The organism is Paenibacillus stellifer, from assembly GCF_000758685.1.
Lineage (GTDB): Bacteria > Bacillota > Bacilli > Paenibacillales > Paenibacillaceae > Paenibacillus_AQ > Paenibacillus_AQ stellifer.
This window is the reverse complement of sequence record NZ_CP009286.1, coordinates 2,788,252-2,903,594: the sequence shown is the minus strand read 5'-3', so window position 1 is coordinate 2,903,594 and position 115,343 is coordinate 2,788,252. Positions and strand designations below refer to the sequence as shown.

Sequence of the window (115,343 nt, the reverse complement as noted above, 5' to 3'; positions counted from 1 at the left end):
GATTGCCAATCGACCCCAAGAAATAAGAAGCTCCCAGTACCAGCGCAATATAACCGTAAATCACGGAAGAATAGCCAAGAACATTCTGGATGAGAAAAGGCCCCATCGTGTTGAACAGCACCACTGAAGCGTAACCGAATCCGCCGATGATCGTCATACCCATGAATACGGGATCTTTAATAATCTTTCCGATGTTCGAGAGCGTGATTTTCAGGTTCAGCTTAACCAGATTTTGATTGGTTTCAGGCAACCGCGCCAGGGCTAAACCAAAAATAATCAGGCCGTACAATCCAAAGAAATAGAAGTCGGCTTTCCAGCTTAAATATTCTTCAAAATAACCGCCGATAAATGGACCGATGATCGGGCCTAGCGACCAGCTTAATCCGAAGTAATTCGTTGCTTTGGCCAACTCTTTTCCTTTATAACAATCCACGACCATTGCCCGGCCCACAACCGCCATCCCGCCAACGCTTAAGCCCTGGATGAGCCGGCATAGATTGAGCACTTGAACAGTCGGCGAGCTAATACAGATCAAACTGATGATTCCATAGCTCAATGAGCTGCCCAGCAGTATTTTTCTACGCCCATAACGATCCGAGAGAATTCCGAGCATCATCTGCCCCACACCATATCCCAGCATATACAGGCTAATGCTCCGCTGAACGGTTCCGGTATCGCTATGATAATAAGACACGAGCGAGGGCAGAGAAGGCACATATAAATCGACCCCGAGTCCCATTAGAAAAGGAACCAAAAAAACCAATAACGAAATAATCCGCATCTCTGAAGCTGAATGCTTCACTTCATCACCTCATCTGGCAGTTAGTATGCTGTCGTTCTCTCAAATAACTGTCTCCCGTATTCAAAAGCTCTAAGATTCAATTGAAGATATGAGGGAGATATATTGTTCTTCAGCAATTCGATCAAGCTCTGGATGTCCAGCTCCATCTGTTCCGCGAGCACAGCCAAGGCGATCATATTGCGCACACGATTGAACTCCGGATCGGCCCGGTCGACTTCCGCATCGTCAATAAACCGGACCGGGAAACCTAATCGCTGAATGATTTCCCGTTTGCTGCCCTGAATATCAGCCTGAAGCCTCGTATTTACCGTTGGCGGACTCAATTCATACGTGCTGCTAATAATCCGCCCGTCCTTCTTCAGGTAATGGGCATTGCGCAGCGTCTCGATTTGTTCAAAAGAAATGAGCGCCTCTGCCGTACCAAATGGAATAAGCGGAGAGTAAATGCGTTCTGTCGAGTATCTGAAATGACATTCAACGCTCCCTCCCCGTTGTCCAAGTCCCATTACATCCGAGATTTTGATCTCGTATCCATGATGGGTGTAGTACTCGCCAAGTATTTTGCCGAACAGGCCTATCCCCTGGCCACCCAATCCGCAAATGAGGTAACTTCCTTTATCCGGAGCACTCATAGCTTATCGCCTCGCTTTTACAGGTTGCGGCGCATAATTTGCAGCCAACGCACAGATTTTCGTTGATTTGAATCTCCTCGCCTTGATCCGTTGTTTTAATTTCCAATGCGAGACAACCGAGCTGAAGACAGCTTTTGCAATGAACGCATTTGCTCTGCACAACATGCCCGGATACGGACCGATCCGGCTTGATTTTCAACAGACAAGGCTTCTGAACGATGACGACTGAGCTTTCTTGTGAGTTGACGGCGCCAAGCACCGCGTCTTCCAATTCCTCAAGATCATAGGCATCAACTGTACGGATATCACGAATTCCGATCGCCCGGCACATCTCTGCGATGCTCAGACGATTCTCCGGATTGTAATGAGCTCCAAAATCGCCGGATGGAAGACTCTGGCCCCCCGTCATTGCGATGCATTGATTGTCTACGATAATAACCGTGGAATTTACCGAATTGTAGACCATATTAATCATTCCGTTAATTCCGGTTGCCCAGAACCCGCCATCCCCTATGACCGCAACATACTTCCGCTCTCCTTGTCTCTGATTCATCACGTTCACACCGTGAGCCATCCCGATGGAGGAACCCATATGCTTCGCGTTATTGAAAGCGCCGATATGCGGGAAGACGCCGATCCCGCCGCAGGTCACATCGGTTGAAGCCTCGATTCGATGCTTCTTCAGAATGTGATAGACGAATAGATGGGAGCAGCCGGCACAATTCATCGGCAGACGGAAGGAAACATTCTGGATCGGGTGTACGCTGACTTCTGTTGAACCCAGCTTCTGTGATATCAGTTCGGGGCTGAAGCATGTGGATTCCGGAAATTTGGGGAACAGGCTCTCCCCGATGACATCGAAGCCAAGGCTTTTGATCTCCTTCTCGAGGAACACATGACCGTCTTCAATGACATACAGCCGGTTAACATGATCCGCAAGCCTGCGAATCAGACGCTCCGGAAGCGGATAGACCAAGCCGAGCTTCAAGACCGAAGCCTCCGGCAGCATTTCCTTGACATAGCCATATGGCACACCTGCGGTGATGATTCCAATGTCACTGCCGTTTATTTCAAGCACATTCACCGGAAGGTCTGCGGATTCTTCCTTGAGGCTGCGCAGTGCCTGGGCAAAATCATGATCGAACCGGCGAATCTTGGCATTCGAGGAGTCTGCCATGCCGATCATCATCGTGCTTGCCAGCACGCCATAATAGCTGAATTTGTATTTCTTGCGGAATGCCTTCTGATATTGGTAAGTGTCGTCGATGTCCACCGTGCTGCGTGTCTTGCATGTGATGGAAGTCAGACGGATAATGACCGGCAGGCTGAGCCGCTCACTGAGCTCAAAAGCAAGCTTCATATATTCCAGAGCTTCCTGGCTGTCTGACGGTTCGAGCACGGGAACCCCGGCGCTGTCCCCGTAATGACGGCAGTCGTTGCAGTCATCGCTGATCCGTCCGGCATCGTCCGATACCACGAGCACCAGCCCTCCGTTCGTCTGTGCTTGAGCTGCGGACATCAGCGCGTCATGAGCGACATTGAGCCCGACAGTCTTCATGACGGCATAGCTTCGATAGCCGGCAAAAGAGGCTCCCATCGCGACCTCCAGAGCCACCTTTTCGTTCGTTGACCACTCCGAGTAGATTTCAGCGTACTTCCTCATCGTCTCTTCAATCACTACCGTTGAAGGGGTTCCCGGATAACCCGTCGCCATGCCGGCTCCCGCTTCATAAGCGCCCCGGGCGACCGCTTCATTTCCTGTCAGAACAACCTTCATCCCGTTTCACTCTCCTTCCTCGCACTTGCTGCGCTGCCCCAATGAATTACCGAAGCAGCCCATATAAACCCGACGCCTGCCGCTGTCATGACCACCGTGCTTCCATCTTTGATTTTGCCGTCTGCAAGCCCGATCTGCAGAGACAGAATGGGATCATTTTGTCCCAAGTGGCCATACTCATCCAGATAAGTGGATTGATTCTCGGATAAATTGAACTCGGACAGATAGTGATGATGTGAAGATTTAGGAAGATGCAGAATTGCCAAATAGTCAATGTCCCGGTCACTCTTCCCGGACTTGAACAGCGCCTCGCGGATAACCGAGATGAAATTCGGCACGGTCTTTGCTTTCAGCCGCTCCTTGAAATTGCTCGGATCTTTTACCGTGAAGTGCAATCTTTGCAGCTCATTCTCCTTCGGGGGCCAGTGCTTGGCACCGCCATATTCCACGACACAATCGTCTGCGAAGCTCCCGTCGCTCTTAAACGCCGTTGCCAAAATCACGTTGATCGGTGCATTCTTCTGGATAATTAGCGCCGAAGCTCCTGCAGCGACATCGATAAGAAAAGAGGTTTCCTTGCACTTCAAATCAATCAGATCACTGTCCCGATACCCGCTTACAAGCAAAATGTTGTGGTAGCCTTCGTTGCCTGCCAGCAATGAGCGCGCGATTTCGATCGCGCTGATCATAGAGCCGCAAAGGGCTGACATGTCGAATGACCAGGCGTTGAGAGCATTCAGCTCGCTGGCGATTTTGGTGCCGGCAAGCCAGGATATATAATCTTTGTGCTGGCCTCCAGCCCAGATCACAACATCAAGCTCCGCAGCGGACAGCCCGGAATCAGCCAGTGCACTTTGAGCAGCGCGTACCCCCATGTAGAGCGGAGTTTCCTCTGGGACGGCCACCCGTTTTTGCTTAAGACCGTACTTCTCCACAATGACCGATTCCGGAATGCCCGACTGTTTAGCCAGCTCTTTAGCCGTAACGATGGACTCCGGTACATAGATTCCCAGACCGATAATGCCGCAATGACTCATACCTGTTCACCCCTTAGCGGTTAATCAATACATATGCAGTCCTCCATTCACGGAGATAACCGAGCCTGTAATGTACTCTGCACCGCCTGTTGTGAGAAAATAGACAACCTCGGCGATTTCTTCCGGTTTACCAAGCCGTCCTACCGGAATCTGTCCAATAATATCGTCGAGAATATTTTTCGGGATGCTCGCCATCATGTCGGTCTCTATATATCCGGGCGATACGGTGTTAACCGTAATGTTCTTATTCGATACCTCCCTTGCCAATGACTTGGTGAACCCGTGAGTACCAGCTTTTGCAGCCGCATAATTGGTCTGTCCGAACTGTCCCTTCTCGCCGTTGACCGATGAAATATTGATGATGCGGCCGTAATTCCGTTTGAGCATCAGGGGCAGCACATGACTTGTGATGTTGAACAGGCTGTCCAAATTCGTTCTCAGCACGGCGTCCCAGTTTTCCTTCGTCATTTTTTTCAGGCTTGCATCCCTCGTAATCCCCGCGTTATTAACCAGGATGTCGATTTGCCCGTATTTCTGCTCAATATCCGCAACGGTTGACCTGCATTGTTCATAATCACTCACATCGCAGACATAGCAATCCACGTTGGAATATCCTTCGGAAATTCGCATATCCAGCCACCGGGCATTTCGCTCGGCATTTGTAGCACATGTAATGACCCGGAACGAATTCTCAAGAAAGTTTTTGCAGATGGCCTCTCCAATCCCGCGTGTTCCTCCGGTAACCAAGGCAATTTTTTCGCTCATATAGGGCACACCTTTCAAAGGCAGATTCTATCTTTCGAGCAGCATTGCAGCTCCCATCCCGCCGCCGATGCATAAGGTCGCCAGACCTTTTCGGGCATCGCGCCGCAGCATCTCATGCAGCAGGGTGACAACGATTCGTGCCCCGGAAGCGCCAATCGGATGGCCAAGTGCTATCGCGCCGCCGTTGACATTTACTTTATCGGTATCCCATTGCATCTCCCGGTTGACCGCGATGGCTTGAGCCGCAAAAGCTTCATTCGATTCGATCAAATCCAGCTCCTGAACTTCCCACCCTGCCCGGGACAGTGCCTTCTTGCTGGCCATAATCGGACCTGTGCCCATTAATGAAGGGTCCACACCGACATTGGCGTATCCCGCAATTCTTGCCAAAGGCTTGAGACCCAGTTCATGCGCTTTCTTCTCGCTCATTAACAGGACGGCAGCGGCTCCATTGTTAATACCGGAGGAATTACCAGCAGTAACCGTGCCGTTCTCTTTGAATGCCGGCTTCAACCTGGATAGCACCTCCAAGCTTGTGCCCGGCCGTGGAAATTCATCTTTATCAAAAGAATGAACAGTACCTCTTTTTTCAATCTGAATCGGAATAATCTCTCTGGCGAACCGTTCATTTTGAATTGCTTCATTCGCTTTAGCCTGTGAATTGACGGCAAATTCGTCCTGCTCCGTGCGGGAGATCCCGAACTTCTCCGCGATATTCTCCGCAGTGATTCCCATATGATAGTTGCCAAATGCATCGCATAAGCCATCCTGAATCAGACTGTCTACAAGCTCCCAGTTGCCCATCCGTTGGCCCTTCCGGGACTTATTCAGGATGTGCGCGGCCATATCCATATTCTCCTGTCCTCCTGCGATAACAATGTCCGCATCCTGGCAGCATATAGCTTGTACACCCAATTGAATGGCCTTTAACCCCGAACCGCACACTTTGTTGATCGTATAGGCGCATGATTGATACGGAAGACCGGCCTCGTAAGACGATTGCCTGGCCGGATTTTGCCCGCATCCCGCTGTGAGCACATTGCCTAAAATAACTTCATCAATTTCACCAGCCTTAAGGCCGCTTCTCTCCATAAGTCCTCTGATAACTGCACTTCCAAGGGTGGTCGCTGATGCTTCAGAGATTACCCCGCCAAATGCTCCAATCGCTGACCGCGCCGCCGCAACGATAACAACATTCTCCATGCACCTCAGTCTCCTATCCATATAATGATTTATTTCTAAGCTCTATTTTACCTATCATTTCCAGTTGTCGAATCACCCTGCACAAACAAAAAAAGGGTGAAATTTCTCACCCTTTCTCCATGCATTCGATATTTAGTTGTGTAGCCTGTTCAATCATGCTGTCGATTACGAAGAGGCAATGCTCCAGCGAATTCACATCCAGCTTTCGGTATATGCTCTTTAGATGGCTTTTCACGGTGTTCGGCGATACCTTCAGATAGTCCGGAAGCTGGTGAATCGACTCCCCGGATTTCAGATGGTATAAGACCTCAATCTCTCTGGGAGTCAGCCCTATTTGATTATCCAGTATTAACGCTCCAAAGAAGGTAAGCCTATCCGGTTTAAGCTTTCGGTCCATTCGGAGCAGCGCCGCAACATAATCACTCACCAATTGGACTACAATTTTACAATGGTTGATCTTTTCATCTATTTTCAGCGAGATACTGACGACCCCTTTGAACTCTTCCATAAAATATACGGGAGCGGCAATACAGGTCCACGACAGCAAGGCGTCCCAGGAATGCTCCGGACCGTTGACCACTTCCATTTGTTTGGATTTCAGCACTTTACCGACGGCAGTAACGCCGCCATGCCCCACATTGGTCCCGAGCTTCAATCCATTCTCGAATAAGAACTGAACGGTCTCGATATCGGCAATCAGATCGATCATGCAGCCGTTCTTGTCCGTCAAACAGATGAATTTCTCTTTGGCCAGCAATTGTTCGAACACCTTCTTCAGAACTTGTCTGCTGCCTTGAATCAATGAATAATTCTGCTTCAAGAGCTTGGATAACTGAGCTTCCGTTAATGTCAGTCTCGGTTGAGCGGCAACTCTTTTTCTTTCCACAACGTTCACATTAATCACTCCTTTGCCCACGATTAATTCAGATACCCAGTATGAAACATATAGGCTATTTTATGTAAATATTGTACTCCAATAGGAATTTAATTAATATGAAAAATAAGCTTGCCGGATCAATCCAGCGGGAACCCTGGGGAACTGGGAATTCTCCGATCCACCTCTTCTTTACAGATCCCATAATAGACCCGGTCATCATATTCATCCAGATCCTCATAGTAAAAGCTCTGCCGCAGCGTGCCCTCATAAATCATGCCCGATTTCTGCAGAACTCTGGCGGAATGCTGATTTCTGGCCCGGTGGAAAGCCTGAAGCCTGTTGAGACTGGTGTAGGAAAAAGTATAGGCAATGACCGCCCGGAGCGCTTCGCTGGCATAGCCGTTTCCCTGATAGCTTCGTCCGACGCAGTATTCGATATCGGCAAAATGATGCCGTGTATCCACGCTGCAAAAGGCAATCTGGCCAATACATTCCCGGTCTTCTCTCCGGATCATTGCCCACCGGTAAAACTCAGGTTCCGCATAGGATGCCGTCCACTTCCGCAGCAGCTCCATGACTTCTTCCTCACTATCATATACCGGCTCGCCATACTCGTGCTGAACCTCGGGATCGCCGATCCAATTGCGAAGCATGCTTTCAGCGTCTCCGGGTTCAAAAGGCCTCAGCAGCAATCTGCCGGTTTCGATTATCGAAGTTGCGATTTGCATCGTTATTCCTCCTGGCTCACATAAGTAATATATTCTCCGCTCCCCTGTCCGCATCCTTCCATGATATGGTACTTTGTGATGCCAGGTCTGCCTTTGACATACGGATGATAAAGGGGATAAAACACAAAAAAACGACATTTTCATGTCGTTTGGGTGTTTTAGATAGATTTTAAGCAAGGGGTCGTATCCCCGTTCCTTATGATATTAGTATAAACGGCCGGAAAACATAAGTCTAGTCTTTTTTTGGGAATTCCGATATAGTCGTTCATGCTAAACCATGAAACGGAGGTATCCCACTTGAGCACACCCCTTATTGAATTAAATGGCATCCGCAAAACCTTCAAGGTTGCCGAGCGCTCCGCCGGCGCTTTGCAGGCAGCCAAATCGTTGTTCCACCGGAAGCATCGGCTCGTAGAAGCGCTGAATGATATCAGCTTCTCGATACGGGAAGGCGAAATCGTCGGCTACATCGGCCCGAACGGCGCGGGCAAATCGACAACCATCAAGATTATGTGCGGCATTCTAGTACCGGATGGCGGGAGCTGCAAGATCCTGAACCGCACCCCCTGGAGTGAGCGAACCGCTTATGTCGGGCAGATCGGCGTTGTGTTCGGACAGCGCTCCCAATTGTGGTGGGATGTGCCTGTCCTGGATTCCTTTGAGCTGCTGCGGGACATTTACCGCATACCGGAAGCCCGCTACCGCAGCAATCTGTCCATGCTGACGGAGACGCTGTCACTTGGAGAACTGCTCCGGGTGCCGGTCCGCCAGCTCAGTCTCGGGCAGCGGATGCGCTGCGAGATTACCGCGTCGCTGCTGCATGATCCGAAAATTCTGTTTCTGGATGAGCCGACGATCGGCCTTGATGCCGCCAGTAAAATTGCAGTCCGGCAGTTCATCAAGACGATCAACCGCGAGAAAGGCGTGACCGTCATTCTCACCACCCATGATATGAACGACATCGAGGCGCTTGCGGACCGGATTCTCATGATCGGCAAAGGCTCTCTCCTGTATGACGGCTCCCTTCAGGAGCTAAGGCAGAAATACGGCAGCCGCCGGACGGTTACCGTGGATTTTCTGGAATGCAGGCAGCAGCCGCAGATTCCGCTGGCCTCCCTCCATTCCTGGACTCCGGAGCAGGCGGTGTTCAGCTATGACAGCGGGCAGTTCAGCCTTGCAGAGCTGATCGCGACGGTATCGGAAACGGCGGAAGTCCGGGATGTGTCGGTGGAGTCGGCCTCCGTGGACGAAGTGATCCTTCAGCTGTACCGGGAGCATCGGATATGAGAGCTTATTTATCGGTTGGTAAATTGCGATTTGTCATGGGGATGCAGTATCGGGCCGCCGCAATCGCCGGGCTTCTGACCCAGCTCTTCTTCGGTTTCGTCTTTATCATGGTATATGAGGCATTCTACCGCTTCGGGGGCGGGAATCAGCCGATGAGCCTGCAGGACGTGATCACATACGTATGGCTTCAGCAGATGTTCCTGAACCTGATTGCGCTTTATTTTCGCGATACGGATATTTTTCAACTGATTACCGGGGGTAACATTGCTTACGAGCTGTGCAGGCCCTGCGATTTGTACGGCTTCTGGTACGCCAAGCTGCTTGGAACCCGTGTATCTGCCGCCCTGCTCCGGACTCTGCCGATCCTGGTCATCGTTCTCCTGCTGCCCGAGCCTTATGCTCTGCATCTTCCGCCTTCAGGCTCGGCATGGCTGCTGTTCGGAGCGTCGCTCATACTCAGTGTCCTGCTCGTATGCTCCATTTCCATGCTGATCTACATCTCGATCTTCTGGACGATGTCGCCGACCGGTTCGCTTCTGATGATCGCTACGGCAGGTGAATTTTTCGCCGGCATGATCATTCCGATACCGCTGATGCCGGACTGGATGTCGGCGGTCGCGAGCGCCCTGCCTTTCAGGTGGACAGTCGACTTTCCGTTTCGGGTCTATACGGAGAATATCCGGGCAGACCAAGCTATGATCGGGATTGGCATTCAATTGATTTGGCTAGCGGCTCTGATCGGTCTCGGCTTGTTCCTTCTCAAGCGGGCTCTGCGGCAGGTCGTTGTGCAAGGAGGGTAAACGATGAGGTTGTACTTCAAATATATGTCCATACTGCTGCGCTCCCAGCTGGAGTACCGGGCTTCCTTCTGGATGCTGTCGCTGGGGCAGTTCTTTATTCCGTTCTCGATATTCGCCGGCCTCTATTTCATGTTCTCGCGCTTTGGCGGGATTCCCGGCTGGAGCTTTTATGAAACCGCCCTGATCTTCGGCGTCATTCATATGTCCTTCTCGCTGGCCGAATGCCTGGTTCGCGGATTTGACGGTTTCTCCACCTTGGTGGTTAGCGGGGATTTCGATCGGCTGCTGGTCAGGCCAAGAGGTACGGTTATTCAGGTGCTCGGCAGCAAATTCGAGTTTACCCGGATCGGCAGAATGGCCCAAAGCACCGTTGTGCTGGTCTGGGCCATACTGAATCTGCCGATTGCCTGGACACCGCTTAAAATCCTGACTCTCGTGATGATGATCGCGGGAGGCGCATTGATTTTTGCGGGTATTTTTATTCTGAACGCAACGTTATGCTTCTGGACGGTTCAGGCTCTGGAAGTCGCGAACATCTTCACGGACGGCGGCAGGGAAATGGCACAGTACCCACTGAACATTTACAGGAAACCGGTTAAGATCTTCTTCACCTTCATAATTCCGTTTGCCTGTGTCAGCTATCTGCCAATGCTCTCGCTTCTCGGCCGGGCAAAGGGACACTCTCTCCTCTATTCCTTGCTGCCGCTGGCTTCCCTGCTGTTTCTGCTGCCTTGTCTGGCAGCCTGGCGCTTCGGCGTCCGGCATTACCGGGGAACGGGGTCTTGAGTTTCAATGATGAAAATACGGCAGAAGCAGCAGCGTAAGTCCGATCAGTGAAAGAAAGCCGGTTCCTATGGCAGACAGGATGAAATAGGCGCGGGACGGTTCCCGCGTCGCTTTCCAGCCTTGGGTAATCTCCCAAAAAAGGCGGGGCTTAATGGTAGCAAAAATGGCGGTGAACGTCCATACGGTAAGGAACACCGTGATGGCAACCGACAACCAGCTTATCTGCGATGGCATCAAATCCCCCCTTTTTCTAATACGGATATACCAATTCCTTCTGACTAGTGAACCCGGTTCGCTATTAAAACAGATGTGGCGTCGGAGGATCTATGAATGGATTTTCAATAATAAGGCTCAAGGTAATTTGGGTGAACACGCTAAAAAAAACAACCAATAATATATATTTCTTCACATCTTTAATTTTCCCATCCTGTATCCTTTCAGAGGACATGATCATTGTAATAACATTTACGGCAATCATTAAGATACATATCAACGCTTGACCCAGTCCTGTCATGAAACCCTTTGTGTAAAATTCAGAAAAAATAATAAACAACAGCTTTAAGATAGCTACGGGCAATAAGAATGCTGCCAATAATAATCCAAGATGTATAAATAGTTGCTGTCCCCTTAGCATTGCTTGTTTCCCCCTATTGAGAAAAGGTGATTGTTGAGTCAGGATCAAAGTAATCTATGACAACCGCCTGTGCGCCCGGATCATTAATCAGAAATATGCCTTGCTTCAGCCACACATAACCCGGTAAATTGGAATTCGTGCTCGGCTTGCCTTCCCCGTACAAACGGTTGAATCTTCGGTGAAAATAATCCGTAAGCCGATCCCGGGCATCCGGTTGTTCCAATTCATAAAGATAGCTGGCTAAGCTTAGCCGATTTTGCCGGTTCTGAGGAAAGAAATAATACACTTCGGCATTTGGAGAGTACCGGGAATCCAGCCTGTAAATAAGCTCGCCCGTGGCACCATCCGAATGCTCGTCATTTAGCGTCAGCGATTCCCGCGCTTTTACTTCTGCTTGGCTCATCCCCCACTCCACATCACGGAAGGCAGGTAAGTCCGATTTGAATGTGGTAAGCAGCAGCAAGGAAAGAAGTGCAATCGCCAAGTTAAACACACGCATAAGGAATAACCCTCTTTGAATGAATAATCGAATGATACGGGAGCGATGACATACCTATAGAGTAACTCTTTTAGAGCAACTCCTTATGTTATAAATTCCCATATAGAATAATTCGACACTGCTCGCGGATGTTCCTTTGGCGGACAGGCCACCGCCCTAAATAAAAAACCGCCATCCCATTGTATTCAGGATAACGGTTGTGAGAATGCGGCGGCTGATCAGCCATATGTATGCGTAAGCAATATGTTTAGTTCATCAAGCGATTTGACGGTGTAGTCGGGCTGAACATCATGATCCCATGTTCGCCCTAATCGGTTAAGCCAGCAGGCTGATATCCCTTCCCTCTTGGCTCCGAGCACATCGGAAGGCGAATCTCCGATATGAAGGACCTCGCCGGGGGCGACCTGGAAGGTTTCGAGCACTTTTTTGAACATGGCATTGTCGGCATCATTCTTGTAAGAGCGGTGAAGCTCCGACATAAACACAGGAATCTCATAGCTTGAGCAGAAACCCGGCATCATCGCTTCATCCGCATCGCTCACGACGCACAACCGGTATTTGCGGCCCATATCCTCCAGGAAAGAAGCCGTCTCCGGGTACATCTCGGACAACGTATGTTCTCTGAACAGAATATCCACCGCAGACGAAACATCATAATTGATCCCCAGCTTGCCGAACAAGGAAGCGAAGCTGCGTCCGTACACGTCGCTCATTAGGTTGAAGACGCCCGGGGTTGTCGGTGCATTCCAATGAATGTGCAAGTGCTCCTGCAGCATTTCGGCGTATTGACGCGCGGTTTCCGCCTTGAATCGATCCAGCAGAATCGGTCTCCAGATATGCTCGGTCCGGCTGTTAACATTGACAAGTGTCTGGAACATGTCCAGACTGATAACCTTGAAATCGGCCACGAGGTTCCTCCTCCCTCTTACGATTCCATTTTATGACAAGAGCCCTTCTTCACGCAACCGGTCGAAAATCAACTGGCTGGCAGCCGATACTTGATCACGGTCACTGTAGGTAAGCCATGTCAGTTCTTCAATCTCGGAAGCCGCCTCCAGATTTCCTTCATAATCACCGGTATAGCAGGTCATGGAGACTGTGGTGCCTTCCGTCTTGCCGTGAGCCGCCGCTGTGAACGTTCCATAATGCACGATGCTGTCCGGCACGATGCGTACCGTCAGCTCCTCCCACACCTCGCGGATCAGCGCCTCTTGGTCGCTTTCGCCAGGCTCTCTTTTGCCCCCTGGGAGATAATACATATCCTTACCCTTGGAGCGTGCGCACAGCAGCCGGCCTTGATCCAGGCGAATCCATGCGATTTTATCAATAATGTTCAAGCTCATGCCGTCTGTCTCTCCCTTCCTCCCAATTTGAATACCAGAATTCCGCCGATAATGACAAGCACTCCGATCAGCTGCTGAGAAGTAAACGGCACCTTATCCAGGCCCATCAATCCAAGCGAGTCCCAAAGCAGCGCACAGCCGAGCTGTGCGGTCAGCACGACGGATACTGCGTAGGTTGGTCCCAGCATACGGATGGACAAGGTCAGGCAGATCACAACGCCCACGCCGATTGCTCCGCTTATCCAATACCAGGGCTTCATATGACTTAGCGTGAACAGCCCGCCCCCCTCAAAGATAATGCCGAACAGAAGCGAAGCTGCGAACCCCATGAAGAGGACAAGTGTTGTCGTGGACCAGGAGCCTGTATGTTCATTGACCTTACTGTTAAATATCGTCTGCAGACTGACCAGCGATCCCGCCAGTATGGCGAGAAGCAATCCCTGAATCATCTTGATTTCTCCTATTCGTAAATGTTTTTGTCGGCGATCCGGCTGAGTCCTTCTCTGTCCTTCACGATAAGAAACCCTTTGCTGCGGATGATCAGACCGTCTTGGCACATCTTGCGGATCGTCCGGTTCAAATGGCGGTAACTCGTGCCGATCAGATTGGCCACATCCGTCAAGACGAGCGTACTGAGCTTGCCTTGATACCCCGGGTCCGAGTCATCGTACGTAACCGACAGCAGATAGCTGGCCAGACGGACCTCCACCGGGTACAAAAGATTAAAGCGCAGCGTGTTGTTCTTCTGATGGAACTTGCGGGTAATGACATCCAGCAGAAAGCTAAGCAGCGCCGGGGAATCCTGTCCGTACTTACGCATCAGCCGACAAGGCACACCGATCATTTGAACCGGTGTCACCGCTTCAACCGTGTTCATGATTTTGATGTTCTGAACGTACTCGATATCTCCGATCACCTCGACCGGCGTGGTGAAATTCAGAATAAGCGACCGGCCTTCCGGCGAGGTGGTGAATACCTTGATTTTTCCCTTGACCAGAATATACAGTGATTCCGCGAGATCGCCCTGGGAACAGACCAGCTCTCCCCGTTCAAAATCGTACAAAGTCATGGAAGACTTCAATTGCTCGTTAAAAATATTCTGAAATCCGTATTGGTTCATATAGGCCTGAAGCTGCGCGGAATCTTGGATTTCCTTCATCTGTCGCCCTCAACTCCAATTGTGAGTAGTCTTCCGCCTGAACGGCGTTCTTCCCATCGTATCAGAATTTCAGGATGATAACACCCGCGACCATCATACCGAGGCCGATGAACTGAGGCAGCCTCATCGTGCGCTTCAGGACGCCGAACCATCCTTTCGTGTCGATCAGAAAAGTCAGCAGCAGCTGGGCAATCAGCAGCGCGGAGACCGTCAGCGTTACCCCGACTCCCTTAATTGCAGTTACCTCGCTGAAAATAATGATCGCCGCAAAGCCGCCTCCCGTGATGTACAGCGGATTTACGCGTTTGGCCCAACCTTGCTTACGGTCGCGGGTGAACAGCAGAATCAGCAGTGAAATAAGAAAGCCGGTCAGCTGCGTAATCGTTGCCGCCTGCCAAGTCCCGATATCCCGGCTGATTTGAGCGTTCGCCACCCCCTGCAGCGTAATGCAGGCGCCCCCCAGCAGAGCCAGTAATAATCCCCTCATGGTAGTCTCTCCTTTATTTATGCTCTGCTCTTATTTAAAGCGATCTTAAACCTGACGTGAAGGACATATGTCCTCAAATTGCGAGAAAAACGGCCTTCCGCTTCATACGCCAGTCCGTTAATGGCTGTGTATGATGCAAAAGGCCTGTTGGTTGGCTTATCCGGGATGGATAACGCCGTCGATCTCATTCTCCGAGGAGCTCCGATGCGGGTTATACACTTCCACATATACCCGATTTGGGATGCAAATGATTTGCTGATAAGGCTTAGATTTAAAGCCCATGTCCAGAGCGATCGTCTTCGGAGCGTCCGACTGTACCATCTGAATCCCGTAATTATACACTTTAAGCGTATTATGTCCAAATGACGTTCGAATGTGTATATACTGCGTATCCTTAGTAAGCGAAACGTCCCGGTACAGCTTGCCGTCCACCAATATTTTGGCCGCAAGCTCTCCGGGGCGATACTCGCTATGATCCATAGTTACCCATCGAATTCCATAGATCGAGCCTGCAATCAGCAACCCGATCATAATGATCAGCCAGTCTCCGCGTTTCATGATGTTCCCGCCTCTTTCCAAATAACGGATGAGCAGATACTCGCTCACATGCCGCACTAAATCGTAAAGCTTGTCTTCTTCAACTCCGCTGTGCTGAACAGAAGCTCGTACTTTCCGATGCCTTCCTTCAGGGCAAACTCTTCGGCGACAGACCGCACAATTCTCTCATCCGTACCGTGAATCATGGCGTATAGATTGTACGGCCATTCGGGATACGCCTGCCGCTCGTAGCAGTGGCTCACTTCCGTATGGCCCGCCAGACGGGTTCCCGCCTTCTCCAGCACCTCTTCGGGAACCTCGGCGACGAACAGCCCGTTGGCAGTGTAACCGGCCTGACGGTGCATCAGAACTGCGGCGATCCGCTTAAGTGCCCCGGCGGAATGAAGCCGCTGCAGCCTTTCGAGAACTTCCTCCGGTTCACAGCCGATGCGGGCCGAGATTTCGTCAAAGGGCAGCTCTGAGAGCGGAAGACTGCCTTGAAGCTCACGGATCAGTTCCCAATCTCTATGCTCCCAGTTCACGTCCGTTGCCGGGTGAAGCAAGGGCTTGCTGGCACTGCCGCTCCGTTCGCCGTCCGCGCCTTGCTCCTCCATGTTCAGAAATACCCTCAGCTTGAACACTCTTTTGGTAGGAAAAGCATAGATCCCGGTATGTCCGGCTGCTTCCCCGATCTCGCTCAGAATGGCCGTCCGATCTTCCTCAAATCGGGAGGACAGCGTGAACCACATATTCAGCCGGTTCCGGCGGCGGTAATTATGCGTGACGCCCTTAAACCGGTTCACTACGGCCGCCGTATGAGCAAAGCGGGATTCGTCAACCTCCATTGCGTACAGACACCCCCGGTATCCGAGGGCGGAAGGGTTAAACACGCCGCCGATCCGGCGGATTATACCTTCCTGCTGCAACCGTTCCAATCGCTTCCGAATGTCTTCATATTGAAGCTGAAGCTCGTCCTCGAAGGAGTCCCATGGCCGTTTCACAAGTGGAAGTCCGATCTGAAGACGGTTCAGCAGCTTCTTGTCAGCCAAATCCAGAGGCATGTCCGCCCTCCCTTCTATAGAGCCAGTTCTCTTTTGTAGCACCAGGGTTCTTCGGCCATCAGATTGCCTCCGCTGTAGTAGAAGGAACGGGCACGGCAGCCTCCGCAGATGCCGACATCAGGGCAGGAGCCGCAGGCTCCCGCATATTTTTCGAAGTTTCGTAGTTGGTGAAAAACAGGACTTTCTCTCCAGATCGTATCGAAAGACTGCTCCCGGACATTCCCCGCTTTGACAGGCAAATATGGGCAGACATGAACATCCCCGTCAGGCAGGATGGAGCAATACGCAACACCGGCGAGGCAGCCCCGCGTGTAACGCATCTCTAGCCCCATCGATTTCGCCAGCGGCATGAACTGGGGAGCACAGGTTGGTTTGATTTCAAGCGATGACGATTTCTGCAAGGATAGGACATTCCGGAGAACCGAGTAATACCGGTCCCGCTTCAGGCTCTCCTCTTCAATCTGTATTCCTCTGCCCGTGGGCACAAGGAAGAACGGATGTAACGATGCCACCTTAAGCTCTTCTGCCAGCTTGGCTACCTGCTCGAAATGTTCCGTGTTCTCTTCGGTCAGCGTCATATTAATCTGCACGCGAAGCCCGGCCTCTTGGGCATATTTAATGCCCTGCACCGCTTGCTGCCAGCCCTCGGAAGCATTGCGGAACCGGTTATGATGCTCCGGATCGGCGCTGTCGAGACTGATGGCAATTCCGCCGAGTCCCGCTCTCTTAAGCTCTGCGGCTTTGTCCGCCGTCAGCAGCGTACCGTTGCTCCCAAGCGCCGGACGAAGTCCCACTGAAGATGCGAAGGCAACAAGCTCGGTGAGATCCTCGCGGATCAGAGGCTCTCCGCCGCTTAAGATAAGCAGCCGGAATCCGGCATCGCGAATCTGCGTAATAAGCAGCTTGCCTTCCTCCGTGCTCAGCTGTGAATCAATCGGTGAATCCGGGCCAGAATCGCGATAGCAGTGTTCACAGTACAAATTGCAGCGTTTGGTGACATTCCAGGATATTAGCATCTAAGATCACCTTTCTGACGGAGATTGGTCAACCGATTCCGATTTCCTGATCGCTTAAATAGCAGGAAGGGTCTTCGCCCCACAGATCGCCGGTGGCGGTTGCCCGCGCCCGGAAGTTGCCGTTGCAGACGTCCAGCCAATTGCATTCCCGGCATCTGCCCTGTAGTAGCGGCTTCCGGTCCCGAAGACCCGCCAGGAGAGGGTGAGAGGCTTCTCGCCAGATTTCGCTGAATGCGCTCTCTCTGATGTTTCCTACCGCTTCGTCTCTTGTGAACTGATCGGCATACACGTTGCCGTTCCAATCGACGCAGCCGATTGCGATGCCGGAACGGTTGCCCCCATTGCGGCGGAGCAGGTCCAGCGCCTCGGCTGCGCGGTCCGGGTCATGCTCCATCATTTTCTGATAAATATAGATGCCGTCAGCATGGTTGTCCACCGTGAGCAGCTCGGTCTTGCGCCCTTTGGCGTGAAGCTCTCTCGCCTTCGCCATGATGCGGTTCAGCGCACTGCGCGACTGTTCGTGGGTCACATCCTCCCGCTGGAGGCCGCTGCCTCTGCCGGAGTAGACCAGGTGATAGAAGCAGGCACGCGGAATATTCTCTTGTTCAATCAGCTCCAGGATACCGTCCAAATCGTCATAGGTATGTCTGCTTATGGTGAACCGGACGCCCACCTTCTGTCCGATGTCCAGACAGTTCCGGATGCCGGCGAGCGAACGTTCGAACGCTCCTCTCCGGCCTCTGAATTCATCATGCCGCTCCGACAGTCCGTCCAGGCTGATGCCTACATATCCGGTGCCCGCGGCTTTCAGCCGGCTCGCCATCTCCGGTGTAATCAATGTTCCGTTCGTAGATATTACCGGCCGCAGTCCCTTACTGGAAGCATAGGCGATCAGCTCCAGCACGTCTTTTCGCATAAGCGGCTCACCGCCCGAGAACAGCAGTACAGGCGCGCGGAAAGCCGCCAAATCCTCAATAAACGCTTTCGCTTCCTCAGTCGTCATCTCATTCGGTCCAGATGCGGGACAGGCCTCGGCATAGCAGTGCTTGCAGCTCAGATTACAGGCCTGTGTCGCGTTCCATACAACAACAGGTCCTCTGCCCGCCGAAACGCCGTGCGGTCTGCTGTCCCGCTTAATCGAGTATCGCAGATCGTCTCCTTCACCCTTCATACCGGTAAGCAGCTTCGTTACATTGATCATGGAAGGTCCTCGCTTCGTTGGATTATAAACAATCCTGAACATTATACATGAAATGTAAATTAAATGGGTATGCGGTTTCTATCAAGGGGCCAAAACTTGCACCTCTCTTCTTTCAGAGCTAAACTGGGACTCGAAACCATATATTAGTAGAGGAGGATGAATATGCAGTATTCGAGACTCGGCAGCAGCGGCCTGGAGGTATCCCGGATCGTTCTGGGGTGCATGAGCTACGGAGAACCGGGAAGGGGCAACCATGAATGGTCACTGAATGAGGAACAGAGCCGGCCATTTATCAAAAAAGCGCTGGACCTCGGCATTAATTTTTTCGATACAGCGAATGTGTATTCGGATGGCTCCAGCGAGGAAATCGTCGGCAGAGCTTTGAAGGATATGGTCAGCCGGGACGAGGTTGTCATCGCCACCAAGGTCCATGGGTAAATGCGCAAAGGGCCGAATGGCGGCGGTTTGTCCCGCAAGGCAATTCTCTCGGAAATCGATCACAGCCTCCGGCGTCTCGGTACGGATTATGTGGATCTGTACCAGATTCACCGCTGGGACTACAATACGCCGATCGAGGAGACGATGGAAGCTCTTCATGATGTGGTCAAAGCCGGCAAAGCCCGCTACATAGGAGCCTCCTCCATGTACGCCTGGCAGTTCCAGAAGGCGCTGTTCACTGCGGAACGCCACGGCTGGACCCGGTTCGTCAGTATGCAGAACTATCTGAACCTCCTCTACCGGGAAGAGGAGCGGGAGATGCTGCCGCTATGCGAAGCCGAGAACATCGGCGTCATTCCCTGGAGCCCGCTTGCCCGCGGCAAGCTGACCCGCGACTGGGATGAGACAAGCTTCCGGTCGGAAACCGATAAATTCGGAAAGCTGCTCTATTCGGTAGCGGAAGAAGCGGACCGCAAGGTTGCCGGAGTTGTGAAGGAAATCGCGGAGAGCCGGGGTCTGCCCCGCGCGCAGGTCGCATTGGCCTGGGTGCTCCAGAAGAAGCCCGTTACCGCTCCGATTGTCGGCGCGACCAAGCCTCATCATCTGGAGGATGCCGTGGCGGCGCTTGATGTCCAGCTGACGGACGACGAAATTCGCCGGCTGGAAGAGCCCTATGTGCCGCACCCGGTCATGGGCTTTCAGTAAGCCGATCAACGCTCTTCGGTCACCAGGCTCCAAGCTTCTCCCTAAGGGCATGAACGAAACGGTACCCGGCCGGCTTCAGCTGATCCACGGAGATGCTGCTTAATATGCCGAAGGTCATCTCCACCAGTCCACCGGTGACCTCCCTGATCACGGTTCCTGGCGGAGCGGACTCTACGGTAATTCTCGGAACGAGCGCCATCCCGAGTCCTTCGGCGACGTAGGCTTTGAGTGCCGTCATGCTCCCAATCTCCATTGTACCCGGAGCTATTCCTCCGGCTTCCCGCAAAATCAGCTCCAGCTTGCGGCGGTAAGGACATGTATCGGAAGTAACCAGCAGACGGTGTCCCTCGAAATCCTCGGGCGACACCGTTTGTCGTTCTTCCAGGGGATGCCCTTTCGGCAGCAGCAAGACGAACTCCTCGCGAAACAGCGGTTCGAAATGGAGCGTTCTCCCCGTATCTGGAGCCGAGCAGAGTGCCAGATCGAGTTCGCCGCGCTGCAGCAGCTCGCTGAGCTGGGGCGTATTGCCGAACATCAGCGAGAATTTCACGTCCGGATATCGGCCTGTGAAAGAGCGGATGACGGCTGGCAGACGATAGCTTGCCGTCGGTTCCGTCACCCCAAGCCGGATATGGCCGGAGCTGCCGTGCGTAAGTCCGGCCATTTCTTCTTCGAGCCGCTCCATATTTTGCAGAAGCGGCCTGCTTCGCTCCGACAGCAGCCTTCCCGCTTCGGTCAGCCGGATGGTCTTCCCTCGTTCGAACAGCTGCATGCCAAGCTCCGCCTCCAGCTTCTGCATCTGCATCGTAACCGTCGATTGGGCATAACTCAATTCTTCGGCAGCCCGAATGAAGCTGCCATGCTTCACAATCCTATGAAACGTATGCAACGCGCGAAGATCCATATCGGCTCCTTCTTCGATAGGCAAATGGCCTGTAGTTCATTTTTTTTGAACTAACTCTTTATATAATTCAATTATACATAATGATGTTCAAGAGCTACAATAACTTTTGCAGGAAGCAGGATTCTACTAATCATGGATATTAAAGGAGAGATGAGAAATGGAGTTACGGGGACGGACTGTTCTGGTTACGGGCGGAGGAACGGGCATCGGCAGAGCGGTATCGCTTGAGCTTGCCCGGCGCGGAGCGTCGGTTGCGATTAATTATTCCAGATCGGAAGCTGAAGCGCTGGAGACGGCAGCGATGATTCGGTCTGCCGGAGGAACGGCTGAGACGTTCAAAGGTGATGTGTCGCTGGATGAGGAGGTGCGAGGCATGACGGATGCGGTTGTCCGCAGCTTCGGAACCTTGCATGCGCTGGTGAACAACGCGGGAATTACCCGGCATATTCCGATGGATGATCTGGAGGCGGCGACCGGGGAAATCTGGGACAAGCTGCTGGACGTCAATGTCAAAGGCATGTTCTTCTGCGCTAGAGCTGCTGCGCCTCACCTGAAGGCAAACGGCGGCGCAATCGTCAACGTAGGCAGCATCGCGGGAACGACGGGGCTTGGTTCTTCCTTGCCTTATGCTGTTTCAAAAGCCGCGGTGCACGGGCTGACCAAATCGCTGGCCCGGGCGATGGCTCCGAAAGTACGCGTCAACTGCATCGTGCCCGGCGCCGTGGCGACCAGATGGTGGTCCGGCCGGGAGGAGCAGATGAACAGGCTGGCACCGCAGCAGCTGCTGGAGCGGATCTCGGCTCCCGAGGATATCGCCCAGCTCATCTGCGCCGCACTGGAGCAGGAAGCGATGACGGGCCAGATCATTACAGCGGACAGCGGCCAGACGCTCTAAGAAATCGCCATGCTCCATTTACTCCAGCCGCACTTACTCCAGCCAGCCCATTTTCTCCGCGATGCCGATCGCTTCAATCCGGTTCTTGGCTTCCAGCTTCACATAATTGCGAACGGTTCCGTAGGAGAGAAAGAGATTGGCCGCAATTTCCTTCCCGGCAGCGAGAACAGCGGGCATGAAGCTTTTCGCGACATCCAGTCCGGTCTTCTCCGGGATTTTTCCTGAATTCATGTTTGTCATGACATGGGGATGACAATTGTCAGGTATTCTGGAGTGGAACCCCACTGATCGAGACTTTACGATGACGCAAAAAAGGCCGCCCGCCAACTGGCGGACAGCCTTATGAGAGAACTTCAACTATCAATACTTGAACGAGTATGATTTAGTCAAGTTTTGTCCTTCTGCTTAGAACAACAAATCCCTGGCGTAATCATCGCCTTCCAGCATATCGTATTCGACCAGCCGGTAATCGTTCAGCAGTTCCTGCTGCGATGCACTAAGGCCGGTCAAGACGTCATCCGAGGCGCCGGTCAGCACATTCTTGCTGAGTCCCGGCAACTGCTGGCGGACTTCATTCAGCAGCTTGTAATAGACGGGCATCTCCTGCCCGGTCATGCGGAACACCTCCGGACCGATAAAGGCCGGGCTCATCGTGCCGACCGGGTCCTTGCCGATATCGAAGTTGGCCAGATAGACAAGCTTCGTCTCATGCTTCTCTCTCGGACTCTTGTCCCAGCCAGCCTGAGTGTAAATATCGGAGGACAAGGCTGGCAGATGATCGCCCCAGAATACGACGATGGTGGGACGCTCGATGGTCTTAAGTTGCTCCGCCAGGTAGGCGAGCGCCTGATCGGTCAGCTTCGTATCCTGCACATAAGTCTCCAGCTCATCCTTCCGCTCCGCCGCAACTCCGTCCACGGTGACGGTAGTCGGACCGTTCAGTCCTTTGGTGAACGGAAAATGGTTCTGCATAGTCACAAGATGCAGGAAGGTAGGCTGGTCGCTGTTCTTCAGCTCCTTCACCGCCTCTTTGACGGCGGCCATATCGGAAATGTATCCGTTCGGCGTCATCCGCTCGGCATCGGACAAATCTTTTTCACTGGTGAATTGGTCAAAGCCAAGTACGGGATAAACCTTATTGCGGTTGTAGAAAGTATCATCGAACGGATGAAGCGCAAGCGCCCGGTAACCCCGGTCCTTCAGAATGCTGACGACGGATGGCATCGAGGACATTTTGACAATGCGCTGCTGATAGGGAATCGATCCGTCATTCAGAAAATACATGGACAGCCCGGTCAGCGCCTCGAACTCTACGTTAGCGGTATTGCCGCCGAATTCGGGAGACAGCAGAAAGCCTGTCGGTGTCTTCGTCTCTTCCGCATGGATGAATGCAAGCGGGTCCTCGCTGAACGTAAACGCCTTAAGCCGGGTCGGGTCAAAGAACGCTTCGTCCATCATGAACATGATGTTGGGAGTCTCTGAAACTGCAGCCCCGCCTGCAGCTGAGCTGACATTGCCGTATTTTTTCGCAATAGCCACGATTGCCTCACGGCTGTATCCTTCAGGCTTCTCCATCAGATTCTGTCTCAGATTGCCCGTAAAAGCATACAGAAAGCCGTTCTGTGTATAATTAACTTTCTGGTTCCAGTAAATATTCTGATAGTTCATCGAAGTTGCAAGTGTGGAATGGCCCCCGACCATCGCCATAAATCCCGCGATCACAGCGACAGACGATACGGTCATAACCCCCCTGACGACTAAACCCGCCTTAACCCTTGGCAGCTTGCGCAGAACATAGACGAGGGCGGCCACCACCGCAATTGCTGCGATGATCATCAGCGGAGAAATCATTCCTTTCGTAATCTTGGCCATCTCACCCGCGTTCTTCAGCAGCATCAGATCCCAGGGAAACAGCGGCTCTCCGGTAGTGGCCAGCTTTTTGTAATCGGCGACGCCCAGCACAAATATGAGGATGAAGGCGATCAGCGGCCCCGCATACATATTCGGCAATATCGAAGCAAAGGCAAGAAGGATAAAGAAGAAGAACAGACTCCCCGAAATGTAGAGCAGCGGATAGTTCGTAATCCAGTTCAGAACCCGAACAACATTCAGATCGAAGGAGGCGGTCTGCATGATGAAATTCAGCAGCAGCCCTCCGACGAGACAGATCAGTATCATAATTCCAAGCCGTCTGCCGGGTAAAAAACGACGCATATGAATCCTCTCCCAAGTAATTTGGACTAAAGATTCAGTATACGCCGCTTATCTTAAAAAAATATGAAAAAGGTTATGGCTGATTCTGCCTTCCCTCTCAAAAGTCCGATAGGATAGCCTGAATGCAAGGCCTCGAACATCTCGGAGTTAGCCCGAAGATGCTCTCCGGCTCAGATCGCCGCACAGTTCGTTCACCCGGCGGGCGATTTCACTTTCCCGCACAGTCTGAAGCCTGCCATCCTGGACAATCGTTCGGCCGCCGACCACAACGTCCCGGATCGCCGTCGGCTGCATGGAATAGACAACTTGAGGCAGAACAGCTCCGCCCGGAAGAAGCGACAGATCCCCGAGATCGACCGACAAGAAATCGGCCGCCATCCCCGCTGCAATTTCGCCTACAGGCAGTCTCAGCAGTTCACCGCCGGCTCTTGTTCCCATATGAAATACCTGTTCCGCCCGGATGCAGGTTCCGTCAAGCCGGTTCACTTTTTGCAGCAGCGAGCACATGCGCATTTCCTCGAAGACGCTGATCCGGTTATTGCTGCAGGCTCCATCCGTCCCCAGCGAGACACGGACACCTGCTTTCAGCAGGCCGGGAATATCCGTGACACCGTCCGCGAGAAACATATTGCTTGACGGACAATAGGCAAGTCCCGCCCCTTTGGCCCCGAGCAGCGCAATTTCATCAGGCTCAAGCCAGACCAGGTGGACCGCGATCATCCGGCCAAAGGCGACGCCGAGCCGGTTCAGATAAGGGACGGTTCTCAGGCCGTACTTCGCCAGCGTCTCTTCCACTTCGAAACGCTCCTCAGCCACATGGATATGAAACGGAGTATCCAGCTCCTCCGCAAGCCGGGAACCGGCTTTGATCATCTCCGGCGACGCCGCATGGGGGCTGTGGGGGGCCGGATGAATGGATACCATCTGATTCCCCTGATATTTGGCGGCGAGGAGACGGGTCCGGGAGACCGCTTCTTCCACCGTCTCCCGGTATGCGGCGGGTGCGCCGCTCCAGTCGTATAACGTTCGTGCCAGGACAAGCCGGATTCCGAGATCCTCCGCCGCGCGGATGACGGCTTCATCGCAGGCTGTTCCTCCGTTATGGACATAGAAGAAGTCGCAGACCGTCGTCACGCCGTATTTCAGCATTTCGGCGAACGCGAACAGTGCGCCGGTATAGATTGCTTCTTCGTCGAGAAAAGGCGTATACCTGTAAAGCGCACGGTCTCTCCACTCCAGAAAAGGCTGATCGACGGCGATGCCGCGCAGCAGACTCTGAAAGGAATGGTTGTGGGCATTGACCGTACCCGGAAGCAGGGCTTTTCCGTTCCAATTATAGACCGTCGCATTCGGATATTTGGCTTCAAGCGCAAGCCGCGCTCCGGCTTCAATAATCAAGCCTTCCTCCGTGCAGACAGCAAAGTCCGGCTGGAATTTCCCTCCGCTATAGACAAGATCCGCCTTATACAGCGCCTTCATGGGCCTCATCCCTCCCATCCAGCGACTGGTCCAATGACTGGTCCAGCACAAGCAGCGTATGCAGCAGCACATTTCCGGCACATAAAATATCTGCCATCCGGCTTTCCTCATCGGGGCAGTGGCTCTTGCCGCCTATGCTCGGAACGAACAGCATGCCGCTGCGGGTGACCGACGCCATATGCGCGGCATCATGCCCCGCCATGCTGGCCAAGGTCATTGCCGGGACTTGCAGCCGCTCCGCCTGCCGTTCCGCAATCATCATGATCCCCCGGTCCATAGGTACGGGAGACTGGTTCAAGATCGGCGTTCTCGTAATCTTAACCTCTCGCGTTTCGGCTGCGCGGCGGAGCGCCTCGTCCCACGCCGCCAGCAGATGCTCCATCTGGGCTTCAGTTGCGGCCCGGAACTCGGCTGTCAGCAGCGCTTCACCCGGAATAATGTTGGCTGCTCCGGGCGTAACGCCGATCATGCCTACGGTTCCGACCACTTCGGGAGCGGGGGCAAGACGGCAAATCTCTTCGGCGGCCAGTATAATTTCGGCGGCGGCTGCCAGCGCATCCCGCCGGTCGCTCATCAGCGTTGTCCCGGCATGGTTGGCCTCCCCTGTAAGGCGAATTTGCTCCCGGTAGATGCCTGTGATCGAGCTGACAATACCTAGCGGTATGCGCTGCCTGAGCAGCCGCTTGCCCTGCTCGATGTGCACCTCAAGATAGGCAGCCAGCGCGCCTGGCGGAATAACCGCGCGCTCCAGATTCCCGGGATCGCCACCCGCTTCTTCAAGCGCTTCGCTTAGCAGCCTGCCTTCATTGCTGCGGGCATCCCTGATTTGGCGGGATGACAGCTTGCCGGATGCCGCCCTGCTGCCGAACGTCGAGAAGCCGTAGGCATTGGGCTCCTCCGCGCTGAAGGAGACCAGCACAAGGGGATGCCGGGTCTGATGCCCGGCATCCTTCAGCGTTCGCAGCACTTCCAGCGCCAGAAGCACGCCGAGCGCGCCGTCGAACTTGCCGCCATTTGGTACTGTATCCAGATGGGAGCCGCAGACAAGCGGAGGGAGTTTCGGAATGCTTCCCGGAATGCTGCCCCAAATATTCGCCGCCTCATCGGTCCGAATGCTGATTCCTTCGGCATGAAGAACGGTCTTCAGCCACTCTCTTCCCTTCAGATCGGCTTGGGAGAACGCCGTACGGTACAGCCCCCCGCCTGTTTCTCGTCCGATCTCTCCAAGCTCGCGGATCGAGGACTCAAGCCGTGAACCATTCAGATGCAGCTTGCCGCTATCCAACGAGCATTCCTCCTTTGACGACAACCTCTCCGTTCTTGATCACGGTGTCCACCAGATTCATTCCGTAGTAATACTGGAGCTGCTTGTAGTTGTCCGCCTTGAACAAGACGACATCACCCTTCTTCCCCGCTTCGAGACTCCCGATGGAAGAGGCTCTTCCAACGGCATATGCCGCATTAATCGTGCACGCGGTTAACACCTCCGCAGGTGTCATCCTCATGGTGAGACAGGCGGCGTTCATGACGAACGGCAGCGAGCAGGTCGGGGAAGTTCCCGGGTTGCAGTCGGTTGCCAGCGCGACCGGAACCCCCGCCTCGATCAGCGCCCGGGCTGGAGCGGGCGTCTCCATCAGGAAGAGGGCCGTTCCGGGCAGCAGGACGGCAATCGTTCCGCTGCTAGCCAACGCTTCAATCCCGGTGTGCGACACCTTGAGCAGGTGATCAGCCGATACGGACCGCAGCGCGGCGGCCAGCTCTGCCCCGCCGAAGCCCTCCGCAATCTCATCCGCGTGGAGCTTCAGCTTCAGGCCAAGGGCTGTCGCGGCTTCCTGGATTCGGGCGGTCTGAGAGATATCGAATACTCCCTGTTCGCAAAATACGTCGCAGAATTCGGCCAGTCCCAAACTAGCGACCGTCGGCAGCATTTCCTCGATGACCAGCTTGACGTAATCATCCGGACGTCCAGCATATTCCGGAGGAATGGCATGTGCGCCCATGAAGGTGGAGATCACATCGACATGGTGATTCCGGTCCAGGCTCCGGATGGCCCGAAGCTGCTTAAGCTCGTCTTCCACGGTCAGGCCGTAACCGCTCTTCACCTCGACCGTGGTTACGCCGTGCAGCAGGTAGCGGTCGAGACGCGATTTGGCCTCCGTGACCAGAGCCTCTTCGGCGGCCGCTCTCGTCTGGCGCGCCGTACTCAGAATCCCGCCGCCCTGTTTCAAAATATCGAGATACTTGGCGCCGTGCAGCCTCATTTCGAGCTCGTTCTCCCGGCTTCCCGCATAGACGGCATGAGTGTGGGAATCAATCAGCCCGGGCGCGGCGACCATGCCTCGGGCGTCGATGACCTCTACCTTCTCCAGAGCCTCTTTCGAAATAGAGCCCATGAACAGCTCCGCCAGCGTATCGGAGCCGCAGAAGGCAATTACGCCGTCCTCAATAATGACGCTCCCGTCCGCGATAACGCCAAGCCGCGACATCTCTCTGCCCTTTCTGGGCCCGCGCCCGCCGTCCATACACAGCAGTTGTGAGGCTTGCTTAATATAGGTCAGCTTCGCCAATTTGCTCCCTCCTTCCTCTCCTTATGAAGTGAGTCCCGGAATCTTCAAGCCTTTCTCGGCCGCTGTCCGCACGGCCTCCTCGTATCCGGCGTCGGCATGCCGGACCACGCCCATGCCCGGATCGGTCGTCAGCACACGCATGAGCCGCCTGGCCGCTTCCTCCGTTCCGTCCGCCACAACGACCATTCCCGCATGGATGGAGTAGCCCATGCCGACGCCTCCCCCATGATGCAGCGATACCCAGCTTGCTCCTGCCGCCGTATTGAGCAGCGCGTTCAGGAGCGGCCAATCCGCCACAGCGTCGCTGCCGTCTCGCATATTCTCCGTCTCCCGGTTGGGAGAGGCCACCGATCCGGCGTCCAGATGATCACGGCCAATCACAATTGGAGCTTTAAGCTCACCCGCAGCAACCATCTTGTTGATGATCTGGCCGAACCGGGCCCGCTCGCCATAGCCGAGCCAGCAAATACGTGATGGCAGCCCCTGAAACACCACTTTCTCGCCCGCAAGCCGAATCCACCGGCACAGCCGTTCATTATCACCGAACTCGCGGAGAATCGCCTGATCCGTCCGCAGGATATCCTCCGGATCACCGGAGAGGGCGGTCCAGCGGAACGGCCCTTTGCCTTCGCAGAACTGGGGACGAATGTATTCCGGAACAAAGCCGGGGACAGAAAAAGCATCCTTGACTCCCGTCTCAAGCGCGATCTGCCGCAGGTTGTTGCCGTAGTCAAAGGCTACCGCTCCAAGCTTTTTCATATCGAGAATCGCCTGCATATGCACAGCCATGGTCAATTTGGATAGCCTGACATATTCAACGGGATCACGGCTTCTCAGCGATGCCGCCTCAACCAGCGTCATTCCTGCAGGAACATAGCCGTTCAGAGGGTCATGGGCCGAGGTCTGGTCGGTCACCAGGTCGGGAATGCAGCCGCGCCGGATCATCTCCGGCAGTACGTCGGCAGCGTTGCCCGCAAGGCCGATCGAAAGCGGGCGGCCCTCCTTCTTCGCCTCTGCGGCGAGTTTCAAGGCGTCGTCCAGATCGCTTGCAAACACCTCGCAGTACCGGGTGGCGAGCCGCTTCCGGATTCGCTCCGGGTCGACATCGACGGCGATCACCACGCCACCGTTCATTGTCACAGCGAGCGGCTGGGCGCCACCCATGCCGCCCATTCCGGCGGTAACGACCAGCCGCCCATTCAAAGAGCCGCCGAAATGCCGGCGCCCCGCCTCTGCGAACGTCTCGAAGGTTCCTTGAAGGATTCCCTGCGTTCCGATGTAGATCCAGCTTCCAGCCGTCATCTGGCCGTACATCATCAGACCTTTGCGATCCAGTTCATGAAAGGTCTCCCAGTTCGCCCAGGCCGGTACGAGATTGGAATTAGCCAGCAGCACCCTCGGCGCATCTGTGGTCGTGCGGAATACGGCAACCGGCTTGCCCGACTGGATCAACAGCGTTTCATCATCCTCCAGCTCCTTGAGCGCCGAAATGATCCGATCATACGCTTCCCAGTTCCGCGCGGCGCGACCGGTGCCACCATACACGACAAGCTCCTCCGGACGCTCGGCGACCTCCGGATCGAGATTATTCATCAGCATGCGCAGCGCGGCTTCCTGCACCCATCCCTTCGTACACATCGAGCTTCCCCTCGGAGCTCGGATCACCCGCTTCTGTTCCGGCATCATCTTACACTCCTTTCGTTGGCGGGCTAGGGCTTATGCCTATGCCTATGCCGCTCTCGGCGACCCAGCCGCGCGACTTCATGGCTCTGGCCAGCCGCTCGATATCGCCGCTCATCACCCGGTCCTCCGTGAGCGGCGGAACGACAGCCCGGATCGCCGCCAGCAGGCGGCGGGTCGCAGGAGCAAGCTTATCCGCGCCGCGGATTTCGGCGGCCTGCGCCGCGCAGATGGCTTCGATCGCCAGAACTTTATAGGCGTTCCCGACGATCTTCGCCGCATGGCGGGCGGCTGTCGTCCCCATGCTGACATGGTCCTCCTGGTTGCCGGAGGACGGAATGGAATCCACGCTTGCCGGGTGGGCAAGCGTCTTGTTCTCGGACACGAGCGAAGCCGCCGTGTATTGAAGAATCATCATGCCGGACTGCAGCCCGGGGTCCGGACTCAGGAATGCCGGCAGATCGTTCAGCAGCGGATTGACGAGACGCTCGGTCCGCCGCTCCGAAATGCCGGCCAGCTCCGCCATGCCGATCCCAAGGAAATCCATGGCGAAGGCGATCGGCTGGCCGTGAAAATTGCCGCCCGACACGATGTCTCCCGTCTCGGCGAACACGAGCGGGTTATCGGTGGCAGAATTGATCTCGATCCGCAGCTTCTCTCTCACGTAGCCGAGCACCTGGCGCACAGCGCCATGCACCTGCGGGATGCACCGCAGGGAATAGGCGTCCTGTGTGCGAAGCTCCCCCGGCGCCGTCGTCAGGAAGCTGCCGTGCAGCAGCGCGAGCAGCCTTTCAGCCACCAGGCGCTGCTCCGGATAGGGCCGCGCCAGATGGGAATCCGGCGTGAAGGCCGCCGGGATTCCCCGCAGCGCCTCAAAGGTCAGCGCCGCGATGCCGTCCGCGAGTCCCGCCAGCGACTCGGCTTCCAGAACGGCCAACGAGCCGATGGCCGTCATCGCCTGTGTGCCGTTGATCAGCGCCAGCCCTTCCTTGGCCTCCAGCACAGCCGGCTTGAGCCCCGCCCGCCGCAGTGCTTCGCCGCCCGGCAGCCGCTGATCGCCATACCAGGCCTCGCCCTCTCCGACGAGGACGAGCGCCAGATGGGCCAGCGGCGCAAGATCGCCGCTCGCTCCAAGCGACCCCTGCGAAGGAACAACCGGTACGATGCCGCGGTTCAGCACATCGAGCAGCAGATTGAGTGTCCCGGCCGTGATACCGGAGCAGCCCTTCGCCAAGGCGTTGGCCCGAAGCAGCAGCATCGCCTTAACCGTGGAAGGCGGAAGAGGCCTCCCAACGGCGCAGGCATGGCTGCGGAGCAGATGAAGCTGCAGCTTGCGGGCAGCCTCAGGCGGGATCAGCGTATCGCTGAATTTGCCGAACCCCGTCGTGACGCCGTATACTCTTGTGCCCTTCTTGACCTTATCTTCGATTACCTCCCTCGAACGGGCGACCCTCTCAATCGCATTCGGAGCTGCCGCCGCCTGTTCCCCGGTCCGGACAACCGCCTCCAGCTGCTCCAGGGTCAGGCTCTCGCCATCAAGCTGTATCACCTGCCAAGGCCTCCCCTCCATATCGTTAGGCTTCCGGTCTTCTGTCAGAGAAAAAGGCGGCTCCGGGACAAATCCCCCGAATAACCGCCCTCACCTCGGCATCATTCTCTTGTATATCCCAATCTTATGACAGGGGCTGCTGCAATATGCCCGCTTGAAGTGGTACATCTGCCCAGCAGGCTGCATAAGATGCTCCCAGCGATTCAAAGTCTACAACCGAAAGGCAGGCGTTCCCATGAACTCTTATATGGATTACACATCCCCTGACGTGCGTTTTTCCTACGATCTGCGTCAGAACCCGTTCTTCATCAAGGATGAACGGAATTTTATCAATTCGCTTTCTGTCAATGAGCTGAACACCCTCGGCAATGCGTCAATGCTTGATATTTTCTTAAGCGTGCAAAATGTCGTGGAGCCTCACATCCACCAGAATGCAACCGAGCTCGTCTACTGTGTTTCCGGCAGCGCCGTCGTATCGCTTATCAACCCGTTCACCAAGAAGCTGATCAACTGTACAATTATGCCCTGCCAGGTGGCGTGCGTTCCGCAGGGATGGTGGCATTATGAGGTTGCTATCTGCGATAACACACATCTGATCGCCATCTTTGACGCTCCGATTCCGGAATTAATTACCGGCTCCGATATTCTTCGGTTAACACCAGCCGAAATTCTGTCCCATACTTATTGTCTCAATGAAGAGCAGATTAGAGCCGCTCTTGCCCCAATCAAGGATACCGTTATCATCGGCCCGCCAAAAGGCTGCGTCGAAGCCTGCCAGCCTCCTCATCACGCCCCGAAGCCCGTACATCCCGTTCCTTATCCTTACCCTTATCCTTCTCCTTACGCCGCTCCCGCCGGCGCCGCCATGCCAGCAGCGGTTCAACCCTATGGTTGGCCTGGCGGGTATGCGACGAGCGGATATGCACCGGGTGCTCCTACACAGGCGGGCGGAATGTATCCGGGACTCTAGACTGGCTAGACATACTATAAGCACCCGGAGTAAAAAGAAAGCGGGACAGCCGCATCATCATGACCGGCTGCCCCGCGAGGCATAAGCATATATCACTGACGTTATGGAACCAGTCAGACCAAAATTTCTTCCAACGCTCCGCAGAGCGCCGCCATTTCTTCATCCGTGCCGATGCTGATCCGCAGATAGTTGTCGATGCGGGGCTTGGAGAAGTAGCGGACGATAATGTCGCGCTCACGGAGCGCATGGAAGATGTCAGACGCCGGAACCGTGGTATGGCTGGCGAAGACGAAATTTGCGCGCGAATCCAGAACCTCGAAGCCCAGCTCCTTCAATCGCTTGACGGATGCTTCGCGTGTCCGGATAACCCGGCCGACATTCTCAGCGAAGGCTTCTCCGTCACGCAGCGACGCTTCGCCTCCGGCCTGGGCTACGGCATCCAGGGTGTAGGAGTTGAAGCTGTTCTTGATCCGGTTAAGGCCTTCGATCAAATCAGGCTGGCCCATGGCAAGACCAAGCCGGAGCCCGGCAAGGGATCTGGACTTCGAGAAGGTCTGAATGACAAGCAGATTTGGATAATCCGGGATCAGCTTCACGGAAGACTCGCCGCCGAAATCGACATAGGCTTCATCGATAACAACGACCTTGTCGGGATTGCGTTCAAGAATTTCACGAATCACTTCCAGCGGTGTGAATTTCGACGTAGGCGCGTTGGGATTGGCGATCAGGATTCCGCCGTTCGGTTCGAAATAAGCTTCCGTCTGCAGATCGAAGCTGTCTGTAAGCGGGATTTTGCGATAAGGAATATCGAACAGGCCCGCATATACTTCGTAGAAGCTGTATGTAATATCCGCAAAAAGAATCGGCTCCTCCGGATTGAAGAATGCCTTGAAGCAGAAGGCCAAAATTTCGTCCGAGCCGTTCCCGGCAAAAATGTGGTCAGCCGGCAGGCCGAACACTTCGGAAGCCGCTGCTCTAATCCCTGTGCACTCCGGGTCCGGATACAGCTTCAGGCGGTCCGACACGGCAGCCTTCATGGCGCTCAGCACCTTTTCCGAAGGGGGATAAGGGTTCTCGTTGGTGTTCAGTTTGATGACTTTCTTGGCGCCCGGCTGCTCTCCCGGAACGTAAGGTGTTATGCTTCTCGTGGTATTGCTCCAAAATTTGCTCATGTTATGCTCCTCCTGCGCTGACCAGCTCCAGAATATCCTCCGGGCGGTTGAATTCATAGGTAGCTTCGATTCCGTCTTTGTTGGTGCATCCCCACACTGCCAATCCGAAATCGATACCGGCATCTCTTGCACAGCGGTAATCGTAGACCGTATCCCCGATATAGATCGATTTCTGCGGATCGGCTCCCGTACGCTCGATGAACTTCAGCAGCGGCTCCGGATTCGGCTTATGCTTCTCCGTATCGCTTGCACAGATGAGACAATCCATATATCCCGCCAGCCCGAACGGAATGAAGTCATCCTTCAGCTCCTGTGCGTTCTTCGAGGTGACGACTCCGGCCTTCGCGCCCTTGCCCTTAATCCCCTCCAGCAGCGGAACGATTCCGTCATAGATCTTCGCTAAATCCCAATATTTTTGAATCCATTTATTCCAGCTGATCTGCGCGCGCTGCGGGTCCTCGATGCCAAGCATCGGAAGGGAGACCGACCCCGGAATGCCAAAGACAAAAATCAGCTCGTCCCGCGTCATCTCACGTCCATAATCGGTGACCAGCATCTTCTGCAGGGCCTTCATAATCGCTTTTTCCGTATCAATAAGCGTTCCGTCCACATCGAATATTACAGTATTGTACAAAAAATGTCTCCTCCATCCACGCTTACTTTTCTATGAATTAGTAGTGGTATCCGCATTGGCTTGAAATCGCTCAATGGATTATGCAAAATGCTTGTATAATAAGATCATATTTTATGAGGAACATTAGGTCAATGTCGGGTTAAGATTTCAATTTAGATACCGGAGGCGTACAAATGGACATGCAGATGCTCACAACAGGAGAATGGAAGGAGGATGCATGGAGACGGGCGGAGCCTGTATACAGGGAGGCATTCCCGCACGGCGCCAAACCGGAAGGCATTGTGAAACGAATGCTGGACCGGGGCATCGGAAGCCTGCATCTGCTCGTACAGGGCGAGAATACGCTCGGAATGGCGGTGATGGGTCTCGCCGCAGGCGGACCGGATAAGCTGCTGATCATCGACTATTTGGCGGTTCGAACAGACTTGCGGGGACAAGGCATCGGCAGACGGTTCCTGAACATGATCGAGGAGTGGGCCGTCAGGGAGCACCGGGTATCAGGCATTCTGATTGAGGTTGAAGCCGGAGATACGCCTGAACATGAAGCCCGTTATCATTATTGGGAAAAATGCGGGTTCATCCGGACCTCCTATGTGCATTCCTATATTTGGGTTCCGGAGCCGTATTCGGCCATGCTGCTTCCGCTAGACTCTTCTCTCAATATCGGGGACGACGGACGCCGCCTGTTCCGTTATATCGAGAATTTTCACAAACGCTCCTTTCGCCCGTAGGATAAAAAAAGGAACCGCCGTTCGCCGGCAGTCCCGTTATCAGTTAAGGTGAGAAGTGAATGTTTATGCCAATACCCTCTTGCTAGGGTAATTTTCCTGAAATCCAGCGGCGAAGGATCGATCTCCTGCGAGATCTTCTTCTGCCTTTAAGATAGTACATGGGTGAATCAACTACCTTTCGGAATTACACTATAGCCCTCAATGTTTTTCCAGCCGACAATTGATATGCTCCACTTCCCACCTGCTATTTATTACCCTATAACCGTACTTTCAAAACCTGAATCTACTGCGGAATGACGTTGACCGCCACTGCCTCCTAATGCACCGAACTTCTGACCTTAGCGGCGGAACCGGCTCATGATGATCGTATTATAATACCTTCCGTCCGACAGCCGCTTGTCCTTCTTCAGAACGGCTTCCGTCTCAAATCCGAATTTCATGTACAGGCTGATCGCCTTGATGTTGCTCTCAAGCACATTCAAGTTCATCTTCATAATGCCGATGTTATCGGCCCACTGAAGAGACCGCTCCAGTAATTGGCGCCCGATGCCGTATCCCCAATAGGCCTTCAGAACGCCGACGCCGAACTCCGCTTTATGGGTGAAACGCTTCAGCTCATTGCCTTGTACTCTGGAGAAGCCGGCGATCCCCCGCTCCGTCTCTGCGACCAGGAACAAATTCCGGCTGCTGCCTGCGTCCGTCCGAATCAATTGGGCGAAGCCATCCGCATCGATATAGCTCTCGCCCGGCTCTCTGTCCATGTTCTCCGTCTCGCCATCAATAAGCAGCCGGACCGCTGATAGTTCAGAAGCATCTTCCAGTCTTGCGGAGCGGATTACATAGGTTATTCCGTTTCTGCTGCAAGTCTGTCCGTCAACGATCATGTCAATCTCCTCTCTCTTGCATTGCCTTTTGCTGCTCTATTATAATACTGTCCTATTATATTACTCTCCTAATTATACACCAGGGCTCGGCGTTCTCCTCATCAAATGAAGATTCCCAAGGTCTGCTGTAAAGCCCCATTGCTCATAAAAAGGCAGCATTTCTTCTGTGCAGTACAATTCCAGATGCTTGATTTCTTTCATCTCTGGATCAGACATGACCGCTCCCATCAGGACATTTCCAAGACCCGATCCTCGATGCTCCCGGTCTACGACAACATCCAGCAGCAGCGCCTTATAGACGCCATCGGTCAGAACGCGCGTGAAGCCGATCAGATTGTCCTCAGGGTCCAGCAGGCCAAAAGGGCGGGAATGGCGGAGCATCACTTTAACATCTGCCAGATTCCGGTCCTGTGCCCACCAGCACTGTCTGTACAGTTCCATCAGCTGCGTCAGATGCTTCTCCTTCAGCTCTGTAATAATCTTAACATCCATCAGAGCCTCTCCTTTCATCCAACAATGATCAAATTCCAATGATCAAATTCCAATGATCAAATTCCAATGATCAAATTCCAATGATCAAATTCCAATGATCAAATTCCAATGAACTCAAACAATAGAAAAGAAGGATCTCCCTTGGGAAATCCTTCATAAATATTGGACGCGACGCATCCCCGCCGCACAAGATCTGCCTTGCGGATTAGGCGTGGAAGCTGCGGCCGTCGGTCACTTCCGGCACATACCCCGTGCGAACGACGAAATCGCCGAAGTGCTCGCCTGCATCCCGCTCCTTCGCATAACGGTTGAAGATCGGCTCCAGCGTGCCGAGGATTTCGGCTTCACCGATGTTCTCTTTGTACAGCTTGTTAAGCCGGCTGCCGCTGAAGCTGCCGCCCAGGTACATATTGTACTTGCCCGGCGCCTTGCCGATGAACGACAGCTCGGCCAGCGCTGGCCGGGCGCAGCCGTTCGGGCAGCCCGTCATGCGGATGACGATTTCTTCCTCGCGCAGGCCGGCGGAGTCAAGGATGGCATCCAGCTTATCAATAAGGCTCGGCAGATAACGCTCGGATTCGGCCATAGCCAGTCCGCAGGTCGGAAGCGCCACACAGGCCATGGAGTTCCGGCGCAGCGCCGAATAATGCAGGCCGTCAGTGAGGCCGTACTGCTCGATCAGGGCCTCGATTTTCTTCTTCTTCTGGCTGCTGACGCCGCCGATAACCAGATTCTGATTGGCCGTCAGGCGGAAGTCGCCGGTGTGAATCTTCGCGATCTCACGGAGTCCCGTCATGAGCGGATAGCCTTCGATGTCCTTGATTCGTCCGTTCTGGATAAACAGCGTGAAATGCCATTTGCGGTCGCTGCCTTTAACCCAGCCGTAACGGTCTCCATTACTGTCGAATTGGAACGGACGCGCTTCCTGAAGCTGCCAGCCCAGACGTTCGGTCAGTTCGCCCTTGAACCAATCCAGGCCGCGGTCGTCGATCGTATACTTGAAGCGGGCATGCTTGCGCACGGCGCGGTCTCCGTAGTCGCGCTGAATCGTGACCGTCTTCTCGGCGACCTCAATCATCTGTTCCGGCGTAATGAAGCCGATTACCTTGGATAGCTGAGGATACGTCTTCGGATCGCCGTGGGTCATCCCCATGCCGCCGCCAACGGCGACGTTGAAGCCGGCAAGCTTGCCGTTCTCCACAATGGCGATGAAGCCAAGATCCTGGGAGAACACATCCACGTCGTTGGACGGAGGTACGGCAATGCCAATCTTGAACTTACGGGGCAAATAGACCGCTCCGTAGATCGGCTCCTGTTCCTCGCCGTCACGGCTGTCCACGATCTTCTCCTCGTCCAGCCAAATCTCATGATAGGCGCGGGTACGCGGGTCTAAATGGTCGCTTACCTTGCGCGCCCATTCATACACTTCGGAGTGAATCTCCGACTGGTACGGATTCGGGTTGCACATGACGTTGCGGTTGACGTCGCCGCAGGCGGCGAGCGTGCTCAACAGCGCATCGTTAACTTCCTTGATCGTATTCTTCAAATTCCATTTGATGACGCCGTGCAGTTGGAAAGACTGTCGGGTCGTCAGACGGATTGTGCCGTTGCCGTATTTATGCGATATCCGGTCCATCATCAGCCACTGGTTCGGCGTTACGATGCCGCCCGCAGCGCGTACGCGGAGCATGAACTGGTAAGATGGTTCGAGCTTGGACTTCGCGCGCTCGGCGCGAAGATCGCGGTCATCCTGCATATAGCTGCCGTGATGCTTCATCAGGCGGTTGTCGTCCTCGGGGATGGAAGCCGTAATCGGATTCTTCAGCGTCTCTTCCAGGCTGCCCCGCAAATAATTGCTTCGCCGCTTGATGTCTTCCACATCGCTGTGTGGAGCGTCGGTCGGCGGATATTTATCGTAAAGTCCCATTGCTGCTGTACTCCTCTCGGCGATAATCTTGCGGCTTAATAGACGTCCCGCTGATAACGTTTCTGCTGCTGCATGTTAAGCAGATATTCGGAAGCTTCTTCCGGACTCAGACCGCCTTCCTGCTCCAGAATGGCTGCCAGCGCGTTGTGCACATCATGAGCCATTCTCTTCTCGTCGCCGCATACGTAGACGGCGGCGCCTTCCTGAATCCACTGGTACAGCTCGCGCGCTTTCTCCAGCATGCGGTGCTGGACGTACACCTTCTTGTCGGTGTCGCGGGAGAAGGCGACGTCCATGCGGGTCAGCACGCCTGACTCCAGCCAGCGCTGCCACTCGACCTGGTACAGGAAATCGGTGAAGAAATGCTGGTCGCCGTAGAACAGCCACGTCTTGCCAGCGGCTTCCGTCTCTTCCCGTTCGCCCAGGAAGGCGCGGAACGGAGCGACGCCGGTGCCGGGTCCGATCATAATTACCGGCGTATCCGGATTCTCCGGAAGCTTGAAGTTGGAGTTGCTCTGGATGAACACCGGAAGCTTGTCTCCCTGCTGGGTCCGCTCCGCGAGCTGTACAGAGCAGACGCCATAACGCTGTCTGCCTCCATTCTCGTATCTCACTGTCCGGACAGTGAGATGCACTTCGTCAGGATAAGCCTTCGAGCTGCTCGCGATTGAGTATAGGCGAGCCGGAATCTTGCGGAGAGCCTTGACGAATTCGCCCGCCGGGGCACCCTTCAGGCTGTAGTCCTGCACCAGATCCAGGAGATCCCGTCCCTCCACATAAGACCGGAGCTCCTGCTTATGCTCCGGAGCAAGCAGCTCATTCAACCCGCTGCTCTGCGCAAGCTTGGCAATCTGCTCCAGAAGCGGTTTCGTCAGCACCGTGATCTCGTAGTAGCGCAGAAGCGCTTCGCGAAGCGGCAGCGCTCCGTTCTTGCCGGCTTCCACCTCTTCACCAGGCTTCCAGCCCATATACTGGATCAGCTCATCCACAAGCTGCGGATGATTCTCCGGGAAGACGCCGAGGCTGTCGCCCGGCTCATAGCTCAGGTTCGAGCCTTCCAGCGACAGCTCGATATGGCGCGTCTCACGGTCCGAGCCGCGGCCGTTGAGGTTCAGATTCTCCAGAACCTCGGCCTGGAACGGGTAGCTGCGCGAATATTCCGGTTGACCCGAGGCAGGCTCGGACACGGCGGCAATCGCGGCAGCCTCTGCTGCCGGCGCGGATTCGCCCAGCGCCGCCAGCACTGCCTTCATCCATTCCGCCGCTGGCTCGCCGAAATCGACGTCGCAGTCCTGACGGGGAACGATCCGGTTCGCGCCGAGCTCTTCCAGGCGTTTGTCGAAATCCTTGCCCGTCTGGCAGTAAAATTCATAAGACAGATCGCCGAGCGCCAGCACGGAGTAATTCAATGAAGACAGTTCAGGCGCGCGCTTGCTGTGCAGAAATTCATGGAAAGCGATCGCGTTGTCCGGCGGTTCTCCTTCACCATGCGTGCTGACCAGGATGAGCAGGTTGCTGGTCTTCTTCAGATTGTTGGTCTTATAATCGCTCATGGCAGAGAGCGTTGTGATAAATCCGTCCTCTTCGAGCTGTTTCGCAAATTTCTTCGCCAGTCCCTTGGCATTATCCGTCTGGGAACCGAATAGAACGGTCACCTCTTTGGGAGCCGCCTTCACCGGAACGGCAGCAGCCTGCACGGAAGCCGCCTGTACAGCAGCGGCCGCAGGGGCGGCTGCCGGAGTGGCAGAAACGGCGCTGCCGGCGCCCGCCGCAGCCAGATAGCCGCTAAGCCATACCCGCTGGCCTTCGGTTAATGTCGGAATAAGACGGTTCAGCAGCTCCGCCTGCTCCTGACTAAACGGACTATTTGTTACATGAAATTCCAACCCAATCCACCCGCCTCATCTTCGTCGTAGTAATTCCCAGTAACTTGGTCTACATTTTAGTTATCCTCATTAGAAGCTATCATACACCGTGAGGATGGTCAATTATTATCATTTTATAGCTTTTATCAGTTATAGTTATAAAGGATGTTATGATAAAAAAAGTCAGCGTTGCATAATGAATCGGGGGGATTTCCAATTCGCAGTCTATCTCTAACCAAAGGCATCAAAGCCGTCTACGCCCTTCTGGTAGCGGTTGTCCTTGTGGCTCTGTTCCCATGGGCGTCCTATAATGATCCGGATACGTTCTGGCATGTCGAACTCGGTCGTTACATGCTGGAGCACAAGACCGTGCTTCACCACGCCATACATACCTTCTACGGCGACAAGCTGCCGTATATCCCGCATGAGTTCGGCTTTCAGATCGTTGCGGGCGCTTTGTATAACACATTCGGCTGGCCGGGTATTTATCTGCTGACCGCAGCCTGCCTCTTTCTGCTGATCCTGGGCCTTCTGCAATTGGCCAAAGTTTCGCGCCGCGAGCTCGGCTTCAGGGAAGATCATCCCCTGATTCTGCCATTCGTCATGCTGATAACGGTCTGGATTTATTACAATTACTTCAAGGGCAGACCGCAGATGGTGTCCTCTTGGATGATCGTCTGGTACTTCGTGTATTTGCGCAGATTTCAGCTCATGCCAACCAAGCGCAGCGCCGCCGCCATGATTTTGCTGTCGCTTGGTATCGCGAACTTTCATACAGGAGTATGGCTCGTCATCATCGTCTTCACGGGCATGGCGTTCCTCGAAGCCTGGATCGACGGCAGGCTGAACAGACGCCGGGTGCTCGTGTTCGCGGCGGTTACGCTGATCGGGCTAGCCAATCCTGGCGGCTACAAGAGCCTTTTCTATATTCTGACGGTCAGCCATAATAACTTCAACATGCTGATCAACGAATGGCAGCCGATCTCCTTCGGCAAATGGGACACATCGGCCATTACACTTCTGCTGCTGTTCTTCGCCGTGACGCTGCCTTTCTCGCTGTTCAGAAAGCCGTTTCGCTTCTTCCTCATGCTGGGGATTCTGTATCTCGGAGTGTCCAACTTCAAGCAGAATTTGTTCATGTGGCTCTTTATCCCTTACTTTGCCAGCGCATTCTTCGAAGCCTTTCCCTGGATGCGAAAGGTGGATCTCCGCCTCTCTCCGGGGGTGATCACAGCTGCGCTTGCCGCCGGTCTTCTGGCCAACTGCGTAGTGAACTTCATCAATCCGCCCAAGGTTGATGTCCGGGGCTATCCGGTCGATGAGATGAATTACATTCTTTCCGAGCAGAAAGGAACCGAACGGCCAAGAGTGCTCGCGCCTTACGGATCATCCGGTTATGTCATGTACCGGGGAGGCGACGTTCTCTGCGACGGCAGACAGGACCCTTTCATCACCAAGGCTTCCCTTGGCGCTTACGGCTGGACCGCCTTTGAACGGTCCATGTACGGCTTCTCCGACATTCTGCCGGATATCGCCGCTTACGACAAGCCGGATTACATTATCGTCCGCAGCAACGCGGCCACCCGGCTGTTCGAAGGCTGGAGAAAAGCCTTCGGCGAGCCGGTATACCGGGGACAGTATGGCAGCGTCTTTAAGTATACCGGCAGCACAGGGGCGCATACCGGGTCGTAACCGGCCCTCGGCTGGATGGCTCGTCCTGGCCAAAGTCACAAGAGGCTGTCTCAAAAGCCATGAAATGGCAGTTTGGGATAGCCTCCTGTCTTTTAGGTAGGATTAACGTGAGCACTTGTGTGGACGCTTCTCGAACGGACCGTTGTTCCAATCGCTGTGCTCTCCAGATTTTTTTCATTCCACTTTAACGGTGAAAATCCGGAGACCAAGGCGAACGCTGCCGCTATTCCACAATCGTTCCGTCCTCTCCGCTGCTTTCAGAGTAAAAAGATCTCTTCAATCAATTATAAATAAACAAAGAAATCGACCGTTTTTGTAAAAATAGAGGTACCACCTAAGGGAAGAACGGGAGTGCCAAGGCTGTGACCTGTCAGAACTCGGCGAGACGTCGGTACTTGCCAACAACCTTGCACAACCTTGGAAAACAAGCTGCGGTGGATCAAAAACGCAGGGACAGCCCCTATTAGAGTACCGAAAAGCTACGTCAAGTTCAGCTCCCGCTCAGAGGGAAAAGCAGCGTCGCTCTCGTCCCTCCTCCCGGACGGTTCTGGATTTCCACGGAGCCGCCATGCCCCTTCATCAGCCGCTCCGCGATGGCAAGCCCGAGTCCGGTGCCGCCTTGCTCGCGGCTGCGCGATTTCTCCGCCCGGTAGAACCGCCGGAACACATGAGGCAAATCCTCGCCCGGAATGCCGATTCCCCGGTCCATGACCGAAACGGCGACGTTTCCCCCCGAAATATCCATTTGGACCGAAATCTCCTTGCGTTCCGCAGAGTACTTCACTGCATTGTCCAGCAGGATCAGCAGAACCTGCTCCAGCATCTGAGGCTTGATACTAACGGTGGCAGACTCTGCGTTCCGGGTATCGAGAGCAAAATCGAAATCCGGATGCAGCAGGGTGAAATTTTTGACCGTATAGCGCACCGTTTCGGATACCTGTGTTGCATGTATCTCCTTGCGGTCCCTTACCGCCTCTGCCCTGGTCAGCTCCAGCAGGTCGTTCACAATGCCTTTCAGTCTGGACAGCTCTTGTGCGGAAACCTGCAGCGATTCCTCCAGAATGGCCGGATCATGCTTCCCCCAGCGGTTAAGCAGGGAAATATGGCCTTCGATAATCGAAATCGGCGTCCGAAGCTCATGCGAAGCATCCGCCACGAACTGCTGCTGCGCCTGGAAGGCCTCTTCGAGCTGATCCATAAGCTCGTTAAAGACGGCGGCCAGATGCCCAAGCTCATCCCCGCCGTTCGGAACGTTCACCCTTTCCTGCAGACCTTTCCGCTTCATATTATTCATGGTATCGGTCAGTTCCCGGACCGGTCCCAGCAGCTTGCGGGACAGAATAACGCCCCCGAAGCCGCTCAGCACAAATGCACCCACCAGCCCGGCAAGCATTACTGCCAGTATCATACTGCTCAGCCTGTCCGAATTCTCCAGGTTGTTGACGATTTCCACCGTTCCGGTGAAGGTTGCGGTCCGGATCGGGCTGCGGACGACCAGCAGATGATCGTCACCGTACCAGAGTGTAGAGGCGGAAGTACGGACCGCAGTTTCGGGTGCCACCCAGTCGAGCGGCAGATGATCGGCAACGGTTAGCAGCGGAGTCCCATCGCTGTCCAGAATCCGGATCAGCTGGTCATACGAATTCACGCTCTCCACGTAGGGGCGAATGCTCTCAGCCGTCTGCTCCGAAACCTTTCCAATCTCGAAATAACTCCGTATTTCACCGGCGCTCTTCAGCGCGGCGGATTGGGCCTGACCGAACATCCAGCGATTGATCACTACATATTGAATCCCGTTATAGGTCAAAAACAGGATGCACATGAGAGCGGCTGCCCAGAGTGTCAGCTTCCAGCGGATCGACATCCGGGACAGCGCGCTGCGCAGCCGGCTCATTTCCGCATCACATAGCCGAGGCCGCGCAGCGTATGAATCAGGCTAGGTCTGCCCGGCTCGTCGATTTTGTTGCGGATGTAGCTGATATAGACATCGACCGCCTTGGTCTCCACCTCGGAATCATAGCCCCAGATCGTCTCCATCAGCATTTCACGGGTCATGGCTCGCCCCATGTTCTCCATCAGTGCCTGCAGAATTTCGAACTCGCGCTTCGTCACCTCGATAACCGTTCCTCCCCGGGTTACCGTCCGGCCGTCCACATCAAGCTCCAGATCGGCGCAGCGCAGCACACGGGAGCTCTGCACAGACCCTGATCTTCGGAACAGGGAACGCATCCGGGCCAGCAGCTCTTCGATGTCGAAGGGCTTCGGGATGTAATCGTCCGCGCCGCTGTCGAGTCCTGCGATCTTCTCCGCCAAACCGTCCCTGGCAGTAATCATAATAACCGGCGTGCTGCCCGCTGCCCGGATTTGGGCGCATACCGCAAGCCCGTTCATGCCAGGCAGCATCAGATCCAGCAAGACCATATCCCAGTCCGAGCCCAGCGCCACCTCCAGGCCTTTCTTCCCGTCATACGCAACGGTTACCGCGTAACCGGCATGCTGAAGCTCCAGTTCAATGAAGCGCGCCAAATTTTTCTCATCTTCAATCAGCAGTATTTGCTTCACAGGCTCACCCTCGTTTGTTGTCTTCTATGCGATAATCTTATTCTCACTTCATATTGTACTCCGCCCACCTTAAATATCGGTAAAGAAAAAAACGCTGCGCCAATCACTCTCCCCGTTCCTCAATCTCCAATCCTTCCTTTCCGAAGAATGGGCGGGGTCTCCCAAGCCGCTGTAAAGTAATTGTATAGCATGCCTGGCTCTTCAACCCCGGGAGAACTCATTTATCCTCGCCCCTAACGCATAAATGAGTGTTGTCTTCCATCTGCTAAACTTCCCAACCTACGCTTGGTCGCATAGAAAGTTGAGTTATAAACGCATATATTTGAAAAAAACTTGTCCCCGGGACCGATGTTTCTCCCGAGGACAAGTTTTTTTCTCGTTACCGTATAGCCTGTCGCCTTCGTTACTCCGTGACTTCCTTAAAAGATGCGTTGTACAGCCGGAACATAGTCTTGTATCCGGACTCATCGATCTTGATCCCGACCTCTAGGCGTCCGGTCACCTGCAGCGGACCTGTCTTATGCCTTAAATTGACATCCTCCGGCACAAACACAATCATAATCTTGTTCCAGTACGTTTCGTCCCCGTTATCGAAAGGACATTCGGCTCCAGGCTGAGGGATCAGCAGGAACCAGTGCTTCTCGAAGGAAAGCACCTCGCCCATAAAGCCTTTGATCGACACTTGGCTTTTGCTCTCGCTGAGGTCCCAGAACCGCTCCGACGGCCTGGTCTGGTCATCCCCGTCAAAAAATTCCGACCAACCAATCTTTAACGTGCCTGACGGGTTCTCGTCATCCGGACGTTTGGCCGTCTCTTCTCCAGCATTCCCGGGAGTGGCGGATGCCGGCGCTTCCGTCTTGCTGCCGTTGTCCGCATTGGCGGCCGACGGAGAAGGCGATGCGGAGTCCGGATTTCGGGCAAGAGAAGGAGCGGCGGAAGCCTGCGTTATCCGGTTGGAACCGGACGATTTGGCCTCGGCGCTTTGGGCAGGAAGAACCGCAGGCTTGGAGCTGCCCGTAGCCTTTTGCCCCCCGGAAGAAGGCATTCCTGAGGCCAATGTTACCTCTGACGCTGAATTCGCAGCCTTTGCCTTAGGGTCCGGCGTTGGCTTTAGTTCCGGGGAAGCCCAAGGCGACGACGCAGAGCCGATGGCGGCGGGGGAAGCCGTCAAGGCAGAAGCAGGCGAGCTCTCCGGCGAAGCAGAATTCAAGGCAGCAGCGGAAGCACCGGCAGCCTTGAACTCCGAATCCCCCCCGGCGATTCCTTGTTCATCGATGGATACCGAGGGGCTCCGAACCGACGAAAATGAAGACGCTGACGTCTCTTCCTTGTCTTTGCCGCATGCAGACAGCATCAGGGTTAGGGAGATCATGACGAATATCAGAATCTTGGGGTATATCTTCATAAGCACAGCTTACCTCCTAGGATTTAAACAAGGCGAGCGGTTGAAGCCGATACATCCGGAAGGCGGGAATCAGCGAAGCGAGCAGTCCGAGCATAATGGTTCCCGCAGCAATCCAGCCGTGATCAGCGTTCCAAAGATAAGGATTTATCTGAACCCCCGCTTGGGCGTAGAGCATCTCTCTAAAGAGAAGTGCAGCCAAGTGGCCCGCAAGGAAGCCTGCCGCCAGCCCGGTCAGCGTCAGCATCAGGCCTTCGCTGACCAGTGTCATCCATACATATCGCTGCGGCTTGCCCAGCAGCCGTAACAGGCCGGCGTCTTTGGTGCGCTCCCCGGCGGCGGCGATCAGGGACAGCAGAATCGTGATCGCGGCGAGAAGTACGCACAGACCGGCCAAAATGCCGACAAGCCTGGAGCCTTGATCGACCGCGTTCACGACATCCGATACGGCCTTGCTTGTATAGACGGCCTGGACACTGCCATTGCCATCAAGCGATTGCTTCAGATTATGCGCCCCAAGGAGGGTGGACGGCTTGACCAGTACGGCGGTAATCTCACGCTCCTCTCCCTCAAGCCTATGAACCGCCCAAGCATAATCGACGGTCGTGAACACCGCCCGGTCATCCGGCGTGTTCAGCTTGGGCAAAATACCGGTCACCGTATATAGAAAGCCTTCATGGGAATGTTCTCCCGATTCTCCCTCTCCCTCATCAGCGTGGCTCCCGGACGCCTCCTCTACAAGACCGTGGGCCCCCGCGAACGTATCGCCGACATGCAGACCGAGCGTCTTCGCGACATGCGATCCGACAACTGACTCTCCCGTGACGGCGTACAGCGCACCTTCCTTCAGCTTGCGATCACCGTATCGGGTCAAAAAATACTCCGGATCGATGCCGACGACCGGAAATCCGTTGTAATTATCTCCGGTCGTCATCGCATATGCCTTGTCCACGCCCGAATCGCGCCGCGCCTCATCCAGCACACTTGCCGGAATGTTCCCTGTAGGAGCACCAATATGGTAGAACGTGTTCAGGACAAGCTGGGTTTCGCTCCCCTGTGCGCCAATAACGAGATCGAATGGACCGTAGCCCTTTTCCGCCCCTTGCTCGACGCTGTCCCGAAAAAGCGAAAACAGAACGATAAAAGCGACGGTCGCTCCAATTGCACAGACGGTAAGAAAAGAGAGAAAGAGCCGATGGAGGATATTCCGCAGCGATAATGAAAACAGATTCATCGGTTGCTTACCTCCTGTGCGGCATCCCTTCCAGCTTGATGATCCGCATGCTTCCGAACTCGGTTCAACTCCCTGATATCGATACATTTCGGAAAGCGCTCAGCCATGTTCAGGTCATGCGTGACAACAATTAGAGTCTGTTGCCCGGAAGAACTCAGATCGAACAGAAGCCGCGAAATTTCATCTGCGGTTTCCCAGTCCAGACTGCCGGTAGGCTCATCTGCAAGCACTAGCGGCGGATTGTTCACCAGCGCGCGCACAATCGCCACCCGCTGCTGCTGCCCCCGGGACAGTTGGGCAGGCATATGCTTCGCCCGGTCCGGCAGACCTACTCTCTCCAGCCAATCGGAGATGATCGTCTTTCTCTGCTTCGCCGGGATGCTGGTGTTCATTGCGATTTCGATATTCTGGCTGGCGGTCAGGGATGGAATCAGATGGAAATCCTGCAGCACATAACCGATGCTCAGGGAACGCAGCCGGTCCCGTTGTGCCTCCGTCATGGTGTAGAGCGGCTGCCCGTCCAAGTGAATCTCTCCCTTGTCCGGCGCTTCGATTCCGCTGATTAAATGCAGCAACGTGCTTTTACCGGACCCACTGGGTCCGGTAATCGCCACCTTTTCACCTTTTTCCACCTGCCAAGAGGGAATATCCAGAATCGGCAGACGGCGTCCGTCTATCCGGAAGCTTTTGCTCAGGCCGGAAATTTGCAGCATGCCCGCTCCCCCTTAGCGCAGAACAATCCGTTCGGAGAGCGAATCCCACTTCAGATTTTTCCCGGTCAACTGGCTGAATGCAGACAGCGGAAGATAGATCGTGCCGTTATCGTTATCTACCGTGAAAGAGACAGCCTTGCCGTTCAGCGTTGCGGTCAGTTTGGACATGTCGATGCTCAGTGTGTTTTTGCCAAAAGATGCTTTCGAAACGGTTGATCCGTTGCTATAACTTCCTCCAAGGGATTTGATGAGCGCAGCGACTGGATACAGCACTTCGTTATCGCGGTTGATTTTAAATTTCGGATACATATATTTCGATTGAAGCTCGGCCGATCTCTTGTCCAGATTGACGCCTACAATGGCTGCGGAAGCTCTGGCAATCTGGGTGTTATCCACTTGACCTTTTACTTTCTCGACGATTGGACCGTAAGCCCAAACTCCGACATCAACGGCGGAATGCCCGTGCCCGGACCAGCCGACCAGCAATCTTTTGGAAATCACAGCATTGTAGGCACCCTCTTGCTTATAGGAGGAACCGTCGCCGGCAAGAATCGCCTGAACCTCTTCATCTGTCAAATCATTAAATCCGGTATTCTCTGCCACAATGCTGCGAATTTCCTCCGGGCTTTTGGCCTCGGCCAGCTTGCTCGCGATGGATTCCGAAGAATGCTTCTGCTTGTCCCACAGGTCGATATTCAGTTCGTAGATATTGTCGCGCGACAGAGACAGCCCACCCGTTTCATGGTCTGCGGTCACGACTACGGAGGTATTGCCGTCTTTTTTGGCGAACTCGATCGCGGTCTTAAAGGCGGCGTCGAAATCAAGTGTCTCCTGAACAAGCGTCGGAAAATCGTTGGCATGTCCGGCATGGTCGATCCGGCCGCCTTCGATCATCATGACAAAACCGTTCTTATCCTTGGACAAAATCTTCAAAGCGGACGAAGTCATTGCCGCAAGGCTCGGAATTTCGGCGGTACGGTCAGGAGTGTAAGCAACATGGGAACTGCCAAAGAGGCCAAGCACCTTGGTCGTCGAAGCCGGGAGAGCCTTTAGCGCGCTTGCGCTCTCAACAACGGTATATCCTTTCGCTTTGAACTCGGGCAAAATATTTTTGTCAGTCCGCTTGCCCTTCTCATCCTTCGTCACAAAAAATTGCTTGCCTCCGCCGAACAGCACATCCACGCCGCTTTCTATGTATTGAGAGGCAATGGCCGACTCGTTATCGCGGTTGCGGACATGGGATGCATATACGGCAGGCGTAGCATGGGTGATCCGCGCGGTAGTTACAAGACCGGTTGCTTTGCCACTGCTCTCTGCAGCTTCAATGACAGAGGCAAAAGGCTTGGACACATCTTCATTGGAAACGCTGATGCCCGCGTTGTATGTCTTGTGGCCTGTGGCAAAAGCTGTTCCGGCAGACGCGGAATCCGTTACGACCCCCGACACCACCTTGCCGCCGTCTTCGCCGCGATCCGCGTATGTCGTTGCTTGTCCTACATAGTAAGGGTCGAGGTTAAGGTGCTTGACTCCTTTTTTATACTGTTCATAATAGCGTGTCGCCGAGATTTGAGCGGGTCCCATGCCGTCACCAATCAGAACGATCAGATTTTTCGATGGAGCTTTTGAAGCCGCTTGCGACTTGGACGAGCTTTGCGCCGCGTAAGTAAAACTCCCTGTAGAAAGAATCAGGCAGGCCAACCCGCCGATCGCGGCCTTTTTCATACTTTTTTTCATGTTTTATTTACCCTCCCAGTTAGATGTAATCAGATTTAGTCTAAGAGGGGAGTATTGTCCCTAAGTAAAATGACAAGCCGACTTTGATTAAATTTTAACGAGAAGACGAAAAACCGCCCAATTCGCTATGAAAGTAGATCCATCGTTCCGGAGTAATCCGGTTATTGGTTGAAGGCATAGAACCTTCTCCTTCCTAACCCTCTATTACCCGGTTTGTGCTTGTGCTGTGCCAACGTTAGTAAAACGGGCAGACGTAGAAAAAAAGGAGACGCAGGGTCTCCTGAGTCTCCTTTTCATCATATCGATATGAACAGATCACTTAATCCCGCGCAGCCGTTAGCCTTTCGACACCGGAATCTGGATTTCGGTCAAATACTCAGCCGGGTCGCTCTCGGACCATGGGCCTTTATGATAGATCGCACGGGTATTACCGCTGATCCGGTATCCGCTCTCCGACATCCAGATGCCAAGCGCCCGGTAAGCCTCGCTCATTTCTTCAAAAGGACCTTTATGAAAGGCCACCGCCATCTCCGGCACCGCTTCAAGCTCCCGGATTTTGATCCGATCACTTTCGGTCGCCTCACCCTGAAAATGCATCATCAATTCCACGTCCACATCGCTTTCCTTGTATCCGGGATCATGATAGACGGCGTATGTGGGCGGAACACATTTAATGCGCTGCTCAGCTACAAAACGGTTCAGTTCATCCCACAGCTTCCCCTCCTCATTGTATTGTGCAATCACATCCCTCAAAGACAGCATGCGGTACGCCGGTATCGATTTAATTGAAATTTCCTGACTCAAGGCATAGCCCTCCCTTTCCATTCGTTTGATCAGCGTCTCAATACGCTGCAATTTGTTCTTCTCGTGCTCGATCGATTCCTTAACGCTTCTCTTTCGATTCTCCAACAAGGCCAGCAGCATGCCGGAATCCCCGATATTGTTCATGAGCCCCTTGATTTCGGACAGGCTAAATCCGAGTTCTTTCAGGAGATGAATGCGGTTCATCACCTGAATCTGGTCAGCGGAGTACATCCGGTAACCGGTGGAAGCATTGACCTCCTGAGGCTGAAGCAGGCCGATTTCGTCGTAATGTCGCAGCATACGGACCGACACCCGGGTCAGTTGCGAGAACTCGCCGATCTTGAACATGGAATCTCCTTTCTTCTTTTCATCAATCCGGATTGTAAGCTAAGCTTAATCCCTCACATGATGAGAGAGTCAAATATTGTTTTTTAAACTTTTTGAATGTCCCGCGTCGTTGAGAATGCGGCACTTTTGCTATACACTTGTTTAAGAATATGACAGACATGGGGGATTTCCTTGTTCAAGCTGCTGCTGATCGAAGACGACGCAACACTATTTAACGAGATCCGAAACCGGCTGACCCAGTGGTCGTACGATGTGTACGGCATTTCCGATTTTGCCAAAGTGATGGAACGGTTCTCGGAGGTCAAGCCCGATCTTGTGCTGATTGATATCGGACTACCGATGTTCGACGGATTCCACTGGTGCCGCATGATCCGGTCGCATTCCAATGTGCCCATTATCTTTCTCTCTTCCCGGGATCATCCGACCGATATGGTCATGTCGATCCAACTGGGAGCGGACGATTTTGTGCAGAAGCCCTTTCATTTCGATGTGCTGATCGCCAAAATACAGGCTATTCTCCGGCGGGTCCACGATTACAGCACCACCGAGCCTGTGACACTCCGAACCTGGTGCGGCGCCGCCGTTGATCTGGATAAGAATACGGTAAGCAATGCGGAGGGCAGCGTGCAGCTGACCCGCAATGAAATATATATTTTGAAGCTGCTCATCGACCGAAGGAATCGGATCGTCAGCCGCGAGGAGCTCATCAAGAGCTTATGGGATGACGAACGTTTTGTCAGTGACAACACGCTGACCGTCAATTTGAACCGGCTGCGCAAGAAACTGGAGGACATCGGGCTGGACCGGTTCATCGAAACAAAGGTCGGCCAGGGATACATGGCGGCTGATGAGAGTGATCTCCATGATCGCTAACTTTTTGAAGGAACGGTTGAGCTGGATTCTCATGTTCATCCTTGGGCAGGCCATTATTGTGTTCATCGCTTATTTGGACAATATGATCCCGCTTCAGCCGGTGCTCTACATCGTGTTTCTGTCCATGATCGCTTTTGCCGCCTTTCTGGTCCTTCGCTACCGGAATGAGACCAGGTTCTACCGGAGCCTGAAAGATTGGGAGAGCAGTCTGGATCTAACAGAAATCACCAAGGCCGACAGTCCCTTCGAGCGTCTGGTGGAAGACTCGCTTATCGGACAGACGGAACGTCTGAAGCGCGACGCCTCACTGGAACGGACCCGGTTCGAGCTTGAACAGGATGAGCTTCTCTCCTGGATTCATGAAGTGAAGACGCCGCTCACCACCATGCATCTCATCATCGAACGCATGGACGATTCATCTCTGAAAGTCCAGCTGACGTACGAATGGCTGCGCATCCATCTTCTGCTTGACCAGGAGCTGCACCGGAAGCGCATTTCCTTCATCGAGAATGATCTGTATATGGAAAAAGTCAGCCTGAACGCGCTCGTCGTAGGCGAGATTCGGACACTCAAATCCTGGTGCATCGCCAAGGGCATCGGCTTCGAGCTTCAGCTTGATATGGATGAGGTGCTGAGCGATGCCAAATGGCTGGCTTTTATCCTCAGACAGATTCTCACCAATGCGGTCAAGTACAGTCAGGACGGCGAAATCATCGTCCGCAGCTATGTGCGGGAGGATCAGACGGTGCTGGAAATAACCGATTTCGGCAGAGGCATCGATTCCCGGGATCTTCCCCGAATCTTCGATAAAGGCTTCACCTCCACGATGGAGCATCACGACAATGCCTCAACGGGCATGGGACTGTATCTGGTCCGGCGTGCCGCCGACCCGCTTGGAATCCGAATCAGCGTGCGATCAGCTCCCGGCGAAGGCTCGACCTTTACGCTTGTCTTCTCCAAGCGCAACGAATTTGTGAAGCTGTCAGGCGTGTGACAACATTGTCACATGCTTTTGTTTTTTGTTCGGCCGATCAAACGATGACTTCAGGGGGTTCATCCTACAATAGAGTCAAGAAAGGCAATGAGCCTATATGATAAAGGAGATTTGATCATGAACATCCTCGAAGCGGACAAAATCTATAAGAGCTATGGCAATAAATTCAACCGGCAGGAGGTGCTGAAGGGAATTGACATCGTGATCGGCAAAGGCGAGTTCGTCAGCATTATGGGCGCCTCCGGTTCCGGCAAAACTACGCTCCTCAACGTCCTCTCCTCCATCGATAAGGTCAGCGGCGGAACGATTCATATAAGCGGAACCGAAATGACAGCGATGAAGGAGAAGCAGCTGGCCGAGTTCCGCAAGCAGCATCTCGGGTTTATTTTTCAGGACTATAATCTGCTCGACACGCTAACGGTGAAGGAGAACATTCTGCTGCCCCTGTCCATTTCGAAGACACCAAGAGCAGAGGCTGAGCGCAGATTTCAAGAGGTGGCTGGCGAACTCGGCATCTACGAGGTAAGAGATAAATATCCGAATGAAATTTCAGGGGGGCAGAAGCAGCGTACCTCCGCCGCCAGAGCGTTCATCCATGAGCCGAGCATCATCTTTGCGGACGAGCCGACGGGAGCGCTGGACTCCAAATCGGCCTCCGATCTGCTGAACAAGCTGAGCGAGCTGAACCAGCGCCGGGAGGCGACCATTCTGATGGTAACGCATGATCCGGTGGCTGCCAGCTACTGCAGCCGGGTTATTTTTATCCGGGACGGACAGATTTACACGCAGCTGAACAAGGGCTCGCAGGACCGCCAGACCTTTTTCAAGGATATTATGAAGACCCAGGGTGTGCTCGGAGGTGTGCAGGTTGAACATTAATCAGCTCATCTTCCGCAATCTGAAGAAGAATCTCAGTCATTATTCGCTATATGTCTTCGCGCTGATCTTCAGCGTCGCGCTGTATTTCGCATTTGTCACCCTGCAGTTCGATCCTTCGATGGATGAAGCCAAAGGCTCGATCAAAGGTGCGGCTGCGATGAAATCGGCGTCCATCCTGCTGGTAGCGATCGTCGCCATATTTCTGCTCTATGCCAATAACATTTTTATCAAAAGACGAAGCCGTGAAATCGGGTTATTCCAGCTGATCGGCATGACCCGGGACAAAATCTTCCGCCTGTTAAGCGCCGAAAATTTGCTCCTCTACATCGGTTCGCTGCTGGCGGGTATTGCGCTGGGCTTCTCGGTTTCCAAGCTCATTCTGATGATTCTGTTCAAGGTCATTGGAGTCGATGAGTTGGCTGCCCTGCACTTCTCGGGAAAGGCGCTTGTTCAGACCCTAATTGTGTTCGGGGCGATCTATGTCCTCATCATGCTAATGAATTACTCCTTCATCAAGAGACAGAGTATTCTGAATCTGTTCCGGGCGACCTCCGTTACGGAGACGCGGGTGAAGAAAATTTCGGCGGCGGAGATTGTGATCGGATTGCTTGGAATTCTGTTGATTTCAGTCGGGTATTATGTATCCTCCAAGCTGTTCGGCGGGGATTTCGCTACGATGAATTCACTGTTCGGGGCGATGATCTTAATTCTGGCCTCGGTAATTATCGGTACGTATTTGTTCTATAAAGGATCTGTCCGGTTCATCACCAATCTGATCCGCAAGAGCAAGAACGGCTATCTGAACGTCAATCAGGTGCTCTCCCTCTCATCGATCATGTTCCGGATGAAGTCCAACGCGCTGCTGCTGACCATCATAACAACCGTATCCGCTCTGGCAATCGGCCTGTTGTCGTTAAGCTACATCTCGTATTACTCAGCCGAAAAGAGCGCCGAACAGTCGGTCCCCGACCATTTCGGATTCAGCACTGTTCAGGATGCGGACCGGTTCACCGAGATGCTGAAGTCCAAAGACATTGCTTATTCGGAGAAGAAGCTGGAGGTTATTCAGGCGGCGTTCGATGCCACACAAATTCTGGATACGAGTCTGGATACACTGAAGATTGATCCGAAAGCCATGGTGATGCCCGTAATCAGTGAACAAAGTGCCGGACTTGATGTTCAGAAGGATGAGGTCATCCTCTCCGGATACGATGACTTGATGCAATCCTTTATGGCGCTGAAGAGCTCCGGAAACATAGTCCTTAAAGATCTGAAGAACTCATTTCCGCTGAATTACACAGATATGCATGCCAAACATTATATCGACTATTATTACACGAGCGGCGGACTGCCTGTTGCGATTGTAGACGACTCTGTATTTCAATCCTTGAAACAGAACGCCGATCCCAAAATCCAGAAAAAAACCTCAATCTATATTGGCGTCAATATCAACAAGAAAAGTCAGATCGAAGAAGCGAACAGTCTGTTTCTGTCGAAGACATTCGGTGAATTATCCCACTCCCAGCTTGACATGAGCACTACCCAAAAGCGCAACATGGGGATGATTATGTTCATCGTAGCCTTCCTTGGACTCACCTTCCTGATCACCTCGGGCTGCATTCTGTATTTCAAGCAAATGGGTGAAAGCGAAGAGGAAAAAGGCAGCTACACCATCCTTCGCAAGCTCGGTTTCACGCAGGGCGATCTGCTGAGAGGACTTCAAGCCAAGCAGTTGTTCAGTTTCGGCATTCCGCTCGCCGTCGGTCTGCTGCACAGCTACTTCGCTGTCCGGTCGGGCTGGTTCCTCTTCGGAACGGAGCTGTGGACGCCGATGTTCATCGTCATGATTATGTATACCGTGCTGTACTCGATATTCGGTCTGCTGTCTGTCCTGTACTGCAAGAAGGTCATCCGGCAAGCGCTCTAGACCCGGCCTCTCATAAAAAAAGCTTGCTCTCCGTTATTAGAGAGCAAGCTTTTTGCTGTGCGGAAGAATCAGATGAGGGCGATAGCCAGCAAAGTGAAGAGGCTGAGCGTAAGTATGGAGCTGGCATAGCCGTACGGGTATCCGTACGGGTAGAAAGCCGAGGTCTTCACGTCGCCGCCTTCGGTTTCAAGATAGAGATTATTGTAATCGACATCTTTTACGACACCGGTATATTGCCGGCCGTCCCTGGTCATGACGCGCACTTTTCTTCCTTTGCATCTCAAGCAGTTGTAATAAACTTCCACCGCAATCACTCCTCCCTATAGCAGCATTGTATGGGAGGCGATGTCACGGGGAAACGGCGTTTGTACAGTAAATGCCGGAAGATCTCACACTAGTTCCCACAGCCGCTGAAGCAGCATCACCTGGAAAAATACAAAAGACGCCTCCAGCCTGCTGGCTGTGAGACGCCCTCTTGTACATATGCTTTTTTTCGGATACAGATTATATGCTCTCAGCCGATGATCGTCTGGCCAATCAGGAACAAATTCAGCGTTACCACGATTCCGGCGATGATCCAGCCCAGAATAGTAGTGATTCGGTGGTTGACCAGTCCGCCCATCAGCTTGCGGTCGCTGGTGAAAATAATGAGCGGTATCAGGGCGAACGCAATCCCAAAGGACAGCACCACCTGACTCATGACCAGCGCGCGGGTCGGGTCTACACCTGTTAGAATAATTGCAAGCGGCGGCAGCGTCGTGATTGCCCGACGAAGATACAGATTGATCCGTTTGTTGATGAAGCCCTGCATGACGACGTCTCCCGCCATCGTTCCGACGGAGGCGCTGGAGAGTCCCGCGATGAGCAGGCCCAGTCCGAAGGACACTGCCGTAACCGGCCCTACCAGCTGTCCGAATTGGTGATACGCCACATCGAGGTCCTCTACGGTCAGTCCGTTCTTGAAGAAGGTGGCTGCGGAGACGACTACCATCGCCATATTGACAGCGCCCGCGATGAACATGGCAATCAGGATATCAATGAATTCCAGCTTGAAGATCTTCTTCTTCTCCGCATCGTTCTGTCCAACAATCCGATGCTGTGTCAGCGACGAATGCAGGTAGATCGCATGCGGCATCACGGTAGCTCCGAGAATACCGGCGGCCAGGAGCACGCTGTCCACGCCTTGGAACCGGGGCGTTACGATGCCCTGTACAACGCTGCCGACATCCGGCCGGGCTGTAATTACCTGAAAGGCGAATGCCAGAACGACTATCAAAATCATGGCCGCAATTCCGGCCTCCAAGCTTCGGTAACCCCGCCGCTGAAGCTCCAGGATAGCGAATGATCCGGCAGCTGTAATAATGGCGGCGGCCAGCATAGGTATATCAAATAATAGATAAAGTCCGAGCGCCGCTCCTAGAAATTCGGCCAAATCCGTCGCCATGATCACTAGCTCGCTCTGAATCCATAGTGCGATCGACGCGCCTTTCGAGAACCGGTCTCGCGCGACCTCCGGCAGATTACGGCCGGTCGCAATGCCAAGCTTCGCCGAAAGGGATTGAATGAGTACAGCCATCAGATTGGAGGCTGCGATAACCCACAGCAGCATATATCCGTATTTGGAGCCAGCCGTAATATTTGTCGCAAAATTTCCGGGATCCAGGTAAGCAACCGCCGCGATAAAGGCAGGACCGAGAAAAGGAAGAATACGTCCAAGCCCTGTGGCTTTTCCGCGTATAGCGGTCTGGGCGGCGAGTCGATGCTTATCTTGCTCCACGGATGATCCCAGTGCAAAGGTATCTTCCAACATATTTATTTCCTCCCCGCCTAATTATTTGCCAAGCACATAAATGTTTGCCTCGTGCAACTTTTGATAAACTTATTATATTCCCCTTTACCCAAATTGTAAACCCGGGCATTCGCCTATTTCTGAAAAAAATTGAAAATTTATCATCCTCCTTTCATGGTATACCAACAAGAGGCAAATATTTCAGCAATAGATACGCGTATTACTAACGGTTTGTCACCCGTTTTCCATCCTTAATGTCCCACATATATACGGCGCCCGCCAGAAGCAATCCCAGGAAAGAAAACAGCGCACCGAACCACGGCAAATAAGATAAACCGACATTGGTAATGATAGCTCCCCCAATGAATGCCCCGAAGGCGTTGCCAAGATTTAGCGCAGAATGATTGGATGTAGACGCAAGCGCCGGAACATGCACCGTATAAGCGAACACGGCCAAAATAAGAGCCAGGAAGGCGAAATTCACCAGCAGCGAAGGCATAAGCTTCCAGTCTGCCAGCTTGCCTCCGACAATGTTGCCGGTTGTTACCCCTACGCCGAACAGAACCAGAATCCAGGCTACTGCGCTCTCAGAGAAGCCCGTAATATCTTCAAGCAGCGGCGTGATATAGGTGAATACGGCAAAAAGACTGCTGCAGCCCAGCGCACCTGTCAGCAGCACGAGCAGCAGCTTCGGCTGAAGCAGCGCAGCTCGCTGTGGGAGAACTTGCGGCTGCAGGAACCAATATTTAGGACGCATTCTCAAACGGGAGACCTGCTCCGACAAATCGAAAGCTTATGCGCCCGAGCTGCCGCATACTGATGAACCTTATATGAACCGTGTATTTGAATATATCCATGACACTTTTACTTCTCACATCAGTATTGAGGAGCTGTCTTCCGTCGCTCTCCAGAGCCGATATCACTTTATCCGTTCCTTCAAAGCCATTACAGGTGTCACACCCTATCATTACATCCTCCGGCTGCGCATGAACCGGGCTAAGTACGAGCTTGAATCGACCGAGGCGACCATTTCTGCAATCAGCGCCGGCCTCGGCTTCGCTTCAACCAGCCAATTCTACCGCTATTTCGTCAAGTTCGTCGGAACGACCCCGGAGCAGTACCGGATCAACCGGAAGAGACCGACGCTGCCGGTTTAGACGGATACATTCCATCTCTAACATTCATCGTCTTACATATGCAGCGCAAAAAAGCGGGCCTCCTATCGGGAGACCCGCTCTTCGCGTTGCTTATTGTTGAGGAGTTTACAAATTAGCGGTTAAGACGGTAGCCGCCATGAAAGACGGGTCCGACATAGGCGTTGAACGAGAACCCGGATGAGATGGCTGCAGTAACGAAGTCTTTTGCCTTGACTACCGCATCCTTTGCGCTCATGCCGTTCGCCAGCCCCGCTGTAATCGCAGCGGCGAATGTGCAGCCTGCGCCGTGATTATGTGCCGGTTCAAGCTTGTCCGTCTCCAGTACGGCATAATCCGTACCGTCATAGTACAGATCAATTGCTTTGTCACCGCCCAGCGCCTTGCCGCCTTTGATTACGACAGCTTGGGCGCCGAGCTCCTTGATGAGAGCCGCCGCTTCTTTCATATCGTCCAGGTTCGACAGTCTACCCTTGCCGGACAGCACACCGGCTTCGAACAGGTTCGGCGTAACAACAGTTGCCAACGGGACGAGCAGATCGCGGATCGCATCCGCGCTTTCAGGATTCAGCACTTCGTCCTCGCCCTTGCACACCATAACCGGATCAATGACTACATTTCCCTGCCCGTTCTTCTTGATCGCCTGTTCCGCGACGCGGACGATCTCGGCGCTGCCCAGCATGCCTGTCTTCAATGCGTCCACCGGACCTCCGGCGAATACCGTCTTCAATTGCTCGGCGACCAGCTCCGGGCTGACGGGATATACATGATGATGCCAGCCGTTGTCCGGGTCCATCGTGACAATGGTCGTCAGCGCGCTGAATCCATAGGTTCCGTATTCTTGAAAAGTTTTCAAATCTGCCTGGATGCCTGCACCGCCGCTGGAGTCGCTGCCAGCGATCGTCAAGGTCTTCACTATTCTGTCCACTTCCAATTATCCTTTCCGACTTGCCGTAATCATAGTTTACGGTTTCTATTGTGCAACGAAACGGCCGGAACGGCAACCCCCATATACGCTTGGCTTCCCTGGGTTAATTAACGATGCCGGCCAACACCGCCGCCACCGCTGGCTTTGCCTCCACCGGAGGAGCCTGATGAGCGCCCAGCTCCACCGCCGCTTGAACCTCCGCGCCCTGGTTGCCACCGGAGGACCAGGAACTCCCGCCGGAGGAGCGTCCTCCGGCTCCACTGCCGCCGAACCGGGCAGCACAAGCATTAAGATCATTATGCCCGAGATTAAACATCCGCATATGGATTTCACACTTATGTATTTCAATATCGGCGCTCCTCCTTCTTATGTCGCATCCTCTCTCTTTTTATCGGTGAAAAAGGGGATTGGTTTAACCGAACCACAAAGCGGCCCCCCGGTTGTCACCCGAAGCGCCGCAATTTCTGTACCGCCTCCATCACACCGGCGGCTGCCATTGATGACCCCCTACAAATCCCTCGCAGAATAGATGCGCAGAGATACGAAGTAGGAAGCGAGGATAAACACCAAATAGAGAAACCCAGCCGCCATGCTTTCGATGAGACTGAAGCCAGATACCCGGGAGATAAAATCATCCAGCCACGGCATGCTCTCCATTAAATGGCGAAGATTCATCGAACCGAAGAAGATGATCATGAAGAAGACGGTATTGATAATCTGCTGTCCCTTCGGCCCAAGCCAGTAGTAGATCGGAAGGTAGATTGCGCCTGATGCCGGAACGAGCAAAATCGTGAAGCCGATATCATGCCAATTGATACTCTGAGGGCGCCCGGCCAATTCCAGGATGAAGTAGGAAAGAAACATGCAGCCCAGTCCGAACAGAAGATAGGGAAGGATCGACACATACTTTGCGGTTACGATCTGGCTGCGCCGCACCGGAAGACTGAGCGCGAACTGTTGATTCATGTTCCTCACATCCATCATACAGGAATTAACCAGGAGCAGGATGGAAGGCATAGTCACGAACAGACTCACACTGAACAGATCATTGCTCATCGTCGTGTACGACAGGAACACCAGGTACGCCGCTACGAAGAGCAGATAGTTGACCGACAGCAAGATGTCCTTGCGGATCAGGGAAACGATGTTGCTCACGCGCTTTTTCCTCCCTTGGAAGTGAAATACATAATGTCTTCAAGAGTCGGTGTCTCCAGCAGGGCATCCTCCTGAAACACCTGCTTCGCGGCGCTGCGGTCCTTGCACAGGGCTTCGAACCCGACAGAGCTCTCTCTCACGCCGACAAAAAGCTTGCGCACATCGCGGTCCAGCAGCTCCCGCCCGCCTTTGATCATCACGTACCGGTCCAGCACTCCCTCCTTGCTGTCGCTGAAGACAACCTGGCCGGCGTTCAGAAAAACGATGTAATCCGCAATTTTATCAAGATCGGTCGTAATGTGGGTCGAGAACAGAATCGACTTGCTGTCATCGAGAATCTGCTCGCTCAAGAGGTCCAGCAGCTCTCTTCGAAAGACCGGATCAAGACCGGCCGTTGGCTCGTCCATAATCAGCAGATCAGCATGATGCGATAAGGCGACCGCAAGTGAAAACTTCATTTTCATTCCCTTGGAGAGGTTCTTGATCTTGGCTTTGGGCGACAGCTCGAACATCTCCAGATACTTCCGGAAGGCTTCCTCATCCCAATGTTTATAAAAAGGGGCCAGAATCGTCTTCATCCGACCGATTGTCAGATGCTCGTAATATATATTCTCGTCCGACACATACCCGACTCTATCCTTGATCGAGGGTTCCTCTGACGGATGGCCCCCAAGCAGCTGGATGCTGCCCTTGTCGGGGCGAACCATGTCCATCATCATTTTGATTATCGTGCTCTTTCCTGCCCCATTGGGACCGATCAGCCCTGTAATGAACCCCCTGTTCACACCGAAATTTACATCCTTCAAGCTAAACCTGCCGAAGGATTTGCATACGTCCTGGACCTCCACAACATGACTCATTACTCTGCCTCCTCATCAAGCGTCTTCAAGATTTCGATGGTCTCCGGCAAGCCCATTCCCAGGAGCCTGCTGTCCCGCAGCACTTCTCTCATCTTCTCCTCAAGCAGCCGGTAGCGCTGCTCCCTGATGTACTGCTGATTCATCCCCGAGACAAAAGACCCTTTGCCTACCAGCGAATCAACCAGACCTTCGCGTTCAAGCTCCTCATATGCCCGTTTGGTCGTAATTACGCTGATCTGCAAATCCTTGGCCAATTGCCGGATTGAAGGAAGCGCCGTACCCGGCGCCAGCTCGCCCTGGAGAATCATCTGTCTGACCTGGCTGACAATTTGCGCATATATCGGTTCTCCCGATGAATTGGACAATAGAATGTTCATCCTTCACCTCTTCCGGGCCTTCTCGTTTATATTGTATATATTATATATATACTTTATGTTCATTTTAGTCAATGGGAAAAGCAGACTGCCTGTTTGACGGTGCAGCGGTGTTATGACCAACATGTGCTAGGAGTGCCTGGCCGGACACATCAAAAAGACACCGGAATTCCGGTGTCTCATCGGGTTCGCTCCCTAGCGAATAACCATCAGGTTATTCGTAAGAGCTTTGTTCATTTGCTTTGTAGCCTTTGTCCCGGCGCAGCATTTCTTTCCGCCGGTCGCTTTTCTCCTGCATCATCTGATTGGCTTCATGCGCGGTCGGCGCTTCCTGCTCCAGATCTTTTACCGTGTTGATCAGATTCTTGTCTGGGCTCATGTGATTCAAGCACTCTCCTTCACCAGGTTGTCCCGTATAGTGTGCGGAAGAAGAGACAGAATATACATGAGCCTTGTCCACTCAACCGGAAGGTGTCAGCGAAAGGCTGATGATTTCCGACCGGCTGGCAAGCCGGATCGGCGGTCCCCATGTGCCATATCCGGAGGACACGATCACATGCAGGTTATTTTTGTTTAAATAGCCCCAGTCCAGCTCGAACAGCCGCTTCGTTATCCAATGATTGGGCGCAATCTGTCCCCGGTGGGTATGTCCCGACAGAAGCACATCGACCCCCGCTTCAGCGGCAGCGGCGAAGCCCGTAGGCTGATGATCCATCATGATTACCGGCCGGGTCAAATCCAGATCTTCCAGCAGGTCTGCCACGCTCATGCGTCCGCCGGGCTCCATGCTTTCGGCTGTCTTGTCCTTGCGTCCCACGATGTATACCCCGGCTGCTTCCGCAACTTCATCCTGCAGAACACGGATGCCGATGCTCTGCATAATTTCCGTGTACTGCCCGATATCTCCGCCGTAATATTCATGATTGCCCAGCACCGCGAACACGCCGTGCTTCGCCGATAGCCGTGCAAGCTGCTCGCTCATCCGGTTGCGTACGAACGGTTCGATGCTGTCATCCAGCACATCGCCCGCAAGCAGAATAATGTCTGGCTTCATGGCGTTCATCCGGTCCACCATTTTCTTCAGATGGCGGTTGCCGACAATATTGCCGAGATGCAAATCGGAGGCAACGGCGATAGTCAGCTTCTCCTGCCCGCCAAGCGGTTTAGCCACGGACAGCTCATGCAGCCGGAGCACCGTACTCCAGGCGTTGCGCGAGCCCCAGATCATCAGAACAAGCAGCAATACCGCGACGACAGTCCCCGCTTCGAGCACATACAAGTGCGGACGGTTGCCAGACCAGGTGAGAATTCCGTACAGCAGATCTGCAAGCGGAAGAAGAATCACGGCAAATTCCATTAAGGCCAAATAATAGGAGCCGATGACCTTCAGCAGGCGGGCCGCAGGCTTCAGCGCGTGAGGCCAAGGCAGCCGGCAGATCAAATAGGACAAAGCCGCGACCCAGAACAGCGGCCAATATATTGCGCCCCGAGTCCCCGGGAACCAGGCCTTCAGCAGCAGCCACAGGTGATAACCGATATAGAAGTTCACCAGTCCCAGCACCAGAACCCCGGCGAGCGCAGTCAGAATCACTCTTGCCACTTTCATGCGAATATCTCCTTTTGTTTGGATTGAGCTATCCAAGCCGCTCTTACCAATATTTCGCGATAAATTCATCCCGCCCCGATTGGGCGCGGTCCTCCTTGTAATGCTTCGGGTTCTTCTTGTGGTAATCCTGATGGTATTCCTCGGCCGGATAAAAAACAGGCGCAGGCATAATCTTCGTTACAACCGGACCTTCAAATCTTTCGCTGGCCGCAACCGCCTCTCTGGATGCTTCGGCAGCTTCCCATAAGGGAACACTTCCGGGTCAAAAGTTATTTGGACCACTTCATAATGCCCGGTTGTACCGCTCTTGACCTCTTCGTAAGCCGGATTCTCCTTCCAGCCGCCCGCATAGCCGGAGACAATCCCTTGAATTCCGGGCAGTTCCTCAAACGGGGTCACCATGCACCAGAAACATCCGCCCGCGAACATTGCGTATTCCATACTCGATCTGTCCTCTCTCCTGTAGCTTCATGTTTCTTTCATTAAACACGAGACAACTTCCTGCGGTCAAATCTCTGTCATTCTTCCCCAGAGATTACGCCCCGCCTCTCATAAAATTTGCAAGCACAGCAAAAAGCGGCAGCCCTTGGCCGCCGCTTCTCAAGTAAGGTAATTCCCGTCCCGGTTAGGCTTGCAGCTTGCGCTGAGCCATGTATTCCCCGATCAGTCTGTCGCATTTGTTGATATGGTTCAAAAGCCAGTCAGTCAGCGTACGGTTCAGCTTGATCGTGGTCAGTACAGATACGCCTTTGGCCTTGACCTGCTCTTCCAGCTCCAGAACGGTCTTCACAAACTCCGCATGCTCCTTCTGGTGATCCGCAAGCTCCGGAAAATGAATCCCGTTCATCAAGCCTTCTTCGCTGCCGAAATGCTCAATTGTATAATCTTTAAGAAACTTAAGCGTCTCTTCAATCTTCTCACGCCCTTGCTGATTCGAGCAGGCGTCGAAAAATTCGTTCAGCTTCACAAGAAGCTGGCGGTGCTGACAGTCGATTTCTTCTACACCGATTTCATAGGATTCTCTCCACGCTATCATCCCGTATCGCTTCCCTTTTCCATATATTAACTGCATATGTTCTTTATTATGGCTGAACATCTTGGAGATGACAGTTAACAACATCACACGACAAGTTTCGCCAGGAAGATAAACGTTAGAGAAATCAACTGTTAGCTGCAGCTGCGGTTTTGCGAAAGTTGGACACTCTGATGGCGAGAAGGGATGCAAACAGACACAGCAGACCCGCTATAACGAACGGAACTGAATAGCTGCCGAGCCACTGTCTCATTACGCCTGCTCCATAAGCGGCCGATGATGCACCAAGCTGATGGGCAACGAGAATCCAGCCGAACACCATCCCTGACTTCTCCCGGCCAAAATGATCCGCTGCCAGCTTCACGGTCGGAGGCACGGTTGCAATCAAGTCCAGGCCGTAGAAGACGGCGAAGACCAGCATCATTGTATATCCGCCGCTTAAGGCCTGCGGGAGAAAGACCAGGGACAAACCGCGAAGACCATAATACCAGCACAGCAGCCAGCGGCTGTCGAACCGGTCGGATAACCAGCCGGATAGCGTGGTGCCAATCAAATCGAACATCCCCATCAGGGCCAGTAATCCGGAGGCGGTGACAACCGCAATATTATAGTCGCTACAGGCAGGTATCAGATGCGTCCCGATCAGTCCGTTCGTCGAGAAACCGCAGAAGAAGAAAGTGCCGGCCAGAAGCCAGAAGGTGCCGCTCTTCACTGCATCCTTAAGCGCCAGCAGCGGCGCGGTAACAATACGGCCCGTGAACACCGGCGGCGGTGTCGGGACATTCTCTCCAAGCGCAGGAAGATTGACATCGTATGGGTGATCCTTCATAAAAACTGCAACGAAAGGGATCAAAACCAGCAATACGGCAATCGTCGTGTAGATGGAGTAGCGCCAGCCCCATGAGACCGATATCTCGGCAAGCAGCGGCAGAAAGAGCAGCTGGCCAGTCGCTGCGCTCGCTGTCAATATTCCAACGACCAGTCCCCGGTGTTTCACGAACCAGCGTCCCGCAACCGTAACGCCGAGTACGTTGGCAAGCGCTCCGGTGGCAAGGCCAATAATAACACCCCAGAGTGCGAAGAATTGCCATAGCTCGCTCATCCATGGAGTCAGGGCAAGGCTTCCAGCCAGCAAACTAAGTGTAAGCAGCATGATCCGCCTGATACCGAAGCGGGCCATTAGCGCCGCAGAGAAAGGCCCCATGAGTCCATATAGAAAAATGCGGATGGATAATGCGCCAGATACTGCAGAGCGGCTCCATCCGAACTCACGTTCAAACTGGAGCATCAGCACGCTCGGTACGGAGCTGATCCCCGCAGATACGAGAAGTACCAGAAAAACAATTGCGACTACTGTCCAGCCATAATACCAGCGGGGCGTTCTGTCTGTCGTACGCATCCCTTCACTCCTATCCCAAAATCGGTTTCTCCTTTCTTATAGAAGAACGCTAATCTTTACCATGGCAACTCCTGATCTTTGTAATAAAAGCGTCCGCTTGGACCGTCAGGTCCCAGCAGTGCAAGCTTCACCGCCGTCCCGGCGCCTTCTTCCGCCGAAATCTGTCCGCTATCCCCTGTCATGTCGGTCTTAACCAGACCGGGATGCGCCGAGTTGACCTTGACTGTGGTTCCCTCCAGCTTCTGTGCCCAATAAGATGTCAGCATGTTAAGCGCCGCCTTGGATGCTGCATAGCCCGGATCACCGATTCTGCGGACGGTCGCGTCGCTATGCATCAGCTCCAGAGAGCCGATCGCGCTGCTCTGATTCACAATTCGGCCGGAATCGCTCCGAAGAATCAGCGGAAGCAGAGCTTCTGTCAATTGGTAAGGCGCAACCGTATTCACTTCAAGCGTTTGGCGAAATGCCTCCGCATCTCCTCCAGCCGTATGCTTCAAAATGCCTGCGTTATTCACCAAAATATCGAGCCGGCCATAGCGGGTATCAATCCATTCCGCCAAGGCTGCGACATCCTCCGGATTCGTCACCTCCAGCTTCACGCCGATTGCATCGATCTCCACTTCTTCAGCAGCACGCTTTGCCGCGTTCTCCGCAGCTTCAATGGTCCGCGCCGCCATGAGGACAGTAACTCCGGCTCTGCCCAGCAGTCTTGAAATTTCAAATCCGATCCCCCGATTAGCTCCCGTTACCAATGCGATTTTGCGATTCATTCTAAATCTCCTCCTTTTAATTAAGAACGATCATTCTTAAATTGGTTTAAAAATATGGCCTCCAGCTTCAAAAAACAGCCGTCAAGGCCACCAAATAGACATCTGCCAGCGTCTTCCGGTCGAGCGCCGTCTTGGCCATAATGTGAAGCCCCTGCTTCACACCCACCAGAAAGCGCGCCAGCTCCCTTAAATTCCGTCTCCCCTTTAGCTGTCCCGCTTCCCGTGCCCGCAGCAGAAACGTGTAGAATCTCTCCTCCATATCGTTGAGAGCAGCTTCGACGCGTCCGGCTATTCTGGCATCGGTGACCGCCGATTCAACCGCCGTGTTGGCAATGAAGCAGCCTCTCCGCCCCAGGCTTTGATCCATTGAGCTGTCGATCACTTTCTCGAAGAATAGGATGAGCTTCTCACGCGGCTCTCCTGGCTCCTCCAGCACGCCGAACAGCCTTCCGGATATGTTGTGTCTGAACCGGTCAAGCGCAGACAGAAACAACTCATTCTTGTCTCCGAACGTATCATACAGACTGCCGCGATGAACGCCGGTGTGCTGGCATAAATCCTGTACCGATGTCTTATCATAGCCCTTGGTCCAGAACAGCTCCATCGCCTTATCCAATGCTGCCGCCTCGTCGAACTCTCTGGGTCTGGCCACTGCCTCTCCTCCTCTCTGATCTCACTGTACTCGTTTAAGAATGGTCAGTCAAGTATATTTTGAATATTTCGCGTTTTCAGGTCCGAATCGGTAGCCCCTTTTTTATTAGACATGATAAGATAATCAGAAGTAAACAAGGGGCATCCCCGTGAATGATCGGATAGGAGGCATTGGAATACATAATGAATATGCAGACAGCCGGGATGGACACGCCCGGGGAGCAGGCCGGTCAGGAGAGCTTCCTTAGAGGAGTCAAGGACTGCCTACCTACGCTGCTTGGGTACTTGAGCATCGGGTTTGCGGCAGGCGTCGTCGAGAAGACAGCAGGACTCAGCATTGCGGAGATCGCGCTGTTATCCGCCGTGTTATATGCCGGATCGGCACAGTTCATTGCTGCGGGCATGATGGCTCTGAACAGCTCCGCACTGAGCATCATCGTTACCATTTTTTTCGTGAATTTGCGGCATCTGCTGCTCAGCGCGGCGCTGTCTCCATACTTCCGCCATCTTTCGCCCTTCCGCAATATGCTGATCGGGAGCCTGCTGACGGATGAAACCTTCGGAGTGGCGATTAACGAAGCTGCTTCCCGCAAGCGGATCAGTGAGAAATGGATGCACGGTCTGAATCTTACCGCTTATCTGAACTGGATCGCGGCCAATTTGGCTGGCGCTTTTCTAGGTCAATGGATTTCCGATCCTGAGCGGTTCGGTCTGGATTTCGCGCTGCCCGCTATGTTTGTCGGTCTGCTGGTGCTGACCATATTGAGCAGAAAGAGCCTTCGCCGCGATATTGCAGTAGGATTGGCTGCCGCTGTCATCGCTGTCGGTGTGTCCTTGATCGCTTCGCCGAGCGTAGGCGTCATTGCGGCTACGCTCGCCGCTTCAACCTTCGGAATGGTGGTGGAACGATGGAAGTAAGAAGCTATGTATTGATGGTCATTGTGGGGGCTGCGGCGGTCACATTCATTCCCCGTGTTCTGCCGCTTATGGTATTGAGCCGCTTCAGAATTCCCGACTGGGGCATGCGCTGGCTTCATTATGTGCCGGTTTCGATTATGGCGGCGCTTGTCGCCCAGGAACTGCTCGTCAAAGATGGAAGCCTGATTCCCTTGTCCCGGAACACCGGGCTCTGGGCGGCGCTGCCCGCATTTTGGGTGGCCGCCAAAACCCGAAGCTTGCTTGCTGCGGTAATCACCGGCATCGTCTGCGCAATGGTTCTGCGGATGCTGCTGTAGCTATTTCACATATTTCGTACGTTTCATCTTGTTCATCCAGCGCTCTCTACTGGCGGTTCAGCCGCCTCGCTTATGTGCACAGCAGCGGTTTGAGCTCCTGAATGACCTTTTGAAGCTCGACCGAGCATTGTTCATACAGCTTCTTGGCATCCTCATTCGTCGTGGAGAGACCGAACATTTCCAGATCGGCTTCGCATTTCTTGAGCAGGGCGTACAGTTCGGGCTTCTGCTGAGGCTGCTGAATCTGCGCCTTGTCGGCATATAAATCAACGGTCAGCTCACCGTACGCATCGACCTGTCCCAGGAATACATCGTGCACGTTCAGCTCCAGCTTCTCCAGCTCATTCATCAGCCATTCAGGTGTCTTCTTGATCGAATCGAGTCCTTCGGGAATGAGTTTGCCGTCCATAATAACCGCTTGGGCCACCATTTCAGGTGCAACCTTGACTCCGAGCGATTTCGGCGTAAGCGGCTGATTCTCGCGCTTCACCAGCACGTTGATTTCTCCGTTGGGCTCCAGAATAGCGAACTCCACATCCGCAATCTTAAAGACATTCTTGGAACGAAGCTGCACCAGCAGCTCATCCGAGGTAAGGCGCTCCTTCTTCAAATTCGCCTCCTGGATCTGACCGTCCTTGATAAGGACCGTAGCCTTGAAATCCAGAAAATCTCTCGCTTTCTTGCTCTTTAGCTGGACGAACTCGATGATAAAGGATACGGTGCACCAGACAAGCAAAGCTAAGAACCCCAAATACCAATTCTGGTCTGTTTCAAGCGAAAGCGTAGCGGCGATGCTCCCGATCGTAATCCCTGTAATGTATTCAAAAAAAGAAAGCTGCGAGATCTGACGTTTCCCCAGCAGCTTGGTCAGCAGAAACAGCACCACAATGGCGACTAAAGTCCGTAGAATTACTTCAAGCCAGGTCGGCATCTCGGTCTCCTCCTTGTTGTCAAAATCGGATCAGCAGGTTTTAGTATCTCTGAACCCTCTCCGAAATATCCGGCGCCTGAATCCATTATCTGAAATGTAATAATATGGAATCCAATCAATAATCCGAATAATTGAGAACGAGGCGGCTCATATTAGCAGGGCAGTTCCAAATTCATATTCAACAGGAGGGTATTCGACGTGACCGTAGCTTCCCAAGTCAAAACCTGCATGTCCTCGCTCAAGAGCGCCCAGGCCAGCCTGGAGTCGTTCGCGCTGTCCACTCAGAATCAGGATGCCAAGAATCTGTTCACCAACGCTGCACAGCAGACTCAGCAGATCGTGCAGCAGGTAGAGAGCCGCATTCAGCAACTGGAGAATGAAGAGCCGCAGTACAGAGGGTTCTAAATCAGCCATCCATTCAAAAGGCTCCACCCTCGCTAATAGCGGGAATGGAGCCTTTTGATCATTTTCATTTTACATCGAAATTAAAATACGTATGGGGATATGGCTCATCCACAAGGGTAAAATGCCACCATTCCTTGCTGTAACCCTTGAATCCGGCCTGTTCCATGGCGTCTTTGAGCAGCTTGCGGTTCTGCTTCTGCGCGTTTGTTAACAGCGGGTAATTGTAGTAGGAAAGCTCGCCGAAAAAGTCATGCGGGCCGCCCATATCGACAAGCGTTCCCGTGCGAAGATTAACGAGGGTGATATCGACGGTACTTCCCCTGCTGTGCCCTGACTTTGCCTGCGATGAAGCCCAGCCTGAACAAATTCTTCTTGTCGAGCCTCGGGTAGTACCGCTGCTTCATTTTGATGTCCGAAGACTCTTTGGACCAGGCGATAAAATCATTGACCGCCTTCTGCGGACGATAAGCGTCATAGATCTTGATTCCGTAGCCCTTGGATGCAACTTCGTCGCTTACCTTCTTCAGCGCATCCGCCGCCTGCCTGGTCAGAATCGCGTAGGGCGCCTTGTATCCGGCAATACGCCTGCCAACGAAATTATCTTCGCCATAATAGCGGATATCGAACCTTGCCGCCGGGATCACTTCATCCACATAGACAAATCCCTTGGGGAACGGGTATTGCTTGGCTGGTTTGACTATGGATGATGCTGATGCGGCATGTGCTGCCGAAGGGCCATGAGTGCCTCCAGACAGCGCCCCGGCCGCTATCAGCAGAAGAATCACTGCGAACATTGCGCGCAAGATGCGCAATCCGCTGCTACCGATACTTACGCTTGTTCCGTACCAGACACGCTTTTCGTAATCTCCGCTCCGCACACCGAAATCCCCTTTCCGGAACTCAATCCGTCATCAGCTGATATTTCTTCAGGAAAGCTGCGATATCTGTGTCCCATTGTCCTCCGTTCTTGTCCAGTATGCCCTGTAATGTCTGAATATCCTTCAGGATCTGGCTGTTTCCTGTTCCGTTAGTTATCACATCTTCATAGGCCCGCTTAAGCTCGGGATCGATCAGCGTAGGTTCGCCGTTGTCGCCATACGAGTAGGCCGGAGTGTTGCTTGCCCCATAGAACACAAACAGGGTCCGAAGCTTGAGCAGGTCTTTGACTGCGGCGTTCCGATTGGACGAAGGGTACTGGCTCACGAACTTCTCCATGATCAAGGCGCGTCCGATGAGCTCGCCCCAGGTGATCACAATGGCTGCATCGGAGAGGGCGGGTCTGTTGCTCTCGGTCGCCATCAGATCGATATAGGCCGCGATATCCTTGCTGGTGTATACCTTGAACGGTTTGAAGCCTTCATAGTTCATGACAGGATAATACATCCCCTCACTCGTCTCCAGCTTATAACCGTAACCGAAGAGTTCGGTCAGCAGAGTCTTAACGGAAGTCTCCGTCACCTGATTCATAAGGGAAGTATAGGTCAGACCCTTATCCGTTCCGCCCTTCCGGTATGCGGCATCAATAATCTTCTGCACCCGTTCCGGATAGATTTTTTCGCTGAACGCTGCCAGCCGTGTTTTTTGTGCATTTTCCAGATGCAGCACCATCACCGTAGCCCGCCAGGAATCAGCCTGCTTAATATGGTTCAGCAAGTAATTGCGGGCCTGAATCAGACTGGTCGGCGTCTTCGCCGCATTTTTCAAATAGCTCTCAAATTGATTGTATACAGCTGTCCCTTGAACTGCGGATGCCGTTGCCGATGCCGAAGATGCTGCCGCTTCCGCCGAAACGGAATGGGCAGCAATTCCAGCCGCGCCCCCCGCTCCAAGCGCGACCGCCAGACCAAGCAAGGCAGTTCTTGTGCAAGTATGAAAGAAACCCGGATTCGCTGTCATGCATACCCCTTCTTTCTTGGCTTTGTGGACTACTTGATACTTACCCTTATGACGGATGTTTAACCCGAAGGGTTGCGGAGGAAGAGCTAAAGACCCCTGAATTTGTCGATCCCGCTGAGATAAGCCTCCAGCGTCGTCTGCAGACTGAGTCCGGTATCCAAGGGCATGCCGAAGCCCCCCTTCTGTTCCAGAGAGGCGAAGCCGTGAAGAATGCTGCGCAAGCCGCGCACCGCATGCAGTTCAGCCTGTTCATCCAGATTGTAAGGCTTAAGCAGATCGATGATCAGCTTCAGCACCCGCTCTCCTGCTTCGATCAATTCCGGATGATCCCCATCGGGCGCCTGCAGTGTCATTTCATACAAGCCGGGATGCCGCTTGGCAAATTCCGCATATCCCTTGCCCATTGCCTGAATGGCTTCAGATCCGCTCAATCCCTGTGAGGCCCCGCCAATTTCATCACCTAACTTGTTTAAACCATGGACTGCAAGCAGTGTGCGCAGCCCGTTCTGTCCATCGATATGGTTGTACAGAGAAGGCGAGCGTACGCCTAGTCTGGCTGCCAATGCGGCAAGCGTAACGCCCTCCACTCCCTGCTCATCGGCTATTTCAACAGCCGCCGCTACAATTTTGGATTTGTCCAATCCGGCTCTCGGTGACATTCTGCCGCCTCCTTGTCAGTTATGCTTGAGCTGGCGTTCCGCTTTGGCTATCGCCGCATCCATAAGCAGTGCCGGATTCTTCAGCATATCTCCATGACCCACTGCCAGCAGCGCAGGGTTCAGCTCTCGAATCCGTTTGGCACTCTCCAGCGCCTTTTCCTTGCTCCAGGTCGCCAGCGAAGGAAATGGAAAGAGCGGAACGGTGATGCCGGATACCGCCGTAGCACGGAAGGTCTGAAACGCATCTCCCGCGATAACCGCGCCGCTTCGGCGGTCAAGGAACGTCATGGAGCCGGGAGTATGGCCCGGAGTCGACAAGGCAGTAAGCGAGCCGATTTCTGCACCATCCTGGATCAGCATATCGGGAAGACTGGCAATCTTCTTCGGCACCCCTCCGCGAATCGGCGTATCGGGCTCGCCGGCGCGAAGCGAACGGTCACCTCTCAGCAGGCTGGCATCACGTTCCGAAATACAGAGCTGCGCTTCGGGCAGCAGACGTTTCAACGCGTCGACGGCTCCGACATGATCGTCATGCGCATGGGTCAGAACGATTCGCGTAAGCGGCTTGCCAAGCTCCTCCGCGAACGCAATGATTCCTTTCAGACTAAACGGCATACCTGCGTCAATTAAAGTCAGTTCCCGTTCCTCTTCCACCATATAACAGTTGACCGGGAAGAACCGGGGCATCCATGTCAACTGGATCAGCTTACCTTCGCGAGTAACACGCATATCGAACCCTCCAAACTAATGTAATTAGTTTTAATATAAACTAATGACATTAGTTTTTCAAGCCGGAATCTCAATTTATTAAATAACAGCATAAACGCCGAAATCTTCTTCACAGTAATGAAAAAGATTCCGGCGTTTCGCTTGAGAAGACATCCGGCATTTCAGCCGAACCTTCCCATAATATATTCTTGCGTCATCGTATTCTCCGGATTTGTGAACACCTTGTCCGTCTGTCCGTATTCAATAAGCTGACCAAGATAGAAATAGGCGGTGAAATCGGAAATTCTGGCTGCTTGCTGCATATTATGCGTGACGATAACAATCCGCAATTCTTCCTTCAGTTCCTTGATAAGCTCTTCGATCTTCCCAGTAGATACCGGGTCAAGGGCCGATGCAGGTTCGTCCAGCAGCAGAATGCGCGGATTAACCGACAGTGCGCGGGCGATGCACAGACGCTGCTGTTGTCCGCCGGAAAGCGCGAGTGCTGAATCCTTCAGGCGGTCCTTGACTTCATCCCACAGCGCTGCACGGCGCAAGCTGCTCTCCACGATGTCATCCAGCGCCTTCTTGCCCTTCACGCCATGATAACGGGGACCAAAGGCAATATTGTCATAGATCGATTTGTAAAAAGGATTCGGCTTCTGCCATACCATCCCGATCTTCTGACGCAGCTTGATCACGTCTGTACCCGGTGCATTGATATCGACACCGTCGATCCAGATGCTGCCTTTCGTAGTCGAGCCGGAGATTTCGTCATTCATGCGGTTCAGAGACCGCAGGAAAGTGGACTTACCGCAGCCGGAAGGACCAATGAGAGCCGTTACCGTCTTCTCGGGAAAAGGCAGGCTGATACCCTTCACCGCTTCATACGTTCCATAAAAAATACTCAAGTTCTCGGTCCGGAAATTCCGTTCCGACTTGGCAGCCTGAATAATGCCTGGTGCCGCAATTGTCGCTTCCATTAGTATTTCCTCCTTATTAGTTCATTCTTCGGGATGCCGTCAGCTTCCGGTAGATGAACCGGCCGAAGAAGCGGGCAGCGAGGTTGAACAACAGCACCATGATCACCAGGACGGCTGAAGCACCCGCCGCAATCTGTGTGGCGTCAGGAGCAAGCCCTTCACTGTTGATCTTCCAGATATGAACGGCCAGCGTCTCAGCAGGTCGGAACGGATTGAGCGGCGAGTTGGAACTAAGCGGATTCCAGTTGGTGAAATCCAGTCTCGGGCTGCTCATCCCAGCCGTGAACATCAAGGCAGCCGCTTCACCAAACACGCGTCCTGCCGACAGTATTGTGCCTGTGATGATAGCGGGCAGCGCTACAGGAAAAAGCACGGTCGTAACGATCTTCCACTTGGACAAGCCGAGCGCAAAGCCGGCTTCCTTCTGCTGGGTAGGCACACTTCGGAACGCCTGCTCCGTAATACGCACCATCAGCGGCAGGTTGAACACAGTGAGCGCCAGCGCTCCTGAGACGAGCGAGAATCCAAGGCCGAAAATATTGACGATCAGAAGCAGGCCGAACAGGCCGACAACGATCGACGGAAACGAAGACAGTACCTCCACGATGAGGCGAATGAAGTCTGTTATTCTACCGGGGCGCGCGTATTCGGCCATATAGATCCCGGCGCCAAGTCCAAGCGGAACAGTAATGATAAGGGTAAGCACCAGCAAGAACAGCGAATTGAACAGCTGCGGTCCGATCCCGCCGCCTGCCCGGATCTTCTGCGGAACAGAGGTCAGGAAATCCCAGCTGATATGGCTGACGCCGCGGAACAGGATATAACCCAGCAATCCGGCCAATACGGCCACGATCAGCAGTGCGAATGTGACGATAACAACGGTAGCGATTTTATCCGCTGTCTTGGCTTTCATCGGATTGCCCTCCTCTTCTCCAGCAGACGAACTACAAATACGAACAAGAATGTCATCAGCATCAGCACGAGCGCCATGCTCCACAGCGCGTTATTCTGCGGCGAGCCCATCGTCGTGTTGCCCATACTCAGGGTAATTACGCTGGTCAGCGTGGATGCCGACTCGAACAGAGACTTCGGAATGAACGGTGCGTTGCCGATAACCATCTGTACAGCAAGAGCCTCACCGAATGCGCGGGCCATGCCGAGCACGACACCTGTCATGATGGCTGGCATCGTTGTCGGCAGCACTACGCGCGCGATCGTCTGCCATCTTGTTGCTCCAAGCGCGTAAGAGGATTCCTTCAGGTTGTTAGGCAGCGCGGAAAGCGCGTCCGCCGCCACACTCGTAATCGTTGGCAGAATCATAACGGACAGTACAAGTGCGCCGGCCGCGACACCAATTCCCTGGCCGGGGAATACATTACGAAGGAACGGCACAATAACGCTGAGTCCGACGAATCCGTACACAACGGACGGAATACCGGACAGCAGCTCAATAACCGGCTGAAGAAGCTTTTTGCCCCAACCCGGAACGATTTCGGTCATAAAGAGCGCAGCGCAAATGCTCAGCGGGCTGGCAATTAGAGCAGCCAGCAGCGTCGTCACAAATGAGCCGGCAATAAACGGGAAAGCTCCATAAGAAGGATTGTCACCCTCCGGCGACCAGGTGGTTCCGAACAGAAACTCCGATACGCTCACCTTGTTCACCGCGAATGTAGACAAACCTTTTGACATAACAAAATACACCATGGAAACAATGGCGACAATTAGTAGAAGCACGCAAAAGGACATGTAAGAACGTCCGATTAGATCTTCAATATGATGTTTTTCCAAACGGGATTTGGAGTTTTTGCCGGACAAAACTTTTGTTTTTTGAACCATCGTGCAGATCCCTTCTCATTAAAGTGAAAAGAGAGGCAGAAGGAATTCCGCCTCCGTTCTCTGTGAAGAGGCCGCCTTCGCGGCCTGATGATTACTTGTTCGTTACCGTTCCGCTTACGTCGCGGGATACCTGCATCTTGTTCGCCGGGATGTATCCAAGCTCCGTCACGTCGCCGTTCTGGACTTCATCAGTCAGGAAGTAATCCAGGAAGGCTTTGACCGTAGCATTCGGCTCGCCGTTCGTGTACATGTGCTCGTAAGCCCATACCGGATACTTACCGCTCACGACATTGTCAACGGAAGGATCTACACTGTCGTATTTCAGCGTTTGAACCGTGTTGTCCAGGTAGGACAGAGCCAGGTAACCGATCGCTCCCGGCGTTTCGCCGATCATTTTCTTAACCGTACCCGAGGAATCTTCCTGGATGGAGCCCTGAAGGTCTTCCGTCTTCGTTCCCAGTGCGAATTTCTCGAAGGTTGCGCGTGTACCGGAGCTTGCCGGACGGTTGATGATCTGGATCTTCTGATCTGTTCCGCCTACATCTTTCCAGTTCGTGATCTTGCCTGTGAAAATATCAACCAGCTGCTGCTTTGTCAGGTTGTCAACGCCAACACCCGGATGGGCAACGGCGGCGATTGCAACAACTGCCACCTGATGATCTACAAGTGCCTTAGCTTTGTCCGCATCAGCATCTTTAAGCTTCTCTTCTGCAAACACATCGGAGTTACCGATATCCACTTGCTTCTCGGCTACCTGTGTCAAACCAGTGCCGCTGCCTCCGCCTTGAACCTGAATGTCAACGCCGGTGTTCTTCTCCATGAATTTCTCAGCAACCTGTTCCACGAGCGGCTGAAGAGCCGTCGAGCCGGAAGCCAGAATCGAACCGCTAACCTCTGTGCCGCCGCTTGTCTCTGTAGGCGCGCTGCTGGCCGGAGCATTGCTGCTGCCTGCCGCGTTATTTCCCCCATTATTATTTCCGCATGCCGAAAGTGCCATCACGCTGGTTAATGCAAGTGCCAGTACCCAGGATTTTTTAGAACGCATTAGTGTTTGTCTCCTCCTACATTTTGTAATCATAACTTGTCTAAATCTCCTGACATGTTCAATTGTAAAATCTCTGCGTTAGATAAATGTCCGACTTGTGTAAAATCACAGATAAAAAACTAATGAAAAGATGTATAGGAACATAGAATTATTCTATAATGTGAGAGAGAAAGGCTCGATTTCCTTCTTATTATGACGAAATACCGGAGGAATTATGTTGAATCTATTAAAATTGCAAATTGTAGTGTTAATCGAGAAACATAAAAAAGTTACAGATGTGGCGTCGGAGCTCGGTCTGAAGCAACCCACCGTCTCCTTTCATATGAAGTCGCTGGAATCCGAACTCGGTGTACCGCTCTTTCAGAACCGCAGCGGACGCGTCCTGTTAACTGAAGCCGGACAAGCCCTGCATCCATATGCGCTCCGGATTGTCGCTCTTGCAGCGGACGCGGAACGGGCCGTCCATAAAACGGCGGGCCGTTCGAGATTCAGCCTGAGGATTGGAGCCTCGGCCATTCCTTCAACCGAATTCCTCCCTCCCCTGCTTGCCCAGTTGAACGCCCAGCACCCGGATCTGGAAGTTACGCTGCAGACTTCAGACAACGAAGAAACGCTGCTGAGCGAGATCCGCGACCGCAAATTGCCGCTTGCTGTCATTTACGGATTACGTCCGGGGGACGATCTATTTCTGGTCACACAATTAAAAGAGGATGAAGTCGTGCTCGTTTGTTCCCCCGGTCATCCTTTTGCCGAGCAGAGTGAGCTTGCTCCAGGGCAGATTGCTGCTGAGCCGCTCATTCAGCTGAGCGAAGGTCTTGCGCTCCGCATGTTCGCTGAGCGCTGGGCCGAATTGAACGGCATTCGTCTGCAAAGCCGAGTCGTGGCGGACAGCTCCCAAGCAGCCGGAAGGATGGCAGAAGCCGGAGTGGGAATCGCTATTCTGTCCCGATTGGGAACTAACCGTGATATGGAAGCCGGGCGGCTGATTGTCCTGCCTCTGCCTGGCCAGGTTCCGGACAGCCCCGGACTGTATCTCGTTCAGCGCCGGGACCATGTCCTGACAGAAGCGGAGCAGATCGTTGTAAACCGATTGACCGTCAACAAGCCTGGAAATTGATACGAGCGTCAGGATGAGGGAATTTGCATGAAAAAACCGGACCCTCACAAGGGAATCGGTTTCGTAAATCTTTAGCTGAAAAAGAGGAGTGAAAATAATGATTAATCAAATTGGCCAAGTTATGTTGTATGTGAGCAATCAAGACGAATCCAAAGATTTTTGGACAGAAAAATTGGGGTTCGAGGTCGTTTCGGAAGAAACTAATGGTCCGATGAAGTGGATCGAAGTTGCTCCCAAGGGTGCAGCAACCAGCATTGTTCTCCATAATAAAGAGTTCGTTGCCCAAATGAATCCTGATATGAATCTGGGAACACCGTCTTTAATGTATTTTACGGAAGATCTCGATCAATTGTATCGTGATTTGACGAGCAAGAAGGTCACTGTTGGCGAAATCATGGAACTTCCCGGCGGAAGAGTCTTTAACTTCGCAGATCATGAAGACAACTACTTTGCCGTAATGGAAAAAAAGTAACGATAGTCGAATAAAATAGCGGCAGACCAGGACTTTATTTTCCAGCCCAGTCTGCCGCTTATTTTGATTGAACAATTTTATTAAATCTGCTTCCTCTGGAATACCTCACCCGAAGATTGATTGCAGATCAATGATTAACCCAGGGGCTTGACTGCGCTAAGTACAAAGGTCTTCGGAATGCCTTTATCAAACACGTCGGATGACAGATTTGGCTCCTCGACCAGCTTCTCGATGATCAGGCCGCTTGCCGCAACGGCAGTTACGATTTCTCCAAGCGTCCATTTGCGCCAGTAGACGACACCTGTCTGTTTCTCGCCCCCCTCTTCTCCGGGCGAATATTTCGAGTAGGAAACCTTCTTCTCCTCAAGGGATTCGTCAAAATAATCTCCTGTTACTTTATGCTTCCGGATTTTGGCCGTTGAGCCCTTGGAGGAGATCAGCTTGGTCGATACCGGATGAAAATCACGCAGAACGAATCTTCCGCCAGGAGACAGCAGCGCTGCCGCCGTATCCATAAAGGGTTTCAGGTCCGTAAAATAATGGACGATGCCCTGTTCCGCAAATACCAGATCAAAGGCACCGGAAAGCTCATCAAGCGGCAGCTTCAATACATCGGAGACTATATAGTGAAGATTTACCCCCGCCGCTTCGGACAGTTCGGCTGCATAACGCGCATTGCCTTCGGAGAAATCCGCAACGGTCACATCGGCTCCGAGCAATCCAAGCGCTACCGCCTTGTATCCGTTAGAGCCCATGATGTTCATCATCCGTTTGCCCTGTATATCCCCGAAATGAGCGATCAGCGGCTGTATTCTGGCTGACGGATCTTTCTTCAATTTGGCGGCCGCTTCCTCCGGCGTTCCGAAGCGGGCGACCCAGGCGCTATATGTATCTTCATTCCACAGCTCTTCGCTGGCAGCGGATGTTACCACTTCGCCGGAATGAAGTTGCTTCCCTTTATTCTCATTCATTTCGTTCTATCTCCTTGCCGTTCTTTCTCATTCTCATTATTATGTCGAACATGTATTAGATGACGCTTCCGGGCATTTGCAGCCGCTCGTTGGCCTGCCGGATGAGTTCCTCCTGCTCCCTGGCTGCCGCCCGGCTCCCCATGTACAAATAGAAGGCAAGTCCGCCCAGGACAAGCACGCCACCCGACCATTGCAGACCCGTCAGACGTTCGCCAAGCAGCATGAAGGCTAGAATACTGGCCCCTACCGGTTCGCCGAGTATACTCATCGATACGGTCGTTGCGGACGTATATTGAAGCAGCCAGTTAAACAGGATATGTCCGAATACGGTGGGAACGACGGCTAACAGGACAAAGATCCCCCATTCTCTCGGTGGATAATCGAAGAAGGATATCCCCGAGACGCCATTATACACCGCGAACACGGCTCCTGCCAGGATAAACACAATCAGGCTGTACAGATAGGAAGGAATCCGGGCAACGAGCTTCTTGCCAATTAGCAAATGAACGGCAACCGCTGCCGTCCCTCCAATAGAGAGCAAATCTCCCTTCACATTGTCCGGCGACAATCCCACATCCCCCCAACCGATCAGACAGACACCGACGATCGCAACGGCAAGTCCCAGGATGGCGGAAACGGCACTGCGCTCCTTGTACAACAGGAAAGAACCGACCATGATAAATACAGGCTCCAGCGACATGATCATAGTGGAGCTTGCGACGGAGGTATATTTAAGCGACCCCATCCATAGCAGAAAATGCAGGGCCAGCATAAATCCGGATGCTCCGAGCAGCAGCCATTCCTTCCGGCTGATTGCTTTGATCTCCTCGCCATACCTAGGCGCGAAAGGAAGCATTAGAAGCGAAGTGAACAAGAGCCGGTACATTCCCTGAACGGAAGCCGGGGCCGATGACCATTTGACGAAAATAGCGGAGAAAGAGATGGCGACAATGCCGGTCAGCAGCAGTACTGGTACGGGGACCGGCGGTTTTTTGACATGCATGGATGAGCTTCCTTTCTTCGGTTGCGCGTTGCACAAACACAGTCTTCTGTTACTTTAACGCAGACTGCGAAAAAAATCATCTGATCAGAAATCGGAAACTACAGAAGCTTCTTTTAATAACGGCGCATACATCATCAACGCGGTATTGTCCGCAACGGGTTCATCCGAGATTTCGCTGCCGTCCAGAGAAAGCTTTCTGCGGCGGATGCTGTTCCGTCTGACATAACCGCCCCAAGGCTCCAGCCTGATGGAATGGCTGCTCTCGTATACTTCATATCGGTTCAATACAGGCGAGGAGGAACGCCACTCCCCATATAGATAAGTGTCGTCAAGCCAAAGACATAGCTGGTATTCATTCTCCGTATCATTCCGGATCTGCAGATCCAGATAGTTATAAGAACAGGTCGCCCCGCTTCCGAACGGCTGTGTCCGCTGTTCGTCGGGGAACACGTCATAGCTGTGCCGGTGACGCTCGGTAACGGTTAGCGGAGTGTGCAGTGTCATCCAGTATATTAAATTCGACAGCTGGCACAGCCCCCCGCCCACCCCGGACCGAAAGCCGCCGTAATAGAGAACCATACCGTCCAAATAGCCTTTTCGCCGCGTCGGTTTCCCGATTCTCCGCCAATAAGAGAGCGTCTCTCCCGGCTTCACCGTCAAACCGTTTAGCCTGGGGATCGCGAGACTCAAATTTCGGATTTTATTATATTGAAGCTGCATATCAACTTTGCGCAGCTTTCTAAGCATTGGAGTATGATGCGAGGCGGCCAGATAAGGCAGCTGCTCCTTCATGAAGGCTGCCGCAATAGACTTGTCTTGCAGCAGCCATCTCATATACCTTCTGCCAATGAAATATTGACGGCCGGCGAACAAGCGCAGGCGAGAGCGTTTCCTGGGACGCAGACTTTGCGGAGTTCCCATCACTTAGAGTACCACTTCATCTGCCGGACTGAGACTGACAAACCGTCCGCCGAGCACTCGGTTATGATGGCGGACTATCTCTTCACCGCTTAATGTATCGCTGTCAAAGGTGCTGTGCGCATCTTGTACAAGCACGGAACGGTATCCCAGGCTGTAAGCGCGGCGGCAGGTCGTATCCAGACAAAATTCGGACTGCATCCCGACGATAATCAAATCGGTAATCCCTCTGCTCTCAAGCTCAGCATGAAGTCCCGTCCTGTGAAAAGCATCCCAAGTGGGCTTCTCGATTATCGTCTCTCCTGGCAGCGGTTTGATTCTGGCGCTGATCTCCCAGGTCGGCACACCCCTCGAATATTCTCCCTCGTCTTCGGTGTGCTGAATGTAAATGACAGGTACTCCCGCATGTCGCGCGCGTTCAAGCAAACCCTGAATCCGGTTCATCACACCCTCTTCATCATAGAGCTTCATATCAGGTTCAGAGAACATCCCTTCCTGAACGTCGATCACAATTAGTGCTTTTTTCGATTCTTCCATAATATCGCCTCCGTATCCTATTTATTCCACCAAACGTTTCCATTATGATGAGTATACCAAACTAGCGAACTGTATGAATATACGAACAAGGAGGAGATTCAAGTTGAGAGAAATATTGGTGCTTGGAGGAACCCGGTTCTTCGGCAAAAAGCTGGTCAGCCGGCTGATTGGGCAGCCGGATAACCGTGTGACCCTGTTAACACGAGGGAATGCCCCTGACGATTTCGGTGACAAGGTAAGACGGCTGCGAGCGAACCGGTCCGATCCGCAGCAATTGGAGGATGTGCTCGGCAATTCATCCTGGGATGTTGTGTATGACAATATTTGCTACTCGCCGAACGATGCGTTGGCCGCGCAAAACCTGTTCAAAGATCGAACCGCAAAATACATACTTACTTCCAGCATGTCCGTCTATGATCCAAGTCCTGAAGCGTTGACCGAAGCGGTATTCGATCCATACCGTTACCCGATACGCCGCGGCGACAGAGATGATTTCACCTATCAGGAAGGCAAACGGCTCGCCGAAGCAGTTCTGCTGCAGCAGAGCGGTTTCCCGGTCTCGGCTGTCCGGTTCCCGATCGTGCTTGGAACGGACGATTATACTAGACGCCTTCATTTTCATATCGAACATATCCGAAATGGTATTCCGATCGGCGTACCGAATCTGGACGCCCGCATTTCTTTTATTACGTCGGACGAAGCGGCCGATTTCCTGGATGGGCTCGGACGGAGCAAATTGACTGGTCCAGTCAATGCTTGCTCGGACGGGACCGTGTCAATCGGTGAAGTTATTGCCATGCTCGAACGCGAGATTGGAATTAAAGCGGATGTGCGAAGCGAAACTCCAGAGGAGGATGCATCGCCGTTTGGGATTGAGGGGTCCTGGTATATGGATACGACGTACGCTCAGACAGCAGGGTTTGCTTTTCTCGAGCTGCCTGAATACCTCCCCTCCCTTATCGCCTCGATCGATTCTGAATTCCGCAAATAGATCAAGAACCGCGCACGCGTTACCCGGTAACGACGCTTGCGCGGTTCTTTTTTTACATTTGGAGATTCAATATTCGTCCGTGTTGCGCAGCGTTGTTCAAGCCGCGCGATCGCGAAGATAATACCGCATAATCCGTATAAGCTCCCGGAACTGCACGGGCTTGCTGATGAAATCCGAAGCCCCGGCGGCCAGACAACGCTGGCGCTCTTCTTTCATAGTCTTGGCGGATACTGCGATTATCGGCAGTTCGTGAAGCTGCATCTCGTCACGAAGTATGGACAACGTATCATATCCATCCAGAACCGGCATCATGATATCGAGCAGGATCAAATCGATCGCGGAAGTGCTCCTCACCTTCTCCAGACATTCAAAGCCGCTTTGGGCGGTCAGCACCCGCATACCGTATCCTTCGAGCCTCTGCGAGAGAGCATACAGATTCCGCTGATCGTCATCCACGATGAGGACAGTCGCACCCGCAAAAAACGTGCTGCCGTCAGAATTCTCCTCATACCCTGCGTCTTGATTCCAGTCGCTTCTGCTCTCTCTTTCCCCATCTGCTGATCCCTGTTCATCAGACTCACTGTGGCCATCTGCTGCCGCCGGCCGTTCTTCAGGGTCCCAAGGCTCCTCATGCAGTGGTAAATACAGCGTAAATATACTGCCTCCTTCCGGTCTGCCTTCCAATGACAGATGACCGCGGAGCAGCCGGGCGAGCTGAAGTGAAATGGACAATCCAAGTCCTGTACCGCCGAATTTTCTGGCCGTCGAGCCGTCTGCCTGCTGAAAAGCTTCGAAGATCAGCTCGCTCTTCTCAGGCGGGATGCCGATTCCCGTATCGATAACATCGAAGGCCAGCACCGGACCCTCCCGGGTATATTCCTCGGATCGGAAATCCTGCCGTCTCGATATTTCAAGACGAACCTCTCCCTTCTCCGTAAATTTAAAGGCATTGGAGAGCAGGTTCCGCAATATTTGATGCAGCCGCATTTCATCCGTATAGAACAGATCCGGAATCTCGGGATGCAGAATCACGCTGAAATCCAAATGCTTGGCTTCGGCGGTCTTTCCGAAATATCCCTGGAACACGGAAGGGAATTCCGTCAAATTCACGGCGCTCATTTCGATTTGCATTTTTCCGGCTTCAACCTTGGACAGGTCAAGAATATCGTTGATGATGGCAAGAAGATCCGAGCCGGAAGAATGAATGACGGAGGCGAAGGATCGCTGCTCTTCCGTCAGGTTGCCGCTGGGGTTCTCGGTCAGCAGTTGGGAGAGCAGCAGCATGCTGTTGAGCGGGGTCCGCAGTTCATGCGACATATTGGCCAGAAATTCGGATTTGTATTTTGAGCTTCGTTCTAGCTCAAAGTTCGTTGTCTCAAGTTCGGCCGCTGTATTCTCGGCTACCCGTTTCTGATTCTCAAGCTTGCCGTTCAAATTAATCAGCTCATGCGTCTGGGCAAGAAGCTCCTCTGACTGCGTCTGAAGCTCCTCATTCATAATCTGGGCCTCATTGTACAGCTGTTGAATTTTTGAACGTGTCGTTACGGAATTGACCGACACCCCGAACAGCTCTACGAGTTTCCTTAGAAGTTCAAGATCAGCAGTCGGCCACTGGGTCAGGGATGCCGTTTCGATTACGGCGACTGTTCGTCCTTCGAATAACACCGGCGCAATGATAAGCTGACGGGGCGGGGTGACGCCAAGCCCTGATTGGATCGGAATATAATAATCCGGCAGATCGGACAAATGGATCAAATGCTGATCCTGCGCACACTGTCCAACCAGTCCTTCCCCCCATTTGATTCGTTCCCGTCCGACCCCGTTTCTCCCCTCGCCTCCGGCATACGCGCTGATCTTCGTCAGTTCGTCCTCGTTCTCCCGCGCGACATAGATGGCGCCAAACTGGAATTCCAGCATAGTCGCCAGACGGTAGAGGAAGGTATCGCATAACGAGTAGATATCCGTCTTCTCCTGAAGCTTAAGCGACATGCCCGTAATCCGTTCACTGGCAATCTGTTCTTTTTCTACCTTGTCAAGAAGCCGGTTCGTCGTCTCGACAAGGTCATTAATCTCATCTTTAGTGCTGACATTCAATCGCGTCTTTAAGCTGCGCCCCTCCGATATGCCCTGTATCATGGCGATGACATCCTTCATGGCCCTGACTATTCCACCCGAGATCATCGTGCTCGCTATGATGGAAGCCAGTGCGACCAGCGTCCAGAGCACATACATCGTCAGGAACAGTTCCTGATTCCGGTCTTTAAGCTCGACTACCCGCTCAGCGGTCTTCCCGGCTTCAATTTCGCGGAACCTGTCCGACTGGCTTCGGATTTGATCAACGATGGCTTTGCCTGTATCCGCCTGAAAGTATGAGGCAACTTCATCGTCATGGCCCTGTTGTTTATTCTGGACTACAGGCTGGCCAGCCTCCTCAATCCACAGCTTGATGTTGTCCCGTATGTTCTCCAGATTCTCCAATTGAGTAGCATCGGTTATCATTCCCTTGAGGTCGGCAAAATTCTCCTGCCAGTCCTCATTCCCCTCGTTATAAGGAACCAGATAAGACTCATTGCCGGTAAGCGCAAAGCCCCGCTGGCCTGTCTCCATATCAAGGACGTTCTTCTCGATTTTGTCAATAAGCTCATTCACATGCATATCATGCCCGCTCAGCAGTTCGGTCTCCTTCTCCAGTTCTTTGATGCGTCCCTGTACGATGAGGAGAAATAGGCCCAACAGCAGAACAATCATGAAATAGCCCACTGCAATCTTGCCGCGAATCTTGAGATTCCACAACAATACGCTAACCTCCGTCCTGACATTCTCCGTGCGTGTCCGCTCATGACGAATGAATTCGAAAGAGCTATATCATTTCGCTGCGCTGGACGCTTTCCTTCAGCAGGCGGATGCCGGATTCCAATTTCGTGATCGAGTCCTCGATCTCCTTCGGATCAACTCCCTGGATAACGGGGGCCGGGGCCGGGGCAGGCTTGCTCTCTGCTTTCAGCTCGCGAAGCGTGATCTGCTGCTCTTGCCATTTATCCATCAAATCCGCGATCGTGGCGTAGAAACGCTCATAATCCTTAATTACACTATCGAGAAAGGTGTCCACTTCTTCGGGGTCATAGCCTCTAAGCTTCATGCTGAATTCCTTCTCGTGAATGGTTAGCGCATCGAGCCCAATTCCGAGCTGACTGAACAGCTTTCTCTGCTTGTCCAATCTGCGCTTCATGTGTTCATCCATGGTTTTACCCTCCATTTTGACTGCTTTCTTCGGCACTACCCATTATATCAGGGTGAACGCGGACTGAAAATATCGCCTCTCGCTGATCCGGAACGACGTACTCCGCGGTAATGCAGCCAAATGCGATGTTTCGAACGATAACGATATGTAAGTTTCAGCTCTCGATCCTGTAATGGGCGGGCCGTATCTCTGCGCCTTTTCTTAGTAGAGGGGCATATCGCCCGCCTCTAGTAATTGTCGGTAACCGCCTTGTTCAGAATGCCCAGACAACGGTCAAGGTCGGTCTTGACCTGCTTCTTGTACAGTTTGGCCTTTTCGGCTCCGTCGGATGTAAAATGGTAAAGCACAATTTCCTGAAAATCTACCTTGGGATCATTTCCCTTCAATTGTTTGGTCCGGTACAAGATTCCCTGTTGAACCAGCTCATGCAAAGCCCGGTATATTTCGCTCTGAGGCGGGTTATAGCCGTGACTTTTAAATTCTCTCCGCAGATCCTCGAGCATCTGATAACCATACCCTTTGTTCTCCTCAACCATCGTGATCAAATACAGCTTAATAAAAGCCCGCTGGGCAATCATAAATGCCACCCTCGCCTCTCACCTCCGAAGTCTTTCAATCATAGGTCCTTATTTCTAATATAATCATTGTTTCTAAGATTTCACAACAGGAAATTGGTTTTAGTTCTCTCTTTTACCTCATTTTGCTGGCAAGCACATAGACAGGATGGGTTAGATGAGAAGGAAGCGAGAATGGAAAGGTTGTTATCTATTATGAATTTTTCATATGTTGTATTTTTTATATCAGCGTGGGACCTGTGAATCTTTGATTGTACCTGAGGCCCTATTTAAAAGAGTTATCCAATATCTAGTCATTCTGCTCACAAAAAAATCCTTAAGGCTGTTGAAAGGAAGTAGGTCCCTTCATTGCCTTAAGGATTATGATCATGCGTCAAAATGACCTTTTTCGTTCATGCGCAAATCCGGTTCTGTCCGGCATAAGAGCCAGTCTTACCGTTTGTTCCGGTCGCTAAGATCCGTAGCGTTACCTTCATTCACCGGCCCGCGGAGCCCCGCGCTGCTGCCGACCGCCGTGGCGTCTTGTCCGCTGCTTCGCGCAGGGTCCGGAACCGGGGAAGAATACCGGTGCGCGTTCAGCGAACGATTGCCCCGGAAGATATGGTGAATGTCGGAACTATGGCCATCATCGTCAACGAGCACCATGATTCTACCTTCATTGACGTGTTTCTCATATTCCTTCGCTTCATCCTCCGGAATCCCGAGGCCCACCAGACCGCCGACCAAGCCGCCTGCACCCGCGCCGATTGCCGCACCGGTCAACACCGCCGCAATCGGTCCTGCGGCGATAAATGGTCCAATACCAGGGATCGCAAGCGCGCCGATTCCCGCCAGCAGTCCGGCGAGACCGCCGACCACACCGCCTGTCGCAGCACCCGTGGCCACTCCTTCGGGAGCCATCGTTGCCGTCTCTTCCGTTATGTTTTTCAATTCATCGCGATCTTTCGTCACGACTGAAATCTCTTCATTGGGGATGCCTCTTGCCTGCAGCTCCTGAATCGCTTTGGTCGCCTCGCGTTCCGTTTCGAAAATGCCAATAATTTTCTTTGTCACTTGAAGCCCTCCTTCGTGATTGTGCTACGTTAGTTATTACCCTACATCAGGTATTCCAATCACGGCAACATCAGGAAGCAAGGTCCCGCTGCAAGCAAATAGGCGTGATTCGCCGCTTCAAGAGAGTTTGAATCAACAGCTCGTTCAATCCTTTCTTACCGGACGCACTCGGTTCGTAGGTACCGCCTGCATCGGATCATCAGGCCAGTAATGCTTCGGATAGCGCCCTTTCAGATCTTTCTTCACTTCAAAATATGTGCCGGACCAGAAGCTCGCCAGATCGGATGTAACCTGCACTGGACGCCGCGCCGGTGACAATAGATGGAGGACAACTGGTATCCGTCCGCCTCCAATTCGCGGCGTATCCTGCTGGCCGAACATCTCCTGCAGCTTCACAGCCAGCACAGGGGCTGCCGGGTTCGTATAATCCACCGCAACCCGTGAACCGCTTGGAACCGCAATATGAGTCGGCGCCTCTCTGTCCAGCCGCCGTCTGCTCTCCCAGTCCAGCATCCCTTCCAGCGCATCACGCAGCGGGAGACGCTGAAGATCGCGGAGATTGCGGCAATCCGCCAAATAGGGGAGCAGCCATTCCTCCAGCTTGTCCTTCAGTCCTTGATCGGAGACATCCGGCCAATTCTGATAAGCATGATGCATGAAAGCCATCCGTTCCCGCAGCTGTGCAGTGCCTTTATCCCAGGACAGAAGTTCCAGTCCTTGCCTGCGGATAACTTCCAGCAAGACAACCGCCGCTTCGCCGGGGCCTGGCCGTTCGTGCCCCGTCTCCTTAAGGGCAATCTCACCCAGCATCAACCGCCGCCCTGCCTTGACGCTGCTGCTGTCCTCGTCCCAATATACCTCAGCCTTCTCATTCGCTTCGTGATGGTCCAGCAGATCCCGCTCCTTCACCGGAGCAGCCAGCAGAATCCGGCTCTGTGTACCCGAGTCGTCAACGGCAGGAACGACGATGTATGACTCCCGGGCCAGCTGCTGGCTGTCCCCCATCGCCGCTCCCCGGCCTCCGGAGAGCACGAAGGCCCCGCCTCCCCGCCGCTGCCCGATCCGGTCGGGATAGGCGAAGGAGAGCAGCAGGCCGCACAGATACGGATCGGCGGCAGCCCCGGCCGCCGATTCCTCCAGCCGGCCTGCATCCGGCACTGCGCTGCGCAGCTGGGCCAGCAGCGCCCGGGCCCCGCGCTCCACCGCCCGGAGCGCGGCCGGATCGCCGCCGGCATCGCCATGCCCGCCGGCGGCTTCATACCGCAGCAGCGCCTCCACGCGAAGCGTGAGGTCGCAGCTGCCCGAGCCGTGACCGCGCAGCGGGTCACGCTCCTGCAGCAGCGCCGCCAGCCGGCAGGCGAGCGGCGCTGCGCCAAGCTCTGCCGCGCGCAGCAGCATATGCGCGGCGCGCGGGTGTGTGCCCAGGCCGGCCAGCCGCCGGCCGTGGGGCGTGACAGCGCCCGCGGCGTCCAGGGCGCCGAGCGCGCGCAGCAGGCCCGCCGCCTGCGCATAAGGCGCGGCGGGCGGCGCGTCGAGCCACGCGAGCGACGCGGGGTCGCGGACGCCCCAGAGCGCCAGCTCCAGAGCGAGGCCGGAAAGATCGGCCTCCAGCATTTCCGGCGTGTCCGACTCCGGGAGCCGTCCGTGCTCCTCCATGCTCCACAGCCGGATGCACACGCCCGGCGCCGTACGGCCGGCCCGGCCTTTTCTCTGCTCGGCCGATGCTTTTGAAATCGGCAGCGTTGTCAATCGCGTCATGCCGGTGCGCGGGGAGAACACCTGAGTCCGGCGAAGGCCGGCATCAATGACCGTTCTCACCCCTTCAATCGTCAGACTTGTCTCCGCTATTGAAGTGGACAAGACAACTTTGCGCATTCCAGGTTCGCTTGCAGCTACGGCCCTGTCCTGCTCTGCCTGAGGCAGCTGGCCGAATAGGGGCGCAATAAAGGTTCCAGGAGGAAGGGGAGCGCTCTTAAGCTCGGCTTCCGTCCGGCGGATCTCCCTCTCTCCGGGAAGAAAGACAAGAATGTCGCCCGGCTGTGCGGCCAGCGCGCGTCTTACCGAATCGGCAGCCGCTTTCTCCAGCGGCACGGATTTCGGCGGCGGCGCATACTCCGTCTCAACCGGGAAAGTCCGGCCAGCGCAGCGGACAACGGGAGCGCCGCCCAGCAGTTCCGCCACTCTCTCTCCGTCCAGCGTGGCCGACATGATGAGCAGCTTCAAATCCTCTCTCAGCACGTTCTGGGATTCCAGGGCTAGCGCGAGGCCGAGATCGGCACTCAGATTTCGTTCATGAAATTCGTCAAAGATAATCAATCCTGTACCCTCAAGCGAGGGATCATCCTGCAGCATCCGGGTCAACACGCCTTCAGTAACCACGATAATGCGTGTATCGGGTCCTGTCCGGCTATCCATGCGCATCCGGTAGCCAACGGTTTGTCCGGCCCTTTCGCCAAGCAGCGAGGCCATATAGACAGCGGCAGCTCTTGCCGCCAGCCGCCGGGGCTCCAGCATGAGCATGGTTTTGCCCTTCATCCAGGGTTCGTTTAGCAATTCAAGCGGTGTCATCGTTGTCTTCCCGGCCCCCGGCTCCGCGATCAGAACCGCTGAAGGCGACTCTGCGAGGGCATTCTTCAGTTCGGGCATAGCCCGCATAATCGGCAGTGTGTTCATTGCGTTCTCTCCGTTAAGCATATAGATAATAGCGTCATCTGGCTGGATATTCACAGTCACTTGAACTACAATTAATAATTGGCACTGAGGAGGAGCTGCACGGAATCCCTCAGCTGAAACCGCCCCCAATTGGGGCGTTCCTGCTCCATAATCATGTTCCTGCTCCATAATCATGAAGGAATCTTATACATTATTCAAGGGCAGTCCCTGAAATCCGGGAGGAGATTCACTTGCCATCCATAAATGCATCATATTCCCCGGCGCCTGTCCGGGGCCGCTTCGCCCCGTCGCCGTCGGGTCATATTCATATCGGCAATGCTCTGGCCGCACTCATGGCCTGGCTCCAGATCCGCCATCAGCACGGCGAGTTCGTGCTTCGGATGGAAGATATCGATGTCTCGCGCTGCCGTCCCGCCTTTGTTATCAGCATTCTGGACGATCTTCGCTGGCTCGGCCTGGACTGGGATGAAGGCCCTGATATCGGAGGCCGCTTCGCCCCCTATACCCAGAGCGAGCGGCTGGATTTATATGAGGAAGCTTTAAACCGGTTGCTTGATGACGGACGGCTGTATCCCTGTTATTGTAGCCGGCATGACATTCTGGCCGCTGCCGCCGCGCCGCACGGATTATCTTCGGAAGGTCCGGTATATCCCGGCACCTGCCGGAATTTGACACCGGAGGAGGCCGCCCGGCGGGCACAGACCAAGACTCCCTCACTGCGTTTTCGAGTACAGGACAGAGAACTCGACCTCTTAGACGGCGTTGCCGGACGGCGATTCATTAACGCTACCTCTGGCGGCGATTTCATCATCAGAAGAGCAGACGGCATCTTCTCTTATCAATTGGCTGTTGTCGTGGACGATGCGCTGATGGGCATTACCGACGTGCTTCGCGGCGCCGATCTATTGGATTCCACTCCAAGACAGCTGCTGCTGTACGAAGCGCTTGGATGGCAGGCGCCAAGGTTCGCCCATGTGCCTCTGCTCATGGGCCCGGACGGACGTCGTCTGGCCAAGCGGCATGGAGGCATAACGCTGTCCGAGCTGCGGACGGCTGGCGTCACACCCGCCGGGGTTGCCGGCTGGCTCGCCTGGGCCGCAGGCCTGATTCCCGAACCGGTGGAGATAGCAGCGTCGGACTTAATCCCTCACTTCGAGCTGTCCAGGCTGAAGTCTTGCGATATTGTAGTCACGCCGGACATGCTGGGCAGGCTTCATTCCTCTCTTGGAGACGCTTAACCCGACGTCCCATCAGACCTCGACCACAAAAAAGCATACAGGCTCATGCCCGTATGCTTCCAACTTTAATAGTACTTCGGTATTTCTATTCCTTCGGTATTTCTATTCTTCGGTATTCTATTCTATTTTATTCTGATCCCAGCGGTGTCTTCCTCAATAAATCCCATTCATCCCCGGTCGAGTTTCCCGCGAATGATTTCCCCATACTGGGCGAAAGCCGGACTGCTGTCAACACCCCGCTGACGGAGCAGCTCCTCCAGACGAAGCTTCTTCTCGGTCAGCTTCCGGCCGAGCTTGCCCTGCTCCTCCTTGCTGTGGAAGGCAGCCAGCAGATTCTCCAGAGAAGCGCATTCCGCCCTGAGCTGGAGTTCTTCCGGCAGCAAACCCGCATTCTTCATTATTTTAAAGGACATTCTCAGATCATCAGGCACCCCCGACAAATCCTCCAGCTCCAGCGGCTTGCCGTGACCCGGCAAATCCTTGAACTCGCCTTTGCGCATGGCCTCTTCGATTCTCTGATCGGCCAGCCAGGACATGATCGACATTGCCACCGCCTCCTTGTATAGCTATCAAATCCTTGCACTTCCCGGCAAATACTCGCCTATGCAGTAACCACCAGGCGTTCGTCCTTGCCAGATTCATATTAACACACACCAAGACCTTGCCGCATCCTTCACTCAACCGATCAAATCAATCAGGCTATGGCATAATACAGCTCCCGCCAGATTATTCGTCCTCGTGTACAGGTACGTGAAATACAGATGCATGATGACTATTCGAATCAAATACGGGTATTCCGATTGCAAGTGGAAGCCATGGGAGGAAGCTAGCCGAAAAGGAATATGATACAGAGCAAAGAGTATGCCCGTAACCATCACGGCAGCGATTTTGTTAGGGATTAGACCGGTCAGCCTCGTCTGGATATATCCCCGGAACAGCAGTTCCTCCGGCAGTGCGATCAGAAACGTGAAATACAGAAGCCCGGGCAGAGGACTACTCTCCAGATACAATCCGCGCATTTGATAGATCGTGACTGCTGCAAAAGGAATGGCACCGGCAAGGCCGATGATCAGCGAAAGCTTCCATTTCGAAGCTCGAAGACCGATCGAACCCGGCAGCTCCCTTCTTTTTCTTAAAATTAATACAAGCGGCAGCAGCTCAAGCACAACGAAAGGAAGGGTAACGGCCAGTAATCTCCATTCCTCGGCGGACATCCATGCCGCCAATTGACGATCCCAGGATGTTTTCACCAATCCAAATCCATAGGAAAGAATGCAAAGATATATGAAATACGCTATCGCGGTGATTCCTTCTTTAACGGAAGGTCTTACTTTGGAGCTGGAGGTCAAATTCAATGCATAGATATTTTGCCGTGTAATCACCTTGTCACCTACTCTAGAAAATGAACAGTTGTAGGTCTGAGACTATCATATTTTTCCATATTGTACAGTAACAAGGTCGATTGACAAACCCCATCTTTTATTAATTATGGATCCCCCCCTCTGACAGCACTCCAAAAAACCGCAGCCACGCATACGCGAGATCTGCGGTTGTTCGTTGGTTCGATTCTGAGCGATGATCAAGCAGACTTTGGTAGTCACATTAGGTTAGCAGAGACTCTGCACCATCGATTACGATCTGCGCTCCGGTGATATGTGCCGACTCATCGGATGCCAGGAAGCAGACGAGATTGCCGACATCTTCCGGCTTGCCGGGACCATCGGCCAAGGGCTGCTGCCCTTCCGGGAACTGGATCGGAATCACAATGGAGCCCAAATCGTCGCTGGCTTCGGTGCTCTGGTCAATGTTCGTGGATATCGCCCCCGGCGAGATGACATTCACGCGGATTTTGAATTTGGCAAGCTCCAGCGCCGCCATCTTCGCCAGCGCCACCTGACCGGCTTTGGTTGTGCTGTAAGCCGACCAGCCAAAGCTGGTAAATCTCCGGTTGCCGTTAATGGAGCTGGTGATAATGATGCTGCCCTTTCCCTTCTTTTTCAAATGAGGGATCGTATATTTCAGGGAGAGAAACGTCCCGTTCAGATTGATATTCAGGGTGCGCTGCCAGTCCTCGACATTCAACTCCTCAATCGGTCCGATCGAGCCGTTGATACCGGCATTAGCGAAGACGATATCGAGGCCGCCAAAATGCCTGACCGCCTTTTGCACCGCAGCTTCCATCCGCGCCGGATCGGAGGTATCCACATCTACCGCCAGCGCGCAGCCCTCCCTCATCTTATTCAGCTTGCTCTCCACCTGCGAGGTCCGGTCATTAATCAGGTCGAATAAGGCGACGTTCGCTCCTTCGCGTGCCATCTGAATGGCGGTTGCTCTGCCTATTCCCGAGCCCGCACCGGTAATTATCGCTGTCTTCCCGGCAAATCGCTGTCTGTTTCCGTTGGTTGGGGTCATTGAACAGGCTCACCTTCCGTTCTTGTAAGTTTTGATTGCTCTGTCTCAAGATTACCCAAACTGGCACAGGTTATAATCATTCCGGTCAAAAAAAGACAGCCGTCCCGCCGTTCGCAGTTCAGCTGCCTCGTTCCCGGCTACTTGAGCCGATTAGTCCAGTCTTCGCACGTCTACCTTTACCTCCAGACTGCCCTGGGTTCCCCTGTAGACGCCTTTGACCGGCACAATGTCTTTATAATCCCGTCCATGTCCCAGCTTCACATACCGCCAGTTAACCTCCACATTATTGGTGGGGTCGAAGCCGAGCCAGCCCGTACCCGGAATATGCGTCTCCACCCAGGCATGGGACGCCTGCTCGAAATCCGCGTTGCCTCCCTGCAGATCGCCTACAAAATGATAGCCGCTGACGTATCGGGACGGTAGTCCGACGCTCCGGCATACGGCAATCATTAAATGGGCATAATCCTGGCAGACTCCGCGTTTGAGCTTCAGCGCTTTTTTGACGGTCGTGTTGACGCTCGTCGCTTCGGGATCATAGGTGAACTGCTCGTAGATGGTGGCCGACAGCTTTCTCGCCCAGTCGTACAGGTCATTGGCTTCATCAAACGGATGCTGGTCAGCGAATTCCATCAGCTCCGGCGTGACTTCCGTATACCGGGTCGGCAGAATGAACTCGATATACCGGTTCTGAAAAGCCTCATCCTGAAGCAGCTTGATCTGGCTCTCAAGGTCCAGTCTTTGCCGGTCGGCCCCCTGCTCCTTGTCCAACGTAACGACGGTAGCCCGGGTATGAATCACCATCTCCGTGTGCGGCTTGTTGACCGAATAGGCGTGCACCCGGTTGCCGAAGAAATCCTCGTAGGTCATCAGGTTGGCTGGCGGAAAGATCTCCACCTCATGATGAAAACAAGCCTGTCTGTAGTTAGTCCGCGGCGTCAGCCGGATTTCATTGACACTGTCCGTCACAGGCTCGGGATACGTATATTTGGTCGTATGATCGATTTGTATTTTCATATCCGAATTCCTTCCTGCTGAAAAAAGGCGGAGCTCATCGTTCTGCCCAGCTTCAAGCAGGCGTTCTTGAGCTCGTTCAGCACATCATCCACTCCATCGCCTTCCATGTCTTCCTTCTCCATATAGTCCAGCTCTGAGCGGATTTTGCCTGCTTGCCGAAGCACCCGTTCATAACCCTCGCCGCGGTCGGCAAACTCCATTTCAATCCGGGACAAATGCTCCTCCAGCTGCTGGGCCGAGAAACGCACTGATCTCGGGAAGGCGGCGCTGCCGATCAGAAATTCCAGAATGCACTCCGGCGATACGGCATCGGCATAGTATTTGCGGAAGGCTTGATAGCCGCTTACCGATTTCAGTACAGCCTGAAGCTGCGTATAAATGGAAGCCTGCTCCTTGTTTCTGCAGGACAGTATAACGGATTGAAGAATGCGCACGGTATTCTCCGCTCTTTCCAGATAGCGTCCGCTCTCAATGAACCGCCATTCATTGCCGCGGAGCATGACCGACTCCTCTGCGCCGAGGAACATGGAGGCCCGTTCCTTGATCTGTTGGTAGAACTGGTGCGGGCTCTTCATAATATCCGCGATTGTGCAGTCGCCCAGCCAGAGATTGAAGCTGTTCACGATATCCCACAGCTCGCTCGGAAGCTGCTGCCGCAGCGTGCGCAGATTATTGCGCGCCTGATGCACGCAGGAGAACAGCGAATTCGTATTGCCAAGCTCCAGTGTAATGAAGGAGAGAACATCCTGCTCGTTAAAGCTGTCGTACTGCCGCAGATATTCCTCGCGGGCGCCGATCGCGTCGATCAGTCTGGACCACTTATGTCCTTCCTCCCGGAAATCATCTTCCTGCTGAATATGGTAATGCACATCAATTAGTCTGGCATGGTTCTCGGCCCGTTCCATGTAGCGTCCGATCCAGAATAAAGCCTCCGCGCAGCGATTTAACATCTACGGTCACTCCCTCGTCCTCATATTGATGTTCAGGTCTTGCAGGTTGAAGAGCAATATTTCAGGACATCACCCAGGTATCCTTGACGCCGCCTCCCTGAGATGAATTGACGACCAGCGAGCCTTCTTTCATCGCAACGCGCGTCAGTCCTCCAGGGATGACATGCGGCCTCCGGTCCGACCCGGTCAGGACGAACGCCCGAAGGTCGATATGCCGCGGACTCATGATTCCTTCCGACAGAATCGGTGCTCTGGACAGCGACATGATCGGCTGGGCGATATAGCGCTCGGGCTCGGTAAGGATTTTGAGCCGGAATTCATCCATTTCCTGACGGGTGGCTTCACTGCCGATCAGCATACCATAGCCGCCAGAGAGGGATGTCTCCTTCACGACCATATCACTCAGATTATCCAGCACATACTGACGATCATCGGATTTGGAGAGCAAATAGGTAGGCACATTATTCAGAATGGGTTCTTCCTTGAGGTAGTAACGGATCATGTCTGGAACAAATGCATACATGGCCTTGTCATCTGCAACTCCGGTGCCGGGCGCATTCGCGATCGCAACATTCCCTGCGCGATAAGCGTTCATGAGACCTGCAACACCGAGCAGCGAATTGGGCTCAAAGGCAAGCGGATCGATAAAATCATCGTCCAGCCGCCGATACAGCACGTCCACCCGCTTAAGGCCGTTCATCTGGCGGAGGTACAGCTTGTGATCCTGGACGACCAAATCTCTCCCTTCCACAAGGTGAATGCCCATCTGCTGAGCCAGGAAGGCATGCTCATAATAAGCCGAATTATATTCACCAGGTGTAAGCAGGGCGATTACAGGGTCAGAAGTGTGAGAAGGAGAAAGACTGCGAAGCACGGAAAGAAAACGGTTGATGCTATGATCCACATCCCGGATGGCATTCTGGAAGGTCAGCTCGGGGAACAGCTGATTCATCAGGGATCGTCCTTTAAATAGGTAGGAAAAGCCCGAAGGCGTGCGCAGATTGTCTTCCAGCACATAGTATTGGCCGTCACTATGACGGATCAGATCAATACCGGAAGTCGTAATGTAGGCGCCGCCCGGAACCCGGAGACCCGCCATCTCGGGACGGAAATAACGGTTCGCGATAATCAGTTTGCGGGGAACAATACCATCCTTTACGATGTACTGCTCATGGTAAATGTCGTGAACGAACAGATTCAGCGCCGTCACACGCTGGATAATGCCCGCTTCAAGCTTCTCCCATTCTTCTCTCGGTATGATCCGAGGAATCATGTCGAAGGGAATCGTCCGCTCCATCGGCTGAATTTGTGAAGGATTGTACAGCGTGAACGTAATGCCCTCCTCCATCATCCGGCGCTGCATCAGTACCTGTTTGGCCTGAAGCTCTCCCGGACTCATTCCGGCGAACATGCGGTTCACATGACTGTAGTGGGGACGGACGATGCGTTCGCCTTCGAACATTTCATCGAAAAAGTGGTGCAGGGGATACGGAGACAGACCGGGCAGTGGATCAAGTTTGGACATAAGCCCGACTCCTTTCAATGAAAGTAATGTTTATTAACAAATCAACCCTTTTATTAAGGTGAATCTCGTAAATCGTATATAATCTTCTTTCATTTTACGAACATCCCCCTTTTCATGTCAATATATATAACAGGTAAATTGAAGAACCATGTCAACATGATGAAATGTATGCGTTTCCTTAATCCAGAAGGTTTTCATTGAACAGAATATGTGGAATATTCCGAAAAAAGTAGGGGGAGCGGAGCGATTTTTTTCTAATATGAATTTTTCATATGATGATAGATGAATCTGTTTCAGTGTTCGAAGCTTTTATTACGCAAAAAAGAGCCTGCCAATGGTTCGGCAGGCTTGGCAGGCATGTATGCTCGTGTGATCGTACGCTCGTGTGCTCGTGTGCTCGTGTGTTCGTTGCTCATACGCTCGTGTGCTCATGCGCTCGTATGTTCGTTTGCTCGTGTGCTCGTGTGCTCGTGTGCTCGTGTGCTCGTGTGCTCGTGTGCTCGTGTGCTCGTGTGCTTATTGTACGCCTATTGGTGTCCGGACAATAGCACCGGCGTCCTCATTCGTAGAAAACCGCCATTTCAGTTATTCTTGTTATTCTAATTTAGACCTCTTCGTGATTGTCTTTCCCCTCGTTATCTTCAATGACAAGCCCTGCAAAGAGAGCATGTACGAACTGCTCCGAATCGAACGGCTGCAGATCCTCCATCTTCTCGCCAAGGCCGACGAGTTTGACCGGAATGTTCAGCTCCTGGCGGATGGCGACAACAATGCCGCCCTTCGCCGTTCCGTCGAGCTTGGTGAGGACGAGTCCTGTCACCCCGCTCTTCTCGCCGAACAGCTTCGCCTGCGCGAGTGCATTCTGGCCGGTCGTTGCGTCCAGCACCATCAGAACCTCATGCGGAGCGCCGGGAATTTCCCGCTGGATGACGCGGAAGATTTTGTTCAGCTCTTCCATCAGATTGCTCTTGTTCTGCAGCCGCCCCGCCGTGTCGCAGATCAGGACGTCCACATTCCGCTGCTTCGCCGCCTGCACCGCATCGAACATGACTGCGGCAGGATCGGAGCCAGCGCTCTGCTTGATCACATCCACGCCGGCGCGCTGTCCCCATACCTCCAGCTGCTCGATGGCTCCGGCACGGAAGGTGTCTCCCGCCGCAAGCAGCACTTTTTTGCCCTCGGACTTGTAGCGGTGAGCCAGCTTGCCGATGGTCGTCGTCTTGCCGACGCCGTTCACGCCGACGAACAGAATTACCGTGATTCCGTCCGGATTCTCCTTCAGCGCGTTGTTGTCGTCGCCCCGAAGAAGCTCCATCAGCTTGCGGGAGAGAATCGGCTGCAGCTCGGCTGCATCCTCAATCCGCTGCTTCTTCACCTCTGCGCGCAGATCCTCGACCAGTGTCATGACTGTATTCACGCCTACGTCAGCCCCGATCAGAATCTCTTCAAGCTCCTCGTAGAATTCCTCGTCGATTTTTTTGCGCCGGATAATCAGGTCCGAGACCTTCTCCACAAAGCCCTTGCGGGTCTTCTCCAGACCTTCCCGGAACTGCTTCGTGACGCTCTCGGTCTTGCCGGCAATGCTCTCCTTCAGCTTGCGAAAAAAACTCATATATTCCCTCCTGTTTCTAAATGGCGATGAGTAGTATGCCCGGACGGCACCCCGCTTCATGATGGCAAGTCCCGTTCATTGCCTTAAAGCGAGAACCGGACCTTGATGTCGCTGACAGATCTTGTCCAGATCATATGGCTGTTACCCGAACCCCAGTAGTCTTTCATTACATAATCGGGAGGTCCGAATTTCCGTGTCCACACCCGCTGTGCTTCCCGATACCCGCTGTCAAAGCAAAAATCGGTGATGCCCCGGCTCGCCATCGCTACACCGGCAACGCTCCACAGCAGACTGCCAAGTCCCCTGCCCTGAACATCCGGATGCACCAGTACGGACTTCACTTCGGTCATTCCCTCAAACTGTCCCTGCGTACAGGATAGAATCAGCCCGGTTACTGGTCCGATCTCAATGGTACCCCGTATCCGGCCCTCTTGCAGCGCGATATAAAAAGTTCCGGCTGTACCATCAGTGTCCAGATCAGCCTGCAGCGCCTGTACCTTCGCCGCGATCTCTCCCTCAATCTCCTGGGCAAGCTCCCCCAGCCCTTCCCTGCGGAAGGCATCTCCGATTACCGTCTCAAAAAAACGGTTCAGTTCATCCGAATCTTCGATGACGGGTCTGCGAATGATGACTTCGTTCATGCTGTATGATTCCTCCACTTCCAGAGGTCAGGAGGCTCAAGCAATCTCGTTCCAGTCCTGAACCTTCCTTCTAGGCAATCTCGGCTGCTTCGTCCTCCAGCTTCACGGAGACCATCTTGGAGACGCCGCCCTCCTCCATGGTTACCCCATAGAGCACATCCGCCTCTTCCATCGTGCCCTTCCGGTGCGTGACCACAATGAACTGGGTCTGCTCGGAGAACTCGCGGAGATATTCGGCAAATCGGACGACGTTCGCTTCGTCGAGCGCCGCCTCGACTTCGTCCAGCACACAGAATGGAACCGGCTTGACCTGCAAAATGGCGAACAGCAGCGCCATCGCGGTCAATGCCCGCTCTCCCCCGGAGAGCAGCTGCAGGTTCTGCAGCTTCTTGCCCGGAGGCTGGGCCACGATATCGATGCCGGTCGTGAGGAGATGATCCGGCTCCAGCAGGAGCAGGTCAGCTCTGCCGCCTCCGAACAGCTTCGTGAAGACCGTGCCGAATTCCCGGCGAATGGCGTCGAACGTCTGTTTGAAGCGCTTCGACATTTCCTCCTCCATTTCGCCGATAACCTGGTACAGCGTTGTCTTGGCTTCCACCAGGTCGTCCTTCTGCTCGCTGAGGAAGGTATACCGCTCATGAATCCGCTGATACTCATCTACCGCACCTAAATTGACCTCGCCTAGCGCCGAAATGGCCCGGCGAAGTCTTTGAACCTCGGCCTGCGCCGCTGGCACATCATCCGGGACCGGATAACGCTGCTTCGCAAGCTCGTAGCTGAGCTCATATTCGTCGCTCAGCTTCCGGAGAATATTGTCCAGCTCCACATCCAGCCTGCCGACCGACACTTCGGTTGACCGGAGAAGGTCGTCCACCGCTTTGAGGGCCTGGCGCTGCTCCTTCGTCTCGCCTTCCTCCATTTCCAGCTTGCGTGTCAGGGAAGTACGTTCCGCTCTCGCATAGTCCAGATTTTCAGCCGTTTCTTCCTTCTTTAGCTTGTAGTTGTTCAGATCCTCGCGCTGCTTCAGTGACTCGGTCTCATTCGTCGCTAGATCCTGCTCAATGGTACCCAGCAGGTTGCGGTTCTGGCGCATCTCTTTCTCCTGTGAACCCGCATCGGCTTTCATTCGCCGGAGGCTCTCCTCCAGCGAGAATATTTCCTGATCCAGCTTGCCTTCCGCCACCTTCATCGAAGTCAGCTTGCCTTGAAGCTCTTCTTTGGCGTTCTCGCTGGCCTTCCGATCGGATTCTGCGCTTCGGATCGCTTCATGCGCCGCACGCTCTTCCGCTTCCAGGCGCGCCAGTTCAGCCACCGCGTGTTCACGGGCTTGTTCCAGCTGCTTCACTTCGCTCTCGAAGCCGGAATGCTCCGCTCCGGCGCTTTCGACCTGCTCCTTCACATGCCGGAGCTCCTGCTCCAGCTGCCTTAGATCGCCGGCGATCCGCTGCTCCTCCAGGCGCTTCTCATCACCGCCGTGACGCAGCTTCTCCAGCTTCACATTCGAATCCTCCTGCTCCTTCGCCAGCTGGGTAATGTTAGCTTTCAGCTTCGCGATCTGGCGCTCGGTCTCTCCGATCTCCTCCTGAAGCTGATCCAGCTGGCGCTTGCGTCCAAGGAGGCTTGAATTCTTCTTGTGCTGGCTGCCCCCGGTCATGGAACCGCCTGCATTAACGACGTCGCCTTCCAGCGTTACGACACGGTAGCGGTATTGGCATCTGGCGGCGATTCGGTTCGCCTGCTCCAGATTCTCCGCAATGACGACGTTGCCCAGCAGGCTTCCGACAATACTTCCATACCGGTCTTCATAGCCTACCAGCTCGGAGCCTATGCCCACGAAGCCGTCCGCTCCCTCGATCATGCCCCGGTCGCTTCCGCCGATCTGGCGGGGACGGATGACATCGAGAGGCAGGAAGGTCGCCCGGCCCAGCTGACGCTGCTTCAGAAAGGCGATTGCCTGGCGTGACACGGACTCATTATCCATAACGATATGCTGAAGCGAAGCGCCGAGCGCCGTCTCCACCGCCGTCTCAAGCTTCTCCGGCACGGAGATCAGTTCGGCAACTGCGCCGTGCACGCCGCTTAGCTGGCCCTTGCGTGCGCCCTTCAGCACTTCCTTGACGCCCAGCATGAAGCCGTCGAAGTCATCCTGCATTTCCTTCATCGTCTCATGCCGGGACACCTGGGCCTCCCGCTTCTGCTCCCACTTGCGAAGCCCGGAATGGGCTTCGTCGAGCAGCTTCTGGCGGGCAACCGAGCGCTCGCTCTCGGTTATATATTCGCCGCGCAGCTTGCCGAGCTCCTTGCTGAGCGCTTCAATCCCGCTCTTCAGCTTGCTCTGCTCGCGCAGCAGCTCCTCGTAGCGGGCAGTCCACTTCCCGCTCTCCTCCTGGCTCCGGCTCATCCGGCGCTCCAGCGTCTCCTTCTGCTGGTCGGCATACCGGATTTCATTGCGGGCCTGAGCCATCCGGTTCATTAGCTCCAGAAGCTCGCTCTTCAGGCTCTCTTCCTTGCTCTGGCTAAGCCCGTCGGTAACCCCTGTCAGCTTGGCCTCCTCATCCCGGATTTCCTCCCGCAGCGCCGCAAGCTTGCTGCGTGTCAACACCAGATTCTGTTCCAGCGCAGCCAGCTCCCGCAGACGGTCCTCCGACCGCTCGCCGACCGAGCCGATGGACGTAAGAAGCTGCTCCTTGTTGTTCTCCAGATGTCTTCGGCGTTCTCTCAGCAGCTCCCCGTAGCCCTCGCATTTCTCATAGGCTTCGCTATATCGCAGTAGCTGCTCCTGCAGCTTCTCGATCTTCTCTTCAAGCTGCCGCAGAGCGGCTCTTCCGCTCTCCAGCTTCGCATCGTGCGCCGTAACAACCGTGGAGAGCTGCAGCTGCTCGTCCTTCAGTACCTCAAGCTTGGCGCTGCCTTCCTTCCAGGCGGTATGTATGCCTTCGATCTGGTGCACGTAGACCGAGATTTCCCGGTTCTTCAGCTCTTCCTTCAATTCCTTGAAGCGGATCGCCTTCTCGGACTGCTCCTTGAGCGGGCCGATCTGGTCCTCCAGCTCGCTGATCAGGTCATGGATGCGAAGCAGGTTCTGCTCTGTTTCATCCAGCTTTCGCCCCGCTTCTTTCTTGCGGGATTTGTATTTGACAATGCCTGAAGCTTCTTCGAAAATACCGCGACGGTCCTCCGACCGGGTGCTGAGAATCTCCTCGATCCGCCCCTGCCCGATAATGGAGTAAGCCTCACGGCCGATACCCGTATCCATGAACAATTCGGTGATATCCTTCAGCCGGCAGGATTGTTTGTTGATCATGTACTCGCTGTCTCCGCTGCGGTGGACCCGCCGCGTTACCGTCACTTCGCTGAAGTCCAGCGGCAGAGCGTGATCCTCGTTGTCCAGTGTCAGAGACACCTCGCCGATGTTAACCGCTTTGCGGGCATCGCTTCCGGCGAATATGATATCCTCCATCTTGCCCCCGCGCAGCGATTTGGCGCTTTGCTCGCCCAGCACCCAGCGGATGCCGTCGGAAATATTGCTCTTGCCGCTCCCGTTCGGGCCGACGACAGCCGTGATGCCTCGAACGAACTCCATCTCCGTTTTGTCGGCAAACGATTTGAAGCCCGCTAACTCTATCCGCTTTAAAAACATACTCGACTATTCACCTCCCAACCATTATACCATAGCGTTTCACGACCTAACACTAGCCTTCGAACGCTCGATGCACAAGCATTCTGGCGCAGCTATGAGATATAAAATTGACAGAGATTGGAATTCGTGATGTAGTTAAGTGGATATCATTTCCATATATTATCAACTCTGGACAGAGGTGACGGAATGAAGCTGCAGACGGAATGTCAGGAACCGGTTATTCGTTATAGGCAGGGCAGCATCACTTATGAACAGGATTCAATCGTTACGGAGCGACCGGTCACACTGGTCATTAACGGCGAGGAGTTTGTTACGCTGGTATGCACGCCCGAATATCTGGAGGATCTGGCCGTTGGCTTTCTGGCTTCTGAAGGGATCATACGGGAAGCCGGCGACATCCGCGACTTGTGGATTCAGGAGGACGAGGGCTATATCCACGTCTCCACAGACCGCTGGAACGACCTTCAACGGTCACTGTATGCGAAGCGCTACAGCACCTCATGCTGCGGCGGCGGACGCCTGGGTTACGTCTATGTCAATGATGCCCGTACGGCCAAAATCAAAGACGGGATTCACGTATCCCTATCCTTTGCGGATATCTTTCGGCTTATGGACAAAATGCAGGACGGCTCGGAGCTGTTCCATCGGACAGGCGGGGTACATTCCGCAGCGGTATGCGATTCCCGGGATATTGTACTGGCCAGGTGCGACATCGGGCGTCACAATGCTCTTGATAAAATATACGGCCACTGCCTGAGGCGGCAGATGGTTCTAAGCGACAAAATCATCGCGTTCACCGGCCGAATCTCCTCGGAAATTCTGCTGAAGGCAGCCAAGATCGGCTGCGAAATCATTTTATCCAAATCGGCGCCTACGGCGCTTGCGCTGGAGCTTGCAAGGCAGCTCAACATGACGACGGTCGGATTCATACGCCAGGACTCATGCAATGTGTATACCGGGGCGGAACGCATTACCGATTGTGAGCCGGCCCAGGTCATGACAGCTCGGCTTAACAATCTATTGAAGGAGTGAGAAACAAACGGATCAGCTGATCAATCGCTTGTACGAACAGGGATATTGGAATCGTGAAGAATTAGTCGCTCTCCTGGGCAGGCTGGAACAGGATCAGGAGCTTCGAGCGGCCCTTCGTGCCACAGCCGGCCGTAAAAGGCGGGAAATGTACGGCCTCGGCGTCTACGTGCGGGGACTGATCGAATTCTCAAATATTTGCAAACAAAACTGTATGTACTGCGGGATACGTTCCTCTAACCGGAGGGCACAGCGCTACCGGCTTCATCCGGATGAAATTTTGGAGTGCTGCAAGGAAGGGTATGAGCTTGGCTACCGGACCTTTGTTCTGCAGAGCGGTGAAGACGACTGGTACACGACCGACATGCTGGTGTCTTTAATAATGGAAATCAAGCGAAAATGTCCGGACGCCGCAGTTACGCTCTCGATCGGAGAGCGGGATAACGAATGCTATACGCGGCTGTTCCAGGCGGGAGCGGACCGCTTTTTGCTCAGACATGAAACGGCATCCGCCAGCTTGTACCAAAGCCTGCACCCGACCATGACCTTCGACAACCGCCGGGACCGCCTGCGCGCGCTCAAGGAGATCGGTTACCAAGTCGGGGCCGGATTCATGGTCGGGCTGCCCGGTCAGAGCCTGGAGGACTTGGCCGAGGATCTGCTGTATTTGCAGGAGCTGGACCCGGACATGATCGGCATCGGCCCTTTTATTCCGCATGAGGGAACCCCGCTTAGGCATGAGCCCGCAGGCTCTCTGGAGACGACGCTCGATATGATTGCGCTGACCAGGCTTATAATACCCGGCGCCCTCATCCCTGCTACAACCGCCATGGGCACCGCTCACCCGTACGGACGCGAGCTTGCGCTGCAAGCCGGCGCCAATGTTGTGATGCCGAATCTGTCTCCCGTAGCGGTCCGGCCGAAATATACGCTATATAACGGCAAAATCTGCACCGGAGACGAATCGGCTCAATGCAGGTTCTGTCTGGAGCTGCGAATCCGTGAGGCGGGATTTGATATGGATATGGGACGAGGCGACAGTCTGAAGCGGATAAACCGTTCAACGCATCCTCATGTTTAGCCGGATTGAAGATGCAAGTGAAGAAATTCCAAACCCATGAAAGAAGTGAATAGCCGTGAACAAGCTTAAGAAGATTAACCGTGCTGATTTTATTCAGGACGATGTTATTCGGGAAGCTATAAGATATGGGGAGAACGGGGTCAGTGACCGGGAGCTTATCGACTCGATTCTGAGCAAGGGCAGGGAAGCCAAAGGGCTGACCGCTTACGAGGCGGCTGTGCTGCTGAATATTGAGGACCCGGACACGCTTGAACAAGTATTCCGGATCTCAAGGGAAATCAAGGAGCGGATATACGGGAACCGGATTGTTTTGTTCGCCCCTTTATATGTCAGCAACCACTGTGTCAACAACTGTGTCTACTGCGGCTACAAGCATTCCAATTCAGACTTCATCCGCACCCGGCTTAGCCAGGAGGAGATTGCACTGGAGGCAACGGCGCTGCAGGCTATGGGTCACAAACGCCTTGTGATTGAAGCGGGCGAGGACCCGGTGAACTGCTCCATCGATTACATTCTGGAGTGTATCCGGACGATTTACGCGACGACTTCGGGCAATGGAAGTATCCGGAGGGTCAACGTGAACATCGCGGCCACCACCGTAGATGATTATCGGCGGCTTGCCGAGGCCGGAATTGGAACCTACATTTTATTCCAGGAAACCTATCACCGCCCCACCTATCGCAATTATCATCCACAAGGACCGAAGAGCGATTATGACTGGCATACGACCGCCATGGACCGTGCAATGGAGGGCGGAATCGACGATGTTGGCATCGGCGTCCTGTACGGCCTGTATGATTATAAATACGAGACGATCGCCATGCTGCTGCACGCTGGGCATCTGGAGCAGGCCTTCGGCTGCGGTCCCCACACGATCTCGGTCCCCCGTCTTCGTGAAGCCGAAAATGTCAGCCTGGACAGCTACCCCTACCTTGTAAGCGATCATGATTTTGCCAAAATCGTTGCCGTTCTGCGGATCGCCGTGCCTTATACGGGAATGATCCTCTCCACAAGAGAGGACACGGTATTCCGCGATCAAATTATCAAGCTCGGCATTTCGCAGATCAGTGCGGGTTCTGCTACAGGCGTCGGCGCCTACAGCGTCAACAAGAACCGGAACGACAAGCCCCAGTTCGAGGTCGGCGACCACCGGTCTCCTATGGAGATTATTCAGACGCTTTGCCGCGACGGCTACGTTCCCAGCTACTGCACTGCATGCTACCGGGAAGGACGAACCGGCGACCGCTTCATGCAGCTGGCCAAATCCGGACAAATTCATAATGTATGCCAGCCGAATTCTCTCATGACCTTCAAAGAGTTCCTGCTGGACTATGCGGACGAGGAGACCCGCTCCATCGGGGAGCAGCTGATTCGCGACAACCTCGAACGCATTCCTCTGGAATCCGTTAGACAAGCCACAATCAAGCAGCTGCGGCGGATCGAGGCAGGGGAACGGGATCTCCGGTTCTAGATTTTGTACGGTTTTACGAGTATACGTATACGGATATGAGCAAAAGGGACGTTCCCCGCTGTATATGCACAGCATCGGGCACGTCCCTTTTGGTGAACCGCGTTGGTCCAAAGCAAATCCGCAAGTATTATCCCTGCTCCCATGCCATCATCGCGGAGGGGAACATTTCAATTGCCCTTGGAAACACTCCCTGAACATAAGCAATTAACACACCGTAATTCACTATTGGTACGCCCGCAGCCTGCGCTTCTGCGATCCGCCCCTGCATCGCCCTGCGGTTCAGCATACATGCGCCGCAATGAATAATCAGAGCGTACTGCTCAAGATCCGCAGGGAAATCATGGCCCGCAGCATGCTCAATCGCAAGCTGCTTCCCGGTCTTCTCTCTCAGCCAGCGGGGGATTTTGACAGTGCCGATATCGTCGGACTGCCGGTGATGACTGCAAGCTTCCGCGATAAGCACTTTGTCGCCGTCCCGCAGCCGGGCGATCGTCTTGACTCCGCCGACCAGGCTGGGAAGGTCGCCCTTATAGCGGGCGAACAAGATCGAGAATGAAGTAAGCGGCACATCCCTTGGCGTATCCGCTTCGGCCTTCAGGAATGCCTGGGAGTCTGTTATGACAAGGTTAGGCTTCTTACCGAGACAATCGAGCGTATGGCGCAGCTCTTGTTCTTTCGTGACAACAGCGCTAGCATCGCATTCCAGGATATCGCGTATCGTCTGCTGCTGCGGGAGGATAAGGCGTCCCTTGGGCGCCGCTTTGTCGATGGGAATGACCAGAACCGCCGTATCTCCGGGTTGAAGCAGGTCGCCTACTATCCGGTACCGGTCTTCTTCCGACGATAACACCGATATCATTCTCTTCTTCAGTTCCCCGATGCCTTCGCCATTCGAAGCACTGAGCGGTACCGGGGGTGTGCCAAGCTGGGCTGCGACGCCCGCGGCTGCCAAAATTGCCGCCGCCCCGGCGCTTTCCCCTTCCAGCAGATCGGTCTTGTTGAGCAGTACGATTACCGGAGTTCCCTTGTCAGTTAGTGTCTTCATCAATTCCTGTTCGAATTCCCAGGACTCACTCTCGGCATCGACAACCAGCAGCGCCAAATCGGTTCGATCCAAAATCGATTTTGTACGGCGGACTCGCTGCGCCCCCAAATCCCCCGTATCGTCCAATCCCGCCGTATCAATCAGTACGACAGGTCCCGCCGGCAGCAGCTCCATTGGATGATAGACCGGATCGGTCGTTGTTCCGCTTACTTGAGAGACAATAGAAATGCTCTGTCCGGCGAGCGCATTGATGATGCTGGATTTGCCGGCATTGCACCGGCCGAATACAGCGATATGCGGCCGCTCTCCCCGGGGAGTGCTGTTCATATTCATCGGACTTCGCCCTTCCGCTTCCTTCATTATAATGGGTCTCGTTCTGTATGCCCTGGAATGCCCGCTTGAACTGATCGAAGCTGCTGAATAGCCGCAGAGCCCTGCATCTCCGTCATTAACCCCCGTTCCTCCAGCAGATCGGCAAACGTCCTGCCCGTTGCCGCAGCTTCCTTGTGCAGTTCAGCTGCCGCATCGTATCCGATATATGGCACGGCGGCGGCAGCCATTACACCACAGCGCTCCAGATGATCGCTGCATCGTTCCCTATCCAGCTTAAGTCCCCCAACACAGCGTTCATGAAAAACCGGCACGGCATGGATCATCAGCTCCAGCGATTCCAGCAGCGACTCGGCGATCAACGGAATGAACGCATTCAGCTCCAACTGTCCGGATGCCGCAGCAAGCGTTATGGCCGTATCATTGGCTATAACTCTCATAGAGACACTCCCTATCATCTCAGCGATGACGGGATTGACCTTGCCGGGCATGATGGAGGAACCTGCTTGTACAGGAGGGAGCTTGTATTCACCGATCCCTCCGTCCGGACCGGAGTTCAGCAGCCTGAAGTCGCCCGAAATCTTTAGAAGATTCACGGCGGCAGCTTTGAGCAGCCCGGATACCTCAACGAACACATCCATATTTTGTGTAACATCCATAGGGAAATCGCTGCGGCTTAATCCGAGACCGCTTATTTCCCGAAGCTCTTCGGCAACTGCGTACACATAACCTGGCGGGGCATTCATGCCGGTTCCTACCGCCGTCCCGCCGAGATTGATTTCGCGCAGCCGTTCCTCCGCCTTATAGAGCCGCCAGCGGTCCCGCGCGGCCGCTTTTGCGTATGCGCCGAAGCTCTGGCCGGCCATAATCGGCAGCGCGTCCATCAGCTGAGTCCGTCCAAGCCTTACGATGTCGGCGAATTCCTTTTCCTTCGCCTGAAGCCCTTCCTGCAACAGCGCCATCTGCCCGCTTAGCGTCCGCAGCAGCGGGATTGCCGCAATCCGGAGCGCGGTCGGATACACATCATTTGTCGATTGGTGAAGATTGACGTGATCGATCGGATGAATAAGCCGATAATCGCCCTTGGTCCCTCCCAGATGCTCAATCGCGAGGTTGGCGATCACCTCATTCACATTCATATTGGTACTCGTCCCAGCCCCGCCCTGATAAGCGTCTGTCACGAACTGGTCATCCAGCTCGCCTGACAACAGCTCATCGCAGGCGATTTGAATTCCGCTTGAGACGGATGCCGCCAAAAATCCGAGCTTGCCGTTCACTGTGGCAGCAGCTTTCTTGACAAGCAGCAGCGCCTCAATGATCCGGCGGTTGACCGGCCGGCCGCTGATTGGAAAGTTGTCTTTGGCCCTTAAGGTATGAATACCGTAATAGGCGTCTTTCGGCACGGCAGCGGAGCCTAAAGCGTCTTGCTCCATACGGAACAATGATTCCCCGCTTATCTCGATCATGTCGTTGATGTCGTTGATGTCGTTAATTTCGTTAATGTAATCCATGTCATCCATGTTGTTCACGCCGTTCATTTCGCTCATGTGCGCATCATCCTCCGATCTGCGACATTTGGCGCAGCGTGTGCGGCTTGGAGGAAGTCTCTTCCTTAGCGATCGTCATTTCATGGCGCAGCGGCTTGCCCGCCAGCGACTGCAGAAATACGTGCCGCAGCTTCTCTTCATCATCAATATATGGCTTCAGATCCCATTCCTCGTTCCAATACAGGCATGGCTTGACGCAGCCGTTCGCTGTAATTCTAAGGCGATTGCAGCTCTCGCAGAAATGCCGGCTGACCGGACTGATCAATCCGAACTCCCCCGCTGCCCCAGCGATCCGGTAGTACCTTGCCGGGCCTGAGATGTCATTTTCCCCATGAAGAGAATCGATTAGCTGTCCGGTGTTTCCGACCGGTTCAATCTGCCATCCTTTTTCCTCACAACGTGCCAGAATACTCTCCGCCGGCATATACTCCGATCTCCAGGCCTGAATCCGGTCTCCAATCGGCATGTATTCAATGAAGCGGATAAAGAGCGGATAGTTGATCGTGAGCTTTAAGAAAGCTTCAATCTCATCATCGTTCACTCCATGCATCAGCACAACGTTAAGCTTGACCTTGTCAAATCCCGCCTTGCAGGAGCTTTCAATCGACTTGATCACCCTGTTGAAATCTCCGCCGCCCGTTATTCCGGCATAGCGTTCCGGCACCAGAGAATCGATGCTGATATTTACGTCGGTTAATCCGGCCTGCCGAAGGAGGGAGGCTCTTGGCCCCAGCAGCATCCCGTTCGTGGTCAACCCGATTCGGCTGATCCCCTTGATCCCGCTCAATCTTCCAATTAGCGATTCCAGCCGGGGACGCAGCAGCGGTTCGCCGCCAGTCAGCCTAACCTTCGTAACTCCCATGTGAGCCAGAGCTTCAACAACCGCTGTCAATTGGTCAAAACTAAGCAGCTCCGATTTCACCTTGCAGCTTAGAGCGCTCCCCGGTCTGCAGTACTGACAGCCCAGATTACAGAGATCCGTAACGGAAATGCGGACATAGTTATGCACACGGCCAAAAGAATCGACCAGCCGATCGGTCACATCATTCACCTTGCTTTCCGCTTAGTACCCCCGCTGTCTTAATAATCGCCAAATCCTCCATACGACTGCAGCATCTGAACCGTACCCGTTCTCTTCCGTGCGATCGACTCATCGAGATGCGGGGAAGCAATGAACTGCAGCGCATGAGTCGGGCACACCCGCACACATTCCGGCCCGCCTCCGGTATCTTCGCATAGATCGCATTTGTTCGCGACCATTCTTGGCTTCGGGCTCCAGGCATTCCCGGATTGAACGCGAAGGCCGCGCTGCAGCTGCTTCCGTCCTTTACTGTAGGCGGCAACCATGGTGATAGCTCCATAGGGACAGACGACGGCGCAAGTCTTGCAGCCAATGCAGGTATCCTGATTAATAAAAATGCTGTGCTCCCTGTTCGTGATTGATCCATTCGGACAGACATTGGCGCAGGGGGCATCCTCACAGTGTCTGCATTGAACAGGTGCGGTCACATCCTCCGTCTCCACGACAGTCAGGCGCGGGTAATAGACCGCTTCATCGCCACCCGCTTCAAAGATCCGCTGATCCGAATGAGCGACAATACAAGCCGCCTCGCAAGTATGACATCCGATACACTTGCCCGGATCAGCCAGCACAAAGCTGTTCATTTCGACTCCTCCTCGTATAGTATTTTCAAAAGCCTTATATAAGCTAGTTTCCAGTCCCAGAGGGGACTAGCGGCCACTCGAAGATTTACCAGTCACTTGCTCCTTGAACATCGAACAGGGACTGGACTTTCCGGCGTGCTTCTGGACAATGAATCTTAGGGTTCATTCGGGGATATTCTTACGCCTCCCGTAGTCTCATCTACTCCCTAAGTCTGTTTCTCCGGTACGCGTCCGAACTTCTTACCCGCTGGCTGTTCCCTTCGGCAGCCCATGCCTGGCTTTAGCAGACCCAGGGCAGCTCATGGACCGAAGCGTGTTCTCATACGCGAGGGTGAGGTTGGGCGCGTGCGCCGGAGGCATCCCGGAGCGTCCATTCCCTGAATCCCTAAATGAAAGGAGGAATTCCCCTTGAAGCTTTTTGTCGGAATTGACGTGAGCTCCCAAGAGCTCGAAGCGTGTTTCATGAACGCGGACGGCGACAACTTCGAATCGTTCACCGTCCCGAATAACCTTCACGGCGCTTCTCACCTTCGCGATCGTATCGTGGTCGCAGCGGACAAGCTTGCCGTATCTGAGATTCACATCGGCCTTGAGGCCACTTCCGTCTACAGCTGGCACCCGGCCATGTATTTCCACCAGGACCCGGCACTTCGTGAGCGCAAGACCAAGGTGTTTACGCTGAACCCCAAGCTCATCTGCAAGTTCCGCGAAGCTTACGCCGACATGGACAAGACCGACCGTCTGGATGCCTGGGTCATTGCGGATCGCCTTCGCTTCGGCCGCCTGACGACCACCCTCGTCATGCAGGAGCAGTATATCGCGCTCCAGCGCCTTACGCGCATGCGTTTCCACTTGGTGCACAACCTCGCCCGGGAGAAGCAATACTTCTTGCAGAACCTGTTCTACAAGTGCAATGCCTTCACCACCGAAGTGGACAGTTCAGTATTCGGCCACGCCCTCATGGAAATGCTCTCGGAGAAGTTCAGCCTCGATGACATTGCCGAGATGAATGTTACCGACCTGGCTGACTATCTGCGGGACAAGGGGCGGAATCGCTTCCCCGACCCTGAACGTGTGGCTCGCTGCATCCAGCAAGCCGCCCGCGCCTCCTACCGGTTGTCGAAGGTCGTGGAAGATTCCATTGACCTTGTGCTCGGCACGTCCATCGAGTCCATCCGCAGCATCCAGAAGCAACTCAAGGATCTGGACAAGGCCATTGAACGCATTCTGGACGGCATCCCGGGCGCGCAGTGCCTCCTGTCGGTGCCCGGCATCGGCAAGGTCTACGCCGCCGGCCTGCTCGGTGAACTCGGCGACATCGAACGGTTCAAGGATCAGGCCGCCGTGGCCAAGTATGCCGGCCTTACATGGCGAAAGCATCAGTCCGGCGCCTTCGAAGCCGAACACACCGCGCGCATCAAATCCGGCAATCGATTCCTGCGCTACTACCTGGTTGAAGCTGCCAACTCCGTTCGATTGCGCGATGAGGAATTCGGTGAGTACTACCGGAAGAAATATAACGAAGTGCCCAGAAATCAACACAAACGCGCCCTCGTCTTAACGGCAAGAAAACTCGTGCGTCTGGTCGATGTGCTGCTACGCAACGGCCAACTCTATACGCCTCGAAGGAAGGTGAATAGCGCGAAGAATTAACGCCTTCTTTGCCAAGTCCTTCACCAAATTCCCAGTAAAATTCTGGTATATGATTGAATTTTCGGCTGGGTTTGTTTCGATGCGCCTTTTTTCGTGACTTCTTCCTTGATGAGCCTGGGAAATTTCCAATTCGCACAACTCAGGGACTTGACATCATACCGCTGGACTTAGGGCTTCTTGAGTTGAACTTCGTATGCAGCAGATGATGGGACACCTCGCCTAACGGCTCGCCCAAATAATCCTTATACAATTGGATAATGGCCGGATTCTCATGCGATTTGCGTATTTTCAGTGTGGAATCATGATTATAGATCGATGCTTTTCTGGCCGCATAAGCGGCCGTGCGATCTCGCTCCAGCAGCAGCTTCGGCTGGCCTCCGCCGCTGACGCAGCCTTCCGGACATGCCATTACCTCAATAAAATGATAAGGACATTCGCCTTTTGACACCTGCTCAAGAATGCCGTGGACATATTTAAGCCCTGCAACAATGGCGACTCTCAGTTCCAGATCCCCAAGCTGCACCGTCGCCGTGCGGATTCCTTCAGCACCTCTGATAAATTCAAGCTGCAGATCAGGTAGGGCCTCATGCGTCACCAGCTCATATCCGGTACGGATTGCGGCTTCCATTACACCTCCTGTTGCCCCGAAGATCGTTCCCGCACCCGAATACAAGCCAAGCGGTGAATCGAACGGCTCGTCGGGCAGGCTGTTGAAGTCTATGCCTTTAGCCTTGATGAGCTGTGCCAGTTCTCTTGTCGTGATGACCAAATCGACCTCACGGTATCCGTCAACCGTCATCTCCTCCCGGCTTGATTCGAATTTCTTGCAGGTACAGGGCATGACCGCCACGCTGAATATATCACCCGGAGAGACGCCCTCGGCCTTGGCGCCATAGGTCTTAGCCAATGCACCAACCATCTGCATGGGGGACTTGCAGCTGGAGAGATGATGCAGGAGATGAGGTGCCGCAGTCTCGGCATGCTTCACCCAGGCCGGGCAGCAGGAGGTGAACATCGGCAGTGCCTCCCCGGACATCACCCGGCTGATCAGCTCGGTACCCTCCTCCATAATCGTAACGTCCGCTCCGAAATTGGTATCATAGATCCGGTCAAAGCCCACTCGTCTTAAGGCTGAGGCCATCTTGCCCGGTGTCAGCGTTCCAAACGGCATGCCGAACTCCTCTGCAAGCGACACACGGATGACGGGTGCGCACTGCACGATATTGAAGCGTTTTGGATCATCCAGCGCTTCGCGCAGTTCAGACGCATGACCGGTTGAATATGCGGCGAATAAAGGCTCATGTACGCTTGAGAGCTGGCCTCTCTCCCGCAGCTTGTCGCTGCGTCTTGTTAGCCTGGAATCGCCTTCCGCAGCATAAGCGCTGCATACCTGCACGCATTGTCCGCAAATGACGCAGCGCTGAGGATCAACCGATTGAGGACTTCTCCGTTCGCCTATAATAGCATCGACCGGGCATACAGTCGCGCAGCGTCTGCAGCCGGTGCACAGTTCCTGGTCGATATGAATGATCGGTTCGATGGATGATGGCATATTGGAATTACCCTTCTTTTCATCATGGATTGGTCACAGCCGCCGAACAGCCGCAAGCCTTGCGTTCATTTCCTTAACGGGAGTCATAAGCGTTAGCGCCTCTTCGGGACATACCGATACACACCAGGGTGTTCTCTCTCCCGACTCATCACCTGACTTATCACCCGACTCTTCACGCTCTTCAGGAGGTGTTGCTCCTCGGCATAAATCACATTTATACGCAATGATTCTCGTCTTCCGCTCCAATGTAGTGTCTTGGCGCTTTTTCAGATGCCGATTCTTGTACTCGGAGCCCCCGCTGTAAGCCCGGAACAGACTGATCGCGCCAAAAGGACAGGCAATCGCACATGATTTACAGCCGATGCACCTGGCTTCGTCCACCTGAATCGCCCCGTCCTTCTGTCGGATCGCGCTTACCGGACACGCCTCTGCGCAAGGCGCGTTCTCGCAATGCCTGCACTGAACCGGCATCATGAAGCTGTCCGTCCGGATTACATACAGCCTGGGGATGACCGGCACACTTACTGTGCCAGCCGCAGCGCCAACCCCGTTCTCCCGGTTGTGGACGGCGAAGCAGGCGACTTCACAAGCTTTACAGCCAATACATTTCTCCGGATCGGCGAGTACGAACGAATTGGCCTGACCGTTATTCATGCGCTCCCGCTCCTGCCAGCATTTGCTGTCTAAGGGACTCGTACTGCTCCCGAATCTGAAGCTCGGCCTGCTGCTGGTCATGGATTCTCTCCAAGCGAATCGCGCAGTATTTGAACTCAGGCGTCTTCGATATCGGATCGAGGACATCGACGGTCAGCTCATTGCAAGCACCAATCCAGAAGTGGTAGGTCATGTAAGTCGCGCCGGCCTTAACCCGTTCGCTGACTTGCGCTCTGGCAGTTATTTTTCCGCGGCGCGATATGACCTTAAGAAGATGACCGTCCTCAATCCCGTATTGCCGGGCGTCCTCAGGACTGATCTGAATAAACCCGGGTTCATCGGACAGCTGGCTTAATGCCCGGCAGTTCCCTGTCATCGTGCGGACGGAATAGTGCCCGACTTCGCGGACGGTAGAGA

Annotated in this window: 111 protein-coding genes and 4 pseudogenes (2 of these 115 only partly in view); 24 read left to right on the top strand and 91 right to left on the bottom strand. The window is 53.9% G+C overall.

The features are described 5' to 3' along the window. The 8 genes from PSTEL_RS13325 to PSTEL_RS13290 form a co-directional block, all read right to left on the bottom strand. Positions 1-781, bottom strand: the 5' portion of a protein-coding gene (locus tag PSTEL_RS13325) for a multidrug effflux MFS transporter (protein ID WP_281176788.1). Its footprint begins 422 nt before the window's first position; the window shows 781 of its 1,203 coding nt (coding positions 1-781); it begins with the start codon at positions 779-781; its stop codon lies off the left edge, out of view. A 41-nt stretch (positions 782-822) separates the two neighbouring features. Then, entirely contained in the window at positions 823-1,434 is a 612-nt protein-coding gene (locus PSTEL_RS13320) for a 2-oxoacid:acceptor oxidoreductase family protein (RefSeq protein WP_038695979.1), read from the bottom strand. Then, on the bottom strand, positions 1,418-3,211 hold the full coding sequence (locus PSTEL_RS13315) for a ferredoxin family protein (RefSeq protein ID WP_038695977.1): 1,794 nt from the start codon (positions 3,209-3,211) through the stop codon (positions 1,418-1,420). Before PSTEL_RS13315 ends, PSTEL_RS13320 begins: the two co-directional genes overlap by 17 nt. Beyond that, complete coding sequence (locus tag PSTEL_RS13310) at positions 3,208-4,248, bottom strand: 3-oxoacyl-ACP synthase (RefSeq protein ID WP_038695975.1); 1,041 nt, start codon at positions 4,246-4,248, stop codon at positions 3,208-3,210. The genes PSTEL_RS13315 and PSTEL_RS13310 overlap by 4 nt, the downstream gene beginning before the upstream one ends. Before the next feature lie 24 nt (positions 4,249-4,272). Further along, positions 4,273-5,013 (bottom strand): acetoacetyl-CoA reductase, encoded by a 741-nt coding sequence (gene phbB / locus PSTEL_RS13305; protein WP_038695973.1) that lies wholly within the window; start codon positions 5,011-5,013, stop codon positions 4,273-4,275. 27 nt (positions 5,014-5,040) lie between these two features. Then, entirely contained in the window at positions 5,041-6,216 is a 1,176-nt protein-coding gene (locus PSTEL_RS13300) for an acetyl-CoA C-acetyltransferase (protein WP_038695971.1), read from the bottom strand. 106 nt (positions 6,217-6,322) lie between these two features. Further along, on the bottom strand, positions 6,323-7,111 hold the full coding sequence (locus tag PSTEL_RS13295) for a helix-turn-helix transcriptional regulator (RefSeq protein WP_038695969.1): 789 nt from the start codon (positions 7,109-7,111) through the stop codon (positions 6,323-6,325). 119 nt (positions 7,112-7,230) lie between these two features. Then, a complete protein-coding gene (locus PSTEL_RS13290) occupies positions 7,231-7,821 on the bottom strand; it encodes a GNAT family N-acetyltransferase (RefSeq protein ID WP_038695967.1) in 591 nt (196 codons plus the stop codon). Between the two features lie 297 nt (positions 7,822-8,118). Here PSTEL_RS13290 and PSTEL_RS13285 point away from each other — a divergent pair, with 297 nt between their 5' ends. The 3 genes from PSTEL_RS13285 to PSTEL_RS13275 are packed head-to-tail and all read left to right on the top strand — an operon-like array spanning position 8,119 to position 10,694. After that, a complete protein-coding gene (locus tag PSTEL_RS13285) occupies positions 8,119-9,108 on the top strand; it encodes an ABC transporter ATP-binding protein (RefSeq protein WP_038695965.1) in 990 nt (329 codons plus the stop codon). Beyond that, positions 9,105-9,908 carry an ABC transporter permease gene (locus PSTEL_RS13280; protein WP_038695963.1) on the top strand — a complete coding sequence of 268 codons (804 nt, stop codon included), beginning with the start codon at positions 9,105-9,107 and terminating at the stop codon, positions 9,906-9,908. Before PSTEL_RS13285 ends, PSTEL_RS13280 begins: the two co-directional genes overlap by 4 nt. A gap of 3 nt (positions 9,909-9,911) precedes the next feature. Then, positions 9,912-10,694, top strand: coding sequence for an ABC transporter permease (locus tag PSTEL_RS13275; RefSeq protein WP_038695961.1), 783 nt, complete (start codon positions 9,912-9,914; stop codon positions 10,692-10,694). 3 nt (positions 10,695-10,697) lie between these two features. Here PSTEL_RS13275 and PSTEL_RS13270 read toward each other — a convergent pair whose 3' ends face one another. The 12 genes from PSTEL_RS13270 to PSTEL_RS13215 all read right to left on the bottom strand — a co-directional run bounded on the left by PSTEL_RS13270 (position 10,698) and on the right by PSTEL_RS13215 (position 18,631). Beyond that, positions 10,698-10,928: a DUF6199 family natural product biosynthesis protein gene (locus PSTEL_RS13270; RefSeq protein WP_038695959.1), complete on the bottom strand. Its 231-nt coding sequence runs from the start codon at positions 10,926-10,928 to the stop codon at positions 10,698-10,700. A gap of 64 nt (positions 10,929-10,992) precedes the next feature. Continuing rightward, complete coding sequence (locus PSTEL_RS13265) at positions 10,993-11,328, bottom strand: hypothetical protein (RefSeq protein WP_038695956.1); 336 nt, start codon at positions 11,326-11,328, stop codon at positions 10,993-10,995. 13 nt (positions 11,329-11,341) lie between these two features. Next, positions 11,342-11,827, bottom strand: coding sequence for a hypothetical protein (locus PSTEL_RS13260; protein WP_038695955.1), 486 nt, complete (start codon positions 11,825-11,827; stop codon positions 11,342-11,344). Between the two features lie 218 nt (positions 11,828-12,045). Next, positions 12,046-12,735 (bottom strand): HAD family hydrolase, encoded by a 690-nt coding sequence (locus tag PSTEL_RS13255; protein WP_038695953.1) that lies wholly within the window; start codon positions 12,733-12,735, stop codon positions 12,046-12,048. 30 nt (positions 12,736-12,765) lie between these two features. Continuing rightward, positions 12,766-13,170, bottom strand: a complete 405-nt coding sequence (locus PSTEL_RS13250; RefSeq protein ID WP_038695951.1) for an NUDIX hydrolase — start codon at positions 13,168-13,170, stop codon at positions 12,766-12,768. After that, a complete protein-coding gene (locus PSTEL_RS13245; protein WP_038695949.1) occupies positions 13,167-13,619 on the bottom strand; it encodes a DMT family transporter in 453 nt (150 codons plus the stop codon). The genes PSTEL_RS13250 and PSTEL_RS13245 overlap by 4 nt, the downstream gene beginning before the upstream one ends. 11 nt (positions 13,620-13,630) lie before the next feature. Next, positions 13,631-14,329, bottom strand: coding sequence for a Crp/Fnr family transcriptional regulator (locus tag PSTEL_RS13240; protein ID WP_038695947.1), 699 nt, complete (start codon positions 14,327-14,329; stop codon positions 13,631-13,633). Between the two features lie 61 nt (positions 14,330-14,390). Beyond that, entirely contained in the window at positions 14,391-14,816 is a 426-nt protein-coding gene (locus tag PSTEL_RS13235; RefSeq protein ID WP_038695945.1) for a DMT family transporter, read from the bottom strand. 156 nt (positions 14,817-14,972) lie between these two features. Beyond that, entirely contained in the window at positions 14,973-15,422 is a 450-nt protein-coding gene (locus PSTEL_RS13230; RefSeq protein WP_245624947.1) for a NusG domain II-containing protein, read from the bottom strand. Positions 15,423-15,430: 8 nt separating this feature from the next. After that, complete coding sequence (ahbB, locus tag PSTEL_RS13225; RefSeq protein ID WP_038695943.1) at positions 15,431-16,414, bottom strand: siroheme decarboxylase subunit beta; 984 nt, start codon at positions 16,412-16,414, stop codon at positions 15,431-15,433. A 14-nt stretch (positions 16,415-16,428) separates the two neighbouring features. After that, the gene (locus PSTEL_RS13220; RefSeq protein WP_038695941.1) at positions 16,429-17,430 is read right to left on the bottom strand and encodes a radical SAM/SPASM domain-containing protein; all 1,002 of its coding nucleotides are present in this window, start codon (positions 17,428-17,430) and stop codon (positions 16,429-16,431) included. A gap of 28 nt (positions 17,431-17,458) precedes the next feature. Then, positions 17,459-18,631, bottom strand: coding sequence for a radical SAM/SPASM domain-containing protein (locus tag PSTEL_RS13215; RefSeq protein ID WP_038695940.1), 1,173 nt, complete (start codon positions 18,629-18,631; stop codon positions 17,459-17,461). Between the two features lie 162 nt (positions 18,632-18,793). On the opposite strand from PSTEL_RS13215, the pseudogene PSTEL_RS13210 reads away from it, so the two are divergent. Further along, a pseudogene (locus PSTEL_RS13210) lies at positions 18,794-19,774 on the top strand (aldo/keto reductase). 19 nt (positions 19,775-19,793) lie between these two features. Here PSTEL_RS13210 and PSTEL_RS13205 read toward each other — a convergent pair. After that, positions 19,794-20,678 (bottom strand): LysR family transcriptional regulator, encoded by an 885-nt coding sequence (locus PSTEL_RS13205; protein ID WP_038695938.1) that lies wholly within the window; start codon positions 20,676-20,678, stop codon positions 19,794-19,796. Between the two features lie 157 nt (positions 20,679-20,835). Here PSTEL_RS13205 and PSTEL_RS13200 point away from each other — a divergent pair, with 157 nt between their 5' ends. Continuing rightward, complete coding sequence (locus PSTEL_RS13200; RefSeq protein ID WP_038695936.1) at positions 20,836-21,573, top strand: SDR family NAD(P)-dependent oxidoreductase; 738 nt, start codon at positions 20,836-20,838, stop codon at positions 21,571-21,573. Between the two features lie 33 nt (positions 21,574-21,606). Here the strand turns inward: PSTEL_RS13200 and PSTEL_RS26970 are convergent. From PSTEL_RS26970 to hutH, 7 genes and pseudogenes are all read right to left on the bottom strand, one after another. Continuing rightward, positions 21,607-21,723 (bottom strand): annotated as a pseudogene (locus tag PSTEL_RS26970) (DNA-binding response regulator); the annotation flags it as partial. A gap of 255 nt (positions 21,724-21,978) precedes the next feature. After that, a complete protein-coding gene (locus tag PSTEL_RS13190) occupies positions 21,979-23,787 on the bottom strand; it encodes an LTA synthase family protein (protein WP_038695932.1) in 1,809 nt (602 codons plus the stop codon). A 147-nt stretch (positions 23,788-23,934) separates the two neighbouring features. Then, complete coding sequence (locus PSTEL_RS13185; protein ID WP_038695930.1) at positions 23,935-25,266, bottom strand: amidohydrolase family protein; 1,332 nt, start codon at positions 25,264-25,266, stop codon at positions 23,935-23,937. Beyond that, the gene (locus PSTEL_RS13180) at positions 25,250-26,551 is read right to left on the bottom strand and encodes a Zn-dependent hydrolase (RefSeq protein ID WP_052098436.1); all 1,302 of its coding nucleotides are present in this window, start codon (positions 26,549-26,551) and stop codon (positions 25,250-25,252) included. The genes PSTEL_RS13185 and PSTEL_RS13180 overlap by 17 nt, the downstream gene beginning before the upstream one ends. Next, positions 26,544-27,788 (bottom strand): imidazolonepropionase, encoded by a 1,245-nt coding sequence (hutI, locus tag PSTEL_RS13175; protein WP_052099226.1) that lies wholly within the window; start codon positions 27,786-27,788, stop codon positions 26,544-26,546. The genes PSTEL_RS13180 and hutI overlap by 8 nt, the downstream gene beginning before the upstream one ends. A gap of 66 nt (positions 27,789-27,854) precedes the next feature. After that, on the bottom strand, positions 27,855-29,516 hold the full coding sequence (gene hutU, locus PSTEL_RS13170; protein WP_038700852.1) for a urocanate hydratase: 1,662 nt from the start codon (positions 29,514-29,516) through the stop codon (positions 27,855-27,857). 4 nt (positions 29,517-29,520) lie between these two features. After that, entirely contained in the window at positions 29,521-31,062 is a 1,542-nt protein-coding gene (hutH, locus tag PSTEL_RS13165) for a histidine ammonia-lyase (RefSeq protein WP_245624946.1), read from the bottom strand. A 247-nt stretch (positions 31,063-31,309) separates the two neighbouring features. On the opposite strand from hutH, the gene PSTEL_RS13160 reads away from it, so the two are divergent. Beyond that, the gene (locus PSTEL_RS13160) at positions 31,310-32,032 is read left to right on the top strand and encodes a cupin domain-containing protein (protein WP_245624945.1); all 723 of its coding nucleotides are present in this window, start codon (positions 31,310-31,312) and stop codon (positions 32,030-32,032) included. Positions 32,033-32,145: 113 nt separating this feature from the next. Here the strand turns inward: PSTEL_RS13160 and hisC are convergent, their stop codons facing one another. Both hisC and PSTEL_RS13150 read right to left on the bottom strand, forming a co-directional pair. Then, entirely contained in the window at positions 32,146-33,204 is a 1,059-nt protein-coding gene (hisC, locus tag PSTEL_RS13155) for a histidinol-phosphate transaminase (RefSeq protein WP_038695926.1), read from the bottom strand. A gap of 1 nt (position 33,205) precedes the next feature. Continuing rightward, positions 33,206-33,838 (bottom strand): HAD family hydrolase, encoded by a 633-nt coding sequence (locus PSTEL_RS13150; protein ID WP_038695924.1) that lies wholly within the window; start codon positions 33,836-33,838, stop codon positions 33,206-33,208. Positions 33,839-34,011: 173 nt separating this feature from the next. On the opposite strand from PSTEL_RS13150, the gene PSTEL_RS13145 reads away from it, so the two are divergent. Beyond that, the gene (locus tag PSTEL_RS13145; RefSeq protein ID WP_245624944.1) at positions 34,012-34,569 is read left to right on the top strand and encodes a GNAT family N-acetyltransferase; all 558 of its coding nucleotides are present in this window, start codon (positions 34,012-34,014) and stop codon (positions 34,567-34,569) included. Positions 34,570-34,907: 338 nt separating this feature from the next. Here the strand turns inward: PSTEL_RS13145 and PSTEL_RS13140 are convergent, their stop codons facing one another. The 4 genes from PSTEL_RS13140 to PSTEL_RS13125 form a co-directional block, all read right to left on the bottom strand. Then, on the bottom strand, positions 34,908-35,453 hold the full coding sequence (locus tag PSTEL_RS13140; protein ID WP_038695922.1) for a GNAT family N-acetyltransferase: 546 nt from the start codon (positions 35,451-35,453) through the stop codon (positions 34,908-34,910). Positions 35,454-35,525: 72 nt separating this feature from the next. Further along, the gene (locus PSTEL_RS13135) at positions 35,526-35,945 is read right to left on the bottom strand and encodes a GNAT family N-acetyltransferase (RefSeq protein ID WP_038695921.1); all 420 of its coding nucleotides are present in this window, start codon (positions 35,943-35,945) and stop codon (positions 35,526-35,528) included. Between the two features lie 205 nt (positions 35,946-36,150). Beyond that, positions 36,151-37,872, bottom strand: a complete 1,722-nt coding sequence (gene cysI, locus PSTEL_RS13130; protein WP_038695919.1) for an assimilatory sulfite reductase (NADPH) hemoprotein subunit — start codon at positions 37,870-37,872, stop codon at positions 36,151-36,153. 35 nt (positions 37,873-37,907) lie between these two features. Continuing rightward, the gene (locus tag PSTEL_RS13125) at positions 37,908-39,758 is read right to left on the bottom strand and encodes an assimilatory sulfite reductase (NADPH) flavoprotein subunit (protein ID WP_038695917.1); all 1,851 of its coding nucleotides are present in this window, start codon (positions 39,756-39,758) and stop codon (positions 37,908-37,910) included. 168 nt (positions 39,759-39,926) lie between these two features. Here PSTEL_RS13125 and PSTEL_RS13120 point away from each other — a divergent pair, with 168 nt between their 5' ends. Further along, the gene (locus tag PSTEL_RS13120; protein ID WP_038695915.1) at positions 39,927-41,429 is read left to right on the top strand and encodes a hypothetical protein; all 1,503 of its coding nucleotides are present in this window, start codon (positions 39,927-39,929) and stop codon (positions 41,427-41,429) included. 490 nt (positions 41,430-41,919) lie between these two features. Here PSTEL_RS13120 and PSTEL_RS13115 read toward each other — a convergent pair whose 3' ends face one another. The 7 genes from PSTEL_RS13115 to PSTEL_RS13085 all read right to left on the bottom strand — a co-directional run bounded on the left by PSTEL_RS13115 (position 41,920) and on the right by PSTEL_RS13085 (position 50,226). After that, positions 41,920-43,323, bottom strand: coding sequence for a HAMP domain-containing sensor histidine kinase (locus tag PSTEL_RS13115; RefSeq protein WP_038695913.1), 1,404 nt, complete (start codon positions 43,321-43,323; stop codon positions 41,920-41,922). Beyond that, positions 43,320-43,991: a response regulator transcription factor gene (locus PSTEL_RS13110; RefSeq protein WP_038695911.1), complete on the bottom strand. Its 672-nt coding sequence runs from the start codon at positions 43,989-43,991 to the stop codon at positions 43,320-43,322. The genes PSTEL_RS13115 and PSTEL_RS13110 overlap by 4 nt, the downstream gene beginning before the upstream one ends. Before the next feature lie 403 nt (positions 43,992-44,394). Then, positions 44,395-45,396: a hypothetical protein gene (locus tag PSTEL_RS13105; RefSeq protein WP_038695909.1), complete on the bottom strand. Its 1,002-nt coding sequence runs from the start codon at positions 45,394-45,396 to the stop codon at positions 44,395-44,397. A 16-nt stretch (positions 45,397-45,412) separates the two neighbouring features. Further along, complete coding sequence (locus PSTEL_RS13100; protein ID WP_038695907.1) at positions 45,413-46,627, bottom strand: ABC transporter permease; 1,215 nt, start codon at positions 46,625-46,627, stop codon at positions 45,413-45,415. Then, positions 46,624-47,340 carry an ABC transporter ATP-binding protein gene (locus PSTEL_RS13095; RefSeq protein ID WP_052098433.1) on the bottom strand — a complete coding sequence of 239 codons (717 nt, stop codon included), beginning with the start codon at positions 47,338-47,340 and terminating at the stop codon, positions 46,624-46,626. The genes PSTEL_RS13100 and PSTEL_RS13095 overlap by 4 nt, the downstream gene beginning before the upstream one ends. Before the next feature lie 12 nt (positions 47,341-47,352). Then, positions 47,353-49,074 (bottom strand): alkaline phosphatase, encoded by a 1,722-nt coding sequence (locus PSTEL_RS13090; RefSeq protein WP_038695905.1) that lies wholly within the window; start codon positions 49,072-49,074, stop codon positions 47,353-47,355. A 336-nt stretch (positions 49,075-49,410) separates the two neighbouring features. Continuing rightward, on the bottom strand, positions 49,411-50,226 hold the full coding sequence (locus tag PSTEL_RS13085; protein WP_038695903.1) for a MerR family transcriptional regulator: 816 nt from the start codon (positions 50,224-50,226) through the stop codon (positions 49,411-49,413). 171 nt (positions 50,227-50,397) lie between these two features. Between PSTEL_RS13085 and PSTEL_RS13080 the strand changes: the two genes are divergently transcribed. From PSTEL_RS13080 to PSTEL_RS13065, 4 genes are all read left to right on the top strand, one after another. Continuing rightward, positions 50,398-51,099: a response regulator transcription factor gene (locus PSTEL_RS13080; RefSeq protein ID WP_038695901.1), complete on the top strand. Its 702-nt coding sequence runs from the start codon at positions 50,398-50,400 to the stop codon at positions 51,097-51,099. Beyond that, on the top strand, positions 51,089-52,093 hold the full coding sequence (locus PSTEL_RS13075; RefSeq protein ID WP_038695899.1) for a sensor histidine kinase: 1,005 nt from the start codon (positions 51,089-51,091) through the stop codon (positions 52,091-52,093). Before PSTEL_RS13080 ends, PSTEL_RS13075 begins: the two co-directional genes overlap by 11 nt. Positions 52,094-52,210: 117 nt before the next feature. After that, a complete protein-coding gene (locus PSTEL_RS13070; protein WP_038695897.1) occupies positions 52,211-52,972 on the top strand; it encodes an ABC transporter ATP-binding protein in 762 nt (253 codons plus the stop codon). After that, positions 52,962-54,899: an FtsX-like permease family protein gene (locus tag PSTEL_RS13065; protein ID WP_038695895.1), complete on the top strand. Its 1,938-nt coding sequence runs from the start codon at positions 52,962-52,964 to the stop codon at positions 54,897-54,899. Before PSTEL_RS13070 ends, PSTEL_RS13065 begins: the two co-directional genes overlap by 11 nt. A 68-nt stretch (positions 54,900-54,967) precedes the next feature. Here the strand turns inward: PSTEL_RS13065 and PSTEL_RS13060 are convergent, their stop codons facing one another. The 3 genes and pseudogenes from PSTEL_RS13060 to PSTEL_RS13050 all read right to left on the bottom strand — a co-directional run. Further along, a complete protein-coding gene (locus tag PSTEL_RS13060; RefSeq protein ID WP_038695893.1) occupies positions 54,968-55,204 on the bottom strand; it encodes an LSm family protein in 237 nt (78 codons plus the stop codon). Between the two features lie 209 nt (positions 55,205-55,413). Then, a complete protein-coding gene (locus tag PSTEL_RS13055) occupies positions 55,414-56,709 on the bottom strand; it encodes an Nramp family divalent metal transporter (RefSeq protein WP_052098431.1) in 1,296 nt (431 codons plus the stop codon). A gap of 202 nt (positions 56,710-56,911) precedes the next feature. Continuing rightward, a pseudogene (locus tag PSTEL_RS13050) lies at positions 56,912-57,421 on the bottom strand (MFS transporter); the annotation flags it as partial. A 97-nt stretch (positions 57,422-57,518) separates the two neighbouring features. Between PSTEL_RS13050 and PSTEL_RS13045 the strand changes: the two are divergent. Continuing rightward, positions 57,519-57,845 (top strand): helix-turn-helix domain-containing protein, encoded by a 327-nt coding sequence (locus PSTEL_RS13045; RefSeq protein ID WP_052098428.1) that lies wholly within the window; start codon positions 57,519-57,521, stop codon positions 57,843-57,845. Positions 57,846-57,957: 112 nt separating this feature from the next. On the opposite strand, the gene thiD is transcribed toward PSTEL_RS13045, so the two are convergent. From thiD to PSTEL_RS12990, 12 genes and pseudogenes are all read right to left on the bottom strand, one after another. After that, the gene (gene thiD, locus PSTEL_RS13040) at positions 57,958-58,770 is read right to left on the bottom strand and encodes a bifunctional hydroxymethylpyrimidine kinase/phosphomethylpyrimidine kinase (protein WP_038695891.1); all 813 of its coding nucleotides are present in this window, start codon (positions 58,768-58,770) and stop codon (positions 57,958-57,960) included. A gap of 103 nt (positions 58,771-58,873) precedes the next feature. Beyond that, the gene (locus PSTEL_RS13035) at positions 58,874-59,092 is read right to left on the bottom strand and encodes a hypothetical protein (RefSeq protein WP_038695889.1); all 219 of its coding nucleotides are present in this window, start codon (positions 59,090-59,092) and stop codon (positions 58,874-58,876) included. 185 nt (positions 59,093-59,277) lie between these two features. Then, entirely contained in the window at positions 59,278-59,925 is a 648-nt protein-coding gene (locus PSTEL_RS13030; protein ID WP_038695887.1) for an ABC-2 transporter permease, read from the bottom strand. After that, entirely contained in the window at positions 59,922-60,785 is an 864-nt protein-coding gene (locus tag PSTEL_RS13025; protein ID WP_038695885.1) for an ABC transporter ATP-binding protein, read from the bottom strand. Before PSTEL_RS13025 ends, PSTEL_RS13030 begins: the two co-directional genes overlap by 4 nt. Beyond that, positions 60,785-61,162 (bottom strand): GntR family transcriptional regulator, encoded by a 378-nt coding sequence (locus PSTEL_RS13020; RefSeq protein WP_038695883.1) that lies wholly within the window; start codon positions 61,160-61,162, stop codon positions 60,785-60,787. The genes PSTEL_RS13025 and PSTEL_RS13020 overlap by 1 nt, the downstream gene beginning before the upstream one ends. A 211-nt stretch (positions 61,163-61,373) precedes the next feature. Further along, positions 61,374-61,538 carry a hypothetical protein gene (locus tag PSTEL_RS27950; protein WP_169744511.1) on the bottom strand — a complete coding sequence of 55 codons (165 nt, stop codon included), beginning with the start codon at positions 61,536-61,538 and terminating at the stop codon, positions 61,374-61,376. An 81-nt stretch (positions 61,539-61,619) separates the two neighbouring features. Further along, complete coding sequence (locus tag PSTEL_RS13015) at positions 61,620-62,765, bottom strand: metallophosphoesterase (protein ID WP_038695881.1); 1,146 nt, start codon at positions 62,763-62,765, stop codon at positions 61,620-61,622. 43 nt (positions 62,766-62,808) lie between these two features. Further along, positions 62,809-63,206, bottom strand: a pseudogene (locus PSTEL_RS13010) (peptide-methionine (S)-S-oxide reductase). Between the two features lie 184 nt (positions 63,207-63,390). Further along, positions 63,391-63,801 carry a bacteriohemerythrin gene (locus PSTEL_RS13005; protein WP_052098426.1) on the bottom strand — a complete coding sequence of 137 codons (411 nt, stop codon included), beginning with the start codon at positions 63,799-63,801 and terminating at the stop codon, positions 63,391-63,393. Between the two features lie 124 nt (positions 63,802-63,925). Beyond that, a complete protein-coding gene (locus PSTEL_RS13000) occupies positions 63,926-65,197 on the bottom strand; it encodes an MFS transporter (protein ID WP_038695879.1) in 1,272 nt (423 codons plus the stop codon). A 56-nt stretch (positions 65,198-65,253) separates the two neighbouring features. After that, complete coding sequence (locus tag PSTEL_RS12995) at positions 65,254-65,967, bottom strand: SDR family NAD(P)-dependent oxidoreductase (RefSeq protein WP_038695877.1); 714 nt, start codon at positions 65,965-65,967, stop codon at positions 65,254-65,256. A gap of 67 nt (positions 65,968-66,034) precedes the next feature. Next, positions 66,035-66,619 carry a TetR/AcrR family transcriptional regulator gene (locus PSTEL_RS12990; RefSeq protein WP_038695875.1) on the bottom strand — a complete coding sequence of 195 codons (585 nt, stop codon included), beginning with the start codon at positions 66,617-66,619 and terminating at the stop codon, positions 66,035-66,037. Between the two features lie 188 nt (positions 66,620-66,807). Between PSTEL_RS12990 and PSTEL_RS12985 the strand changes: the two genes are divergently transcribed. Next, entirely contained in the window at positions 66,808-67,536 is a 729-nt protein-coding gene (locus PSTEL_RS12985) for an AzlC family ABC transporter permease (RefSeq protein WP_156996045.1), read from the top strand. Next, positions 67,527-67,853, top strand: a complete 327-nt coding sequence (locus PSTEL_RS12980) for an AzlD domain-containing protein (protein WP_038695871.1) — start codon at positions 67,527-67,529, stop codon at positions 67,851-67,853. The genes PSTEL_RS12985 and PSTEL_RS12980 overlap by 10 nt, the downstream gene beginning before the upstream one ends. Before the next feature lie 70 nt (positions 67,854-67,923). Here the strand turns inward: PSTEL_RS12980 and PSTEL_RS12975 are convergent, their stop codons facing one another. Next, positions 67,924-68,784, bottom strand: coding sequence for a DUF421 domain-containing protein (locus PSTEL_RS12975; protein WP_038695869.1), 861 nt, complete (start codon positions 68,782-68,784; stop codon positions 67,924-67,926). Positions 68,785-68,982: 198 nt separating this feature from the next. Here PSTEL_RS12975 and PSTEL_RS12970 point away from each other — a divergent pair, with 198 nt between their 5' ends. Next, a complete protein-coding gene (locus PSTEL_RS12970) occupies positions 68,983-69,189 on the top strand; it encodes a DUF1657 domain-containing protein (protein WP_038695868.1) in 207 nt (68 codons plus the stop codon). A gap of 64 nt (positions 69,190-69,253) precedes the next feature. On the opposite strand, the gene PSTEL_RS28725 is transcribed toward PSTEL_RS12970, so the two are convergent. The 9 genes from PSTEL_RS28725 to PSTEL_RS12930 all read right to left on the bottom strand — a co-directional run bounded on the left by PSTEL_RS28725 (position 69,254) and on the right by PSTEL_RS12930 (position 76,316). Then, positions 69,254-69,493: a M15 family metallopeptidase gene (locus tag PSTEL_RS28725; protein ID WP_281176787.1), complete on the bottom strand. Its 240-nt coding sequence runs from the start codon at positions 69,491-69,493 to the stop codon at positions 69,254-69,256. Continuing rightward, the gene (locus PSTEL_RS12965; protein ID WP_218917544.1) at positions 69,480-69,983 is read right to left on the bottom strand and encodes a M15 family metallopeptidase; all 504 of its coding nucleotides are present in this window, start codon (positions 69,981-69,983) and stop codon (positions 69,480-69,482) included. Before PSTEL_RS12965 ends, PSTEL_RS28725 begins: the two co-directional genes overlap by 14 nt. 106 nt (positions 69,984-70,089) lie before the next feature. Further along, positions 70,090-71,085, bottom strand: a complete 996-nt coding sequence (locus PSTEL_RS26290) for a hypothetical protein (protein WP_052098424.1) — start codon at positions 71,083-71,085, stop codon at positions 70,090-70,092. A gap of 86 nt (positions 71,086-71,171) precedes the next feature. Continuing rightward, complete coding sequence (locus tag PSTEL_RS12955) at positions 71,172-71,744, bottom strand: TetR/AcrR family transcriptional regulator (protein WP_038695866.1); 573 nt, start codon at positions 71,742-71,744, stop codon at positions 71,172-71,174. Positions 71,745-71,759: 15 nt separating this feature from the next. After that, positions 71,760-72,473 (bottom strand): MBL fold metallo-hydrolase, encoded by a 714-nt coding sequence (locus PSTEL_RS12950; RefSeq protein ID WP_038695864.1) that lies wholly within the window; start codon positions 72,471-72,473, stop codon positions 71,760-71,762. 161 nt (positions 72,474-72,634) lie between these two features. Next, positions 72,635-73,435, bottom strand: coding sequence for a phosphate ABC transporter ATP-binding protein PstB (pstB, locus tag PSTEL_RS12945; RefSeq protein ID WP_084065043.1), 801 nt, complete (start codon positions 73,433-73,435; stop codon positions 72,635-72,637). A 16-nt stretch (positions 73,436-73,451) separates the two neighbouring features. Beyond that, positions 73,452-74,348, bottom strand: coding sequence for a phosphate ABC transporter permease PstA (gene pstA / locus PSTEL_RS12940; protein ID WP_038695862.1), 897 nt, complete (start codon positions 74,346-74,348; stop codon positions 73,452-73,454). After that, positions 74,345-75,271, bottom strand: a complete 927-nt coding sequence (gene pstC / locus PSTEL_RS12935; protein ID WP_038695860.1) for a phosphate ABC transporter permease subunit PstC — start codon at positions 75,269-75,271, stop codon at positions 74,345-74,347. The genes pstA and pstC overlap by 4 nt, the downstream gene beginning before the upstream one ends. A gap of 91 nt (positions 75,272-75,362) precedes the next feature. Next, positions 75,363-76,316, bottom strand: coding sequence for a PstS family phosphate ABC transporter substrate-binding protein (locus tag PSTEL_RS12930; protein ID WP_038695858.1), 954 nt, complete (start codon positions 76,314-76,316; stop codon positions 75,363-75,365). 214 nt (positions 76,317-76,530) lie between these two features. Here PSTEL_RS12930 and PSTEL_RS12925 point away from each other — a divergent pair, with 214 nt between their 5' ends. Together PSTEL_RS12925 and PSTEL_RS12920 are read left to right on the top strand one after the other, a co-directional pair. Continuing rightward, complete coding sequence (locus tag PSTEL_RS12925; RefSeq protein WP_084065040.1) at positions 76,531-77,433, top strand: LysR family transcriptional regulator; 903 nt, start codon at positions 76,531-76,533, stop codon at positions 77,431-77,433. A 97-nt stretch (positions 77,434-77,530) separates the two neighbouring features. After that, entirely contained in the window at positions 77,531-77,905 is a 375-nt protein-coding gene (locus tag PSTEL_RS12920) for a VOC family protein (protein WP_038695856.1), read from the top strand. A 134-nt stretch (positions 77,906-78,039) separates the two neighbouring features. Here the strand turns inward: PSTEL_RS12920 and PSTEL_RS12915 are convergent, their stop codons facing one another. The 4 genes from PSTEL_RS12915 to PSTEL_RS12900 all read right to left on the bottom strand — a co-directional run bounded on the left by PSTEL_RS12915 (position 78,040) and on the right by PSTEL_RS12900 (position 81,334). After that, a complete protein-coding gene (locus tag PSTEL_RS12915; RefSeq protein ID WP_052098420.1) occupies positions 78,040-78,876 on the bottom strand; it encodes a class I SAM-dependent methyltransferase in 837 nt (278 codons plus the stop codon). Between the two features lie 55 nt (positions 78,877-78,931). Beyond that, on the bottom strand, positions 78,932-79,879 hold the full coding sequence (locus PSTEL_RS12910; RefSeq protein WP_052098419.1) for a DMT family transporter: 948 nt from the start codon (positions 79,877-79,879) through the stop codon (positions 78,932-78,934). Positions 79,880-79,963: 84 nt separating this feature from the next. Continuing rightward, a complete protein-coding gene (locus PSTEL_RS12905; protein WP_038700823.1) occupies positions 79,964-80,800 on the bottom strand; it encodes a VanW family protein in 837 nt (278 codons plus the stop codon). A gap of 3 nt (positions 80,801-80,803) precedes the next feature. Next, positions 80,804-81,334, bottom strand: coding sequence for a cysteine hydrolase family protein (locus PSTEL_RS12900; RefSeq protein WP_038695854.1), 531 nt, complete (start codon positions 81,332-81,334; stop codon positions 80,804-80,806). A gap of 103 nt (positions 81,335-81,437) precedes the next feature. On the opposite strand from PSTEL_RS12900, the gene PSTEL_RS12895 reads away from it, so the two are divergent. Next, complete coding sequence (locus PSTEL_RS12895; protein WP_038695852.1) at positions 81,438-82,325, top strand: Rossmann-fold NAD(P)-binding domain-containing protein; 888 nt, start codon at positions 81,438-81,440, stop codon at positions 82,323-82,325. Positions 82,326-82,421: 96 nt separating this feature from the next. Here PSTEL_RS12895 and PSTEL_RS12890 read toward each other — a convergent pair whose 3' ends face one another. The 5 genes from PSTEL_RS12890 to hrpB all read right to left on the bottom strand — a co-directional run bounded on the left by PSTEL_RS12890 (position 82,422) and on the right by hrpB (position 89,867). Further along, entirely contained in the window at positions 82,422-85,121 is a 2,700-nt protein-coding gene (locus PSTEL_RS12890; RefSeq protein ID WP_038695850.1) for a CHASE3 domain-containing protein, read from the bottom strand. A 64-nt stretch (positions 85,122-85,185) separates the two neighbouring features. Then, positions 85,186-85,566 carry a DivIVA domain-containing protein gene (locus PSTEL_RS12885; protein WP_038695848.1) on the bottom strand — a complete coding sequence of 127 codons (381 nt, stop codon included), beginning with the start codon at positions 85,564-85,566 and terminating at the stop codon, positions 85,186-85,188. 227 nt (positions 85,567-85,793) lie between these two features. Beyond that, the gene (locus PSTEL_RS12880; protein WP_038695846.1) at positions 85,794-86,153 is read right to left on the bottom strand and encodes a replication termination protein; all 360 of its coding nucleotides are present in this window, start codon (positions 86,151-86,153) and stop codon (positions 85,794-85,796) included. Between the two features lie 420 nt (positions 86,154-86,573). Next, the gene (locus tag PSTEL_RS12875) at positions 86,574-87,194 is read right to left on the bottom strand and encodes a general stress protein (RefSeq protein ID WP_038695845.1); all 621 of its coding nucleotides are present in this window, start codon (positions 87,192-87,194) and stop codon (positions 86,574-86,576) included. A gap of 144 nt (positions 87,195-87,338) precedes the next feature. Continuing rightward, entirely contained in the window at positions 87,339-89,867 is a 2,529-nt protein-coding gene (gene hrpB / locus PSTEL_RS12870; protein WP_038695843.1) for an ATP-dependent helicase HrpB, read from the bottom strand. Positions 89,868-90,097: 230 nt separating this feature from the next. Here hrpB and gluQRS point away from each other — a divergent pair, with 230 nt between their 5' ends. Then, on the top strand, positions 90,098-91,105 hold the full coding sequence (gene gluQRS / locus PSTEL_RS12865; RefSeq protein ID WP_245625156.1) for a tRNA glutamyl-Q(34) synthetase GluQRS: 1,008 nt from the start codon (positions 90,098-90,100) through the stop codon (positions 91,103-91,105). A 167-nt stretch (positions 91,106-91,272) separates the two neighbouring features. Here the strand turns inward: gluQRS and PSTEL_RS12860 are convergent, their stop codons facing one another. From PSTEL_RS12860 to smc, 9 genes are all read right to left on the bottom strand, one after another. Continuing rightward, positions 91,273-91,650 carry a DnaJ family domain-containing protein gene (locus PSTEL_RS12860; protein WP_038695841.1) on the bottom strand — a complete coding sequence of 126 codons (378 nt, stop codon included), beginning with the start codon at positions 91,648-91,650 and terminating at the stop codon, positions 91,273-91,275. A gap of 132 nt (positions 91,651-91,782) precedes the next feature. Continuing rightward, complete coding sequence (locus PSTEL_RS26285) at positions 91,783-92,355, bottom strand: CPBP family intramembrane glutamic endopeptidase (protein ID WP_156995868.1); 573 nt, start codon at positions 92,353-92,355, stop codon at positions 91,783-91,785. A gap of 352 nt (positions 92,356-92,707) precedes the next feature. Continuing rightward, on the bottom strand, positions 92,708-93,517 hold the full coding sequence (locus PSTEL_RS12850; RefSeq protein ID WP_038695840.1) for an SDR family oxidoreductase: 810 nt from the start codon (positions 93,515-93,517) through the stop codon (positions 92,708-92,710). A gap of 150 nt (positions 93,518-93,667) precedes the next feature. Further along, positions 93,668-94,531 (bottom strand): transglutaminase family protein, encoded by an 864-nt coding sequence (locus tag PSTEL_RS12845; RefSeq protein WP_038695837.1) that lies wholly within the window; start codon positions 94,529-94,531, stop codon positions 93,668-93,670. Further along, positions 94,528-95,481, bottom strand: coding sequence for an alpha-E domain-containing protein (locus PSTEL_RS12840; RefSeq protein ID WP_038695835.1), 954 nt, complete (start codon positions 95,479-95,481; stop codon positions 94,528-94,530). The genes PSTEL_RS12845 and PSTEL_RS12840 overlap by 4 nt, the downstream gene beginning before the upstream one ends. A gap of 61 nt (positions 95,482-95,542) precedes the next feature. Then, positions 95,543-97,006 (bottom strand): circularly permuted type 2 ATP-grasp protein, encoded by a 1,464-nt coding sequence (locus PSTEL_RS12835; RefSeq protein ID WP_038695833.1) that lies wholly within the window; start codon positions 97,004-97,006, stop codon positions 95,543-95,545. Positions 97,007-97,610: 604 nt separating this feature from the next. After that, positions 97,611-98,618 carry a signal recognition particle-docking protein FtsY gene (gene ftsY, locus PSTEL_RS12830; protein WP_038695831.1) on the bottom strand — a complete coding sequence of 336 codons (1,008 nt, stop codon included), beginning with the start codon at positions 98,616-98,618 and terminating at the stop codon, positions 97,611-97,613. 83 nt (positions 98,619-98,701) lie between these two features. Beyond that, positions 98,702-99,259 (bottom strand): GNAT family N-acetyltransferase, encoded by a 558-nt coding sequence (locus tag PSTEL_RS12825; protein WP_038695829.1) that lies wholly within the window; start codon positions 99,257-99,259, stop codon positions 98,702-98,704. Positions 99,260-99,329: 70 nt separating this feature from the next. Next, positions 99,330-102,899 carry a chromosome segregation protein SMC gene (smc, locus tag PSTEL_RS12820; protein WP_038695827.1) on the bottom strand — a complete coding sequence of 1,190 codons (3,570 nt, stop codon included), beginning with the start codon at positions 102,897-102,899 and terminating at the stop codon, positions 99,330-99,332. 186 nt (positions 102,900-103,085) lie between these two features. On the opposite strand from smc, the gene fdhD reads away from it, so the two are divergent. Genes fdhD through hydG form a run of 3 tightly spaced genes read left to right on the top strand, consistent with a single transcriptional unit; the run spans position 103,086 to position 106,480 of the window. After that, a complete protein-coding gene (fdhD, locus tag PSTEL_RS12815) occupies positions 103,086-103,931 on the top strand; it encodes a formate dehydrogenase accessory sulfurtransferase FdhD (protein WP_038695825.1) in 846 nt (281 codons plus the stop codon). 28 nt (positions 103,932-103,959) lie between these two features. After that, positions 103,960-105,009 (top strand): [FeFe] hydrogenase H-cluster radical SAM maturase HydE, encoded by a 1,050-nt coding sequence (hydE, locus tag PSTEL_RS12810; RefSeq protein ID WP_052098417.1) that lies wholly within the window; start codon positions 103,960-103,962, stop codon positions 105,007-105,009. A 55-nt stretch (positions 105,010-105,064) separates the two neighbouring features. Next, positions 105,065-106,480, top strand: a complete 1,416-nt coding sequence (hydG, locus tag PSTEL_RS12805) for a [FeFe] hydrogenase H-cluster radical SAM maturase HydG (RefSeq protein WP_084065038.1) — start codon at positions 105,065-105,067, stop codon at positions 106,478-106,480. A 127-nt stretch (positions 106,481-106,607) separates the two neighbouring features. Here the strand turns inward: hydG and hydF are convergent, their stop codons facing one another. The 4 genes from hydF to PSTEL_RS12785 all read right to left on the bottom strand — a co-directional run bounded on the left by hydF (position 106,608) and on the right by PSTEL_RS12785 (position 111,067). Continuing rightward, positions 106,608-107,858, bottom strand: a complete 1,251-nt coding sequence (gene hydF / locus PSTEL_RS12800) for a [FeFe] hydrogenase H-cluster maturation GTPase HydF (protein WP_038700813.1) — start codon at positions 107,856-107,858, stop codon at positions 106,608-106,610. 26 nt (positions 107,859-107,884) lie between these two features. Further along, complete coding sequence (locus tag PSTEL_RS12795) at positions 107,885-109,288, bottom strand: aspartate ammonia-lyase (RefSeq protein ID WP_245625191.1); 1,404 nt, start codon at positions 109,286-109,288, stop codon at positions 107,885-107,887. Positions 109,289-109,409: 121 nt separating this feature from the next. Beyond that, positions 109,410-110,444: a GTP 3',8-cyclase MoaA gene (moaA, locus tag PSTEL_RS12790; RefSeq protein WP_038700809.1), complete on the bottom strand. Its 1,035-nt coding sequence runs from the start codon at positions 110,442-110,444 to the stop codon at positions 109,410-109,412. Between the two features lie 38 nt (positions 110,445-110,482). Then, positions 110,483-111,067, bottom strand: coding sequence for a 4Fe-4S dicluster domain-containing protein (locus tag PSTEL_RS12785; RefSeq protein ID WP_038695823.1), 585 nt, complete (start codon positions 111,065-111,067; stop codon positions 110,483-110,485). 408 nt (positions 111,068-111,475) lie between these two features. On the opposite strand from PSTEL_RS12785, the gene PSTEL_RS12780 reads away from it, so the two are divergent. Next, positions 111,476-112,720, top strand: a complete 1,245-nt coding sequence (locus PSTEL_RS12780; RefSeq protein ID WP_038693440.1) for an IS110 family RNA-guided transposase — start codon at positions 111,476-111,478, stop codon at positions 112,718-112,720. A gap of 139 nt (positions 112,721-112,859) precedes the next feature. On the opposite strand, the gene PSTEL_RS12775 is transcribed toward PSTEL_RS12780, so the two are convergent. The 3 genes in view from PSTEL_RS12775 to fdhF are tightly spaced (at most 33 nt apart) and all read right to left on the bottom strand, a layout consistent with a single transcriptional unit that may run on beyond the window. After that, positions 112,860-114,272, bottom strand: coding sequence for a [FeFe] hydrogenase, group A (locus PSTEL_RS12775; protein ID WP_038695822.1), 1,413 nt, complete (start codon positions 114,270-114,272; stop codon positions 112,860-112,862). A 33-nt stretch (positions 114,273-114,305) separates the two neighbouring features. Continuing rightward, positions 114,306-114,926: a 4Fe-4S dicluster domain-containing protein gene (locus tag PSTEL_RS12770; protein WP_038695820.1), complete on the bottom strand. Its 621-nt coding sequence runs from the start codon at positions 114,924-114,926 to the stop codon at positions 114,306-114,308. Next, positions 114,919-115,343: the final stretch of a formate dehydrogenase subunit alpha gene (gene fdhF, locus PSTEL_RS12765; protein ID WP_038695818.1), read on the bottom strand. Its footprint extends 1,723 nt past the window's final position; only the last 425 of its 2,148 coding nucleotides appear in the window; its start codon lies beyond the right edge, outside the window; the stop codon is at positions 114,919-114,921. Before fdhF ends, PSTEL_RS12770 begins: the two co-directional genes overlap by 8 nt.

Excerpts from the sequence above, each read along its gene's own strand:
- PSTEL_RS13300 (WP_038695971.1), bottom strand. The coding sequence starts at position 6,216 with ATGGAGAATGTTGTTATCGTTGCGGCGGCGCGGTCAGCGATTGGAGCA.
- PSTEL_RS12850 (WP_038695840.1), bottom strand. The coding sequence starts at position 93,517 with ATGACCCCAACCAACGGAAACAGACAGCGATTTGCCGGGAAGACAGCG.
- PSTEL_RS13265 (WP_038695956.1), bottom strand. The coding sequence starts at position 11,328 with ATGCTAAGGGGACAGCAACTATTTATACATCTTGGATTATTATTGGCA.
- PSTEL_RS13220 (WP_038695941.1), bottom strand. The coding sequence starts at position 17,430 with ATGCTAATATCCTGGAATGTCACCAAACGCTGCAATTTGTACTGTGAA.
- PSTEL_RS13020 (WP_038695883.1), bottom strand. The coding sequence starts at position 61,162 with ATGAACATTCTATTGTCCAATTCATCGGGAGAACCGATATATGCGCAA.
- ftsY (WP_038695831.1), bottom strand. The coding sequence starts at position 98,618 with ATGAGTTTTTTTCGCAAGCTGAAGGAGAGCATTGCCGGCAAGACCGAG.
- PSTEL_RS12770 (WP_038695820.1), bottom strand. The coding sequence starts at position 114,926 with ATGAATAACGGTCAGGCCAATTCGTTCGTACTCGCCGATCCGGAGAAA.
- PSTEL_RS13160 (WP_245624945.1), top strand. The coding sequence starts at position 31,310 with ATGGATTACACATCCCCTGACGTGCGTTTTTCCTACGATCTGCGTCAG.
- PSTEL_RS13275 (WP_038695961.1), top strand. The coding sequence starts at position 9,912 with ATGAGGTTGTACTTCAAATATATGTCCATACTGCTGCGCTCCCAGCTG.
- PSTEL_RS13100 (WP_038695907.1), bottom strand. The coding sequence starts at position 46,627 with ATGAATCTGTTTTCATTATCGCTGCGGAATATCCTCCATCGGCTCTTT.
- ahbB (WP_038695943.1), bottom strand. The coding sequence starts at position 16,414 with ATGCCTCTGGATTTGGCTGACAAGAAGCTGCTGAACCGTCTTCAGATC.
- PSTEL_RS12905 (WP_038700823.1), bottom strand. The coding sequence starts at position 80,800 with ATGGGAACTCCGCAAAGTCTGCGTCCCAGGAAACGCTCTCGCCTGCGC.
- PSTEL_RS13250 (WP_038695951.1), bottom strand. The coding sequence starts at position 13,170 with ATGAGCTTGAACATTATTGATAAAATCGCATGGATTCGCCTGGATCAA.
- PSTEL_RS13005 (WP_052098426.1), bottom strand. The coding sequence starts at position 63,801 with ATGATAGCGTGGAGAGAATCCTATGAAATCGGTGTAGAAGAAATCGAC.
- PSTEL_RS12860 (WP_038695841.1), bottom strand. The coding sequence starts at position 91,650 with ATGTCGATCATGTCCTGGCTGGCCGATCAGAGAATCGAAGAGGCCATG.
- PSTEL_RS12795 (WP_245625191.1), bottom strand. The coding sequence starts at position 109,288 with ATGGAGCAAGACGCTTTAGGCTCCGCTGCCGTGCCGAAAGACGCCTAT.
- PSTEL_RS13185 (WP_038695930.1), bottom strand. The coding sequence starts at position 25,266 with ATGAAGGCGCTGTATAAGGCGGATCTTGTCTATAGCGGAGGGAAATTC.
- hydF (WP_038700813.1), bottom strand. The coding sequence starts at position 107,858 with ATGAATATGAACAGCACTCCCCGGGGAGAGCGGCCGCATATCGCTGTA.
- pstA (WP_038695862.1), bottom strand. The coding sequence starts at position 74,348 with ATGAAAGCCAAGACAGCGGATAAAATCGCTACCGTTGTTATCGTCACA.
- PSTEL_RS12995 (WP_038695877.1), bottom strand. The coding sequence starts at position 65,967 with ATGAATCGCAAAATCGCATTGGTAACGGGAGCTAATCGGGGGATCGGA.
- PSTEL_RS12965 (WP_218917544.1), bottom strand. The coding sequence starts at position 69,983 with ATGTTCGCAGTGATTCTTCTGCTGATAGCGGCCGGGGCGCTGTCTGGA.
- PSTEL_RS12915 (WP_052098420.1), bottom strand. The coding sequence starts at position 78,876 with ATGAATGAGAATAAAGGGAAGCAACTTCATTCCGGCGAAGTGGTAACA.
- PSTEL_RS26290 (WP_052098424.1), bottom strand. The coding sequence starts at position 71,085 with ATGACAGCGAATCCGGGTTTCTTTCATACTTGCACAAGAACTGCCTTG.
- PSTEL_RS13135 (WP_038695921.1), bottom strand. The coding sequence starts at position 35,945 with ATGGATGTTAAGATTATTACAGAGCTGAAGGAGAAGCATCTGACGCAG.
- PSTEL_RS12840 (WP_038695835.1), bottom strand. The coding sequence starts at position 95,481 with ATGTTAAATCGCTGCGCGGAGGCTTTATTCTGGATCGGACGCTACATG.
- fdhD (WP_038695825.1), top strand. The coding sequence starts at position 103,086 with ATGAAGCTGCAGACGGAATGTCAGGAACCGGTTATTCGTTATAGGCAG.
- PSTEL_RS12910 (WP_052098419.1), bottom strand. The coding sequence starts at position 79,879 with ATGCATGTCAAAAAACCGCCGGTCCCCGTACCAGTACTGCTGCTGACC.
- hutI (WP_052099226.1), bottom strand. The coding sequence starts at position 27,788 with ATGGACGGCGGGCGCGGGCCCAGAAAGGGCAGAGAGATGTCGCGGCTT.
- PSTEL_RS13015 (WP_038695881.1), bottom strand. The coding sequence starts at position 62,765 with ATGAAAGTGGCAAGAGTGATTCTGACTGCGCTCGCCGGGGTTCTGGTG.
- PSTEL_RS13190 (WP_038695932.1), bottom strand. The coding sequence starts at position 23,787 with ATGCGTCGTTTTTTACCCGGCAGACGGCTTGGAATTATGATACTGATC.
- hrpB (WP_038695843.1), bottom strand. The coding sequence starts at position 89,867 with ATGAACACACTGCCGATTATGCGGGCTATGCCCGAACTGAAGAATGCC.
- smc (WP_038695827.1), bottom strand. The coding sequence starts at position 102,899 with ATGTTTTTAAAGCGGATAGAGTTAGCGGGCTTCAAATCGTTTGCCGAC.
- PSTEL_RS13245 (WP_038695949.1), bottom strand. The coding sequence starts at position 13,619 with ATGATTCAGGGATTGCTTCTCGCCATACTGGCGGGATCGCTGGTCAGT.
- PSTEL_RS13070 (WP_038695897.1), top strand. The coding sequence starts at position 52,211 with ATGAACATCCTCGAAGCGGACAAAATCTATAAGAGCTATGGCAATAAA.
- PSTEL_RS13270 (WP_038695959.1), bottom strand. The coding sequence starts at position 10,928 with ATGCCATCGCAGATAAGCTGGTTGTCGGTTGCCATCACGGTGTTCCTT.
- PSTEL_RS13235 (WP_038695945.1), bottom strand. The coding sequence starts at position 14,816 with ATGAGGGGATTATTACTGGCTCTGCTGGGGGGCGCCTGCATTACGCTG.
- PSTEL_RS13215 (WP_038695940.1), bottom strand. The coding sequence starts at position 18,631 with ATGATCAATGTAACGAAGCTGCTTACCGGTATGAAGGGTGAAGGAGAC.
- PSTEL_RS13035 (WP_038695889.1), bottom strand. The coding sequence starts at position 59,092 with ATGCGGATGTTTAATCTCGGGCATAATGATCTTAATGCTTGTGCTGCC.
- PSTEL_RS13090 (WP_038695905.1), bottom strand. The coding sequence starts at position 49,074 with ATGAAAAAAAGTATGAAAAAGGCCGCGATCGGCGGGTTGGCCTGCCTG.
- PSTEL_RS13290 (WP_038695967.1), bottom strand. The coding sequence starts at position 7,821 with ATGCAAATCGCAACTTCGATAATCGAAACCGGCAGATTGCTGCTGAGG.
- PSTEL_RS13280 (WP_038695963.1), top strand. The coding sequence starts at position 9,105 with ATGAGAGCTTATTTATCGGTTGGTAAATTGCGATTTGTCATGGGGATG.
- PSTEL_RS13315 (WP_038695977.1), bottom strand. The coding sequence starts at position 3,211 with ATGAAGGTTGTTCTGACAGGAAATGAAGCGGTCGCCCGGGGCGCTTAT.
- PSTEL_RS13105 (WP_038695909.1), bottom strand. The coding sequence starts at position 45,396 with ATGAAGATATACCCCAAGATTCTGATATTCGTCATGATCTCCCTAACC.
- PSTEL_RS13095 (WP_052098433.1), bottom strand. The coding sequence starts at position 47,340 with ATGCTGCAAATTTCCGGCCTGAGCAAAAGCTTCCGGATAGACGGACGC.
- PSTEL_RS13320 (WP_038695979.1), bottom strand. The coding sequence starts at position 1,434 with ATGAGTGCTCCGGATAAAGGAAGTTACCTCATTTGCGGATTGGGTGGC.
- PSTEL_RS13140 (WP_038695922.1), bottom strand. The coding sequence starts at position 35,453 with ATGATCGTTGACGGACAGACTTGCAGCAGAAACGGAATAACCTATGTA.
- phbB (WP_038695973.1), bottom strand. The coding sequence starts at position 5,013 with ATGAGCGAAAAAATTGCCTTGGTTACCGGAGGAACACGCGGGATTGGA.
- PSTEL_RS12930 (WP_038695858.1), bottom strand. The coding sequence starts at position 76,316 with ATGCGTTCTAAAAAATCCTGGGTACTGGCACTTGCATTAACCAGCGTG.
- PSTEL_RS12900 (WP_038695854.1), bottom strand. The coding sequence starts at position 81,334 with ATGGAAGAATCGAAAAAAGCACTAATTGTGATCGACGTTCAGGAAGGG.
- PSTEL_RS12955 (WP_038695866.1), bottom strand. The coding sequence starts at position 71,744 with ATGTCACCGAGAGCCGGATTGGACAAATCCAAAATTGTAGCGGCGGCT.
- PSTEL_RS13085 (WP_038695903.1), bottom strand. The coding sequence starts at position 50,226 with ATGTTCAAGATCGGCGAGTTCTCGCAACTGACCCGGGTGTCGGTCCGT.
- PSTEL_RS12835 (WP_038695833.1), bottom strand. The coding sequence starts at position 97,006 with ATGTCCAAACTTGATCCACTGCCCGGTCTGTCTCCGTATCCCCTGCAC.
- PSTEL_RS12785 (WP_038695823.1), bottom strand. The coding sequence starts at position 111,067 with ATGAACAGCTTTGTGCTGGCTGATCCGGGCAAGTGTATCGGATGTCAT.
- PSTEL_RS13260 (WP_038695955.1), bottom strand. The coding sequence starts at position 11,827 with ATGCGTGTGTTTAACTTGGCGATTGCACTTCTTTCCTTGCTGCTGCTT.
- PSTEL_RS12825 (WP_038695829.1), bottom strand. The coding sequence starts at position 99,259 with ATGAACGAAGTCATCATTCGCAGACCCGTCATCGAAGATTCGGATGAA.
- PSTEL_RS13075 (WP_038695899.1), top strand. The coding sequence starts at position 51,089 with ATGATCGCTAACTTTTTGAAGGAACGGTTGAGCTGGATTCTCATGTTC.
- PSTEL_RS12920 (WP_038695856.1), top strand. The coding sequence starts at position 77,531 with ATGATTAATCAAATTGGCCAAGTTATGTTGTATGTGAGCAATCAAGAC.
- PSTEL_RS12885 (WP_038695848.1), bottom strand. The coding sequence starts at position 85,566 with ATGGATGAACACATGAAGCGCAGATTGGACAAGCAGAGAAAGCTGTTC.
- PSTEL_RS12975 (WP_038695869.1), bottom strand. The coding sequence starts at position 68,784 with ATGCCGACCTGGCTTGAAGTAATTCTACGGACTTTAGTCGCCATTGTG.
- PSTEL_RS12925 (WP_084065040.1), top strand. The coding sequence starts at position 76,531 with ATGTTGAATCTATTAAAATTGCAAATTGTAGTGTTAATCGAGAAACAT.
- PSTEL_RS13145 (WP_245624944.1), top strand. The coding sequence starts at position 34,012 with ATGGACATGCAGATGCTCACAACAGGAGAATGGAAGGAGGATGCATGG.
- cysI (WP_038695919.1), bottom strand. The coding sequence starts at position 37,872 with ATGGGACTTTACGATAAATATCCGCCGACCGACGCTCCACACAGCGAT.
- PSTEL_RS13045 (WP_052098428.1), top strand. The coding sequence starts at position 57,519 with ATGAACCGTGTATTTGAATATATCCATGACACTTTTACTTCTCACATC.
- PSTEL_RS13200 (WP_038695936.1), top strand. The coding sequence starts at position 20,836 with ATGGAGTTACGGGGACGGACTGTTCTGGTTACGGGCGGAGGAACGGGC.
- PSTEL_RS12950 (WP_038695864.1), bottom strand. The coding sequence starts at position 72,473 with ATGCGTGTTACTCGCGAAGGTAAGCTGATCCAGTTGACATGGATGCCC.
- PSTEL_RS13310 (WP_038695975.1), bottom strand. The coding sequence starts at position 4,248 with ATGAGTCATTGCGGCATTATCGGTCTGGGAATCTATGTACCGGAGTCC.
- pstB (WP_084065043.1), bottom strand. The coding sequence starts at position 73,435 with ATGGAAGCGACAATTGCGGCACCAGGCATTATTCAGGCTGCCAAGTCG.
- PSTEL_RS13205 (WP_038695938.1), bottom strand. The coding sequence starts at position 20,678 with ATGGATCTTCGCGCGTTGCATACGTTTCATAGGATTGTGAAGCATGGC.
- PSTEL_RS27950 (WP_169744511.1), bottom strand. The coding sequence starts at position 61,538 with ATGAGCCCAGACAAGAATCTGATCAACACGGTAAAAGATCTGGAGCAG.
- PSTEL_RS13240 (WP_038695947.1), bottom strand. The coding sequence starts at position 14,329 with ATGAAGGAAATCCAAGATTCCGCGCAGCTTCAGGCCTATATGAACCAA.
- PSTEL_RS12845 (WP_038695837.1), bottom strand. The coding sequence starts at position 94,531 with ATGAAAATACAAATCGATCATACGACCAAATATACGTATCCCGAGCCT.
- PSTEL_RS13115 (WP_038695913.1), bottom strand. The coding sequence starts at position 43,323 with ATGAGCCGGCTGCGCAGCGCGCTGTCCCGGATGTCGATCCGCTGGAAG.
- PSTEL_RS13000 (WP_038695879.1), bottom strand. The coding sequence starts at position 65,197 with ATGCGTACGACAGACAGAACGCCCCGCTGGTATTATGGCTGGACAGTA.
- PSTEL_RS12980 (WP_038695871.1), top strand. The coding sequence starts at position 67,527 with ATGGAAGTAAGAAGCTATGTATTGATGGTCATTGTGGGGGCTGCGGCG.
- PSTEL_RS12775 (WP_038695822.1), bottom strand. The coding sequence starts at position 114,272 with ATGCCATCATCCATCGAACCGATCATTCATATCGACCAGGAACTGTGC.
- hisC (WP_038695926.1), bottom strand. The coding sequence starts at position 33,204 with ATGAGCAAATTTTGGAGCAATACCACGAGAAGCATAACACCTTACGTT.
- PSTEL_RS12985 (WP_156996045.1), top strand. The coding sequence starts at position 66,808 with ATGCAGACAGCCGGGATGGACACGCCCGGGGAGCAGGCCGGTCAGGAG.
- hutU (WP_038700852.1), bottom strand. The coding sequence starts at position 29,516 with ATGCCGGAACAGAAGCGGGTGATCCGAGCTCCGAGGGGAAGCTCGATG.
- PSTEL_RS13055 (WP_052098431.1), bottom strand. The coding sequence starts at position 56,709 with ATGTTGGAAGATACCTTTGCACTGGGATCATCCGTGGAGCAAGATAAG.
- PSTEL_RS13025 (WP_038695885.1), bottom strand. The coding sequence starts at position 60,785 with ATGAGTCATGTTGTGGAGGTCCAGGACGTATGCAAATCCTTCGGCAGG.
- pstC (WP_038695860.1), bottom strand. The coding sequence starts at position 75,271 with ATGGTTCAAAAAACAAAAGTTTTGTCCGGCAAAAACTCCAAATCCCGT.